This window comes from Mycobacterium sp. 852002-53434_SCH5985345 (genome assembly GCF_001667155.1).
Taxonomy (GTDB): domain Bacteria; phylum Actinomycetota; class Actinomycetes; order Mycobacteriales; family Mycobacteriaceae; genus Mycobacterium.
In genome coordinates, this window is record NZ_LZIE01000074.1 from 282,740 (window position 1) to 398,082 (window position 115,343).

Sequence of the window (115,343 nt, forward strand, 5' to 3'; positions counted from 1 at the left end):
GCTGGTCGCCCAGCGGCGCAGCGGTTCGGTGGTCACGCTGCTCGCCGACAGCGGCGACCGATACCACGACACCTACTTCAGCGACGAGTGGGTCAGCGCGCAGGGACTCGATCCGAGCGGTCCCGCCGAGGCCCTGGCGCAGTTCGAGCGCTCCTGCCTCTGGCAATGAGCCGCCACGCCGCGGTTTGGCCAGCCGATGGGCCGGTGCGATAGGCTGTCGAAGCTTCAAGCGGGGTGTGGCGCAGCTTGGTAGCGCGCTTCGTTCGGGACGAAGAGGCCGTGGGTTCGAATCCCGCCACCCCGACCCAGTTGTATTAGCTGGCGTGACAGCCGAACGCCGAGTTTGACACTGCGGCGTCGCGGCTTTGCCGTTAAGCTCTGCCCGCATGGCGCTGGTAAGCCCGCCCCCCGAGCAGGGCGAGCCACGCGGGGTCGGCCCCAAGGTCACCGGATTTGCTGATTCGCCGGCGCCGGTCCGTAGTCCCGGTCACCCCACCCTGGCGGAGATCGCCCGGCGACAGCAGGAGATCCAGGCGTGGGAAGCGCTGAACGTCGGCGGCTACCGATTCGCTAAACCCGGCACCGTCATCGGCGCGCTGATCTCCGCGGTGCTGGTTGTTCTCGTGGTGACGCCCCTCCCGCCGAACTGGCCGTGGGACATCCCGACGATGATCCTGGCCGTCTTCACGGCGGTGGCGACCGTGACATGCGGCCTGTTGTGGTTCGACAATCCGCACCCCACTCCCCGCCCCGAGTCGTTGGCGATCGTGCCGTTCTCGCGGGCGGAAAACCTGCGGCTGATGCAAGACCAGCCGGTCGAGCCCTACCGCGCCGTCTGTCCCTGCCCCGGCTGTGGCGACTTATCCACGCACCTGATCCGCGAGCCCGTCAAGGACGAACCCGACTGGGCGATGGTCACCCGGCGTTGCGCCGTGTGTCAACGCGAGTGGTCACAAGCCTGAATCGGTTGTGCGCCAACGATTCCGCCCCCGCCATTGCGGCGCTAGGCGCAGTCGGCGCAGATGGAGATGCCCCCGCTCGAGCTGTGCAACCGGCTGCGGTGCTGGACCAGAAAACAGCTCGAGCACATGAACTCGTCGGACCGCTGGGGAATCACCGTCACCGACAGTTCCTCGCCGGACAGGTCGGCGCCGGGAAGCTCGAAGAAGTGCACATCGTTGGGATCCTCGTCGACCACCGTGGTGGCGGACCCCTGCAGCGTCGGGGCTAGCTCGCGTATCGGGGATTTGTCCTGGGTTTCGGAGTCGGAGACCCGGCGTGCGTCATAGTCGCTTGCGGTCGCCATGGCAGTTCCTTCCTGCTGATGAGCCCGGGTTGACGCACTTTGCTGTACTCACCCGTGGCGCAGGCAGTACCCCATTCAGGCGCGAGTTACACCGACCGGCCCGAAAAAGTCACGCCGCCGGCCAGTGAGCCGCCTCAGCCGCCTGGCGATCGCGGGGTAATGCGCGAGGGCCAGGCCCAGCCACGGCGCGACGACCGACACGGTCAGCGCGACGATCGCGACCCCTTCGTGCCCAAATAGGAGCTCGAACAGCCCGACTGCCAGACTGAGGGCCCAGACCACCACGGCCGCGAGGCCGAGCAGGGGGAAATCACGCTCGTACTCGACCGAGTAGTTTGCTGCTCGTAACGAAACGGGCGCGACCATGATCGGCTTTTACCCGGTCATCGCCGCGATTAAACGTCTCGGCGGGCGGATTCGCGCTGGTCGATGTTGGTTAGCTCACAGCGGTCAACTGGTCGGCGGCGGGGCGGGCTCATCGGAATTCGCGGCGTGCCAAGCAAGTTCGGCGTCGCGCACCCGTCGGTGCGTGCGCAGCAGCCACTCTCGTGAGAAAGTCTGTGTACCAGGGTGATTCGTGCGACATGCGATTCGCCGACCGGGCCGCCGCCCGACCCGGCGGCTAAGGAGCCGCAGCCGATTCGCGGACCACGCTTCGCGGTTACCCCCCGTCCCCGAACCCAAACGACGCGGCATGCCGGTGTCAGCCGGCCCCGGCCTGGGTATGCCGCGCAGATGAAACCCGCCGTTCTGTTCGACGTCGACGGAAGCCTGGTCGACTCCAACTATCTTCACGTCCACGCGTGGCTACGCGCCTTCGACGCCGAGGGCCTGCCCGTCAGCGCCTGGCAGATCCACCGGTGCATCGGCATGGACGGCTCCACGCTGGTGCGAACGCTCTCCAACGACGCCCCGGACGAGGTCCAGGAGCGGCTGAGCGACGGGCACAGCCGCTACTACCGGGAGAGCACCCCGCTGCTCGCGCCGCTACCGGGTGCCCGCGCGCTGCTGCGCCGCGTCGCGGAGCTGGGGCTGCAGGTCGTGCTGGCCACCTCGGCACCCGATGACGAGCTGGAGATCCTGCGCAAGGTCCTCGACTGCGACGACGTCATCTCCGAAACGACGTCCTCGCGTGACGTCGACACCGCCAAGCCCGAACCCGGCATCGTGCAGGTCGCGCTGGACCGGGCCGGGGTGGATGCCGACCATGCCGTGTTCGTCGGGGACGCGGTGTGGGACGCCCATGCCGCGGCGGGCGCCGGATTGCCCTGCATCGGGCTGCTCAGCGGTGGCATCGCGCGCGAGGAGCTGCAGGCGGCGGGCTCGGCACCGATCTTCGCCGATCCACAAGACCTGCTCGAGCATCTGGACTCGACCCGCATCGCCGAACTCGCGCTACATGCCGCGGGTGCGGAGCAGAATCGGTAGCAGCCACCAGAAGAACGTAAAGAGCGTCAGCGCACACGCTCCCGCGATCAGGGCCGGCCCGCGGCCGGCGACCGCCGCGAACACGATGATCGTCACCCCGGTCAGGGCGAGGCCGAGCAGCGCCAGGCCCGCATACGCGCAGCGATGCGCGGCGGACACCAGCACCTGGAGACGATGGCGCCGGAAGAGCATCCGGTGCATGCCCACCGGGGCGATCAGCAGCACTGTCGCGCCGACCGAGCACCCCACCGTCGCGAGATAGGCGTCGCGCAGGAGCGGGGCCAGGACGTCGAAACGTTGCTGGAACGGCAGGGTCAGCAGGAAACCGGTGAGCAGCTGCACGCCCGTCTGCACGACGCGCAGCTCCTGCAGCAGGCTGTTCCAATTGCGGTCCAGCCGTTGGATTTCGGTTTCGCCACGCTCGTGGCTGTCCCACCGCTGGTCGTCTTGCGGATTATCGACGTCCATAGGCGTGATCATCGCACCTGTCGCATGCGCCAGCGCCGTTTCACGCCGAAGGGTCGCGGAATTCGTTATCCGCTTTCGCAATGTGAATTGATTTCGGCGCCCGCCAATTTGGAAACCATATATCGCAACGGGACCCCGGCTATTGTCAAAAACCTTGTCGCGCAACCACGCGCAGCGGCGACTACCGGCTGATGTTGTCGTCCCGCACCGCGGTCAACGCGTCGTCCAGCGTCGGGTACAGCGGGAACGTCTTGTCCAGCCCGGTCAGGTGAATCGGCCGCCTGGTCGCCGGGCCGCGCGCAACCACCCCGAATCCGGTCGCGTTGCCCAGCTTCTCGTACGTCGCAGCCAGGATCTTCAGACCCACCGAACCGAGGAATTCCACCGCGGAGAGATCGATGACCAGTGCCGTTGGGCTCTCCGCGACAACCGCGCCGATGGCCTGTTCCAGGGCCGGCGCCGTGACCAGATCGATTTCGCCGCTCACACTGACCACGGACACCCCATCGTGGTCCTCGACCAAGGTGGTAATCGAATCAGGAGCTGACAATGGCGATCCTTTGTCCTGGGCTTCAGGTGTGGTGCAAGCCTAGCCTGCGTTGCGAACTGCGAGAAGAATATGCCCTCAACACCTGCCCCGCGACAACCCAGGCTAGTCTCGCAAAATCGAGCCTGCACACAGCGGGGTGCGGACCGGCACTCGGGAGGCAACATGTCAGATTCGCCGGCGGAGTTCAGCGGCGCGGCCACCGCGCAGGCGGTCAGCATTTCCAGCGAGGGCCTGCTGCCACAGCTCGTCCAGCACCTGCGGCAGAACCGCACCGTGCTGCGCGAGGAGTGGGCGCGCAGAATCACCGAGGCCGAACTGCTCACCGCGATGACGCCGGAGGAGCTGTTCTCCGAGGCGACTGCCGTCTACGACAACTACGTGGAGGTGCTCGAGACCGGTAGCGTCGAGGCGCTGCAGGCCTACGCCCGCGACCTGTCCGAGCGCATCATTCCGCGGGGCGTGGAAACGGACGAGGTCGTCGGCATCGTGTTGTTGCTGCGCGACGTGCTGGCGCGCTCGTTGTTCGAGAAGTACCAGACCGAATTCGAGATGCTCAATCGGGTTCTGGACGCCTACGAACCGGCGGCCAACCGCATCGCCAACACCGTGGCGGTCAGCTTCGTGCAGGAACGCGAGCGCATCATCCGCCAGCAGCAGGAGGCCATCCGCGAGCTGTCGACGCCGGTGCTGCAGGTGCGCGAACAGCTGCTTATTCTGCCGATCATCGGTGTGCTCGATTCTCAGCGCGCCCGCCAGGTCACCGAGCAACTGCTGAGGGCCATCCGCGCGAACCGCGCGAAAGTGGTGGTCATCGACATCACCGGTGTGCCGACCATCGACTCCACGGTGGCCAACCACCTGGTGCAGACGGTCGACGCGTCGGGGCTGATGGGCGCCAGCGTCATCATCACCGGCCTGTCCTCCGAAATCGCCCTGACGCTGGTGACCATCGGGCTGGACCTGTCGAAGATGAACGCCGTCGGCGACCTGCAGGGCGGCATCGAGGAAGCCGAACGCCTGCTGGGCTACGAGGTCACTCGCACCGGCGAGCAGCCAGGATAGCTACGAGGAACACGAGCGCGCCATGCCCGTACCGATCCTGAAACAGGGTGCGATCCTCATCGCCTCAGTCCAGGCCGCGCTCAGCGACTCCGACGCCGAGCGGCTCCGCTATGACCTGATGGAGCGGGTCAGCCGGTTCCGCGCGCAGGGCATCATCGTCGACGTCACCGCCATCGACGTGATGGACTCGTTCGCGGCCCGGTCGCTGCGGACCATTGCGCACATGACGCGGCTGCGTGGCGCGGACACGGTGATCGTCGGCCTGCAGCCGGAAGTGGCCTTCGCGATGGTCCAGCTGGGTTTGGCGTTCGACGACATGAATACGGCGCTGGACCTCGAAGAAGGCCTCGCCCTGCTGAATCGTCAACTGACGCAGCGGAAACCGATGATCGGGCGCGATGGTGGCGACTGATATCGTCGTCGCCATCGACAATTCCGACGACATCGTCGAAGCTCGCAAAGCCGGACACCAACTCGCACTCGACCTGGGATTCTCCCTCACCGACGTCACGATGATCGCGACGGCGATCTCCGAGATCGCGCGAAACATCACCAGCTACGCCGGCCGCGGCAGCGTCCGGGTCTTCGTGGCCGACCGGGAGGGCCACAAGGCCCTGGTGGTGCGGGCCGAGGATCAGGGACCGGGCATCGCGGACATCGAGCGGGCAATGGAAGACGGGTATTCGACCGGGCGTGGGCTGGGGATGGGCCTACCGGGCTCCCGCCGGCTGATGGACAGGTTGCTCGTGGAGTCCGCGCTCGGCCGGGGGACGGTCGTCGAGATGTGGAAATGGGTCCCTCCCCATGCGTGACAACGGCCGGTTCGGTCCGATCGAGTGGGCAAGGGCGGGCCGCCCGTTGCCCAGCGAGTATGTCTCGGGTGATCGGGGTCTCGCCGTCGACATCGGCCGCGAAGCCGCGCTGTTCGGCGTGGTGGACGGTCTCGGCCACGGTCCGGATGCCGCGGCCGCTGCGCTGTGCGCCATCGAAGCGGTCAAACGCTCCAGTTCGGAGCGGCTCGAAGTATTGATCCAGCTTTGCCATCGTTTGCTGGAGGGCACCAGAGGGGTGGCGATGACGTTGGCACGGGTGGACTTCGCCGCCAACACGCTGACCTGGACCGGCGTCGGCAACGTCAGCGCCGACCTGGTGGCCAAGTCCCCGACCGGCGTCCAAATCCGATCCAGCGCACGGCTTATCGCGGGAATCGTCGGCTACCGCATACCGGAAATCAGACCGGCGCAAGTTATCTCGATCCGGCCGGGAGACCTGCTCGTGATAAGCACAGACGGGATCGCCGAAAACTACCTTGACCACATCGACTTCTCGGCCACCGCCGTCGTCATCGCCGAAGAATTACTCGGTAAGGACGCCAAAGAAACCGACGATGCCATGGTGCTCACCGCTCGTCATCGGGGTGTCTCGACATGAGTGACAGCGACGAGTTCCACGCCCAGTACGCCGCGGCGCTGCGCACCTACATGGAGGCGCGTGACGAAGACAGCCTGGCGACCGCGTATGAGCTCGGCCGCCGAGCCCTGCAGGAGGAAGTCAGCCTGCTCGCGATCATCGAGCGGCACGTCCAGCTGATCCTCGATCTGGCCAAGGACATCCAGATAGACGCGCCGATCGCGCTGGAATTCCTGTTGCAGCTGCTGGTCCCGCTCGACATCGCCACCCGCGGCTTCCTGGACGGCACCAGGCGCTTCGCGCGCGAGCGCGCCCGCGCCGAGGGGCTGGCCGACCGCGACAAATTCCGTACCGCAGTTGTCAATTCGTTGCAGGAGGGGTTTTTCGTCGCCGATCACGAGGGCTCCGTGATCGAGATGAACAACGCCCTGATCGAGATCCTCGGTTATCCCGCGGAGGGCCTGCCCTACCGGTGGCCCCACCCGTGGTTGGTCGACCAAAAGGGCGCCACCCAACAGCAGGCGCTGGTCCAGAGCATCGGCACCACCGCCTACGAGACGCCGATTCGGCACCGCGACGGGCACCTGGTCTGGGTGACGGTCAGCATCAACGCCGTTCAGGGCAGCGGCAGCGACCAAAACGTCTTCGTGGGGACTATCCGTGACATCACCGCCGAACGGGCCTTCGCCGCAAGGGAAAGCGCGGTCCTGCGCCTGGCGACGGCGGTGGCGGTGGCCAAAAGCGTGGACGAGCTGCTGTCCATCACCCTCGACGAGTGCAGCACGGCGATCGACGTAAAACGGGTGGTCGCGATCTTCTGGCCGAACGGCGACGGTGAACCGACCGTCCAGGTGGCGGGCGAGACGTCCAAAACCTCCTGGCGCAGCCTGGATCCGTGGTTGCGCCATACCTTCGAGGACGCGCGTCACCAGCTGCCGCTCACCGCCAAAACGGTCGAGCGACCCGACAATCCCGGCAAGGCACACGGATTGGTGGCCGTGCTCTCCGGCGCGGGCGACCTGGCGTTGTGGTTGGAGCTGCGCACGCCGCGCTGGATCAGCGCCGAAGACCGGCTGCTGGTTACCGTGCTCATCGGCCACCTCAGCCTGGCGATGCAGCACGTCCGCCAATTCGAAAGCGCCCGTGAGACATCGCTGACCCTGCAGCGTGCCCTGTTGCCGACGATGCAGCCGCCGCCGGGCTTCGCCGTGCGCTACGAGCCCGCGGTCCCGCCCCTGGAAATCGGCGGCGACTGGTATGACGTGCTGCCGATCGGCGACCATCGCATCGGCATCGTCGTCGGTGACTGCGTGGGTCGCGGGCTGCCGGCCGCGGCGGTCATGGGCCAGCTACGCAGCTCGGCGCGGGCCCTGTTGATCAACGGGGCCGAGCCCGCGCTGCTGCTCGAGCAACTCGACTCGGCGGCATCGCTCATTCCGAACGCGTACTGCACCACCGTTTTCCTGGCGATCCTCGACACCGAATCCGGTGTCCTGCAATACAGCAACGCCGGCCACATGCCCGCCGTGCTCGTCGGGTCCGAGCCGCGGACGACGTCGATGTTGACCGATGCCTCGTCGGTGCCGCTCGCGGTCCGCCGCCCCGAACCCCGCCCGCAGACCAGCCGCGTGTTGCCGCCCGGCTCTACCCTGATTCTGTTCACCGACGGGCTGGTCGAGCGCAAACACGAGTCCATCGATGACGGGATAGATCGCGCCGCAGCGGTTCTGGCGAAGACGACGACGTTGCCGTTGGACTCCGTCGCCGATGCGGTCCTGAGGGAGCTGGCCCCCGCGGCGGGGTATGACGACGATGTGGCGATGGTGATCTACCGGCACCAGCAGTCCCCGCTTCGGATCGAAAACGAGGCCAGCGCAGCGCGGTTGGTCGGCATCCGGCATCGGTTGGCCGAATGGCTGCGCACCGCCGACGTGCCGGACGAATTGGCCGCCGACATCGTGCTGGTGGTCAACGAGGCCTGCACGAACTGCGTCGAGCACGCGTACACCGGACAACCGCTGGGCACGATGCTGCTCGACGTCGAACTTGCCGATGGCGAAATCCGCGCCCGGATCACCGACCAGGGCTCGTGGAAGCCACCGGAGGTCAACCCCGGCAACGGTGGGCGGGGCCTGGTGCTGATGCGGGCGCTCAGCACCGCGGTCGAGCTCGACTGCACCCCCACCGGGACGACGGCCGACATCACCTTCCGGCTGCCGGCCGAGGGTGGGTAGGGGTGGTGCCGCACCGTTTGTGGCCCCTGGATTGCGGGTAGTCGTGGGCGTGACCCGCGCATCGATCATCACCGAACCCGCCCTGCCGGCGGCACACGGGCCGCTGTCGACCGCAGTCCGTCGCGCCCTGACCGGACCGCCGTCGCATGACCACCTGACCCGCATCGGCGCGTCGGTGCGCGATTCGGATCCCTACGGCCTGGATCTGCAGCTGGCGCTGTGCATGTGCTACGAGCTGCACTACCGCGGCTTCGCGGGCGTCGACCCCGGCTGGGAATGGAATCCGGCACTGCTGGCACTGCGCGGCGAGCTCGAACGCGTTTTCCTGGCCGGCGTGCGCCGCGACGTCGGACCCATCCCATCGAATCAGACCGCCGCCGCCGAAATGGACGCCATCTCCGTCGAACCGGCCGACGGCACGGGTCCGTCGTATTACCTGCGCGACACCGGAAAGTGGCAGCAGATGCGTGAGTACTTCGTTCACCGGTCCGTGTATCACCTCAAAGAGGGCGATCCGCACGCGTGGGCGATCCCGCGGCTGATGGGTGTCGCGAAAGCCGCTTTCGTGGCAATCGAATTCGACGAGTATGGGGCGGGGCAGGGCCCCCGTCTGCACCAGCAGCTCTTCGCCGATCTGATGGCGGCCGCGAATCTGGACACGACGTATCTGGCGTACGTGGACGCGGTTCACGCCGAAGCTTTGGCGGCGGTGAACCTGATGTCGCTGTTCGGGCTGCACCGCGAGTTGCGTGGCGCGGCGATCGGGCACTTCGCTTCGACGGAGATCACCTCCCCGCCGGGGTCCCGGCGGATGGTGCAGGCGCTGCAGCGGATGGGGGCACCTTCGCCGTGCGTCGAGTTCTACGCCGAGCACGTCGAGGCCGACGCCGTGCACGAGCACGTGGTGCGCATAGACGTGGTCGGGGATCTCGTCGAACGGGAGCCGCACCTCGACTGCGACATCGTGTTCGGGATCCGCGCGCACGCGGTGGTCGAAAACCGTTTGGCCGACGCGGTTATGGCGTCGTGGCAGCAGGGTCGGTCGTCGTTGCGGAGGGCGCTGGACTAGACGTCCGGCGGGCCAGGTTCCGGCATCTGCGATGGCTGGTGTCGCACAAGGGATACTTCTCGCTGCGCCGGCAGGTGCAGATCGCCACCATGAACCGGTCGGACTCGACGACCTCACCGTTCGGCATCTCGATGCGCACCGGGCCGGACACCAGCACCGGCCCGCCTGCAACCACCTGGACGCGGGTGGTGGTCACCGCTTGTCCGCCCGGATCACGATCAACTCCTCTTCCCGGCGTCCGCGGGGTATCAGGCCGACGCTCTCGAGCCAGTTCGCCCGCGCCGTCATCACGGGGCCGAACGGTATCCATTTCGACGCAATGACTTTGGCATCCATGCCGGCCCACTTCAGGGAATCCAGCGATTGCCGGACACCGGCCAGCGCCGAGTGCACGAGCAGCAGGGACCCACCGTCGCACAACAACTTCGGCGCCGCTTCGCACAGCGGATCCAACACCATCCGGCCATCAGGGCCGGCGTTCCAGGCCCACGACGGACCCGCGCTTGGGCTGATGTACTCCGTGTCGCCGTTCGGCGGTGTCGGCACGTACGGCGGGTTCGACACGACAACGTCGAACGGCGCGCAGTCGAGCGCATCGCTCCAGGTGCCCTTTCGCACATCGACATTCACACCGACGGCGGCCGCGTTGCCGCGAGAGCAACCCACGGCGTGGGGGCAGATGTCGAAGGCTGTCACGTCGGCGCCACCCATCTCGGCGGCGGCGATCGCCACGAATCCGCTGCCCGTACACAAGTCGAGAACGCGCCGGCCCGGAATGAGCGCGCTTTCTTGCATCACATTTACCAGTAATCGGGAATCGTCCTGGGGCTGATACACGTTCGAAACAGCCGAGACAGCGGGTCCTGGATATGTTGTGGTCAACTCTGGCCTTTCGACAGATCGCCGGGGCGATCACTGCTTGGCCTGTGTAATGCCCGCAAACCGATGGGTTCAAACGGAGTGGGCAAAGGCCATTTTCGGCTAACTCGCAGGCGCATGGGCGAATTGCTTGACAATGGTCGCGCAAAACGCCGGCAGGTCCCTGGGTGAGCGGCTGGAGATCAAATTGCCGTCGACGACGACCTCCTCGTCCACCACGTTTGCGCCGGCATTGCGCAGATCGGTGCGAATGGACGGGTAAGACGTCAGCGTGCGGCCCTCTGCTACACCGGCTTCCAGCAGCGTCCAGGGGCCGTGGCAGATCGCTGCGACCGGCTTTCCGGAGCCGACGAAGTCGCGCACGAAGGAGACTGCGGTGGCGTCCATCCGCAGCTTGTCCGGATTCACGGTGCCACCCGGAAGTACCAGGCCGTCGAATTCGGCGACCGACGCGTCCGATACAGCGCGGTCGACCTTGAAGGTTCCGGCCGGTTCGAGGTCGTGATTGCGAGCCTGGATTTCTCCGGTCTTCAGCGAAAGCAGCTCGACCTGTGCGCCGGCCTCTTCGAGCGCCGCACGAGGTTGCTCGAATTCCACCTTCTCCACGCCGTCCGCAGCGAGAATCGCGACTTTCTTGCCTTCCAATTCATTTGCCATGGCTATTCCCCTTCGCCCCTTTCGATTACGTCGGATTGAGGATGACTTTGGTGCAGCGGTCCTCTTTGTTCTTGAAGATCTCGTAGCCGTGGGGTGCCTGATCGAGGCTCAGGTGGTGGCTCACCACAATGGTCGGGTCGATGTCGCCGTTGCGAATCCGGTCCAGCAGCGGGCGCATATAGCGATGCACGTGGCACTGACCGGTCTTGATGGTCAACGACCGGTTCATCACCGCCCCGATGGGAAACTTGTCCATCAGGCCGCCGTACACCCCGATGATCGAAAGGGTGCCGCCGTTGCGGCAACTCATCGCCGCTTCCCGGATGGCATGCGGGCGTTCGGTTTCCAGGCGTGCCGCCTGTTTGACGCGGTCGTAGGCATCAACCGGGACGGACCCGCTGCGCGCCTCCATGCCGGCGGCGTCGATGCAATGGTCGGGTCCCCGACCGGCGGTGAGGTCACGCAGTTCCTCGAGCACCGACGTCTCGGCGAAGTTGACCGGCACGGCGCCGATCTTCTGGGCAAGCTCAAGGCGATACGGAACCCGGTCGACGACAATGACTTTGGACGCCCCGAGCAGATACGCACTCATGATCGCGAACAGGCCGACCGGTCCGGCGCCCCACACCGCCACGATGTCACCGGGGGAGATGTCACACATCTCCGCGCCCATGTAGCCCGTCGGCAAGATGTCCGACAGGAACAGCACCTGCTCGTCGGTCAGGTCGTCTTCGATCTTCAGCGGCCCGACATCGGCGAACGGTACCCGCGCGTATTCGGCTTGGCCGCCGGCGAAACCGCCCAGCATGTGCGAATAGCCGAACAGCCCCGCCGGCGAGTGGCCCATGAATTTCTCGGCGATGCCGGCGTTGGGGTTGGAGTTCTCGCACAGCGAGTACAGGTCACGTTGGCAGGCCGAGCACGCCCCGCACGCGATCGGGAACGGCACCACCACCCGGTCGCCGACCGCCAGGTTGTTGACCCCCTTACCGACTTCGACCACTTCGCCCATGAATTCGTGCCCGAGCACGTCGCCGTGCTTCACGGTGGGGATGTAACCGTCGTAGAGGTGCAGGTCCGAACCGCAGATCGCCGTCGAGGTGATGCGCACGATGGCGTCCCGATCGTTGAGGATCTTCGGGTCCGGGACCGACTCCACTTGGACGCTGTTGCGGCCCGCCCAGACGGTGGCCTTCATACGCTGGCTCCTTTGTTCGGTTGCGCGGGCTGCTGGTGCATCTGCCGGACCGCCGCCGTGCCCTCGGGAGAGCCGTCCGAACGCAGCACCTGCCCGGTCTCGAGGATTTGCTTGAAGCGACGGAGGTCGTCGTTGACTTGCTGCTCGGGGGACTCCCCGAAGAGGCTCGCCGCCGCCTTGCCGAACAGGCCACCCGGAATGTGGTAGCCGATCCTGACGCGAATTTCGGTGCCGTCGCCGGTGGCGGTGGGCGTGAACTCGACGCTGCCGCCGTTCTCGATCACCGAGCCGGGCAGCGACTGCCACGCGAGCCGCCTGTTGGTGTCGTCCTCGGTGATCTGCGCGTCCCACTCCACCGACCGGCCGGCCGGGGCGTTGGCGACCCAATGCGACTGCCCGTCGGTGGTCGGCGTGACCGACTTCAGGTGGTGCATGAAGCTGGGCAGGTTTTCCAGGTCGCGCCAGAAGCGGTACACCTCCTCGGGGGTGCGACGCACGGTGACCGCGGCCCGCAAGGTGCGATGCCGGGAGCCGCTCACGTGCCGGCCGCCGCCGTCGACCGTGCGCAGCGCGGTGTAGAGGTCCAGCCCGCCGATGCCGGCGAGCACGACGGCCGAGATGGTGCCCCGCCTCCGCCGGCCCGGGCCGCGGGCGGTCACCCCGGCCACCAGCAGCGCCACATCCAGGACGTCACCGGCCACCCGGGTCCAGACCAGCTTGTCGGGACCGCCCAGCAGCGCCGCGCCATGGCCGCATTCCCGCGCGCCCAGCGCGCGGATGACCTTTCGTGACCGGGGGGTGTCGTCGACTCCCGCAACGGCAGCAACTTTTCCCGGGGCGATCAGCTCGCTCAAACCCAGCCCGAAGCTGGCGCCGCTGAGTGCCTTGACCAGAGCGGAGGTGGTGGTGGCGGATCGATCGCCCATGGTCAACTCTCCTTGCCTAACGGCGAACGTGAATCGGGGCGAGTTGCTGCAAGACAGCCCCTTTGCGGGTCTTCGGGTAGTCGGCGCTGCCAACCGGATTCGCGCGGCCCATCGCCCGTTCTCACCTGGTGCGCACGATTGAAGCCGGATACCCGGGCAGCTACCGCCCAAACGTGGGATTAGCTCGCCGCGTCACGCAGTGCCGCAAGCAAAGGTTCGGCGGCTTCGGAGAGGAACAGGTCCTGCGATTGGCCGCCGACCTGGACGAGCGCCACGTCGGTGAAGCCGGCTTCCCAATAGGGCTTGACGGCCTCGACGATCGCGTCCAGGTCGGGGCCGCAGGGGATGGACTCGGCGACGTCTTCGGGGCGGACGAACTGGGTCGCGCCGGCGAAGCCGGCCGGCGTCGGCAGGTCGGCGTTCACCTTCCAGCCGCCGGCGAACCAGCGGAACTGGTCGTGAGCGCGTTTGATCGCGGTGTCGCGGTCGGGGTCCCAGCACACCGGGATCTGGCCGACGACGCGACCCCCGCCGGCGAGGTTGGCGGCCTGCCGCGCGGCGTGCCAGGCGTCGACGAGTTCGCCGTCTGGCTCGACCGCGACGAAGTGGTCGGCCAGCCGGCCGAACTTGTCGATGCCCTTGGCGCCGGCCATCGCCACCGCGATGCCGACCGGAACCTCGGGCACGTCCCACAGGCGAGCGGAGTCCACCCGGAAGTAGTCGCCGGTGAAGTTCACCAGCTGGCCACCGAACAGCTCGCGGATGATCTTGATGGCTTCGCGCAGCATGTCCTGGCGACGTTCCACGGTCTGCCAGCCCTTGCCGATGACGTGCTCGTTGAGGTTCTCGCCGGTGCCCAGGCCCAGGGTGAACCGGCCATCGGACAGGATCTGCACGGTCGCGGCCTGCTGAGCGACGATCGCCGGGTGATAGCGCATCGTGGGGCACGTCACGTACGTGTACAGGTCGACCCGCTCGGTGGCGTGCGCCACCGCGCCCAGCACGGCCCAGGCGTTGGGCGCGTGCCCCTGCGTGGTCAGCCAGGGCGAGAAGTGGTCGCTGCACACCTCGAAGTCAAAACCCCGCTCTTCGGCTGAAAGAGCTTGTCGTACAAGGTCTTTGGGTCCACTCTGCTCGGTCATCAGAGTGTAGCCAAAATTCGTCATGTTCCTATACTTACCCCGGTCCGCCTGGCGCAAACCGCACCAGCGCTCAGCCCGCGGTGGTGATCGAATCTCCGGCGGTCCCGGCGGCCCTGCGCGCCGCCAGCCTGCGTTTCTGCGGCTCGATCGTGTACCGGGGATCGCGGGCCGACTCCAACCCCGCCTCGAAGAAGCCGAACCGCAGCATTGCCGACGCCGCCAGCAGCGCCAGGCCGGACAGGGCGGCGATACCGCGGTGCCGCCCGCCGAGCAATGCGCCCAGACCACCCGCGGCGGCCAGCCGTTCGCTCCAGGCCAGCAGCCGGCCGGGCCTGCCCTCGTGCAGCGGTTCCCTGGTCACCGGATCCATCCGATACTCGGTGAACCTGGCGGAGACCAGGTCGCCGATCGCACCGATGACGGCCAGCCTGCGAGCGGGCCCTGCCTCGGCGACCGGGGTGGTGATCATCGCCAATCCCGATGCGGCCAGGCTCGCCGAGCTGACGAACACGAACGGCAGGTCTCGGTACGCGGCATTCCACGTCGGGGTGGCGGTGTCGGTGAGCAGCACCGCCGTGTAGACCGCAAGTGGCGGCGCGAAGACCGCGGCTTCCAATCCGGCGGGTCCCTCCACGGCGCGCAGAACGGGGCGCAACGGCCCCAACGGGATTCGCTCACCGGTCATCCGGTCGATCTCGGACACCGCGGCCACCCCGATGCCGGCGCTGAAGAAGCTGAGGATCCACGAGCCGATGCTCATCGGCGAGGTCAGCTTGACCGTGCGCAGCATGTTGACGAAACGCTCGGGCCGGCCCAGGTCTTTGACCAGGGCGAACGCGCCCAGCATCACCGCAATCAACGCGGACAACCTGGCGTTGCGGCGCAATGTGTCTCGCCCGGTGAGCTGGGCCCCCGCCGCGAGCAGGCCGGACCCGCCCGCGACGCCACCCAGGAACAGGTACGCCGCAACCTCATGTCCCCAGGGCGCGGGCTTGACCACCGGGCGCCCGTAGTACGAGCTGAACTCGACATCCGGGACCATCGGCATCTCGCGCGCACCGTCGCCGCCGCCCCGGCGGCCCACCCGCCTGCCCCTGCGGCGCTTGCCGCCCGCGGGTTCCGGCGGCCGCAGGCTGTCGTATTCCGAAGTGCTCATGAGCTTTTCATCGACCCTTCCAGAACGCCACCGCCGCGGCGGCGAACATCCCCGCCGCGGCCATGCCCGCTCGTTTGAACATTTGGGGCAGGTCCGCCGTGCACACGCGCGGGTCGGGCGGCAGGCCATAGACCTCCGGCTCGTCGAGCAGCAGGAAAATCGAGCCGGTGCCGCCCACGCCGTCGTGTTCGTTGGCGCCGTAGAGGCGGGCCTCCGTCAAACCCTGGGCGTGCAGCGCGGCGACCCGTTCCCGGGCCTTGACCACCAGGTCGTCGTGGTCACCGAACTTGATCGACGTGGTCGGGCAGGTTTGCGCGCACGCCGGGATCTGGTCTTCGACGAGGCGGTCGTAGCACAGCGTGCACTTCTGGGCGACCCCGGTGACGAAGTTCTCGGCGGGACGATCGGGGCTTTTGTTGGGCGTCGCGTAAGTGCCGTCGCTGCGACGTTCCACCACGCCGAACGGGCACCCGGCCACGCAGGTGCCGCACCCGTTGCAGACGTCGTCCTGCACGACGACGGTACCGAACTCGGTGCGGAACAACGCGCCCGTCGGGCAGACGTCCAGGCAGCCGGCGTGGGTGCAGTGCTTGCACACGTCCGACGACATCAGCCAGCGGAATTCGGGGGTGTCCGGCGGCGTGATGTCTGGGCGCGGCGCGGTGCCGGGAAGCGCGGGCATGCCCAATTCGGTTAGGGCGCGCCCGGATTCGCGCGCCTGGTCGATCCGGTCGCGCCCCTGCTCGATGAACGCCACGTGCCGCCAGGTGCTTGCGCCCAGCGCGCCGGTGTTGTCGTAGGACGAACCCAGCAGCTCCAGGTCGCCGTCGCGGGGATTGCGGTTCCACTCCTTGCACGCGACCTCGCAGGCCTTGCAGCCGATGCAGATCGAGGTGTCGGTGAAGAATCCCTTGCGCGGCTTGGGTTCGACCCAGCCGGCGTCACTCGTCGGGTCGGTCGGTCCGCTCAGCTGACCCATCGGCTCCCCCTTCCCAGACGCCGTCGCTGATCCGCACATTGCCGGTCTCGGTGGTGGCCCCCGAGCGGGACTGATATTCGGCGATCAGGCGCAGCAGGTCCTCGCCCTGTGGCCGGCGGCCCGGGCGGATGTCGCACGAGCCGGCCTTCGACTCCTGGATCTGCACGTTGGGGTCGAGTGTCACGCCGAGCAGGTCGTTGGCCGCGTCCCCGCTGACCACGGCGTCGCTGCCCACACCCCAGTGGTACGGCAGGCCGATCTGGTGCACGGTGTGGCCGTTGATCACCAGCGGTGCAACACGTTTGGTGACCAGCACCCGGGCTTCGATCGCCGCGCGGGGCGACACGATGGTGGCCCAACCGTACGGCTCGAGTCCGCGTTCGGCGGCCAACTCCGGGGACACCTCGCAGAACATCTCCGGTTGCAGCTCCGACAGGTAGGGCAGCCAGCGGCTCATCCCGCCGGCGGTGTGATGCTCGGTGAGGCGGTAGGTGGTGAACACGTACGGGTACACGTCGGCCCCGGGCTCCCCGGCGCTCGGCGCGCTCAGGTTGTCCTTGCGCGGGAAGGTGATTCGTCCGGGGTTTCGCTGCTGGGGATACAGCGCGTTGGCGACCGGCGACTCCTGCGGTTCGTAGTGCGTGGGCAACGGCCCATCGACCAGACCCTTCGGCGCGAACAGCCAGCCCTTGCCGTCGGCCTGCATGATGAACGGGTCGTCGCCGGCGAGCGCGTCGGGACCGCCGACGTCCGGGTCGGGCCTGCTGCCCGGCGCCCGGTCGGCGACGAAGTCGGGCACGTCGTAACCGACCCACCGTTGCTGATCCGAGTCCCACCACACGTACCGCTTGCGTTCGCTCCACGGCTTGCCCTCCGGGTCGGCCGACGCGCGGTTGTAGAGAATTCTCCGGTCGGCCGGCCACGCCCAGCCCCACTCCTGCTGGCTCGGCGACTCACCGCCGTGTGGGACGCGGCGCGCGGCCTGGTTGGTGGCGTTCGCGTATACGCCGGTGTAGATCCAGCAACCGGCGGCGGTCGACCCGTCGGCGCGCAACTCGGTGTACGACGACAGCGGAGCGCGGTCGGCGGCGTAATACCCGTTGATCTCGGCCAATACGGCTTCGCCGTCGGGCTCGCCGTGTTCGTCGGTCGGGTAGTCCCACGTCAGGTCCAGCAGGGGCCGGTCGCGCTCATCGGTCGACCCGGCCAACCGCTGCCTGATCCGCTTGCCGAGTTCGAAGAAGAACTGCAACTCGCTCTGGCACTGGCCCGGCGGCTCGACGGCCTTGTGCCGCCACTGCACCAGGCGCTGGGTCTGGGTGAACGATCCCGCCTTCTCCACGTGCGTGGCGGCGGGCAAGAAGAACACCTCGGTATCGATGTCCTCCGTTCTCAGTTCGCCCGAAGCGATTTCGGGCCCGTCCTTCCACCAGGTGGCCGACTCGATGAGGTTGAGGTCGCGCACCACCAGCCACTTGAGGTGGGACATGCCCATGCGCTGCATGCGGCCGTGCGCCGACCCGACCGCCGGGTTCTGGCCCAGCAGGAAGTAGCCCTCGACCTCGTCGGCCAGCATGCCCATGACGGTCTGATACGTGCCGTGCGGGCCGGACAGCCGCGGCAGGTAGTCGTAGGCCCAATCGTTGTCCTCGGTGGCCGCCTCCCCCCACCACGCCTTGAGCAGGCTGATCGCATAGGCGTCGGAGTTGGCCCAATAGCCCTTCTGCTTCTTCGATCCCACCGCGTCGAGATAGTCGGCCAGGGTGTCGTGCGTGCCCGCCTTGGGCATCGCCAGGTAGCCGGGCAGCAGGTTGAACAGTGTCGGGATGTCGGTGGAGCCCTGGATGGTGGCGTGGCCGCGCAGCGCCATGATGCCGCTGCCCGGGCGGCCGACGTTGCCCAGCAGGAGCTGCAAAATGGTTGCCGTGCGGATGAATTGGGCGCCCAGGGTGTGCTGTGTCCACCCGACGGCGTACGCGAAGCACGTGGTGCGCTCGCGACCGGAGTTTTCGACGATGGAGCGGGCCAGGTAGTCGAAATCGGCGCGGCTGATGCCGCAGACGTCCGTGACCATTTCCGGCGTGTAGCGGGCGTAGTGGCGCTTGAGGATCTGAAAGACGGTGCGCGGGTGCTGCAGGGTCTCGTCCCGCTTCACCCGGGCGTGCTCGAGCGGCGGGCCGCCGCTGCCGTGCTCGTGACCCGCCCCGCTCTGCGCGGCCGACGCCCCGTGTGTGTGGCCGCCGCCGGCGGACTCGATCTGGCCGTTCCCCTCTTCGTCGTACGCCCACGTCGACGTGTCGTACTGCCCGGTCTCGGGATCGAAGCCGGAGAACAGACCATTCAGATCCTCGGTGTCCCTGAACTTTTCGTTGATCAGGGTGGCGGCGTTGGTGTACGCGACAACGTACTCGGAGAACCAGAGGTCATTGCTCAGCACATGGTTGATGAGTGCGCCCAGCAGCACCACGTCCGAGCCCGCCCGGATCGGGATGTGTTTGTCCGACACCGCCGAGGTGCGGGTGAACCGCGGGTCGACGTGGATCACCCGCGCGCCGCGGGCCCGGGCCTCCTCGACCCATTGGAATCCGACCGGGTGGCACTCGGCCATGTTGGAGCCCTGGATGACGATGCAATCGGCGTTCGCCATGTCCTGCAGTGTTTGAGTGGCGCCGCCGCGCCCGAAGGAGGCTCCCAGACCGGGAACCGTGGCGGAGTGTCAAATGCGGGCTTGGTTCTCGATCTGAATTGCGCCCGCGGCGGTGAAGAGCTTCTTGATGAGGTAGTTCTCTTCGTTGTCCAGCGTCGCCCCGCCGAGCGCGGCAATGCCCATGGTGCGGCGCAGCAGGTTGCCCTTCTTGTCGATGTCCTGCCAGGTGTGGCGGCGGGATTCGATGAACCGGTCGGCGATCATGTCGATCGCGGTATCCAGCTCGAGGGGCTGCCATTCGGTCGCGCGCGGCGCGCGGTAGAGCACCTGCAGCTGTCGGCCCGGCGAGTTCACCAGCTGCTCGCTGGCAGCGCCTTTGGGGCACAAGCGGCCTCGCGAGATCGGGGAGTCGGGGTCGCCCTCGATCTGCACCACCCGCTCGTCCTTGACGTAGACGCGCTGGCCGCAACCGACCGCGCAATACGGGCAGATGCTCTGCACCACGCGGTCGGCCGTCGTCGTGCGCGGCGTGACGGCGCGGGTCTGCCTCGACGTCACGGCCGAGCCCCGGCCGAGCTTGTCGCCCGAACGCAACTGACGCACGACGGGCCACTCCAGGAAAAAGTTCCGCATAGCCATGGCCTTTACCCTAGTGCGCGCGGCCGAAACCCCGCCGGGTTCAGCGCACCACGATGGTGTGCTCGCCGCGCGGCACCAGCTCCCCGACCACGGGCGCGCCCGGGATCTCGCCGGCGATCAGCAGCCCGCCCGAGGTCTGCGCGTCGGCGAGCAAAAGCGCTTCCTCCGCGTCGACCGCGGACAGGTCGACGTGCGGGGCCACCCAGTCGAGGTTGCGCCGCGTGCCCCCGCTGACGTAGCCGGCCGCCAGCGCCTCCCGCGCGCCGTCGAGGTAGGGCACCGCCGCGGCGTCGATCATCGCCGTCACGCCGCTGGCCCGTGCCAGCTTGTGCAGGTGCCCGAGCAGCCCGAAACCCGTTACGTCCGTGGCGCATTCGACACCGGCGGCCAGCACCGCCGCGGCCGCGTCGGCGTTCAAGGTGGTCATCGCCTCGATCGCCTGCTCGAAGCGCTCGCCGGTGGCCTTGTGCCTGCTGTTGAGCACGCCGACGCCGAGCGGCTTGGTCAGCGACAGCGGCGTGCCGGGCTTACCGGAATCGTTGCGCAGCAACCGGTTCGGGTCCGCGATCCCGGTGACGGCCAGGCCGTATTTGGGCTCCGGGTCGTCGACGCTGTGCCCGCCGGCGAGGTGGCAGCCGGCCAGCACGCAGACGTCCAGTCCGCCGCGCAGCGTCTCGGCGGCCAGCTCGAACGGCAGCACGTCGCGCGGCCAGCCCAGCAGATTGACCGCCACCACCGGACGCCCGCCCATCGCGTAGACGTCGGACAGCGCGTTGGTGGCCGCGATGCGGCCCCAGTCGTAGGCGTCGTCGACCACCGGGGTGAAGAAGTCCGTCGTCGCGATCAGCGCCGCGCCACCCTCGATGCGCACCACCGCGGCGTCGTCGCCATGGTCCAGGCCGACCAGCAACTCGCCGGCCGGGTCGCGCGGCGCGCTCACCCCCAACCCGCGGACCACTTCCTCCAGCTCACCGGGCGGGATCTTGCAGGCGCACCCGCCGCCGTGGGCGTACTGGGTCAGTCGATAGGTCACGCGTCCATACTTGTCCCTATGGTTCGAGGAGGCGTGTCCGGTCTGGTGACCGGCGCGGTCTTCAAAACCGTCGAACGGCAGACGCTGCCGCTGGCGGGTTCGATTCCCGTCCGCCTCCGCCATACTTCTTCGAGCCTGACATGACCGATCCGCGCCGGCGGGTGCCGCGCACCGACACGCTGCTCGCCGATCCGCGCCTGGCCGAAGCCCAGCGGGTGCTGGGCCGAGATCTGGTGAAGTCCGTGATCGCCGACGCGCAGCAACGGGCGCGCGCCGGGGAGATCGAACCCGAGCGCGTCGCCGAGCACGCCGTCGCCGCACTTCCGGCCACCGCGTCGAGCCTGCGGCCGGTCATCAACGCCACCGGCGTCGTGGTGCACACCAATCTGGGCCGGGCGCCGCTGTCGCGGGCCGCCGTCGACGCCGTGGTCGCCGCGGCGGGGACCACGGACGTGGAGTTGGACCTGGCGACGGGCCGCCGCGGCCGACGGGGCCGGGGGGCGCTGGCCGCGCTGGCCCGGGCGGTGCCCACCGCAAGCGCCGTGCACGTGGTCAACAACAACGCCGCCGCGCTGCTGCTGACGGCCCTGACGCTCGCCCCGGGCAAGGAGATCGTGCTCAGCCGCGGCGAGCTCGTCGAGATCGGGGACGGGTTCCGCATCCCCGAGTTGCTGGCCTCCACCGGATCCCGGCTGCGCGAGGTCGGCACCACCAACCGCACCAGCCTGCGCGACTACGCCGGGGCGATCGGGCCGCAGACCGGTTTCATCCTGAAGGTCCACCCGTCCAACTTCCACGTGACCGGGTTCACCTCGGCGGTCGGCGTGGCGGAGTTGGCGAAACTCGGTGTGCCCCTGGTGGTCGACATCGGCTCCGGCCTGCTCTCCCCGCACCCCCTGCTGCCCGACGAGCCCGACGCCACGTCGACCCTGCGCGACGGCGCCGACCTGGTCACGGCGAGCGGCGACAAGCTGCTCGGCGGCCCCCAGGCCGGCCTGCTGCTGGGCGACGCCGAGCTGATCGAGCGGCTGCGCCGGCACCCGGCGGCGCGCGCGCTGCGGGTGGACAAACTCACCCTCGCCGCCCTGGAAGCGACCCTGACCGGCCCGCCAACCCCGGTGGCCGAGGCGCTGATCGCCGACGTGGCGGAGCTGCGGTCGCGCGCCGAGTCGCTGGCCGCCGCGCTGCCGGCCGCCGAGGTGGTGGATTGCATCGCGGCCGTCGGCGGCGGCGGGGCGCCGGACGTCCAGCTGCCCAGCGCCGCGGTGAGCCTGCCCGAGTCCTACGCCGCCGCGCTGCGCGCCGCCAGCCCGCCGGTCGTCGGCCGGCTCGAGGCGGGCCGGTGCCTGCTCGACCTGCGCACGGTCGCTCCCGAGGACGACGCGCGGCTGGCGGCGGCGGTGCTCGCATGTTCGTCATAGCCACCGCGGGGCACGTCGACCACGGCAAGTCCACCCTGCTGCACCGGCTCACCGGCATGTGGCCGGACCGGCTGGCCGAAGAGCGGCGCCGGGGTCTGACCATCGACCTCGGCTTCGCGTGGACCGAGCTCGGCGGGCGCCGGCTGGCGTTCGTCGACGTGCCGGGCCACGAACGGTTCGTGGCCAACATGCTCGCCGGGGTGGGCCCGGTCCCGGCCGTCATGTTCGTCGTCGCCGCGACCGAGGGCTGGATGCCACAGTCCGACGAACACCTCGCGGCGCTCAACGCCCTCGGTGTCCGCCACGGGCTGCTGGTGATCAGCAAGGCCGACCTCGCCGATCCCGGTCCGGCGATCGAGCAGGCGCGCGAACGGTTCGCCGCAACCTCGCTGGCCGGGGCAGCCGTCGCGATCGGCACCGACCTCGAGCGGGTGCGCGCGGAACTGCTGGCGCTGACCGACCGGCTGCCGGTTCCGGACGCGGGTGCCGACGTGCGGCTATGGGTGGACCGCAGCTTCACCGTCCGGGGCGCGGGAACGGTGGTGACCGGCACGCTGGCGGCCGGCACGATTCGGGTGGGCGACGAGCTGGAACACGCCGGCCGGCGCGTCACGGTCCGCGGGCTGCAATCGCTGAGCCGCGACGAGTCGGCGGTCGGTGCGGTGGCGCGCGTGGCGCTGAACCTGCGCGGCGTGGACCGCCGGGACATCGGCCGCGGCGACACCGTTCGGACGCCGGGCGTGTGGCTGGACACCGCGGAGATCGACGTCGCGCTGCGCTCGGCGGACGCGCTGCACCGCCAGCTGGTGCTGCACGTCGGGTCGGCGGCCGTGCCCGTGCAGGTGCGGCGGCTCGGTGATGCGGCGGCCCGGCTGCGGCTGGCGAAGCCCCTGCCGCTGCGGGTTTCGGACATCGGGCTGCTGCGTGATCCCGGGGAGCACCGGATCGCGGCGGGCATCGAGGTGCTCGACGTCCGGCCGCCGGCGCTGCGCCGCCGCGGCGCGGCCAGGGATCGTGGCGCGGAGGTGGCAACCGGCCGCGTCCGTCCGCCCGATTACGCCCGGGCCGACGAGCTGCGCGCGATGGGCCTGCCGCCTTCGGGGCTACGGGTGGGCAACTGGGTCGTGGAGCCGCAGTGGTGGGCCGCGCGGCGCGAGTGCGCGACCGCCGCGGTGCGGGGCTGGGCCCAGGACCACGACATCGCGGCGGGAATGCCGCTCGAGACGTTGCGGCAGCGCGCCGGCCTGCCCGCCGCGGAATTACTGCCGACGCTGCTGGAGGGCACCGGACTTCAGGTGGTCGACGGGTTGGTCCGCTCGCCGGGAGCGGCCCTGCCGGCCCGCGTCGACAAGGCGGTGAGCACCGTCGAGGAGTGGCTGGCCGCCGAGCCCTTTCGGGCACCGGAGGCCGGCGAACTGGCCGAGCTCAAGCTTGGGCCCCGGGAGCTGGCCGCCGCGGTGCGCGCCGGGCGGTTGACCCGGATCGCCGACGGCGTCGTGCTCGGGTCCGGCGCGCTGGACCGGGCGGCGGCCGTCCTCGCGACGCTGCCCCAGCCGTTCGCGGTCAGCGACGCGCGCCGCGCGCTCGGCACCACCCGCCGGGTCGCCGTGCCGTTGCTGGAGCAGCTCGATGCCCGGCGCGTCACCAGGCGGGCCCCGGACGGCACCCGGGTGGTGGTCCCTACAGCCGCTCCTTGACCGCCGCCGACAACCGGGCGCCGTCGGCCTTGCCCGCCGCGATCGCGGTGGCCGCCTTCATCACCAGCCCCATCTGCTTCATGCTCGGCCGCTCGCCGATCTCCTCGGCGACCTGGGCGATGGCGGTGTCCGCGACGTCGGCCACCTCGGCCTCGGTGAGCGGCGTCGGCAGGTATTCGTCGATGATCCGCGCCTCGGCGTGCTCGTTGGCGGCGAGCTCCCCGCGGCCGTTCTGGGTGTAGATCTCCGCCGACTCGGCACGCTTGCGCGACTCCCTCGCCAGCACCTTGATGACTTCGTCGTCGGAGAGGTCTTTGGCCTGTTTGCCGGAGACTTCCTCGGTTTGGATCGCGGCGAGCAGTAGGCGCAGGGTCGCCGTGCGCAGCTTGTCCTTGCTCTTCATCGCATCGGTCAGGTCGGCCCGCAGCCGGGATTTGAGTTCGGCCATGCCAGAGACGCTACGCGCCGACCGACTGGCCATGATTGAGAAATGCCCGGACCACCGACAGGATGGAGCCCATGACGAACGACGGGCCCGTCCGCAGACAACGCGGAACACGTTGAGCGCGCCGCCGCCTGGCTATCCGGGCTACGGCCCGCCACCACCGGGTTACGGTCCCCCACCCGGCTATGGACCCCCGTCGGGCTATGGCCCGCCACCCGGATACGGGCCACCGCCGGGATACGGGCCGCCGCCGGGGTACGGGCCGCCGCCCCCTTGGCAATACGGTCCGCCGCAACTGGTGCCGGGGGCGGTCAAACCCGGCATCATCCCGCTGCGCCCGCTGACCCTGGGCGACATCTTCAATGGCGCGGTCGGCTACGTCCGCGCAAATCCGAAGGCGGCTCTGGGCTTGACCGCCATCGTGGTGGTGGTCATCCAGATCGTCACCAAGGCCGCCGTTTTCGGACCGTTGGCGGCCTACGGCAGGTTGACGACCGACCACGCCAAGGAGCTGACCACCGGGATCGTCGGCGCGTGGTTGACGTCGATGGGCGCCGGCGTGCTGGTCGCCTGGCTGGGCGGCATGCTGCTGTCCGGGATGCTCACCGTCATAGTCGGGCGGGCGGTGTTCGGGTCACCGATCACCATCGGCGAGACGTGGGCCAAGATCCGTGGGCGCCTGGTGCCGTTGTTCGGTCTCGCGGTGATCGAGGGCGCGGTGATGGCGGTTGTCGCGGGACTGGCGGCGGTGATAGTCGCGGTCCTGGCAGCTATCGGCAACCCCGCGGCGGCGGTCATCCTGGGCTTGCCGCTCGCGCTTGCCGTGATCGCGTTGCTGGTGTTCCTGTACACGGTGGTGTTGTTTGCACCCGTGCTGATCGTGCTGGAACGGCTACCCGTCCTCGACGCCATCACCCGATCCTTCGCGCTGGTCCGCGGCGGCTTCTGGCGGGTGCTGGGCATCCGGCTGCTGACGTTCGTCGTGACATCCGTCGTCGGGGGCGCGGTCGCCGTGCCGTTCAACATCGTCAGCCAGTTCTTTTCGATCACCTCGTCTACCGCGGCTTTCCTCCTCGGCACCGTGGTCGCGTCGGTGGGCGCGGCGATCGGCGAGATCATTACCGCCCCGTTCAACGCGGGCGTCATCGCGCTGCTGTACACCGATCGCCGGATGCGCGCCGAGGCCTTCGATCTGGTCCTGCAGACCGGTGCCGCCGGCGGACCGTACGCGGCCGGCTCCACCGATAACCTCTGGCTGACACGGCCGGCCTGAGGACGAGTGAGACAGTGCCCTCCATCGACATCGACCGCGATGCCGCGCACCAGGCCGCCCAGGACGAGCTGAACAAACCGATCTACTCCAAAGGCTCGGCCGAGCAGCAAATAGCCGAATGGCTCAACGAGACGATCTACCGACTACTGCAGAAGACGGCCTCGCTGCCAGGCGGATGGCTCACGGCGACGGTACTTTTCATCATGCTGGGGATCGCGCTGGCGGTCGCCGTCCACATCGCGCGGCGCACCATGCGCACCAGGCGGGGTGCCGACTACCAGTTGTTCGAAGCCGCACAGCTCACCGCGGCCCAGCATCGCGCGACCGCCGAAAACTACGCGGCGCAAGGTGAGTGGGCCGCCGCGATTCGTCATCGACTACGGGCCGTCGCCCGTCAGCTCGAGGAGACCGGCGTGCTGAACCCGGCACCCGGCCGTACCGCCAACGAGCTGGCCTCCGACGCCGGCGCCGCATTGCCCCATCTGGCCGGTGAATTATCCCAAGCCGCAACAGCTTTCAACGACGTCACCTACGGCGAACAACCCGGAACCCAGGGCGCGTATCGGATGATCGCCGACCTCGACGACCACCTGCGGTCCCGCTCGGCGGCCGTGCCCGCCGGGCCGGCGCAGTCCGCCGCCACCGACTCGTGGGCGCAGGTGCGGTGATGGCGACCATCGGGCGTCCCGAAGCCGCCGGCCCGACGCCGATGGAGCGTTGGCGGTCCTGGCGCTGGGTCATCCTCACCCTGGTCGTGCTCGCCGCCATCGCCGGCGTCGATGCCTATCTGACCGCGCCGCGCCCCGGCGCCCGCATGGATCCGGCATCGACGGCTCCCGACGGCGCGCACGCGCTGGTGGCACTCCTGCGCGGCGGCGGCGTCGACGTGGTGGTCGCCGACGGCATCGCCGAGGTGGAACGGGCGGCGCGGCCCGACGCGCTGATCCTGGTGGCGCAGAGCCAATACCTGACCGCCCCGCTGCTGGACCGGCTGGCGAAGGCGCCCGGCGATCTGCTGCTGGTGGAGCCGACGGCGCGGACCCGCGAAGCATTGCTGCCCGGCCTGCGCGTCTCGGCGGCCGGCACCTTCGATACCGATCCAGACTGCACGCTGCGCGAGGCCACTCGGGCCGGTCCGGTGCGATTCGGGCCCAGCGACACCTACCGCGCCACCGACGGTCGGGCGATGACCCGTTGCTACCACGGTGCGTTGATTCGCTTCCGCGACGGCGGGCGGACGACCACGGCGGTGGGCAGCACCGACTTCCTGACCAACGGTGCTCTGCTGCAGGCAGGCAACGCCGCCCTGGCGATGAACCTGGCGGGCGCCCGGCCGCGGCTGATCTGGTACGCGCCCCACCGCATCGAGGGCGAATCACCGCCGCCCGGCTCGGTTGGCGACCTGATCCCGCAGAACGTGACATGGATCGTCTGGCAGCTCTGCCTGGTTGTGCTGCTGGTCGCCCTGTGGCGGGGCCGTCGACCCGGCCCGCTGATCGCCGAGGAGCTGCCCGTAGTGGTGCGCGCTTCGGAAACCGTGGAGGGCCGCGGCCGCCTGTACCGTTCCCGCCAGGCGCGCGACCGCGCCGCCGCGGCACTGCGCACCGCCACGCTGCAGCGGCTGGTGCCCCGGCTGGGTCTGAGCATCGGGGCGTCACCACCGGCGGTGGCGGCCGCGGTGGCCGGGCGAAGCGGGGCCGACCCGGCATTCGTCTCCTACCAGCTGTTCGGCCCGCCCCCGGCGACCGACCACGACTTGCTACAACTTGCCCGTGCGCTCGACGACATCGAAAGGCAGGTCACACGGACGTGACGCAACCATCTACCGCCTCGACCCCCACCGCTGAATCGGCGCGAGAGGCGCTGCTGGCGTTGCGTACCGAGCTCGGCAAGGCCGTCGTCGGTCAGGAGGGGGTGGTCAGCGGCCTGGTGATCGCGCTGCTGTGCCGTGGCCACGTGCTGCTGGAAGGCGTTCCGGGAGTGGCGAAGACGCTGCTGGTGCGCGCACTCGCGGCCGCGCTGCAACTGGAGTTCAAGCGGGTGCAGTTCACCCCCGACCTGATGCCCGGCGACGTGACGGGATCGCTGGTATACGACGCGCGCACAGCCGCTTTCGAGTTCCGGCCCGGCCCGGTGTTCACCAACCTGCTGCTGGCCGACGAGATCAACCGGACCCCGCCGAAAACCCAGGCCGCGCTGCTCGAGGCGATGGAGGAGCGCCAAGTCAGCGTGGAAGGCGTCGCCCAGCCGCTGCCCGATCCGTTCATCGTCGCCGCGACCCAGAACCCCGTCGAATACGAGGGCACTTACCAGCTGCCCGAAGCGCAGCTGGATCGATTCTTGCTCAAGCTGAATGTGACTCTGCCGCCGCGGGATTCGGAGATCGCCATCCTCGCCCGGCACGCACATGGCTTCGATCCCCGCGATCTGTCGGCGATCAAACCGGTGGCCGGGCCCGCCGAACTGGCGGCCGGGCGCGACGCCGTGCGCCACGTGCTGGTCGCCGACGAGATCCTGGGATACATCGTCGACACCGTCGGGGCCACCCGCTCCTCGCCCGCGTTGCAGCTGGGCGTCTCGCCGCGCGGGGCCACCGCGCTGCTGGCCACGGCGCGTTCCTGGGCCTGGCTTTCCGGCCGCAACTACGTCACCCCCGACGACGTGAAGGCCATGGCCCGCCCGACGCTGCGGCACCGGGTGATGCTGCGCCCCGAGGCCGAGCTCGAAGGGGCCACACCCGACGGTGTGCTCGACGGGATCTTGGCCTCGGTTCCGGTGCCCCGCTAGTGGTCCTGACCGGACGCGCCGGGCTGGTCGCGCTGATGTGCGTCCTGCCCATTGCGTTGTCACCCTGGCCGGCAAGGACTTTCGCCGTGCTGGCGGTCACGCTGGCGGCCGTGGTGGCCGTGGACATCGGGTTGGCGGCCAGCACCCGCAGGTTGCGTTACATCCGCTCGCCGGATCGCTCCGCCCGGCTCGCACAGCAGGTGGACGTCGGGCTGCTGATCCACAACGACGGCCGGCGGCGGTTTCGCGGCCAGGTTCGCGACGCCTGGCCGCCCAGCGCCGGCGCGCGACCGCGCATCCATCCCGTGAACATCCCCGCCGGGCAGCATCAGCACATCCAGTCCCAGCTGCGGCCGGTCCGCCGCGGCGAGCAGCGCGCCGCAGTGGTCACCGCCCGGTCCATCGGGCCGCTGGGGCTGGCGGGGCGGCAAGGGTCGCAGGCGGTGCCGGGCCTGCTGCGGGTGCTGCCGCCGTTCCTGTCCCGCAAGCACCTGCCGGCGCGGCTGGCCAAGCTCCGCGAGATCGACGGGCTGCTGCCGACGCTGATCCGCGGCCAGGGAACCGAATTCGACTCGCTGCGCGAGTATGTCGTCGGTGACGACGTGCGGTCGATCGACTGGCGCGCCACCGCGCGTCGCGCCGACGTCGTCGTCCGCACCTGGCGCCCCGAACGCGACCGGCGGGTGGTGATCGTGCTCGACACCGGGCGCACCTCGGCGGGCCGGGTGGGTGTCGATCCGACGGCCGCCGATCCCGCGGGGTGGCCCCGGCTGGACTGGTCGATGGATGCCGCGCTGCTGCTGGCGGCGCTCGCGTCGCGGGCCGGCGATCACGTCGACTTCCTCGCGCACGACCGGGTCAGCCGGGCCGGCGTCTTCGGCGCGTCGCGCACCGAGCTGCTCGCCCACCTGGTCGAGGCGATGGCCCCCCTGCAACCCGCGCTGCTCGAACCGGATTGGACCGCAATGGTTTCCGCCATTGCGCGGCGGGCCCGCCGACGATCGCTGGTGGTGCTGCTGACCGACCTCAACGCGACCGCGCTCGACGAGGGCTTGCTGCCGGTGCTGCCCCAGTTGTCGGCCCGACACCACCTGATGGTGGCCGCAGTCGCCGACCCTCGAGTCGACCAACTGGCCGCCGGGCGTTCCGACCCGGCCGCCGTCTACGACGCGGCGGCCGCCGAACGATCACGCAACGACCGCCGCGCGATCGCCACTCGCCTGCGCCGCAGCGGGGTGGAGGTCGTCGATGCCCCGCCCACCGAACTGGCCCCCGCCCTGGCCGACCACTACCTGGCGATGAAGGCCACCGGTCGGCTGTAGCCCGGCGACGATGCACGCCGCGCAGCGGCGTGAGAAGAAGCCGGGCCAATCGGCTGTAGCCCGGCGACGATGCACGCCGCGCAGCGGCGTGAGAAGAAGCCGGGCCAATCGGCTGTAGCCCGGCGACGATGCACGCCGCGCAGCGGCGTGAGAAGAAGCCGGGCCAATCGGCTGTAGCCCGGCGACGATGCACGCCGCGCAGCGGCGTGAGAAGAAGCCGGGCCAATCGGCTGTAGCCCGGCGACGATGCACGCCCCGCAGCGGCGTGAGAAGAAGCCGGGCAATCGGATAGAGCCCGGCGACGAGCGCTCAGCTCGTCGGAACCACGTCGGGCGCGTCTTCGATGTCGCCGGTCTCCCCGGCCTTTGCCGCGCGGCGACCGAAATACACGATGTAGGTCAGGAACGCCGCCTCGGCGATGATCCCGATGCCGACCCGTACGACGGTCGGCAGCGGCGATGGTGTCACCAGCGCCTCGATCAACCCCGAGACCAGCAGCACACCCACCAGACCGATCGCGACCGACACGACGGCGCGACCCTGTTCGGCGAGCACTTGCCCGCGTGGCCGGTCGCCGGGCGAAATCACCGACCACCCCAGCCGCATCCCCGCCGCCCCCGCCAGGAACACCGCCGTCAGCTCCAGCAGCCCGTGCGGAATCAGCAGCCCGAGCAGCACACCGCCCTTGCCCGCCTGGAACATCAGCCCGGAGATCAGTCCCAGGTTGGCCGCGTTCTGGAACAGCACGATGGGGATCGGCAGCCCCAGCAGTACGGACAACGCGATGCACTGCGCGGCGACCCAGGAGTTGTTCACCCAGATCTGCAGGGCGAACGCGGCGGCGGGATGTTCGCTGTAGTAGGAGGCGACGTCGTGGTTCACCAATTGTTCGATGTCGCTTGGTGTTCCGGCGGCAGATTGCACCTCGGGATTGGCGGCCACCCAGAACGCCATCATGAACACCACGGCGAAGAACGCCACCGCGGTGCCCAGCCACCACCGCCACGACCGGTACGCGACCACCGGGAAAGACACCGTCCAGAACCGGGCGAACGTACCGCTCAACGGCGCGTGGGCGCCGGTCACCACGGAACGGGCGCGCGCGACGAGGCTCGAGAGCCGACCGATCAACAGCGAGTCCGACGAGGCCGAGCGCAGCATCGACAGGTGGGTGGACACCCGTTGGTAGAGCTCGACGAGCTCGTCGACCTCGGCGCCGGTCAGTGAGCGACGCCTTGCGACCAGCCGGTCGAGGCGGTCCCACGTACCGCGATGGGCCAGCACGAATGCGTCGACGTCCACCCTGCGCAGCCTAATCGCCCTGTACCGTTCGGTGTTATGTCGGAGGTGGTGACCGGCGACGCCGTCGTGCTCGACGTGCAGATCGCCCAGTTGCCGGTGCGGGCCGTGGGCGCACTGATCGATATCGCCGTGATCGTCGTCTGCTATCTCCTGGGGCTGATGTTGTGGGCCGCCACACTGACCCAGTTCGACACCGCGCTGAGCACCGCCATCCTGCTCATCTTCACCGTGGTGGTGATCGTCGGCTATCCGGTGGTGCTCGAAACGGCGACGCGCGGACGCTCGGTGGGCAAGATCGCAATGGGGCTTCGGGTGGTGTCCGACGACGGCGGGCCAGAACGCTTCCGGCAGGCCCTCTTTCGGGCCCTCGCGGCGGTGGTCGAGATTTGGATGCTGTTCGGCAGTCCCGCGGTCATCTGCAGCATCCTGTCGCCGAAGGCCAAGCGAGTCGGCGACATCTTCGCCGGCACCGTCGTCGTGAACGAACGCGGTCCCCGCCTCGGCCCCCCGCCCGTGATGCCGCCTTCACTGGCCTGGTGGGCCTCGTCCCTGCAACTTTCCGGCCTGTCCCCCGGTCAGGCCGAGGTCGCACGCCAATTCCTCTCGCGGGCAACACAACTCGATCGCCAATTACGACTGCAGATGGCCTATCGCATCGCCGGTGATGTGGTGTCCCGCATCGCCCCGCCGCCCCCGCCGGGCGCCCCGCCGGAACTGGTGCTGGCGGCCGTGCTCGCCGAACGGCACCGCCGCGAACTGGCGCGACTTCGACCCGCCATGCCGCCGCCGGGCGCCGCGCCGTGGCCGGCCTGGCCGGCCCCGCCACCACAGCAGACGGTCCCATGGCCGGACCCGGGTGCACCCCAGCAGGGGCCGCCGCATCCCGCGCCGGGCGGTTTCGCGCCGCCCGGTTAACCGGAGACGCTCGCCGCCATCAGGGCGACGTCGGCGATCAACAGCGCCCAGCCGCACAGCGGGACGGCGATGCCGCCGCGGCGTTTCGCGGTGAACAGGGAGATGACGATTACGACCACCGCAACCGCGGGCGCGCCGTAGAACGCGACCCCGAAACTGATGCCGCCGTGGCCGAGGTTGGGGCAACTGCGGTCGCTGCAGCCGTCGGTACTCATCACCGCGCCGAGCGCGAAGAGCATGACGATGGCGGCGGCGGGCACCGTGGCCAGCGCCAGGGCCCAGTTGACCCACGGCCACACGTTGCGCCCACCACCGGTGCCGCCCTGCGCGGGGCCGGCCGCGGTCGAGGTCCCGCTGCCCACCGAAAGGTCGGAGTTGTCGGCGTTCATCCCAAAGTTCCTACCCGCCGCCCGGCGAGTGCAAACGGGCCGGCGCGTCCCAACGAACCGAACCCGCCGGCCCAACACCGCAGGTCATGCGTCTTAACGGCTGCGTTGAAGCACAACATAGGGTCGCCCGTTGCATCGCGATACTTTCCGATATATCGTGATACTTCGAAGCGCACGGTGCGCTTCCCCTTCAGACGTAAGGAACAGACATGTACAACCCCTTCCCCCCCACGGGCGGCCCGTTCGCAGGCGGCCCCGGTTTCGGCTTCGGTCCCGACACACATCGGCGCGCCCCGCACGGCGCCCGCCGGCGCGCTCGCCAAGAGTTCTTCGAACACCTCCGCGAGCACGGCCCCGACCACGACGGCCCGGGCTTCGGGCCCGGATTTGGTCCCGGATTCGGCCCGGGTTTCGGCCCCGGCTTCGGTCCCGGTTTCGGCTTCGGGCCGGGCGGCCGACGCGGCGGATGGCGCCGTGGCGGCCCGGGCCGCGGAAGACGCGGCGACGTCCGCGCGGCCATCCTGGCGCTGCTGGCCGAGCGCCCCATGCACGGCTACGAGATGATCCAGCAGATCGCCGAACGCAGCAACGGGCTCTGGAAGCCCAGCCCCGGTTCGGTCTATCCGACGCTGCAGCTGTTGACCGACGAGGGCCTGATCACCGCCAGCGAAAGCGAGGGCAGCAAGAAGCTCTTCGAGCTGACCGACGAGGGTCGCGCGGCGGCGGAAAAGGTCGAGACACCGCCGTGGGACGAGATCGCCGAAGGCGCCGACCCGGGTCACATGAACCTGCGGGCGGCCATCGGCCAGCTGTTCGGCGCGGTCGCGCAGTCCGCGCACACCGCCACCGCCGAGCAGCAGCAGCGCATCGTCGAAATCCTCAACAACGCGCGGCGCGAGGTCTACGGCATCCTCGGCGAAGACTGAGCCCCGACAGACCCAGCGGACCCTGGATCAGGTGACGTCCACCCAATCCAGGGTCCGCTGCACGGCCTTACGCCAACCCGCGTACCCGGCGGCGCGCTGCTCGTCGGTCCAGGCCGGCGCCCAGCGCTTGTCCTCGTGCCAGTTCGCCCGCAGGTCGGACGGATCGGCCCAGAACCCCACCGCCAACCCCGCCGCGTAGGCCGCGCCCAGCGCGGTCGTCTCGGCGACCACCGGACGCACCACGTCGACGCCGAGCACATCGGCCTGAATCTGCATGCACAGGTCGTTGCCGGTGACACCGCCGTCGACCTTCAATACCTCAAGGCGCACACCGGAATCCGCCGCCATGGCATCCACCACGTCGCGGCTCTGATAGCAGATCGCCTCCAGCGTCGCGCGGGCCAGGTGCGCGTTGGTGTTGAACCGCGACAGCCCGACAATCGCGCCGCGCGCGTCGGATCGCCAATAGGGCGCGAACAGCCCGGAAAAGGCCGGGACGAAATACACTCCGCCGTTGTCGGCGACCTGGCGCGCCAGCGACTCGCTTTGCGCCGCCCCACTGATGATGCCCAACTGGTCGCGCAGCCACTGCACCGCAGCGCCGGTGACCGCGATCGAACCCTCAAGGGCGTAAACGGGTTTCGCGTCGCCGAACTGGTAGCACACGGTGGTCAACAGGCCGTTGTTCGACCGCACGATCGTCTCGCCGGTGTTGAGCAGCAGGAAGTTTCCGGTGCCGTAGGTGTTCTTCGCCTCGCCCTCCGACAGGCACACCTGGCCCACCATCGCCGCGTGCTGGTCACCGAGAACCCCCGTCACCGGCACCTCGCCACCGACCGGCCCGGCCTGCGCGGAGACGCCATACGGTTGCGGCGACGACGACGGCGCGATCGCCGGAAGCATCGCACGCGGGATGGCGAAGAACGACAACAGCTCGTCGTCCCAGTCGAGCGTTTCCAGGTCCATCAGCATGGTCCGGCTGGCATTGGTCACGTCGGTGATGTGCACGCCGCCGCGCGTGCCTCCGGTCAGGTTCCACAACACCCAGGTGTCCGGCGTGCCGAACAAGGCGTCACCGCTCTCGGCGGCCTCGCGCACCCCGTCGACGTTCTCTAGGATCCACTGCAGTTTGCCGCCGGAGAAATACGTCGCCGGCGGCAGGCCGGCCTTGCGGCGAATCACGTCGCCGCGGCCGTCTCGTTCCAGCGCCGACGCGATGCGGTCGGTGCGGGTGTCCTGCCAGACGATCGCGTTGTAGTAGGGCCGCCCGGTGCGCCGATTCCACACCAGCGTGGTCTCCCGTTGGTTTGTGATACCAAGCGCGGCAATGTGTTTGGCGGTCAAATTGGCACGATTCAGGACCGACATCAGCACCGACGAAGTACGCTCCCAGATTTCGACCGGGTCGTGCTCGACCCAGCCGGCGCGGGGCAGGATTTGTTCGTGCTCGAGTTGATGGCGGGCCACTTCGGCCCCGTCATGATCGAAGATCATGCAGCGAGTGCTGGTGGTTCCCTGGTCGATGGCGGCGACGAACTCAGCGGACACGTCAGGAGTCCATCACGTCCGGGTGAACTCGACAAGCGGCCGGGTAGCTTGCGTTACCGCCGGTAACCCTGTTCCATCGGCGGTGTGGGCGAAGAGGTCAAGCGCACCACGTACACCAGCGCACATCGGCGGGAATACGGGCGCAAGCTCCAGGTTTGCCTGGACGTGTTGGAGACGATGCTGGAACAGTCGCGCTTTGACTCGGCCAAGCCGCTGACCGGCATGGAGATCGAGTGCAACCTCGTCGACGCCGATTACCAGCCCGCGATGTCGAATCGCGACGTGCTGGATGCCATCGGGGATCCGGCGTTCCAGCCGGAATTGGGCGCCTACAACATCGAATTCAACGTGCCGCCCCACGCCCTGCCCGGACACACCGCGCTCGATCTGGAAGGCGAGGTGCGGGCCAGTCTGAACGATGCGGAGACCAAAGCCGGCGTGGGTGGCGCGCACATCGTGATGATCGGGATCCTGCCCACGCTGATGCCCGAGCATCTGACCACCGGCTGGATGAGCGACTCGAGGCGGTACGCGGCGCTCAATGACTCGATCTTCACCGCCCGCGGCGAGGACATCCCGATCAACATCTCCGGCCCCGAGCCGCTGAGCTGGCAGGCCGTGTCGATTGCGCCCGAATCCGCCTGCACCAGCATCCAATTGCATCTGCAGGTGGCCCCGGAAACGTTCGCCGCCAACTGGAATGCGGCCCAGGTGGTGGCGGGCCCGCAGCTGGCGTTGGGCGCCAACTCGCCGTACTTCTTCGGTCACCAGTTGTGGGCCGAGACCCGCATCGAGCTGTTCACCCAGTCCACCGACACCCGGCCGGAGGAGCTCAAGTCCCAGGGCGTGCGGCCGCGGGTGTGGTTCGGCGAAGGGTGGATCAGCTCGGTGCTCGACTTGTATCAAGAGAACCTCCGCTACTTCCCGTCCCTGCTGCCCGAGGTGTCCGACGAGGATCCGGCCGCCGAGCTGGCCGCCGGGCGCGCACCGCAACTGTCCGAACTGCGGCTGCACAGCGGCACGGTGTACCGGTGGAACCGTCCGGTCTATGACGTGGTCGACGGGCGCCCGCACCTGCGGCTGGAGAACCGGGTACTGCCGGCCGGGCCGACCGTCGTGGACATGCTGGCCAATTCGGCCTTCTTCTACGGCGTGCTGCGCACCCTCTCCGAAGACGACCATCCCCTGTGGTCTCAGATGGATTTCGCTGCGGCACAAGGGAATTTCCTCGAGGCGGCGCGACACGGCATCGATGCCCGGCTGCATTGGCCGGGTCGGGGCCCTGTGACGGCGACCGCGTTGGTGCTGGATACGTTGCTGCCGATCGCCGACGAGGGACTGCGCCGGTGGGGAATGGACGCCGAGGTGCGGGACCGCTTCCTCGGCGTCATCGAGGGCCGCGCCAGATCGGGCCGCAACGGCGCCAGCTGGCAGGTATCCACCGTCCGCGCTCTGGAAGACGGCGGGATGACCCGGCCGGCTGCGCTGGCAGAGATGCTGCGCCGGTACTGCGAGCACATGCACGCCAACGAGCCGGTGCACACCTGGGAGTCCTGACCGCGGGTACGTTGAAAACCATGACGGGCGATCACGTTATGGACTGGGACAGCGCATACCGCGAACGGGCGCACTTCGAGGGTCCGCCGCCGTGGAATATCGGTGAGCCGCAACCCGAACTGGCCGCACTGGGCGCGGCCGGGAAATTCCGCAGCGATGTGCTCGACGCCGGCTGCGGGGTCGCCGAACTGTCGTTGGCGCTGGCAGCCCAGGGCTACACGGTTGTCGGTGTCGACCTCACGCCGACGGCCGTCGCGGCGGCCACCACGGCGGCCCAGGAGCGCGGCTTGACCACGGCCAGCTTCGTGCAGGCCGACATCACGTCGTTCAGTGGTTATGACGGCCGGTTTTCCACCGTCGTCGATTCCACGCTGTTTCACTCGCTGCCGGTCGAGGGCCGCGACGGCTACCTGAGCTCCATCCACCGCGCGGCGGCGCCGGGCGCCACCCTGTTCGTGCTGGTGTTCGCCAAGGGCGCCTTCCCAGCCGAGATGGAACCGAAGCCCAACGAGGTCGACGAGGACGAACTGCGCGCCGCGGTGAGCAAGTACTGGGAAGTCGACGAGATCCGGCCGGCCTTCATCCTGTCCAACGTCGTCGAAATCCCCAACGCGCCCTTCGAATTTCCGCCGCACGATCGCGATGACAAAGGCCGGATGAAGATGCCGGCCTACCTGCTGACGGCGCACAAAGCGGGCTAAGACGTCGCCGCCGTCGCGGCGATCAGCGCCTCGGCGAAGGTCTGCAGGTCCTCGGCCGTGGTGTCGACATGCGGCGAGATGCGCAGCACCGGACCGGCCAGCCGCAGGGGAGCCCGCTGCACGCCGACGAAGGTGGTCAGGATCCGCCGCTCGGCGAGCAGCCACGCCCGCACCGCTTGGGCATCGGCGCCGTCGACCGGGGCAAGGGTGGTGATGGCGCTGGGCTCGTCGACCTCCTCGACCACCGCCCACCCGGCCACGTCGGCCAGCACCCGGCGGCTGGTGGCGCCCAACTCGGCCAGCCGCGCGCGCACGGCCCGTGGCCCGTACGCCAAGTGCTCCCCCAACGCCAGCGAAAAGCCCACGCGCGCTGCGACATTGGCTTCGCCGAATTCGAGTTGCTGGGCGACAGTGCACGAGCCCGCGAGCCAGTCCGGCGGCGCCAGACGCGGACGCAGGCCCTCCATCAACTCACGTCGCACCGCGAGCGCGCCGACACCGCGCGGCCCCGCGATCCACTTGCGCGACGACGCATAGGTCACGTCGGCGCCGACCGCGCAGTCCACCTGGCCCAGCGCCTGGGCGGCGTCGACGACGAGCGGCAGGCCCAACTCGCGGCAGAGTTGCGCGATCATCGACAGCGGTTGCACCACACCGCTGTGGCTGCCGACCGCCGTGAGGTGGACCAGATCGGGCGGGTCGGCCTCGAGCGCCAGCGCCGCGTCGTCGAGCGCGACCCGCCCATCGTCGAGCGTCGGCAGCAACTGACGGTCGAAGCCGTGGGCGGCGAAGAGCGCCAAATTGGGGCCGTATTCACCGGGCAGGCACGCCAGCGTGCGGCGGTCGGCGGGCCAGCCGCCGAGCAGCAGATCCAGCGCGTTCAGGGAACCGGTGGTGAACACCACCTCGGCGTCGGGCACGCCGGCCAGTGCGGCGAACGCCACCCGCCCGGCGTCCAGCGCGGGTGCGGCCGCCTCGGCCGCGACATAACCGCCGATTTCGGACTCGTTGCGCGCGTGCAGGGCGGCGGCCTCGATCACCGTAAGGCTCTGCCGCGAACACGCCGCACTGTCCAGGTGCAGCCCGGCCACGGGCGGGCGGGCCGCCCGCCAGCGGTCCGCAAGCGAACCGCCGGCCGTCACTTGACGGCCAACGACAACCCGAAATCACCCGCGGCGTCCGTCCAGAACCGGGTGCGGCGCAGTCCCACGCGGGCCAATTCGGCGCTCACCCCGTCGGGGCGGAACTTGCACGACACCTCGGTGAGCATCTCCTCGTCGGCCGCGAAATCGACGGTCAGGTCGAGCGCGTCGACGCGGACCCGCTGGGCACGGCTGGCGCGCAACCACATTTCGATGCGTTCCTCGTCGGCGTTCCAGCGGGCCACGTGCTCGAAGGCCTCGACGTCGAAATCGGCGTCGAGTTGCCGGTTGATCACCGCCAGCACATTGCGATTGAACGCCGCGGTCACCCCGGTCGAGTCGTCGTAGGCGCGCACCAGCCGGCCGGTGTCCTTGATCAGGTCCGTGCCCAGCAGCAGGCTGTCGCCCGGGCGCATCTGGGCGGACAGGCTCGACAGGAACGCCGTGCGCGGTCCGGGCGTCAGGTTGCCGATCGTCGACCCCAGGAACACGAACAGGCGCCGCCCGCCGGTTGGGATCTCGGTCAGGTGTTCCTCGAAATCGCCGCATACGGCGTTGATTTCGACGCCGGCATATTCCTGCTGAATCGCCGCCGCGGCCGTCGACAGTATGCCTGCGTCGACGTCGAAGGGGACGAATCTGCGCAACGATCCGCGTTCACGCAGCGCGTCGAGCAGCAGCCGGGTCTTCTCCGACGTCCCGCTGCCCAACTCCACCAGGGTGTCGGCCTCGCTGGCCGCCGCAACCTCGGCCGACCGCGCGCGCAGGATCTCGGCCTCCGCGCGGGTCGGGTAGTACTCGGGCAACCGGGTGATCTGATCGAAAAGGTGGCTGCCCAGCGAATCGTAGAACCACTTGGGCGGCAATGACTTCGGCGTCCGCTGCAGGCCGTCGAACACATCTCGGCGCAGCGCCTGATCCGCAGAGTCGGCGGCCAGGTGGTTGGACAAAGTCAGCGTCATCGATAACCTTCCGAGTGATCCAGCGGGGTCAGCGCGACGCCCGTCGCGGTGACCTCGACGAGGTGGCGGTCCGGCACGTCCTCCCAGCCGGGGTCGTTGTCGTAGGGCTCGCTGGCCAGAACAATGCCGTCCGCGCGGCGCAAGATGGACAACGTGTCGCCCCAGGTGGTGGCGAGCAGGCGAGAGCCGTTTGCCGCCAATATGTTCAGCCGGGCGTCCGGGTCGGCTGCCGCGATCTCGGTGATGGTCGGGCCGAGCGCGTCGAGGCCCCGCTCAAAGATGGCGGCCGCGAGTAGTGCACTGTCGCAGACGGATTCGGCCTGCGAACTCATGGGTAACGCGGCGCGGTCCACCACGCCGTTGTGCGACAACATCCATTGACCGTCGGTGAACGGCGCCGTAGCGCTGACATCGATCGGCATGCCGACCGTCGCCGAGCGGACCGCGGCAACCACGCAGCGGCTGCGCAGCGCCGGTGCGACGGAGTCGAACGACGTGTCGCCCCACAGTGGCGCGTGGCTACGCCAGCGGCGGGGCACTTGCCGTCCAGAAGAGTCGTCGAAAAAGCCGACGCCCCAACCGTCGGCGTTGAGCAGGCCGTGCTTCTGCCGACGCGGGGCATACGACTGCACCCGCAGGCCGTACTGCGGGTCCAGCAGCAGCGAGGAGACGGTGACGTCGGCCCCAAGCCAGCCGAGGTGACGGCACATCAGGTGAAATCCTCGACGTCCCAAGCCAACCGGACGCCAGAAAAGATCTGGCGCCGGATCGGGTGGTCCCAGTTGCGGAAGCTCGGCCGCAGGATTGCGGGCTCTACGGCCCACGAGCCGCCGCGCAGGACCCGGTAGTCCTGAAGAAAGAACGGCTGCGAGTAGCGCTCGTAGATCATCGGAAGGAATCCCGGCCAGGGCCGCAGCGGCGAACTGGTCCACTCCCACACGTCGCCGAGCATCTGTTCCGCCCCGTACGCCGAGGCGCCGGCGGGGTAGGCCCCGACTGGTGCCGGACGCAACGACGTTCCGCCCAGGTTGGCGAGGGCATCGGAGGGCGGCTGCGCTCCCCACGGGTAGCGACGGCGACTGTCGGTGGCCGGATCCCAGGCGCAGGCCTTCTCCCATTCCATCTCGGTGGGCAGCCGCGCGCCGGCCCAGGCTGCGTATGCCTCGGCCTCGAAGTAGCAAACGTGCTGCACCGGTTCGTCGGCAGGGATGTCTTCGACGTGGCCGAACCGGGTGCGCGTTCGTGCGTCGGGGCTCCAGAACTGTGGCGCTGTCAGACCCGCGCGCTGGCGATGCTCCCAGCCGCGCTCGGACCACCAGCGAGGTTGGAGGTAGCCGCCGTCTTCCATGAAGCGCCGCCATTCGCCGTTGGTGACCGGCACCCGGCCGATCCGGAACGCGGGCAGCTCGACGACGTGGGCGGGACGCTCGTTGTCCAACGAATACGGTTCGCTCGCGGCGTCCACGCCCAGCACGAACGGACCGGCGGGCACCAGCACGTAGGTGCCGGCCAGCCCGGGGCGGCCGGCCGGCAGCGCCGCCGAGTCGCGCAGCAGCGGAGCGCCGGTGCGCAGGTTCAGCGCCTGCAGCATGGTTTCGTCGTGCTGGTTTTCGTGACTGATCACCAACGCGAACGCGAAGTCGTCACTCTCCTCCGGCAGCGCATCGAGGGCATCAAGGGCAGCGGACCGCACCGTGGCGCAATACGCCCGCGCGCGGTCCGGCGACAGCAGCGGCAGCTCGACCCGGCTCGCGCGGGAGTGGACGAAGGCGTCGTAGAGGCCCTCGATTGCCGGCGGCAACATGCCGGGCCGGCCGGGGTCACCGCCGCGCAGCAGCCAGAACTCCTCTTGCTGACCGATGTGCGCCAGGTCCCACACCAGTGGGCTCATCAGGGGGTCGTACTGCCGATACAGCTCGGCGTCGTCGAACTCGACGAGCCGCAACGTCCGCGTCCGCGCCCGCGCCAGATCATCGGCAAGACTTGCCCGGCATGACGACCGCAAGCGCGGCGCTGGGGGCACCTCCCGCTTGCCGGGGACTCCGCGCAGCGGGTCGGAATCATCGGGAAAGCTCACAGCCCCCCTTGCGAGGATCGCGCCGCCTTGGCAACCGTAGCCGCGATGCCCTGCTGTATCACCTGGTCGGAGAAGTCGTCGCCGGGACATCGGCCCCGCTCGACGGCGTCGACCAGCCGCTGCATCGAATCACCGAGTTCGGGCGGCGCCAGCTGAGCGGCGACGGCCACGCACTTGTTGGCCGCGGCGTACAGCCGCCGGTCACGCAGTCCCGCCTGGGCCGCCGTGTCCCAGGCGGTCGCCACCGGCTCGACCGCTTCGGCCGCGGTGTCCGCCGCGACCGGGTCGTCGAGCAGGGCCACCAGAGTGAACACCACGGCCGGCCAAAAGTCGTCCGGCACGCTGTCGAGATAGCGGATTTCCAGCCACTGCCTCGGGCGCACTGGGGGGAACAGCGTGGTCAGGTGGTATTCCAGGTCGGCGAGGGTGGGGCGGCGACCGCCGAGCAGCACCCGGCCGTCCACCCAGTCGGCGAATGGCACCCAATGCGTGACCGCGGTGGCGTCCGGGGCGTGCACCAGCATCACCGGCGCCTTGAGCGCATAGCGCGCCCAGTCGGTGCCCGGGTCGTCGCCACTGGCGCCCAGGATGGGTCCGCACCGCGCCGAGTCCATCTGGCCCCACACCCACTGCCGGGTGGAGGCCCACCCGGTGAACTCGCCGCGCAGCATCGGGGAGTTCGCCGCCATCGCGATCATGGTGGGCCCGAGTGCGTGCGCCAGCCGCACCCGTTCCGCCCAGCCGGCCCGCGGGCCCGCGTCCAGGTTGACCTGAATGGACGCGGTGGACGTCATCATCGCCGCGCCTGCCTCACCCGAGCGGCTGGTCGCGAAGAACTGCTCCATGGCGCGGTAACGCGCACCCGGGTTGATGCGCTTGGGCGGCCGCAGCGGATCCGCCCCGAGGAACACCAGGCCCAGCCCGCCATCGACGAACGCCGACCGCAGCACGGCCTGGTCGCGCCGCATCGCGTCGATGGCGGCCGCCACCCCTTCGGCGGGCGGGCCGGACAACTCCACCGCACCGCCGGGTTCCACCGTGACCCGGCTGCCTCCCGGCAGCTCGGGCAAGTGCCCCAGAACGTCGGCGATCTCCTGCCAACCGGGCCTGCGATGCGGGTCGGCCGGGTCGTGGCAGTGGGCTTCCAGTTCCAGACCCACACGCCCCAGCGGGGCGTCCACCATGCAACCGTCTGCGATGTAGCGCGCGGCGGTCTTGGAATCGGCCATCTCGGGACTGGCCAGCTCGGAGCCGGCGGTAGTGATAGCGGCAAACGTCATATCACTATCCCTCCGGGCCTGAGCAAGCTCGAACATGCGCCTACGGACCGCTTCCCGACACAGTCGACGGAACGGTAACCGCCACTACTTCATCTAACAGATGGCTCCGACATATTCCCGTTCGCGCCCAATTCCAAGCATGCCCGACCCGGTCCCCGAACCCGGCTCACTGACCCAGCGCGTTCTGCATCGCCCCAGCCAGCACGTTGACCGCCGGCCCGGCGTTGCCAGATTGGCAGACCTTGGCCTGCAACAACACATTTTCACGCAGCCTGGTTTGATTGAAGCACCGCCGATCGGTACCGGCCTCTTGCTTGGTCCAGTTCGCGTCGGCGGCGTCGGGCGGCCCGCCATCGAACGACCACACCTGTGTGACGCCGTTGTCCAGGTGCATCGGGGTGGTCTGGCCCGAGCAGCCCACCGTCCGATCCACCACCCGATGGAAGGCGCGGCCGGCGGCGTCGTTGGTGGCAAACACACCGACGGCCTGCTTCACGAAGTGGGTTTGGTCGGTGGCCGAAGTCTGGGTGACCGCACCGTTGAACGACGCCAAGTCGGGGTCCTCATACACCTCGGGCAAGCCGATGTCGGCCCAGTTGTTGCACACCGGAACGTCCACCCAATCGCCCTGCACCGGTCGGGTGAACACCGACTCCCAGCCCATGGGCCCGCCGACGATGTTGCCGACCGACCCCTTGCCCAGGACCGCGTAATTCACCACCCCCGGGTCCGACGGGTGGGCGGCCGCAACCGGAAGCGCGACCGCTCCGCCGACGGCCAGGCCGATGGTGATGACGGCCGCGCGAACCCGCATGGTCATGAGGCGATCATGCCAGGCACGTGGGCGCGAGGTCAGCCCCCGTTTGCCCGGACGCCCTCTTCGACTTTTTTGCCGAGGTCGGGGTCGACGTTGCGCCAGTACTCGAACACCCGCGACAGCACCGGCTCCTTCACTCCCTTGGAGACGTGCCCAATGATGTTGTGCGCCAGCCGGTCCCGGGCCTCGTCGTCGAGGACGTCGCGGACCATGGTGCCGGCCTGTCCCCAGTCGTCGTCCTCGGCGTGCAGCGTGTAGGCGGCACGGACCATGTCGCCGTCGGCGTGCCAGCGCACCTCGGCGGCGCGGGCCGGGTCGGCGTGCGGGCCGCCGTAGGAGTTGGGCGCATACACGGGGTCGGCGACGTTCGTCATCCGCATCGCGCCGTCCTTTGAATAGCTGTTCACCTCGACTTTCGGCGTGTTGACGGGGATCTGCCGATAGTTGGTCCCCAGCCTGGCGCGGTGCGCGTCGGAGTAGGAGAACCCGCGGGCCTGCAGCATCTTGTCGGGGCTCAGTCCGGTGCCGGGCACGGTGTTGTTCGGCTCGAAGGCCGCCTGCTCGATCTCGGTGTGGTAGTCGATGACGTTGCGGTTCAGCGTCATCTTGCCGACGTCGATCAGCGGGTAGTCGCCGTGCGGCCACACTTTGGTCAGGTCGAACGGGTTGAACCGATAGTTGCGGGCCTCCTCGTAGGGCATGATCTGCATCTTGAGCGTCCAGCTCGGGTGATCCCCGCCCTCGATTGCCTCGTAGAGGTCGCGCTGGTGGTAGTCGCCGTCCTCGCCGGCCAGCCGGTCGGCGTCCTCCTGGGTCAGGAAGTCGATGCCCTGGTCGGTGATGAAGTGGTACTTCACCCAGAAGATTTCGCCGGCGGCGTTGATCCAGCTGTAGGTGTGGCTGCTGTATCCGTTCATGTGCCGCCACGTCTTGGGGATGCCGCGATCACCCATCAGCCAGGTCACCTGATGCGCGGACTCCGGCGAGAGCGTCCAGAAGTCCCATTGCATGTTGTGGTCGCGCAAGTTCGTTGCCTGCATGCGCTTTTGGGACCGAATGAAGTGCTGGAACTTCAGCGGGTCGCGCATGAAGAACACCGGCGTGTTGTTGCCGACCAGGTCGAAATTGCCTTCGCTGGTGTAGAACTTCAGCGCGAAGCCACGCGGGTCGCGCCAGGTGTCCGGGCTGCCGCGCTCGCCCGCGACCGTGGAGAACCTGGCGAGCATGTCCGTTTTCGTGCCGGGTTGGAAGACCGCGGCCCTCGTGTACTTGCTGACGTCGTTGGTGACCTCGAAGGTGCCGAAGCCGCCGCCGCCCTTCGCGTGCGGCTGACGTTCCGGGATGCGCTCCCGGTTGAACTGGGCCATCTGCTCGATCAGGTAATGGTCCTGCAGCAGGATCGGCCCGTCGGGACCGACGGTCAACGACTGGTCGTCGCTGGGCGCAGCGATGCCGGCATCAGTGGTGGTGAAACGCTCCGTCATGTCGCTATCTCCTCGTTTGCTGGGCTTACTCCAGGCTGTGGCGACGAAAATTCTTGCGCGCCAATAACTATTCTCCGTTTCTGGACCAAGGCAAGAAAAACCTCGGCCGGGCCACCCGTCACGGACGCGGCGCCGGCGGGCTGGGTGTCGCGCTCGCCGGCGGCGGCCCGCCAGGACCGCTCAGACCCGGTCCGCCGGGGCCGCCCGGACCGCCGGGGGGCATGGGCACGATCAACCCCGGCCCGCCATCACCCCACGGGCCGCCGGCGGGTGCGGGCCCACCGGACCCCCACGGTCCGGGGCCGTATCCCGGTCCCCACGGCCCGTTGCCCGGCCCAGGGCCACCCGGGCCTCCGCCCGGTTTGAACATCTGGCCGTGGTGATGGTGGCAGTGGTGGTAATGCCCGAAGACGAAGGCACCGGCAAAGAACACGGTGGAGATGATGAAGACGATCCCGGCGACGATGATCACCCACGCCGCAGCCGTGTAGAGCCGCGGCGGTTTCACCCGCTCCGGGGCAGGCGGCGGCGGTGGGGGTGCAGCTGCGGGCGGGGTCGTCGACGGTTCGGGTGTCTCGCTCATTCCTGAATCATGCCCAGCGTCGCGACGGGCATAACAGGTTCGTCCCACAAACTTGCTGTGAATCGAGATCGGGTGGTTAGTTGCCGGTGACGAAACGACACGCAGCCCGGTGCTCTGGCGAGCACCGGGCTGCTGCTTGTTTCAGGAGCGGGTCGGACTACGGCGTCCGGGACGGGGCGACCGACGACGGGATCTGGCTGGGCCCGGGGGCGCCGGGGGTCGCCGACGCGGGTCCGCCCTGCTGGACGCCGGCTTGGCCACCCTGCTGGGCACCCGGGCCACCCGGACCGCCCATGCGGTGCGGATGCATCCACGCCGCGTGGTGCTTGTGGTGGTGGTGATGACCGCCGTGGTGTCCCAGAGCCATTCCGGTGAAGAAAATGACGGAGACGATGAACACAATTCCGGCGACAATGGCAACCCATGCCGCGGCGATAAAGACCCTGGGGGTCTTGTAAAGCGCGGCTGCAGTTGCGGGTGCGGGGGCAGTTGCGGTGGAGGTCCGCGCGGTGGGGGTTTCAGATGTTTCACTCATGAGACAAATGATGAAGGTGTTAACACCAGTCGCGGCTATGCATCACTTAAGTAGCAGCTGTGAGATGAACAGCCATCTTTCCTGGTAGAACCCCTATCCGGCGGACCCGCTGGAACCGTGCGCGCACCGCACGCTCTGGGGCCTCCCAATCGCCCACCTGCCCCACCACCGAAGATTTACGCTGCCTGAAACGCCTCGACAGTGATGTGGCCGCCCGCAGACCGACAAACCGCCGACCCTGCATCAGGAGAAAGCATGACGCTATTCGTCAGTCACTCCAGCCAGGACAAGGCGGCGATCCAGAATCTCCTGAAGGCGTTGCGGGACGCACGTCAGCACGTGTGGGTTGACGAAACGTTGGGCGGCGGTGACGCATGGTGGCGCACCATCCTCGAGCAAATCCGGGGCTGCGACGTGTTCGTCTATGCGCTGTCGAACAACTCGATGGCGTCGAAGCCCTGCCAAGCCGAGTTGCGCTACGCGGAAGCTCTGCGCCGTCCGATCCTTCCCGTCCAGGTGGGCCCGGTCGATTCCATGCGGCTCAGTCCGCTGGCCGAGACTCAAGTCATCGACTACCGAAATCCGAACGTGGACAGCGGTATTCAGTTGATCGAAGCGGTGCACGAATTGAAGGAAAAGCTTGAGCCGCTGCCGTCACCGCTGCCCGAGGAACCGCCGGTGCCCTTCGCCTATCTGATGCGGCTGGGCAATACCCTTGCCGACCCGGAGCTCAGCGCCCGCCAGCAGGCCGAGTTGGTGTCGGAGCTGAAGGTCGGACTGCACGAGGACGGGGCCGATCCGGCTGCGCGCCGTGACATCGCCCGATTGCTGGCCAAGCTGCGCGACCGTCCCGACGTCACCTATCAGGCGCGAAACAACATCGATGCCCTGCTCAAGTCGGTCGACGAAGAACCTTCAACCGAAGCCGCCGCGCCTGTTGCGACGCCCGGCGCGCCGGCGGAACCCGAATCGGGAGCGGTCCCGGCGGCGGGCTCCGACGCCGCGCCCCCGCACGCTCCCAAGGTCGGCAAGCGACACCGGCCGCGCGCCAGGTTGCTCATCGCCGGCGGCGCGGGTTTGGCCGTCCTGATCGCGATTGTCGTCGCCGCGGTGGTGCTCCTTCGGCCCAAGCCGGGTCCCGCCACCCTGTCCCTGGAGTCCATCCTGCTGAGCGACGCGGAGATCAACTCCATCGCGGGCACCTCCAACATGGCGAAAACCCCCGACAACCAAGGCAAGACGTTCAAGGACGTCAGCAAGGCCGTTGACGTGTCGCCGCGGTGGTGCATGGGCGTGCTCTATCCCGGCGCGGACCTGACATATGAAGACAGCGGAGAAAAGGAACTCGACTGGGCGGCGCTGGAGGACTCGGGTGGCTGGGTCCGGGCAGGCGAGGGCAATCATCACTTCGTCGACCAAGCCGTGGCGGCCTTTCCGACCAGAGATCAGGCCCTGGACTTCGTGCGGCGCTCGGCGAACGAATGGGCGGCCTGCGATGGGAAGACGGTGACCGCGACCTACCTCGACAACGGCCGCGCATACACGTGGATCCTGGACAACCTCACCGGGCATGCCCCGCAGATCACTCAGATGTACAGACAACAGGGCGAACGTCCCAGCTACGCGTGCCAGCGGGTGTTGCAGGCGGCGTCCAGTTATGTGATCGACGTCAAGGTGTGCGGAGACCACATCACCGATCAGGGCAGCGTGATCGCCGCGAAAATGGCCGTCAAGGTGCCGAAGTCCGCGGGGCCGAAGTTCTAAGTGGCGGCCGTTTCTCACTTCTGCCGGGTGCGGATCACCTGCAGGCCGGCCGAGGCAAGGAGGGCGGGGATCTCCCGCACGAACACGCGGTCGTAGTCGGCGACCTCGTCGGGCAGGTCCGAGAAGGGCACCAGATACGGGGTCCTCTTGTTTTCGATGTCCTTCTCACCCAAAGACCAGCCGTCGGCGAGGCGCTCGGCTATCCAGCGGTCGTGTTCGGCGACCGCGAGCGTCTCGACCTCGTCGGTGCCGAACACGAATTCCGATGCGTCCCAGTCCCGCAAGGGCGCAAGGTCACAACCGATGTTGCGCAGCTTGACCCCAATGTGGCGCGCCTGCGCGCGGCTGGAATCTTTGCGTGATTCATCGAGCTCGGACCATGGCGGCGCAGGCTTGCCGGACGCGAGTTGTTCGGCGCACCAGCGACGGTGGATCGCATGGGCGATGGCCTCATACGAACCGCCGCGAGTGAGTTCGACCGTGCAGGTTCGTTCGAGGGTCGGGAAGACATCGATGTCGGGTCCGCCGGAGCTGCCGGCCTCGTCGAGGAGGCGGGCAACCCCGCGCGACCGGGCCAGCGCGACGACCAAGGGGACGGCCGCGTCCAGTTCATGCCTCAGCTGCAATGCCAGCTCGACGGATTGCTCGTCGTTGTCGGCGGTCACGTAGGCGCGGGCCAGCGGGGGCGCTCCCGCATCGGCGTGATAGGAGCGCAGCCGGTGGATGTTGCTGACAGCCGCGGGCAGCGTGATGAAGCTGCACACCTGCTCGAGGGCGGGATAGTGGCCGAGGAGCAACTTCACCCGGCGGTCGGCCTGGTTGTCGACGACGGTGACCACCAGCGCGGCGGTGTTGTCGCCGCGGTGGTCATACCAATCCCGGGCCGCGTGGTACACCACCCAGGCGCCCAGCTCATCGAGGCCGGCGATGAGGATGTGCGGGCGGTCGCGCCCGGTGTCGACGGGAAACTCGTCGAGCAGCAATCGCGCGCCGATCTCGTCGGTGTTGAAGAAGTCCAGCGCCGAGGCCGCATCGGCGCGCTCGGCCTCCCGAATCCTCAGCAGCGCGCACAGCTCCGGGTCCCCGATCTGGGCCAGACAGGTCAGCACATTGCCGGAACGACCACCCGCAAGCACGCTGGCAACGGCGACGATCTCGGTGTTGACCGCATCGTTCGGACACAGCGCGAGCAGCCGCGATGCGCGGCGGACGCCGGCCGCCTGCAGGGTTCGTTCCTGCTGAGCATCGCCGACGATCACCGGCACACCCCAGCCGTGGCACAGCTGCATGTTCGGATTTGCCGCGTCCGAGTCGATGACAACCACCCGATCCCCCGCCTCGCGGAGATGGTGCAGAAATGCGCTGCCCACATCTCCCAGCCCGCAGACGACCACGTGACCGCTCATCAGCGGTATCCGCATCTGTTGCACCCGGTCGCGGAACAGCGACGCCAAGCCGCTGAGCCCCGCGAAGCCGGCGACGAGCGGGGCCAGGAAGCGGGCGATATCCAGCGTGACAGGCAGGTGATCGTCGACCGGGGTCGACGCCGTGAACAGCTTGAAGCTCCAGAAGACGATGTCGCTCGGTTCAGGATGATGCTTCCACAACTGCCAGAACCCGATATTGCCCAGAACGAGCGCCGCGACGCCCACCCCGGCGAGCACGTGCCAGCGGTAGTCGGCCAATAACAGTGCGAGCGATCGCAGAGAATTCGGCACAGAGCGCCGAGCACCACGACCGCCATTCACGCCAATATCGTTTCACCGCTGGTCAGCGGTGTCTGGCATATTGCCGCGGCGGTGGGCGACTTCTCGCTAGCCCGGCTTGAACGGGTTGACGGCGAACTGGATCACCCGATACGGCGCGGCCACGCGCGCGCGTGTGTCCCACTGGCTGACGAAGATTCGCAGCTCGTCGAGCGTCGAGCCGGGCGAGATGTAGCCGCCGTACGGTTGCGCGAGCCGGTTGTCGTAGGGCGGCGGCAGGCTTTCCGCCGGCTCCGGCCACTCGTCGTGCTGCACCACCGTGGTCACCGGCGCATCGCCCAGCGACGTCGGATCGTCGGCCACGCGGACCTCCATGTTGCCGGTTACCGCGTTGAAGTACGACAACACGGCCTTCCCATCGATTTGGCGCACGCACATCTCGCCCGCCGCGTCCGGCCACAGCGGGGTGGGGACCTTCCCCCAGCCGCCGTTGGGTCCGGCAGCCCAGCCCTGCCAACGCGACCGGTCGGTAAACGTTTGCGGGGTGGCCCGATAGAGCACGACGGGATCCCTGCGGGTGAAGCTGTCGGCCACGATGTACACCCAGCCGGTGGGCGAGTCCGGCGTCGGGATCGGGTCGTAGTAGCCGCTGATCTGTGTCTGCGAGCCGCCCTGGTATGACGCCGTTCGCCGCGACCCGGCGATGGTCTGCCACCCAGCCCGTGCGGGCTCGGCAGTGACGAGCCGGGAGCTCTGTGGCTCCAGGTTTTTCGTCGTCGTCACCATCATGTAGTTGCGCCGATTGATCTGCACCACGCCCGCGGGCAGCTGCGAGGTGCCCGGCGGGGCGGGATCGGCCAGCAGCGGTTTGCTGACCCCGGTCACGCCGGTGTAGCGCACGCCCGCCGGGTCGTCGACGGAGGCGGTGTCCACGTGCAGCGCCACCGGCGCGTACCAGCCGCCGAACCCGACGCCTTGGCCGGCGAAGCTGTCGCCGCAGACCTGCAGCAGCTCGGTGGGGAACTCGACGAACTCACAGAGGTCGGTCGCGCCGATGCCGTAGTCGCCGGTCGGGGTGCCGGTGCCGGCCGTAGGGCCGAGCCGCAGCACCTGGCCGGGCGCCAGCGGCTGCACGATTGGTTCGGGGACCGGCGCCGGCGGGTCGGCCTGCGCGGCCCAAAACCATTGCGGCGCAAACAGGATCAGTGCAAGCGAGCACCCCGAGACCAGTCGGGCGTGGGCGGTGCTCACCCGCCTATTACAGCTGGGCGGCCAGCAGCTCGGCAATCTGGATGGTGTTCAGCGCGGCCCCCTTGCGCAGGTTGTCTCCCGAAACGAACAGGGCGAGGCCGCGCCCGTCGGGGACACCCGGGTCTTGCCGGATGCGGCCGACCAGCGATTCGTCGACGCCCGCCGCCGCCAACGGGGTCGGCACGTCGACGACCTTGACGCCGGGCGCACCGTCGAGCAGCGCCCGGGCACGCTCCGGCGACAGTGGCCGGGCGAATTCGGCGTTCATCGACAACGAGTGCCCGGTGAATACCGGCACCCGCACGCAGGTCCCGCTGACCGCCAGGTCGGGGATGCCGAGGATCTTGCGGCTCTCGTGCCGCAGCTTCTGGTCCTCGTCGGTCTCCCCGGAGCCGTCGTCGACCAGGGACCCGGCCAACGGCACCACGTTGAAGGCGATCGGCGCGACGTAGGTCTTGGGCGCCGGAAACTCCACCGCGGAACCGTCGTGCACCAACTGCTCGGCGTCGTCGATGACGGCGCGCGCCTGAGTCGCCAGCTCCTCGACGCCGGCAAGCCCGCTGCCCGACACCGCCTGATAGCTCGAGACCACCAGGCGGGTCAGCCCGGCCTCGTCGTGCAGCACCTTGAGTACCGGCATCGCAGCCATCGTGGTGCAGTTCGGGTTGGCGATGATGCCTTTGGGTCTGCGGTGCGCGTCCCGCTCGAAGTTCACCTCGGACACCACCAGCGGCACGTCGGGATCCTTGCGCCACGCCGACGAGTTGTCGATCACCGTCACCCCGGCCGCGGCGAACCGCGGCGCCTGCACCAGCGACATCGTCTTGCCGGCGGAGAACAGCGCGATGTCCAGCCCGCGCGGGTCGGCGGTCGCGGCGTCCTCGACCTCGATCTCCTGGCCGCGAAACTCCAGCTTGCGCCCCTGCGAGCGGGACGACGCGAAGAACCGCACCGACGTGGCGGGGAAGTCCCGCTCGTCGAGCAACCTGCGCATCACCTGGCCCACCTGCCCGGTGGCGCCCACTACACCTATGGAAACCATTTACCTGCCCGTCCCCGCGTACACCGTCGCCGACTCGTCGCCGCCGAGCCCGAACGCCTCGTGCAACGCCACGACGGCCTTATCTAGTTCGGTGTCGCGGCACAGCACGGAGATGCGGATCTCGGAGGTGGAGATCAGCTCGATGTTGACGCCCACCTCCGCCAGGGCCTCGCAGAAGGTCGCGGTGACGCCGGGATGGCTGCGCATGCCCGCGCCGATCAGCGACACCTTGCCGATGTGGTCGTCGTAGAGCAGCTGGGTGAACCCGATCTCGTCCTTGAGCGAATCCAGCTTCGCCACCGCCGTCGGCCCGCTGTCCCGCGAGCAGGTGAAGGTGATGTCGGTCTTGCCGTCCTCGACCTTGGAGACGTTCTGCAACACCATGTCGATGTTCACGTCGGCGTCCGCGACGGCCCGGAACACCCGGGACGCATAGCCGGGGATGTCGGGGATGCCGACGATGGTCACCTTGGCCTCGCTGCGATCGTGCGCGACTCCGGTCAGGATGGGGTCTTCCATGGCTATGTCCTTGATCGATCCGACGACGACGGTGCCCGGCTTGTCCGAGTACGACGAGCGGACGTGCACCGGAATGTTGTAGCGGCGGGCGTATTCCACACAGCGCAGCATCAGCACCTTCGCGCCGCAGGCCGCCATTTCGAGCATTTCCTCGAAGGTCACCTTGTCCAGCCGGCGCGCGTTGTGCACGATGCGCGGGTCGGCGGTGAAGATGCCGTCCACGTCGGTGTAGATCTCGCAGACGTCGGCGTGCAGCGCGGCGGCCAGCGCCACCGCGGTGGTGTCCGAGCCGCCGCGGCCGAGCGTGGTGACGTCGCGGGTGTCCTGGCTGACACCTTGGAAGCCGGCGACCAGCACGATGCGCCCCTCATCGAGCGCGGCCTGCAGCCGCCCCGGGGTGACCTCGATGATCTTCGCGTTGCCGTGGGTGCCGGTGGTGATGACGCCGGCCTGCGAACCGGTGAACGAGCGCGCCTGCGCTCCCAGCGACTCGATCGCCATGGCCACCAGAGCGTTGGAGATGCGCTCGCCGGCGGTCAGCAACATGTCGAGTTCGCGCGGCGGCGGGGCAGGGCACACCTGCTGGGCCAGGTCCATCAGGTCGTCGGTGGTGTCGCCCATGGCCGAAACCACCACGACGACGTCGTTCCCCTGCTTTTTAGTCGCGACGATGCGCTCGGCGACACGACGGATCCGATCGGCGTCGGCCACCGAGGATCCGCCGTACTTTTGCACGACGAGCGCCACTACTTTTCCCGCCCTTCCCGCACGATTTAAGCCCACAACAGAATACGTGGCTGCGCATAACGGTTTACGCAGCGTTGCTAAGCACCACAGCCTGCGGTTTTGAGCGAGTTTTAGCGCAATTTTCTCCGCGACGCCAATCGCGGTAGAGTTCTCCTCGTGCAGCGGGTGCTCCTCCTCGGACGCCGCGACGGGGTCTGATCCAGACCGGCTTCCCGTCGCGGGTGTTCGCGATGCGCCGGTCTGAGGTTCCTTCTGACACCCCCGGAGCAACTACCGTGACTTCCAATCCCGACGCCTATACGTCAACACGTTCGATCGTCAAACCCGCGGGCCCGCCGGGGCCCGGCCAGCCCGCATGGAACCCCCAGCGCGGTTCGGCGATGCCGGTCAACCGGTACCGGTCCTTCGCCGAGGAAGTCGAGCCGATCCGGCTCCCCGGCCGCACCTGGCCCGACCGCGTCATCGACCGTGCCCCGCTGTGGTGCGCGGTGGACCTGCGCGACGGCAATCAGGCGCTGATCGACCCGATGAGCCCCACCCGCAAGCGCCGCATGTTCGATCTGCTGGTTCGCATGGGCTACAAGGAGATCGAGGTCGGCTTCCCGTCGGCCAGTCAAACCGACTTCGACTTCGTCCGCGAGATCATCACCGAAGGCGCCATCCCCGACGACGTCACCATCCAGGTGCTGACCCAGTGCCGTCCCGAACTCATCGAACGCACCTTCATCGCATGCGAGGGCGCGCCGCGGGCCATCGTGCACTTTTACAATTCCACGTCAATCCTGCAGCGCCGCGTGGTTTTTCGCGCCGACCGGGCCGCGGTACAGGCCATCGCCACCGACGGTGCCCGCAAGTGCGTCGAGGAGGCAGCCAAATACCCTGGCACACAATGGCGTTTCGAATACTCGCCGGAGTCCTACACCGGGACCGAGCTGGAGTACGCGAGGCAGGTGTGTGACGCCGTCGGCGAGATCATCGCGCCGACGCCGGACAACCCGATCATCTTCAACCTGCCCGCCACGGTGGAGATGGCCACTCCCAACGTCTACGCCGATTCGATCGAGTGGATGAGCCGCAACCTGGCCAACCGGGAGTCGGTCATCCTGAGCCTGCACCCGCACAACGACCGCGGAACAGCCGTCGCCGCAGCCGAATTGGGCTTCGCCGCCGGCGCCGACCGGATCGAGGGCTGCCTGTTCGGCAACGGCGAGCGCACCGGCAACGTATGCCTGGTGACGCTGGGGCTGAACCTGTTCTCCCGCGGCGTGGACCCCCAGATCGACTTCTCCAACATCGACGAGATCCGTCGCACGGTGGAGTACTGCAATCAGCTGCCGGTGCCCGAGCGTCACCCCTACGGCGGGGACCTGGTCTACACCGCGTTCTCCGGCAGCCACCAGGACGCGATCAACAAGGGCCTGGACCAGATGAAGATCGATGCCGACGCCGCCGACGCCGACGTCGAGGACATCCCCTGGCAGGTGCCGTACCTGCCGATCGACCCCAAGGACGTCGGCCGCACCTACGAAGCGGTGATCCGGGTCAACTCGCAATCCGGCAAGGGCGGCGTGGCCTACATCATGAAGTCCGACCACGGCCTCGCGCTGCCGCGGCGGCTGCAGATCGAGTTCTCCCAGGCAATCCAGAAGATCACCGAGGGTGAGGGCGGCGAGGTCTCCCCGAAGGAGATGTGGGACGCGTTCTACGAGGAGTACCTGGCCCCGGTCTGGCCGCTGGAGCGGATCAAGCAGCGGGTCGAGGCATCGGAGGAAGACAGCGGCACCACCACGATCGCCGCGACCGTGAAGGTCAACGGGACCGAGACCGAGATCAGCGGCGCCGGCAACGGCCCCCTGGCGGCGTTCGTGCACGCGCTGGGCGACGTGGGATTCGACGTCGCGGTCCTCGACTACTCCGAGCACGCGATGAGCGCCGGCGACGACGCGCAGGCCGCCGCGTACGTGGAGGCGTCGGTCAACGGCCGCACGGTGTGGGGCGTCGGCATCGCGCCGTCGATCACCACCGCGTCGCTGCGCGCTGTCGTGTCGGCGGTCAACCGCGCGTCGCGCTAGGGCCGATCGCAAGCGCGGTGCTGACGCCGGGCGCAGCGGGTCGGCCCACAGCCCCGGGCCGATCGCAAGCGCGGTGCTGACGCCGGGCGCAGCGGGTCGGCCCACAGCCCCGGGCCGATCGCAAGCGCGGCGCTAACGCCGGGCGCGGCGGGTCGGCCCCAAAGCCCTAGGCGGGCCCCGCCGCCACAGCGCTGTGGCGGAAGGGCCCGTCAATGGCCTCGCGTGTCGCCGCCGGCCTAGGGTCGCGAAGCCGGTTAACGCTTTCGCCGTTCAGAAATAGTGTCGGCGGCCGGCGACGGGGCGTCCGACGTTGCCCAGGACCGCCAGGATCGCGCCGATGACCAACAGGATGATCCCGATCGTCCACAGGATCGAGATCTTGAGCAGGAATCCTGCGACCAGCAGGACGATGCCGAGAATGATCATGATGAGCCTTCCCCTCCGGATGCGTGACTACCTCGTGCGGCCGGTTGCCCGGCACCGACTTCAGTCGACCACCCCTAAGGGGGGTACCAATACACCCCTAGGTAGGTAATCTTCCCGGCATGACGCGATCGTCACGTGCCAGCGCGCCGATCACCGTCGCGCTCGTCGACGACTATGACGTCGTCGTGAAGGGCGTCGCCAACATGTTGGACCCCTACCGGGACCGCGTCGTCATTGCGGAACTGGACTCCACCATGCCCGTCGACGACGCCGTCGACATCGTGCTGTACGACTCATTCGCCCAACCCGAATCCGATCAAGAGGAGATCGGAGTTCTGACGGCGAACCCCCGAGCACGCCGGGTTGTCGTCTACACCTGGAACTTTCACCCCGACCTCGTCGAGAGTGCACGGCGGCATGGCGCTCAGGGATATTTGTCCAAGACCCTGCCGGCCCGGGAACTGGTAGCCGCATTGGAGGCGGTGCATTCGGGCGAGGTGGTTATCAGCCCGGTGACCGGGCGACCGCGCAGCGCTCCCGGGCTGGACTGGCCGGGCCGTAACGAAGGGCTCAGCGACCGGGAAGCGGAGATCCTGGCGCTGATCACCCAGGGTAAGAGCAATGCCGACGTGGCACGGTTGACCTACCTAAGTCCCAACACGGTGAAGTCGTACATCCGCACGATCTATCGCAAAATCGGCGTGGGCAGTCGGACCCAGGCCGTGCTGTGGGGTGTGGATCACGGGTTCACACCTGACCATCACCGCATCGAACACTGGCGCGGTGGCCCCTGACCGAGCTCAGAACAGCGCGAGCTGCTGGTCGAGCGCGGTGGTGTCGGTGAACTCCTCCATGCTGGTGCCGCCCACGACGGCGCGGATGGAGTCCATGAACTGCGTGTCGGAAATCACCGGGATCCCCAGCTGCCGAGCCAGGTAGCCCTTGCCCTGGTCCGGGGCGGGATCGTTGCACACCACCAGCGACGTCTCCCCGTCGACGGTGTCGCTGTAGGCCAGCCCGGCATGCAGGATCCGCTCCACGAGTTCCTCGTGGGTGCGCCCGACCTCGGCCGCCAGGGCAACCCGCATGCCCTGCACCAGCGGCCTGCCACCCACGTAGTGGCCGGGATTCAGGTACGGGCAGGGCATCCGCGAGGCCAGCACCTTCAACGGGCGCAGCTCGTCATGGGTGACGCGGCCGTTCGGCCAGCGGCGGCGGGTGACCGGATGCACCGGCAGCCAGATGTCACGTTGGCGCGCGCGCTCGAGGGCCGACGCCAGCACACCGGTCAGCACCATTGCGTCGTCGAAGGCGTCGTGCGGCCGTTCCTGGGTCACGCCCCAGTGCGCCGCGAGGGTCTCCAACCGCAGGTTGTCGGTGCCGAGATCCAGCCGCCGGGCCAGCTCGACCGTGCACATGACGGCGTCGATGGGTAGTTCGGCCTCGGCGAGCTCGGCTTCCGCGGTCAGGAACGCATAGTCGAACGCGACATTGTGGGCAACCAGCGTGCGGCCGTCCAGCACCTTGACCACGTCATCGACGATGTCGGCGAACTGCGGTTGGTCTTCCAGCATGGCGGTGGTCAGGCCGTGCACGTGGGTGGGACCGGGATCGACCCCGGGGTTCAGCAGGCTGACCACCGATTGCTCGACGCGCCCGTCGTCGTCGAGGCCCAGCACCGCCAGGCTGATGACCCGTGCCTGACCCGGGCGAAAACCCGAGGTCTCAACGTCGATGACAGCCCAGCCCCCGTCCGGCTCGCTGGCCGGTCGCCCCCACGACACCCGGTTCATGAGTTGAGGATGGCACGTCCGGCCGACAACGCCTGGTCGCTGCGCTGCCGTGTCGGCACGGAATTCGATGCGGGCGACCCGCCGCACCCGACACCAGCGCCGCGCTTGCGATCGCCCGGGATTCGATGCGGGCGGCGGCCCGCCTCTAAACTCACCCGCGTGGTCACCACCCGTGCACGTCTCGCCCTCGCGGCGGGAGCGAGCGCGCGCTGGGCATCCCGGGTGACCGGGCGCGGCGCCGGGGCGATGATCGGCGGCCTGATCGCGATGACCCTGGACCGCTCGGTGCTCCGTCAGCTCGCGGCCGGGCGGCGCACCGTCATCGTCACCGGCACCAACGGCAAGTCGACCACCACCCGGATGACCGCCGCCGCGCTGGCCACGCTGGGACCGGTGGCCACCAACGCCGAGGGCGCCAACATGGACGCCGGCCTGGTGGCCGCGTTGGCCGCGCGCCGCGAGGCGACCCTGGCGGCCCTGGAAGTCGACGAGATGCACGTGCCGCACGTCTCCGATGCCGTCGAGCCGGCCGTCGTCGTGCTGCTCAACCTGTCGCGCGACCAGTTGGACCGCGTCGGCGAGATCAACGTCATCGAACGCACGCTGCGGGCCGGGCTGGCCAGGCACCCGACGGCGGTCGTCGTGGCCAACTGCGACGACGTGCTGATGACGTCGGCGGCCTACGACAGCCCGAACGTGGTGTGGGTGGCCGCGGGGGGCTCGTGGGCGAACGACTCGGTCAGCTGCCCACGCAGCGGCGAGGTCATCGTCCGCGAGAAGGGCCACTGGTATTCCACCGGCGCAGACTTCAAGCGGCCCAGCCCGCAGTGGTGGTTCGACGACGAGACGCTGTACGGGCCCGACGGGCTGGCGCTGCCGATGCGGTTGGCGCTGCCGGGTGCGGTCAATCGGGGCAACGCCGCCCAGGCCGTGGCCGCCGCCGTCGCGCTGGGCGCGGATCCTTCGAAGGCGGTGGCGGCCGTGTCGGGCGTCGACGAGGTCGCCGGCCGCTATCGGACCGTCCGCGTCGGCGACCACGAGGTGCGGATCCTGCTGGCCAAGAACCCGGCCGGCTGGCAGGAGGCGCTGTCCATGGTGGACAAGCAGGCGGCCGGGGTGGTCATCTCGGTCAACGGGCAGGTCCCCGACGGCGAGGACCTGTCCTGGCTGTGGGACGTGCGCTTCGAGCATTTCGAGCACACCGCCGTGGTGGCCGCCGGGGAACGGGGCACCGACCTCGCGGTGCGCCTCGGCTACGCGGGCGTCGACCACACCCTGGTGCACGACACCGTGGCCGCCATCGCGTCCTGCCCGCCGGGGCGGGTCGAGGTCGTCGCCAACTACACCGCGTTCCTCCAGCTGCAACGGGCGTTGGCGCGCCATGGCTGACTCGACCGTGCGGATCGGGCTGGTGTTGCCCGACGTGATGGGCACCTACGGCGACGGCGGCAACGCGCTGGTGCTGCGCCAGCGGCTGCGACTGCGGGGCATCGCCGCGGAGGTCATCGAGATCACGCTCGCCGACCCGGTGCCGGACTCGCTGGACCTCTACACCCTGGGCGGCGCCGAGGACTACGCGCAGCGGTTGGCCACCAGGCACCTGGTCAAGCACCCCGGGCTGCAGCGCGCCGCGGAGCGGGGCGCGCCCGTGCTGGCGATCTGCGCCGCGGTCCAGGTGCTGGGGCGGTGGTATGAGACGTCGGCAGGGGAACGGGTCGACGGCGTGGGCCTGCTCGACGCGACCACCTCGCCGCAGGACGCCCGCACCATCGGCGAACTGATCACCAAGCCGCTGCTGCCCGGGCTGACCCAGCGGCTCACCGGATTCGAGAACCACCGGGGCGGCACCGTCCTGGGCCCCGCCGCGTCGCCGCTGGGCGCTGTGGTCAAGGGCGCGGGCAACCGGGCGGGCGACGGCTTCGACGGCGCGGTGCAGGGCAGCGTCGTCGCCACCTACATGCACGGGCCGTGCCTGGCGCGCAACCCGGAGCTGGCCGACCTGCTGCTGAGCAAGGTGGTGGGTGAGCTGGCGCCGTTGGACCTGCCCGAGGTGGAGTTGTTGCGCCGGGAGCGGTTAGGGGCGCGCTGACGTGCGGAATGACATCGCGAGAAGCAGCCGGCCGGGGTTGGCGGGCGGCGGCGCCCTGCTGGTCGCGGCCGCATTGATTGCGCCGGCGCCGGCGCACGCCACCCCGGAGGTGCCGAGCGGTCGTTACACCGTGCTCTATACCGACAGCGACAAATCGACCATGTGGCTTTTCGCCCCCTGCGGGTCGGACTGCACGCTGGCGACCTCGCAGGACGGCGGGACGTTCGTCATCAGCTGGGAGTTCGACCTCGTGAACGGACGCTGGACCCACAGCGGGGCGACGCAGGCGCCGTGCGCGAACGGAACATCGGTCCCGGCAACCGTCGACTACAGCTTCGACGCCGTGTCGCTTGCCGGTGAGGGCACGACGACCACGTCCGACGGGTGCGGCGGTCCAGGCTCGACGGTCACTCGGCCGTTCCGATTGACCAAAACCTGAGCGACGTCAGACCATCGCCCGGCGGCCGACCAGCGCGCGGCCCAGCGTCAGTTCGTCGGCGAACTCCAGGTCTCCGCCCATCGGCAGCCCCGACGCGATCCGCGTCACCGTCAGCCCCGGGATGTCGCGCAACATCCGCACCAGGTAGGTGGCCGTCGCCTCCCCCTCGGTGTTCGGGTCGGTGGCGATGATCACCTCGGTGATGTCGACGTCGTCGACCCGCTCACCGATCCGGCTCAGCAGCTCGCGGATCCGCAGCTGATCGGGCCCCACCCCCGACAATGGATCCAGCGCGCCGCCCAGCACGTGATACCGGCCGCGGAATTCGCGGGTGCGCTCGACCGCCTGGACGTCCTTCGGCTCCTCGACCACGCATACCAACGAGCCGTCCCGCCGGGGATCCGAGCAGATGCGGCAGCGCTCGTTGTCGGAGACGTTGCCGCACACCGCGCAGAACCGCACGCCGTCGCGGACCTTCCCCAGCGCCGCGGTCAGCCGGTCGATGTCCGGCGGTTCGACGGACAGCAGGTGGAAGGCGATGCGCTGAGCGCTCTTGGGCCCGATGCCCGGCAGCTTGCCGAGCTCGTCGATCAGATCCTGGACGGGTCCTTCAAACATGTCGGAAGGTCTAGAGCCCCGGCGCCGGGGCCGGAGGCTGGCCCGGGGGTGGGCCGCCGAAACCGCCGGCCAGCGCGCCCAGCCGCTCCTGCGCCATGCGGGTGACCTGCTTCGACGCGTCACCCATGGCCCCGACGATCAAGTCCTGCAGCGTCTCGACGTCCCCGGGGTCGACGACCTTGGGATCGATCTGCACCGCGACCACCTCGCCACTGCCTTTGACGGTCACCCTGACCAAGCCTCCGCCGGCCTGCCCGTGCACCTCGGCATTCGCCAGCTGTTGCTGGGCTTCCATCAACTTCTGCTGCATCTCCTGCGCCTGGGCCAGCAGCGCCGACATGTCGCCTCCGGGTTGCATGACAGTCCCCTCGCATCTTGGTCTCGAGTTGGTTTCGCCTGCGTGTGTCCGGCGATTCGAAACACTCAGCGTAGACCGCGCGACGCTACCTTTGCGCCGTGGACCTACGAGTGAGCAGGCGTGTCGGCATCAGGTTGGTCATCGGCGCGCTGGTTACCGCTTCGGTCGCGATCACCCCGACCGCCGCCCCGCCGGCATGGGGGGTCCCCTCCAACATCGCCGGCATGGTGGTGTTCATCGATCCCGGCCACAACGGCTCCAACGACGCGTCCATCGGCCGCCAGGTGCCGACGGGCCGCGGGGGCACCAAGGACTGCCAGGCGAGCGGGACGTCGACCAACAGCGGCTACCAGGAACACACCTTCACCTGGGACACCGCGCTGCGGGTTCGCGCGGAGTTGAACGCCCTCGGCGTCCGGACCGCCATGGCGCGCGGCAACGACACCGGGCTGGGGCCGTGCGTCGACGAGCGCGCCAACATGGCCAATGCGTTGCACCCCAATGCGGTCCTGAGCATCCACGCCGACGGCGGCCCGGCATCGGGCCGCGGATTCCACGTCAACTATTCGGCCCCCCCGCTCAACCAGGTGCAGGCCGGACCGTCCGTGCAGTACGCCCGGATCATGCGCGACCAGATGCAGGCCTCGGGTATCCCGCCGGCCAACTACATCGGCCAGAACGGGCTGTATGGACGCTCGGACCTCGCCGGGCTGAACCTGGCGCAGTACCCGTCGATCCTGGTCGAATGCGGCAACATGAAAAACCCCGCGGACTCGGCGCAGATGGAGTCGGCAGAGGGCAGGCAGAAGTACGCCGACGCGATGGTCCGCGGCGTCGCGGGTTTCCTCGCCTCGCAGGGCCAGGCGCGCTAGGCGCACACCGCCCGCACTAGGCCTCTCCGCCGGCCGTGCGACCACTCGCGGCTGAACGCACAGCTAACACCTAGGTCGCTTCGAAGAATTTGCCTCAACCCGGCGCGCTCAGCGGTGACCTTCTGTATGGTTTGTTGCACACACGTCGACTTGCGGTGTGGGAGAGCGCATGATCAACCCGTCGACAACGACAACGACAACTAGTTCGCCTCGGCCGGCGACAACCGGCGCGGGACAACTTCTTCCGGGCCTCCGCCCAAGACGCAGCCGAATGCCGGGCGACCGGGATCGCAGCCATTCGCGCTGCATCTTCGCGGCGCGCCACGACGAAGCGACGGCGGCCGGGCCAATCCGGTCGTCCATTCCCACGCCTTCGAGCCGGGCGAAGTCGGATGGGGATTGAGGACCCCGACCTTCCCCTGCCGAGGCGACAATCAAATGTCTGGCCTCCGCGAAACTCTGGCCACTCGGGTACCAAATGCCGATCGCGCTCATTGGCGAATATCGGGACTCTGGGTAATCCAGATTTGCTTAGTCCGGTAATCAGCAAAGTGCAGCAAGGGCCGGAACCACCCAGCGCCGATTTCTTCGAGGTGGGCGGCCGAATTTTCCCGCGGACGACCGATTATTCGATCGTCGAACCGAACGTTGATTATGTCTTTGCGCTGGTGGACCGGGCGATTTCGGACCATCAGCCCGGACATCGATCAATTGGAATGCGCACCGCTATGCCGTCCGGCATCGGGCGTTTCCCGCCGCAACCAATTGTCGAAGATGCGTTGACTCGACCAGGCGGTCTCAACGACCACTCCGAATTCAAGCGCGCTTACCGCCCCGCCGGATAAGAAGAGGTGAACGGCCGTGGAGAAAGCAACTTTCACTCCCACTGCTGTCATCGGCATGGCCTGTCGACTGCCCGGCGGCATCGACTCCCCCGAGCGGCTGTGGGAGGCGTTGGTACGTGGGGACGACCTGATCACCGAAGTGCCGCCGGACCGGTGGGACGCCGACGAATACTACGACCCTCAGCCGGGGATTCCTGGTCGGTCGGTGACCAAGTGGGGCGGGTTCCTCGACGACGTCGCCGGCTTCGATTGCGAGTTCTTCGGGATCAACGAACGCGAGGCCACCGCGATCGACCCCCAGCACCGGTTGCTGCTGGAAACCTCGTGGGAGGCCATGGAGCACGCCGGCCTGACGCGAGAGACCATGTCCGACTCGCTCACCGGTGTGTTCGTCGGTCTGACGCACGGCGACTATCAACTGCTGGCCGCCGATGCGAACGCAGTGGAGGCGCCGTACGGGTTCACCGGCAGCAGCTTCAGCCTGGCATCAGGGCGGATCGCGTACGTCTTGGGCATTCACGGTCCCGCGATGACGGTGGACACCGCATGTTCGTCGGGTTTGACCGCGGTGCACCTGGCCTGCCACAGCCTGAGCGACGGTGAAAGCGACCTTGCCCTGGCGGGTGGCGCGGCGGTGATCCTGGATCCGCGGAAGTTCGTCGCGGGTTCCGCGGAAGGCATGCTTTCCCCCACAGGTCGGTGTCATGCGTTCGACGTCGCGGCTGACGGGTTCGCGTCCGCCGAAGGCTGTGTCGTCGTATTACTCAAACGGCTGCCCGACGCGCTGCGTGACGGTGATCGGATCCTGGCGGTCATCCGCGGCACTGCCGCCAACCAAGACGGCCACACCGTCAACATCGCCACCCCGTCGCTCGCGGCGCAGACCGCGGTGTACCGAGCGGCGCTGGCCGCCGCCGGCGTGGATGCCCGCAGCGTCGGCATGGTCGAGGCCCACGGCACCGGTACGCCCGTCGGTGACCCGGTCGAATACGCAAGCCTGGCCGCCGTTTACGGCATCGACGTCCCCTGCGCGCTGGCGACGGTGAAGACCAACTTGGGTCATGCGCAGTCGGCCGCGGGAGCGCTCGGGTTGATGAAGACCATCCTGGCGTTGCAGCACGGCATGATCCCGCAGAATCTGCACTTCGCACGGCTGCCCGACGAGATGGCCGCAGTCGACACCAAACTGTTTGTGCCGCAGACGATCACATCATGGCCGACGAATGGTCATCATCCCCGGCGGGCGGCGGTGTCGTCGTACGGGCTATCAGGAACGAACGCACACGCCATAGTGGAGCAAGCTCCGGCGCAGGTTCCGGAAGCCGCTGTGCCCGAAGCTGAGTCGGCCGCACCTCTGCTCTTCCCGCTATCGTCCACGTCGGCCGACGAATTGCGTCGCACCGCCGGCCGCCTGGGCGACTGGGTCGCAGCGCATGAGGATGTAGCCCTCACGGACCTCGCCTACACCCTGGCGCGCCGGCGCGTGCACCGCCCAGTACGCACCGCCGTGATTGCCAGTGGCCGGCTGGAGCTGGTAAACGCACTGCGTGAGGTCGCCGAGGGCGACACCCCGTATCAGGCCGCGGCCGGGCAGGATGACCGCGGACCGGTCTGGGTCTTCTCGGGACAAGGTTCGCAGTGGGCTCGAATGGGAGCCCAGCTGCTGGCGACCGAACCGGTGTTCGCGGCGACCGTCGCGGCGGCCGAGCCACTGATCGCCGGCGAGGCCGGGTTCTCGGTGACCCGGGCGCTGACCGCCTCGGAGACCGTGACCGGTATCGACCGGGTTCAACCGACCCTGTTCACCATGCAGGTCGCGCTGGCCGCGACCATGCGCTCCTACGGGGTGCAGCCCGGCGCGGTCATCGGGCATTCCCTGGGTGAAGTCGCCGCGGCCGTCGTCGCAGGAGCGCTGTCGCTGGAAGACGGGTTGCGCGTCATCTGCCGGCGCTCCCGCCTGATGTCGCGGATCGCCGGCGCGGGTGCGATGGCTTCGGTGGAACTGCCTGCGCAGCAGGTGCTTTCGGAATTGGTGACCCGGGGCGTCGACGATGCCGTGGTGGCGGTGGTGGCGTCGCCGCAATCCACGGTGATCGGCGGCGCCACCCAGACGGTGCGCGACCTGGTCGCGGCCTGGGAGTCGCGCGACGTAATGGCCCGCGAGATCGCCGTCGACGTCGCCTCGCACTCCCCCCAGGTGGATCCGATCCTCGACGATCTGGCCGACGCGCTCGCCGGGCTGCATCCGATGCCGCCGGAAATTCCCTTCTACTCGGCAACCCTCTACGACCCGCGCGAGCGGCCGGTCTGCGATGCCGGGTATTGGGTGCAAAACCTGCGCCAGATGGTGCGTTTCGCGCCGGCGGTACGGGCCGCATTGGAGGAGGGCTACCGCGTCTTCGCGGAGTTGGCGCCCCACCCGCTACTCACCCATGCGGTCGAGCAGACCGCCCGCAGTCTCGACATGCCGCTGGCCGCCCTGGCCGCGATGCGTCGCGAGCAAGCACAGCCCTACGGCTTGCGTGGCTTTGTCGCGGATCTGTACAGCGCGGGCGCCGCGATCGACTTCTCCGTGCTCTATCCGAAGGGGCGCCTGGTTGACGCACCGCTGCCGACCTGGACGCATCGTCGGCTGTTGTTGAGCCGCGGCGGTCAACCCTCAACGCACGGTGGCTGCACCGTTGCGGTGCATCCGCTGCTGGGCGCCCACGTGCGCTTGCAGGAGCAACCGGAACGCCATGTCTGGCAGGCGGAGGTCGGCACCGCCGCCCAGCCCTGGCTGGGCGATCACCAGGTTCGCGATGTGACCGTGTTTCCCGGGGCTGCTTACTGCGAAATGGCGCTGACGGCGGCGCGCGCCGTTTTCGGCGATGCTTCCGAGGTTCGTGACTTGCACTTCGAGCAGGCGCTGCTGCTGGACGAACAGACCACCATCGGAGCGTCGGCGGCGTTGTCGTCAACGGGCGTCGCCGATTTCGCGGTGGAGTCCGAGGACGGGGGCGACCAGGTGCAGCTGATCACCGCCGGGCTCTATGCCGCCGCGGAGGATCCCCCGCCCGCGCACGACATCTCCGCGCTGCTCGCCGCGCACCCGGGCAGCGAGGACGGCGCCGAGGTCCGCCGCCGCCTGGACGAGCGTGGTGTTCGGTACGGTCAGGCATTCAGCGGACTCACCGCGTTGCACATCGGCGCGGGGGCAACCGGCACCGTGCTGGCCGAGGTCGCGCTACCCGGTCAAATCCGCTCGCAACAAGATGCCTACGGGGTGCACCCGGCGCTGCTGGACGCCTGCTTCCAGTCCGTCGCGGCGCACCCCGAAGTGCAACCCCTGGGTGAAGACGTGCTGGCCTTGCCGCTCGGTCTCCGGCGGCTCCGCTCCCACGGCCCTGCCCGCGGAGCCCGCTACTGCTACACACGGGTGACGAAAGCCGATGCTTCCGGAGTCGAGGCGGATCTCGAAATGCTCGACGAGCACGGGGCCGTCCTGCTCGCCGTGCAGGGGCTGCGATTGGGTGCCGGGGCAGCCGAGAACGACCACGACGAACGGCTGCTGGCCAAGCGATTGCTGACGATCGAATGGCGGCAGCGAGAACTGCCGGAGGCCGAACACCGCAACCCCGGAGCCTGGCTGGTCATCGGCACCGCCGCCGACGCCGTTGCCCTGTTAACGGAAGCGCTGAAACGCCTTGGCGCACAATGCACCACGATGTGCTGGCCGCCGCACGCCGATCACACCTCGAACTCCGAACAGCTTCGAGATCGTCTGCGTGCCGGCGGATTCAGCGGTCTGGTGATCGCGGCGGGGACCGAGAAGGGTGACGCCGATGACCGGTCACCGGCGCTGGGCCTCGAGTCCGTGCAACACCTGGTGCATGTCATCCGCGAATTGCCCGACACGCCCGGCCAACTCCCCCGCCTCTACGTCGTCACGCGCAACGCCCAGACGGTGGTGGCCAGCGACGTGCCCAATTTGGAGCAGGCCGGGCTGCGGGGCCTGCTGCGGGCGATCGGCTCCGAGCATCCGCACCTGGGGGTCACCCAGATCGACGTGGACGACGACACCGAGGCAGAGCAGCTCGCCCGACAACTGCTCGCCGGGTCGGAGGAAGACGAGACCGCCTGGCGGCACGGCGCTTGGTACACGGCGCGTTTGGCCCTCAGCCCGCTGCGGCCCGAGGAGCGCCGCACCACCATCGCCAACCTCGAGCGGGACGGCGTCCGTCTGCAAATCCGCACGCCGGGTGATCTGGAGTCGGTGGAATTCATTGCCCGGGAACGAGTTACGCCGGGTCCGGGCCAGATTGAGGTGGAAATCAGTGCCTCCAACATCAACTTCGCCGACGTGCTGGTCGCGTTCGACCGCTACCCGGCCTTCGAGGGCCGGCGACAGCAGCTGGGCACCGATTTCGCCGGCGTGGTGACCGCGGTCGGACCGGGTGTGACCGACCACAAGGTGGGCGATCATGTCGGCGGTCTGTGTGGCGACGGCTGCTGGGGCACGTATATCACCTGCGACGCTCGCCTGGCGGTCACGCTGCCGGGCGGGCTCTCCGATGGGCAGGCGGCGGCGGTGCCAACCGCGCACGCCACCGCGTATTACGGCCTGCACGACCTGGCGCATATCAAGGCCGGTGATCGCGTGCTGATCCACTCCGGGACGGGCGGGGTCGGACAGGCGGCGATCGCGATGGCCCGGGCCGCGGGCGCGGAAATCTTCGCCACCGCGGGCAGCGAGGAACGCCGACAACTGCTGCGCGACATGGGCATTGAGCATGTTTACGATTCGCGCAGCACCGAGTTCGCCGACCTGATCAGGCGCCAGACCGACGGGTACGGCGTAGACATCGTGCTCAACTCGGTCCCCGGCGCCGCCCAGCTCGCGGGGCTCAAGTTGCTGGCTCTCGGTGGCCGATTCATCGAAATCGGCAAGCGGGACATCCGGTTGGGCCTCTTCTCGTTCCGGCCCAACCTCGCGTTCCACGGCGTCGACCTGGCGTTGCTGTCGTACAGCGAACCGGACCGGGTTCACGACTTGTTGGCCACCGTGTACCGGCTCATCGCCGACGGCGTGCTCCCGATTCCGGAGAGCACGCACTACCCGCTTGCGGAAGCCGGCAACGCCATTCGGACGATGGCCGGCGCCGGGCACACCGGCAAGATCGTGCTCGACGTCCCGCACACCGGCCGCCACCGGGTGACGGTACCGCCGGCGCAGGCCCCGGTCTTCCGCCCTGATGGCGCCTACCTCGTCACGGGCGGTCTTGGGGGTCTCGGGCTGTTCCTGGCGGAAAGGATGGCCGCCGCGGGATGCGGGCGCGTCGTGCTGTCCGCACGCTCACAGCCGACGCACACCGCGCTGGAGACGATCGAGAGGATCCGCGCGACCGGCGCCGACGTCGTGGTGGAGTGCGGGGATATCGCGCAGCCCGACACCGCGCGCCGGCTGGTGGCCACGGCGACCGCCACCGGGCTCGCCGTGCGCGGCGTCCTGCATGCGGCCGCGGTGGTGGAGGACGCCACCTTGACCAACATCACAGACGAACTGATCGAACGCGATTGGGCAGCAAAGGTTTACGGCGCGTGGAACTTGCACACCGCCACCGAGGGCCAGCCGCTGGACTGGTTCTGCTCGTTCTCCTCGGCGGCCGCGCTGGTGGGCTCGCCGGGGCAGGGCGCCTACGCGGCGGCCAACAGTTGGGTCGATGGCTTCACCCACTGGCGGCGGGCCCGGGGGCTGCCGGCGACCGCGATCGCCTGGGGACCCTGGGCAGAGATCGGGCGCGCGACCACACTGGCGGAGAATTCCAGCATTGCGATCGCGCCCGACGAGGGCGCTTACGCATTCGAAGCGATACTGCGCCACGACCGGGCCTATACCGGCTATTCGCCGATCACCGGTACCTCCTGGCTGGCGCTTTTGGCCGAGCGCAGCCCATTTGCGCAGGCATTTCGCTCTGTCGGACAAACCCAAACGGGCACAAGCAAACTGCGGGCCGAGCTCGATGACCTGCCGATGGACGAGTGGCCGACCTGGCTGCGGAGGATGATCTCCGATCAGGTCAGCCTGATCTTACGTCGCAGCGTCGATCCCGACCGGCCGCTCTCCGGATACGGCTTGGACTCACTGGGCGCCCTCGAACTACGAACCCGCATCGAGACCGAAACGGGGGTGCGCATCCCGTCGGCCGACATCTCCACCATAACGATCCGCGGCCTGGCGGGCCTGCTGTGCGAGAAGCTGGCGCCCGCTAGTGCGGCCTGAGACCGGAGGGGGTCGGATGGAACGTGACGACCGGGCGCTCCCGCTGACGCCCGGGCAGTTGGACATTTGGCTCGCGCAGGAGACGGGCCGCTTCACTGCGGAGTGGCAGCTCGGGCTCTTCGCGAAAATCGAGGGTCGGCTACAGCGAGAGCCCTTGGTGTGGGCGATCCGCCGAGCGCTGCAGGAGGCTGAACCGGTCCGGGCAACGTTTTTTGAAGAGCAGGGCCAGGTTTTCCAGACCACGATTGATGATCCGAAACTGGAGCTGATTTTCCACGACCTGACCGGGTCGCAGCGTCCCCTGCAACACGCCTACGAGATAGCCGCGTCCATTCAACGCACGCCGATGCCGCTCACGGGACCGCTGTTCAGGTTCGCGCTGTTTCAGACACGGCCCGACGAATTCTATTGGTTCACGTGCTGCCACCACATCGTCGTGGACGCAACGGGCATTGCGCTGGTCGGCCACCGGATCGCCACCCTCTACTCGGCCATTGTCGCGGGCGCGTCCATGCCGCCCCCGTTCTTCGGCTCCCTCGAGGACTTGGTCAGGTGCGAGGCAGCCTACGAAGCGTCGGCCGATTACCAAGAGGATCAGGCGTATTGGGCGCACAACCTGCCGCCCGAAAGCGAATTCGAGCACTGGCTGCCGCGCGAGGCGAGCGAGCCCGGGCGTTGTCGTTCCTCCGCGCCGGTTCGCCTGGATCCGGTGGTGCTGCGCCGGATCCAAGAGTCGGCACAGGTGCGGGACATGCCTCGATCGTCGGTTATCACCGCGGCGTGCGCGCTGCTGGTACACGGCTGGTGCGCCCAAGGCCCTGACGTGGTACTGGACTTCCCGGTAAGCAGGCGAGTGGATCCGGAGTCCAAGACCCTCCCCGGGGTGTTTTCCGGGGTCGTGCCGCTGGTCGTGACGGTATCGCCGGACGCTACGGTCGCCGATTTCTGTCGGCATGTTGACCTCCGGATTCGAGAAGCCCTGCAACATCAGCGTTTTCCGGTGCAAGCCCTGGAACGCAAGTCCCGCTTCCGCGGCCGAAAGCAGCGAGCCCACCGGGTGAGCGTCAACTTTCTTCCGTCCGCATTCACCTTGGACTTCGGTGGCCTGCCGGCTTCGGCGTCATTCACCAATTCCGGCCTGACGGACGGCTTCGGGTTGTTCTTCTCTGCCGCCGGCGACGAACTTCTGTTCGGCACAGAGGGCACCGGCCAACCATTTCCGGCCCTCGGCGTCACGGACCTGGCGGAGCGGCTGCAAGACGTCTTGCTGGCGATGACGGCCGACCCGGGCCGGCGGCTCTCCTCGATCGATCCGTTCAGCGCCGACGAGTACGGCCGACTCGAAGAATGGGGAAACCGCGCGGTGCTCACGCAGGCGTCGGCCCAACCGGTTTCGATTCCCGAGTCGTTCGCCGCGCAAGTAGAGCGCGCACCCGGGGCCGTGGCCGTCAGGTTCGCGGGTCTGTCGATGACCTACGGGGAGCTCGATCAGGCCGCGAATCGCCTGGCGCATCTGCTGACCGAACATGGCGCGGGCCCGGCCGGGTGTGTCGCATTGCTGTTCAGCCGTTCCCCGGAGGCCGTCGTCGCGATGTTGGCGGTACTCAAGACCGGTGCGGCATACCTGCCGATCGATCCGCAGCATCCCCGGTCCCGCATCGAGTTCATGCTGAACGACGCCACCCCGATCGCCGTCTTGACCACCGCGGAACTCCGGTCGCGGCTGGACGGGTGCAACCAGGTGGTCATCGACGTCACGGACCACGCTGCCGACACCCGACCCGGCACCGCGTTGCCGCTGCCCTCACCCGATGACATCGCATACATCATCTACACCTCGGGCACCACCGGCGTGCCGAAAGGTGTTGCAATCACGCACCACAACGTGACCCAGCTGCTGGCGTCGCTGAACCCGCAGGGGCAGGTGTGGGCGCAGTGGCATTCGTTGGCCTTCGACGCTTCGGTTGAAGAAATCTGGAGCGCGCTGTTGTTCGGCGGCCGGCTGGTGATCGTGCCCGAACCGGTGGCGGGCTCACCGGAAGACCTGCACACACTGCTGCTCACCGAACAGGTCAACGTCGTGAGCCAAACCCCCTCAGCCGTCGAAGGATTGTCCCCCGAAGGTTTAGGATCTGCGGCGCTGCTGGTAGCCGGTGAGGCTTGCCCGGCCGAGACCGTCGATCGTTGGGCGCCTGGGCGGGTCATGGTCAACGGCTACGGTCCCACCGAGACCACGGTGTGCGCGTCGAGAAGTGCGCCGCTGACCGCCGGAACGGGCGCGCCGCCGATCGGCGCGCCGGTCTCCGGAGCGGCGTTGTTCGTCCTCGACGCGTGGTTGCGTCCGGTGCCCGCCGACGTGGTGGGCGAGTTGTACATCGCCGGGCGAGGTGTGGGGGTGGGCTACTGGCGCCGGGCCGGGCTGAGCGCGTCACGATACGTGGCCTGCCCCTTCGGGCCGCCGGGAACGCGGATGTATCGGACCGGAGATCTGGTGCGCTGGCGCCGCGACGGCCAGCTCGATTACCTCGGGCGCGCTGACGAGCAGGTCAAGCTCCGCGGCTACCGCATCGAACTCGGCGAAATTCAGGCCGCCCTGGCGGCACTGGGTGGCGTCCAACGGGCCGCGGTGATCGTGCGCGAGGACCGTCCCGGCGACAAGCGATTGATCGGCTACGTCACCGAAACCGACGCTGGGGCTGTCGATCCCGCTGCCGCGCGGGCGGCGTTGGGCGAGCGGCTACCCGGATATATGGTGCCCGCGGCCCTCGTGGTGCTGCAGTCAATGCCGTTGACGATCAACGGCAAACTCGACACCCGCGCCCTACCGGCACCCGAATACGGCGACGCCGATCGGTACCGGGCCCCCACCAACGCAGTCGAGGAGATCCTGGCCGCCATCTACGCCCAAGTGCTGGGGGCGCAGCGCGTTGGCGTCGATGAGTCGTTCTTCGACCTGGGCGGGGATTCACTGTCGGCGATGCGCCTGGTCGCCGCGATCAACAAGTCGATGGATGCCGGACTCTCGCTGCGCACGTTGTTCGACGCCCCCACGGTCGCGCTGCTGGCACCCCGGCTCAATGGGGAAGCGGCCAAGCGCGAGCCATTGGTGGCCGGCGAACGGCCCGCCCCGGTTCCGTTGTCGTTCGCCCAGCGGCGGCTGTGGTTCATCGATCAATTGCAAGGCGGCACAACCACATACAACATGCCGGCCGCCTTCCGAATCAGCGGGCAACTGAACATCGAGGCTCTTTGCGCGGCGCTCGATGACGTCGTCGCCCGCCACGAACCCCTACGAACCGTCTTTCCCGACGTCGACGGTGTGCCCTTCCAGCGGGTGCTGCCGCCCCAGGGCCGGATGTGGCAACGCGGAGACGCCGCGATAGTGCAGTTGGCCGAGCAAGATGTGGCCGGCGAGTTGACGTCGCTGGCCGGTCATCGATTCGATCTGTCGACCGAGATCCCGATCCGTGTGCAGATCTATTCGCTCGCCCCAGAGCGGCATGTGGTGGGAATCGTGGTGCACCATATCGCCTTTGACGGGTTGTCGCTGGCGCCGATGGTGCGAGACATCACCGCGGCGTACGAGGCGCGGCGGCGGGGCCTTGCTCCGGGGTGGGCCGGGCTGCCGGTGCAATACGTGGATTACACACTGTGGCAGCGGGCCCAGTTCGGCGACCTTGATGACGCCGACAGCCCGATCGCCGCACAGCTGGCGTATTGGGAGAATGCGCTGGCCGGGGTGCCCGATCGCGTGGAGTTGCCCACGGATCGGGCGTACCCACCGGCCGCCGATCAGCGTGGGGCCACCATGGCGGTGGATTGGCCCGCGGAGTTGCAGCAGCGGGTGCGGGCTGCCGCCCGCGAATGCAACGCGACCAGTTTCATGGTGATGCAGGCCGCATTGGCCGTATTGCTCTCACGACTCGGTTCGACTTCGGATGTGGCGCTGGGCTTTCCGATCGCCGGCCGTGACGATCCCGCGCTCGACGATCTGGTCGGGTTCTTCGTCAACACCCTGGCGCTGCGGGTGGACCTGACCGGTGACCCCACGGTGGCCGAGCTGCTGACCCAGGTCCGGCTGAAAGGGCTTTCCGCTCTCGAGCATCGGGATGTGCCTTTCGAGGTGCTCGTCGAGCGGCTGAACCCGGCGCGGTCGCTGACTCATCATCCGTTGGTGCAGGTGATGCTGGCCTGGCAGAACCTGCCGGGAAGCATAGGTGATCCGGGGGACGGGTTGGCGTTGGGTGATTTGGAGGTCGCGCAGCTACCGGTCGCCACCCACACCGCCCGCATGGATTTGACGTTCAACCTGGCCGAGCGCTTCACCGATGCCGGTGAGCCGGCCGGGATTTCGGGATCCGTGGAGTTCCGCACCGACGTCTTCGAGCCGGGCACCGTCGTCGCCTTGGTCGGCCGGTTGCAGCGGGTGCTGGCTGCCATGACCGCCGACCCGCGGGCGGCGTTGTCGTCGATCGATGTGCTCGACTCCGATGAGGCCGCGCGGCTCGACGTGCTCGGCCACCGCGCCGTGCTGGCCCGGCCGGCGGAGGCGGTCTCGATCCCGGCGTTGTTCGCCGAGCAGGTGGCGCGCGCCCCGGAGGCGGTGGCCCTGCGCTGCGGGCTGCGCTCCTGGACCTACCGCGAACTCGACGAGGCGTCAAACCGGTTGGCGCACCTGCTCGTTCAATGCGGCGCTGGTCCGGGTGAGAATGTAGCGCTGCTGTTCACCCGGTCGGCCGAGGCCATCGTAGCGATCCTGGCCGTGCTCAAGACCGGGGCGGCCTACCTGCCGATCGACCCCGCAGTGCCCGACGAGCGGATTGCCTTCCTGCGCAAGGACGCCACACCGGTCGTCACGATGACCACCGTCGCGCTGCGCCCCCGCTTGGGCGAGTGCGACCTGGTAGTCCTCGAGGTCGACGATCCCCGCATTGACGGCCAACCCAGCACCGGTCTTCCGGCCCCGGCGGCAGCAGATGTCGCCCACATCATTTACACCTCGGGCACCACGGGCGTGCCCAAAGGTGTTGCCGTCACTCACCACAACGTCTCCCGGCTGTTCGACGCCCTGCAGACCGGAATCAGGCTGGGGCCCGAGCAGGTGTGGACCCAATGCCACTCCTACGCCTTCGACTTCTCGGTGTGGGAGATCTGGGGCGCCCTGCTATTCGGCGGTCGGCTGGTAGTGGTGCCCGACGAGGTGACCCGCTCCCCCGACGACCTGCACGCACTGCTGATCGCCGAACAGGTCACCGTGTTCAGTCAAACCCCCTCCGCGCTCGCGGCGCTGTCACCGCACGGGTTGGAGGCGGTCGCGCTGATGGCCGCCGGGGAGGCGTGCCCACCGGAGGTGGTAAACCGATGGGCCCCGGGCCGGCTGATGCTCAACGGGTACGGTCCCACCGAGACCACCGTCTACGCCACCATCAGCGCCCCGCTGACTCCCGACCGTGCGACCGTCCCCATCGGCGTGCCGGTGCCCGGGGCGGCACTGTTCGTGCTCGATCCATGGCTGCACCCGGCGCCGCCCGGGGTCGTCGGCGAACTGTATGTGGCCGGCCACGGCGTCGGCATCGGCTATCTCAACCGGGCGGGGTTGACGGCGTCGCGGTTTGTGGCCTGTCCCTTCGGGCCGCCGGGAACACGAATGTATCGCAGCGGGGATCTGGTCCGGTGGGCCCCCGATGGACAACTCGACTACCTCGGCCGTGCCGACCAGCAGGTCAAGATCCGCGGCTACCGCATCGAACTCGGCGAAATCCAGGCCGCGCTGGCCGCTCTCGAGGGTGTTGAACACGCCGCGGTCATCACCCGCGAAGACCGCCCGGGCGATAGGCGGCTGGTCGGCTACATCACCGAAACCCGCCCCGGCACAGTCGACCCTGCCGCTGCGCGCGCCGCACTGGCCGACCGGCTCCCCGGCTTCATGGTGCCCGCGGCGGTCGTCGCGGTGGACGCGCTGCCCATCACGGTCAATGGCAAGCTCGACGCCCGCGCCCTACCCGCCCCCGACTACACCACCGAGCATTACCGCGCTCCGACCACACCGGTCGAAGAAATCCTGGCCGCCATCTACGCCCAGGTGCTCGGCATCAAACGGGTCGGCATCGACGACTCCTTCTTCGACCTCGGCGGCGACAGCATCTTGTCGATGCAAGTAGTGGCCCACGCCCGTGCGGCCGGGCTGAGTTGTCGCCCCCGCGACATCTTCGTCGAACAAACCGTGGCCCGGTTGGCCCGCATCGCCGGAATCACCGACGGGCACGACACCGTCATCGATGAGGGTGTCGGGCCGATCAGGCCCACCCCGATCATGCGCTGGCTGTTCGACATCGACGGCCCCGTCGACCAGTTCAACCAAACCATGGTGCTCCAAGCACCGCCCGGCGTCACGCCCACCGATGTGCTCGCCGTCCTACAAGCTTTGATCGACCACCACCCCGTGCTTCGGCTCCGAGTCCACGGGGACGGCACCGAAGGCCGCACGCTGACCGTCCCCGAGACCGGCGTCGTCGACGCCGGTGAGTGCCTGCGCACGGCCGACGTGTTGAGCGATGAGGAGCTTGTCCGGACCCGGTCGGGGCTCAGCCCCGCCGCCGGAACCATGCTCGGCGCGCTGTGGGTGTCCGGCACCGGTCAACTGGTGCTGATCATCCACCACTTGGCGGTCGACGCGGTCTCGTGGCGGATCTTGTTGGAGGACTTAAACATTGCCTGGGCTCAACGCCATCGCGGCCAACCCATCAGCCTGCCCGCCGGTGGTACCTCATACCGGCGCTGGGCCGAAATCCTCGAGCAACACGCCCACACGCCGGCGGTCACCGAGCAGACCGACACGTGGAAACACATCACCAGCACCGCCGTCGGCCTCCCCCGCCCCCAACAGCAAGACACCCATACCAGCGCCGGGCACCTGACGGTCTCGCTGGACACCGACACCACACGCCGACTCCTCACCGACGTTCCGGCGGCGTTTCATGCGGGCATCCACGAGATCTTGCTGATCGCCTACGCACTGGCCTGGACCGAATTCCTCGGCACCGGCGACGGCCCCCTTGCCATCGATGTCGAAGGGCACGGCCGCCACGACGACCTGGTCGACGACGTCGACCTGTCGCGCACGGTTGGCTGGTTCACCACCAAATACCCCGTGGGCCTGAATGTCGGCGACCTGCGGTGGCCGCAGGTCACGTCCGGCGACGCAGCACTGGGCTCGATCGTCAAGCGCATCAAGGAACAACTGCGCGCCGTGCCCCATCCCCTGAGCTACGGGCTGCTGAGGTACCTCAACACCGACACCGATCTGGCCGGGCCCGACCCCACCATCGGATTCAACTATCTGGGACGCCTGGGCGACCCGGCCGACACCCACATCTCTGGCGGCCAGTGGCGAGTCGACCAGGGCAGCCTGGCGGTCGCCGGCGCTGCCGCCGAGGTGCCAATGCCCCTGTCTCACACCGCTGAACTCAACGCCGCCACCATCGACACCGACGCCGGCCCACAACTCAACGCCACCTGGACCTGGGCGCCCTCGGCGCTCGATGACACCCGGGTCGGCCGGCTCAGCCGGCTCTGGTTTGACGCCCTCACCGGCATCTGCGCCCATGTCCATCGTGGCGGCGGCGGACTGACCCCCTCCGACATCGCTCCCGCCCGGCTCACCCAACACCAAATCGACGAGCTGCAAGCGCAATACGACATCGCCGACATCTTGCCCCTCACACCCCTGCAGGAGGGACTGCTGTTCCACACCGCTCCCGCTCTCGGTGACCTGTATGCGATGCAACTCGACATCACCGTCGCCGGTCCACTGCACCCCGACCGACTACACGACGCCGTGCAAACCGTCATCAGGCGCCACCCCAACCTCGCCGCCCGCTGCTGCCCGCAATTCGACGAACCCGTGCAGATCATTCCTGTCGACCCTGAAATACCCTGGCAATACCTCGATTACGACTCCCAGCCCGACGGGGGCGCCGAGCGACTGTGCGCCGCGGAACGCGCCGCGGTCTGCGACCTGGCCGGGGGCGCGTCGACCTTCCGGGCGGCGTTGATCCGCACCGCCGAAGACCAGCACCGCATAGTGTTGACTTTCCACCACATCGTGCTCGACGGCTGGTCGCTACCGATACTGATGCAGGAGATCTTCGCCAGCTACCAGGGCCAGCAGCTGCCGCCGGCCACACCCTACCGCCGGTTCGTCACCTGGCTGGCCGAGCGAGACCTCGACGCCGCCAGGGCGGCCTGGCACAACACCCTCGCGGGCTTCGACACTCCCACGCTCGTCGCCCCGCCGGCCCGGATCAGGCCCGGCGCCAAGGCCACTAGCGCGTTTGCGATGACCGGGTCCACCACATCGGCGTTGAACGAGCTGGCGCGATCCCAGCACACCACCGTCAACACCGTCCTGCAGGCAGCATGGGCGCAACTGCTGATGGGCATGACCGGCCAGCGCGACATTGTCTTCGGCACCGCCGTCTCCGGGCGTCCCGTCGAGCTGGCCGGTGCCGACACCATGGTGGGGCTGCTGATCAACACCGTTCCGGTGCGGGCCACGATCAGACCAACCACCACCACCGCCGGCCTGCTCGGCCAACTCCATGCCGCGCACAACCACACCCTCGACCATCAACACCTGGCGCTCAACGAGATTCACCGCACGACCGGTCACGACCAACTTTTCGACACCCTGTTCGTCTACGAGAACTACCCGATCGGCTCCACCACGCTGGCGGGCGCGGACGGGCTGACCATCACCGCGTTCGACGGCCACGAGGCCAACCATTACCCACTGACCATGCAGGCCACGCCCGGACCCGAACTGAGCTTCCGGATCGAGTACGACACCGGCGTATTCGACGCCGCAAGCATTGACACGCTCATCGACCGGCTGCGGCGGATCGTCGCGGCGATGATCGCTGATCCGCAACTCCCACTGTCGGCGCTCGACCTGCTCGACGCCGACGAGCGCAACCGCCTCGACGACATGGGCAACCGGGCGGCTCTGGGCGGACCCGCACCGGCGTGGGTGTCGATCCCGGAACTGTTCGCCGGCCAGGTAGCCAGCTCGCCGCGGGCGGTGGCCATCCGTTGCGCGGGCCGGTCGTTGACCTATCGGGACGTCGACGAGGCGTCGAATCACTTGGCGCATTCACTGTCTGGTCTCGGCGCCGGCCCCGGCGCGCGGGTGGCGCTGCTGTTGGAACGCTCCGCCGAAGCTGTCATCGCCATGCTCGCGGTCCTCAAGACCGGGGCGGCGTACCTGGCGATCGATCCGGCCCTGCCCGACGAGCGGATCGGATTCATGTTGGGTGACGCCGCGCCGATCATCGCGGTCACCACCACCGCCCTGCGCCCACGGCTGGCCGGGCACGCCCTCGCCGTCATCGATATCACCGACGACCGCACGACCGCTCAACCCCGCTCCACCCTCCGGGCGCCCGCTGCGGACGATATCGCCTACCTCATTTACACGTCGGGCACCACGGGAGTGCCCAAAGGGGTTGCGATCAGCCATCGCAACCTGGCCCACCTGGTGGAGTCGGCGTCGGCCCATTTACCCGCGGAGCAGGTGTGGACGCAGTGTCACTCCTATGCGTTCGACTTCTCGGTGTGGGAGATCTGGGCCGCCCTGCTGGGTGGTGGGCGCCTGGTGGTGGTGCCCGACCAGGTGACCAGATCACCGGACGACTTGCGCGCCCTGCTCATCGCCGAGGGCGTCACCGTGCTCACCCAAACGCCGTCGGCGGCCGCGGCGCTCCCCCCGCAAGGGCTGGAGTCGGTGGCGCTATTGCTCGGCGGCGAGGCCTGCCCGCCCGAGCTGGTGGACCGGTGGGCACCGGGGCGGGTGGTGATCAACGCCTACGGCCCCACCGAAACCACCGTCTACGCAACGCTCAGCGCCCCGCTGACGACGGGTTCGGGGACGGTCCCCATCGGCGCACCCGTACCCACAGCGGCATTGTTCGTCCTCGACGAATGGCTGCACCCGGTGCCGCCCGGAGTGGTCGGCGAACTGTACGTGGCCGGACGCGGCGTCGGCGTCGGCTACATCGGCCGGCCCGGGCTGACCGCAGGGCGGTTCGTGCCGTGCCCCTACGGCGGGCCCGGCGCGCGGATGTACCGCAGCGGTGACCTGGTGCGCTGGGGAGCCGACGGGCAACTGCGTTACCTCGGTCGCGCCGACGAGCAGGTCAAAATCCGCGGCTACCGAATCGAACTCGGCGAAATCCAGGCCGCGCTGGCCGAAATCGACGGCGTCGAACAGGCCGCGGTCATCACCCGCGAGGACGTTCCCGGCGCCAAACGACTGGTCGGATACGTCGTCGAAACCGCCCCCGGCACCGTCGATCCCGTTGCGGTGCGCGCCGCGCTGGCCGTGCGGCTGCCGGGTCACATGGTTCCCCAGGCGATCGTGGTGCTGAACGCGCTGCCGCTGACGGTCAACGGCAAACTCGACACCCGGGCCCTGCCCCCGCCCGACTACGCCCCCGGGCACTACTGGGCCCCCGCTTCCGCCGCTGAAGAGATCCTGGCCGGCATCTACGCCCAGGTGCTGGGCGTCGAACGCGTCGGTGCTGATGACTCGTTCTTCGACCTGGGCGGGGACTCGCTGTCGGCGATGCGTTTGATCGCCGCCGTCAACACCGGGCTGGACGCGAACCTCGCCGTGCACGAATTGTTCGACGCGCCAACGGTTGCGCAACTGACGTCGCGCCTCGACGACGAGACCCATCGCCGTGAGCCATTGCGGGCGTACCGGCGCCCGGCGATGATCCCCCTCTCGTTCACCCAGAACCGGCTGTGGGTTCTCGACCAGTTGCAGGGATCCTCCTCGGTTTACAACATTCCGGTGGCCCTGCAGTTGCGCGGCCCGCTCGACGCCGAAGCGCTCGGCGCAGCGCTGGCCGACGTGGTGGCGCGGCACGAAAGCCTGCGCACGACATTTCCCGCACTGGATGGGCTACCGCAGCAACTCGTCATCCCCGCCGAGCGGGCGGATTTCGGCTGGGAAGTCATCGACGCCACCGGATGGCCGTCCGGCCGACTCGACGAGGCAATCGACGAAGCGGCGCGTCACCCCTTTACCTTGGAGACCGACATCCCCCTGCGCGCGAAGCTTTTCCGGGTCGCCGATGAGGTGCACGTGCTGGTGTGCGCAGTACACCACATCGCCTTCGATGGGTGGTCGGTGGCGCCGATGATCCGCGACATCGGCGAGGCCTATGCCAGCCGATGCGACGGGCGGCTCCCGGGATGGCCTGAATTGCCGCTGCAATACGTGGATTACACGCTGTGGCAGCGGGCGCAGTTCGGTGCGCTCGACGACGGTCACAGCCGGATCGCCGCCCAGCTGAAGTATTGGGAAGACGCCCTGGCCGACCTGCCCGAGCGCCTCGAATTGCCGACGGACCGGCCCTATCCCTCGGTGGCAGATCAGCGTGGTGCCAAAGTAACCGTGGACTGGCCGGCCGAGCTGCAGCGCCGCATACGCCAAGTGGCCCGCGACCTCAACGCGACCAGTTTCATGGTGGTGCAGACCGCCTTGGCGGTACTGCTGTCGCGGCTCAGTGCGAGTTCCGATGTGGCCGTGGGATTTCCGATCGCCGGGCGTGGTGACCCCGGGCTCGATGACCTGGTGGGATTCTTCGTCAACACGCTGGTGTTGCGGGTCGACGTAGCCGGTGACCCAACCGCCGCCGAGCTGCTGGCCCAGGTTCGCCGGCGCAGCCTGCTGGCCTTCGAGCATCAAGACGTGCCGTTCGAGGTGCTCGTCGAGCGGCTCAACCCCACCCGGTCGCTGAGCCATCATCCGCTGGTTCAGGTGGCGTTGGCGTGGCAGAACCTGCCCGGGCACGCCAGCGACCCCACCGCTGTGCCGGCGTTGGGTGACGTGCGGGTTACCGAGCTGCCGCTGGACACCCACAGTGCCCGCATGGACCTGACCTTCTCGCTGTCCGAACACTGGACCGACGCCAACGCGCCCGACGGCATCCGAGGCGCGGTTGAATTCCGCACCGACGTGTTCGACCCCGACAGCATCACCACTCTTGTCGATCGGTTCCAGCGCATCCTGGTGGCGATGACCGCCGATCCCCGGGCGCGGTTGTCGACGATCGATGTGTTGGATGCTGACGAGCACGCCCGTCTGGACAAGACGGGTAACCGGGCAATCCTGACCCGGCCGGCGCCCGGGCCGGTCTCCATACCGGCCCTGTTTGCCGGCCACGTGACCCGCACCCCCGACGCGGTCGCCATCAGCGACGGGGGACGCAGCTGCACTTACCGCGAATTGGACGCGGCATCAAACCGGTTGGCGCACTTCCTGACCAGGAATGGCGCCGGTCCCGGTGAGAGCGTGGCGCTGCTGTTCTCCCGCTCGGCCGAGGCCGTCATCGCGATCTTGGCGGTGCTCAAGACCGGGGCGGCTTATCTGCCTCTGGACCCCGCGCTACCGGCGGGCCGGATCGATTTCATGCTCGCCGATGCCGGGCCTATCGCCGCGATCACCACCGCGGCCCTGCGCTCGCGGCTGGATGGGCACCGGCTGACCGTCCTCGACGTGGAAGACGTCGCCGTGGACACCCAGCCGAGCACACCGCTGCCTGCGCCCGCCCCCGACGACATCGCGTATCTCATCTACACCTCAGGGACCACCGGTGTGCCGAAAGGTGTTGCCATCACTCACCACAACGTCACGCAGTTGTTGGCCTCATTGGACGCCGGCCTTCCGCCCAAAGGCGTTTGGCCGCAGTGTCATTCCCTGGCCTTCGACGTCTCGGTGTGGGAGATCTTCGGCGCCCTGTTGCGTGGCGGGCACGTGGTGGTGGTGAACGAAGACGTGACCACGTCACCGGCCGACTTCCACGATGCGCTGGTGACCGGTGAAGTCGATGTGCTTACCCAAACCCCTTCCGCGGTGGGTGTGTTGTCACCCGAAGGCCTGGAGTCGGCGGCTCTGGTGGTGGTCGGTGAGGCTTGCGCCCCCGAAGTGGTCGATCGATGGGCGCCCGGACGAGTGATGATCAATGCCTACGGTCCGACCGAGACGACGATGTGTGTCGCGATCAGTGCGCCGTTGACCGCCGGATCGGGGACGGTGCCCATCGGCACCCCGGTGCCCGGGGCGGCGTTGTTCGTCCTCGACGAGTCGTTGCTTCAGGTACCGCCGGGGGTGGTTGGTGAGCTGTACATCGCCGGCCGCGGCGTCGGTGTCGGTTATCTGCGTCGGGCGGGACTGACCGCGGCCCGATTTGTGGCCTGCCCCTTCGGAGGCCCCGGGGCGCGCATGTATCGCACCGGAGATCTGGTGCGGTGGGGCCGTGACGGACAACTGCACTACCTCGGACGCGCCGACCAACAGGTCAAGATCCGCGGTTATCGCGTCGAACTCGGCGAAATCCAGTTGGCGCTGGCCGCTCTCGAGGGCGTCGACCACGCTGCCGTCGTCGCCCGCGAAGATCATCCCGGCGACAAACGACTCGTCGGCTATATCACCGGCACCGCCGAGCCGGCCGCCGTCCGTACCGCCTTGGCTGAGCGGCTGCCGGGCTACATGGTTCCCGCCGCCGTTATCGCATTGGACGCGCTGCCCTTGACGGCCAACAAGAAGCTCGACACCCGCGCCCTTCCGGCGCCCGACTATTCCAATGTCGATAACTACCGTCCCCCGACCGACGCCGTCGAGGAAATCCTTGCGGGCATCTACGCCCAAGTCCTGGGACTCGAGCGGGTAGGAGTCGACGACTCCTTCTTCGACCTTGGCGGCGACAGCATTTCGTCGATGCAAGTGGTCGCCCGCGCCCGCGCCGCCGGACTCGTGTGCCGCCCGCGCGACATCTTCGTCGAACAGACCGTTGCCCGACTGGCCCGCGTCGCCCACGCCACCGAGGGTCTGGAAGCCGCTGCGGACGAGGGCATCGGCCCCGTACCGGTCACCCCGATCATGCATTGGCTGCACGACATCGACGGCCCCGTGGATCAGTTCAACCAGACGATGGTGCTACAGGCGCCGCCCGGGGTCACCCACGCGGACGTGGTGGTGGTCCTGCAAGCCCTGCTGGACCATCACGCCATGCTGCGGCTGCACGTCGCCGAGGGCGATGCCGGCGAGTGGACACTGACCGCGCGCGAGGCCGGTGCGGTGGATGCCGGCGGCTGCCTGTACGCCGTCGATGCGTTCACCGACGGCGCGGTGGCGGACGCCCGGGCACGGCTGAGCCCCGCCGGCGGGAGAATGGTCAGCGCGCTGTGGGTGGCCGACACCGGCCAGCTGGCGCTGATCATTCACCATCTTGCCGTCGATGCGGTGTCCTGGCGAATCCTCTTGGAGGACATCAACATCGCCTGGGCTCAACACGCCGGTGGTCAGCTAATCGAACTGCCCGCGGGCGGAACGTCGTTCCAGCGGTGGGCATCGCTGCTCGCCGAGCACGCCGACCAGCCCGAAATCGTGAACCACGCCAAGACCTGGCAACGGGTGGCGACGACGCAGGCCGCGCTCACACCACCAAAGCCCGAGAGTGATACCTACGCGAGCGCGGGGCATCTGACGGTTTCGCTGGACACCGAGACCACCCGCCTACTGCTCGGTGAGGTACCCGCGGCCTTTCACGCCGGCATCCAAGACATCCTGTTGATCGCCTTCGGTTTGGCGTGGGCCGAGTTTTCGGGCTCGGAGCGTGGCGGGCCTATCGGAATCGACGTCGAGGGCCACGGCCGTTACGAGGATCTCGCCCCTGATGTCGACCTGTCCCGCACCGTGGGCTGGTTCACCACCAAGTACCCCGTGGCGCTGGCAGTCGACGGGCTGCACTGGGCCCAGCTGGTGACCGGTGACGCTGCAGTCGGCCCGATCGTCAAGCGGGGCAAGGAACAGCTTCGCGACCTGCCCGACGCCATAACGTACGGCCTGCTGCGCTACCTCAACCGAGATGCCGCGCTCCCCGAATCCGACCCGACGATCGGGTTCAATTACTTTGGGCGGCTAGGCGCGGCCGAGGACTCCGCCGAACTGTGGCGGATCAGCCGAGACGGTCTCGCGGTCTCCGCCTCCGCCGCGGCGGGGCCCATGCCGCTGGCTCACACGCTGGAACTCAACGCCAGCACAGTCGACACGGCCACCGGTCCTCACCTGCATGCCGACTGGACCTGGGCCCCTTCGGCGCTCGATCACACCCAGGTCGCCCGGCTCAGCCAGCTGTGGTTCGACGCGCTGACCGGCATCTGTGCCCACGTTCAACGCGGGGGCGGCGGCCTGACTCCGTCCGACGTCTTCCCCGTCCACCTCACCCAACGGCAGATCGACGAGCTGCAGCAGCATCACCGAATCGCCGACATCCTGCCGCTCACCCCGCTCCAGCAGGGATTGCTGTTCCACTCCGCCCGACAGAACAGCGACAACGACCTGTACGCAATGCAACTCGACATCACCGTCGCCGGCCCGCTTCACCCCGAACGCCTGCACGACGCAGTGGACGCCGTCATCGCCCGTCACCCGCAACTGGCCGCCCGATTCTGCAGTCAATTCGACCAACCGGTGCAAGTCATCCCCGCCGATCCGCAATCTATCTGGCAATTCCTCGAATTCGAGACCGATGTCGACGAGCAGGTCCGACGGATATGCGCCGCGGAGCGCGCCGCGGTCTGCGACCTCAGGGGCTCGCCGGCTTTTCGCGTTGCTCTGCTCCGTACCGGGCCGGAACGGCATCGGGTCATCCTGACCAATCACCACATCGTGCTCGACGGGTGGTCGTTACCGATCCTGCTGCAAGAGATCTTCGCCAGTTATTACCGCCAGCGACTGCCGGCCGCCGGGTCGTATCGACGGTTCGTCACGTGGCTCGCCGAGCGCGACCTGGCCGCCGCCCGGGCGGCCTGGGGTGACGTGCTGGCCGGTTTCGATGTTCCCACGCTGGTCGGGCCGCCGGGCCGGTCAAAGCTGGGACCGCGAGGCGTTGCCTCGGCCCGGGTTCCGGAGGCCACCACCCAGGCCGTGAACGAGCTGGCCAGATCCTGTCGCACTACCGTCAACACGGTGCTTCAGGGCGCCTGGGCGCAGGTGCTGATGTCGATGACAGGCCGGCGTGATGTCGTCTTTGGCGCCGCGGTCTCGGGACGGCCCACCGAGGTGACCGATGCGGAATCCATTGTGGGACTGATGATCAACACCGTCCCGGTGCGGGCCACCATCACACCGGCGACCACGATCGCCGACCTGCTCGACCAGCTCCAGAGTGCCCACAACCACACCCTCGACCATCAACATCTGGCGCTCAACGAAATTCACCGCATCACCGGGCACGACCAGTTGTTCGACACGCTGTTTGTGTTTGAGAACTACCCCATCGACACCACCGCGCTGCTCAACAACAACGGACTTGCCATCACCGATTTCACCGGCACCGAATCCAGCCATTACCCGCTGACGATGCAGGCCCGGCCGGACCGCGAATTGATCCTTCGCGTCGAGTACGACAGCCACGTGTTCGATGCGGCCGCCATCGAATCATTGATCGAGCGCTTCCAGCGGGCATTGGTGGCGATGACCAGCGATCTGGGCGGCCAATCGTGACCACCAATCCAACACGGCGGCTGTTGTCCATCGATCTGCTCAACGAGTCTGAGCACGCACACCTGGATGAGTGGAGCAACCGCGCGATATTGGCCAAGGCCTCGGCGCCCGTGTCGATTCCGACGCTGTTCTCCACCCAGGTGGAGCGCGCGCCCGAGGCGGTGGCAGTCACCTTCGAGGGCCGCTCGATGACCTACGGCGAGCTCGACCAGGTATCGAACCGGCTGGCGCACTTGCTGGTTGGATCTGGCGCCGGTCCGGGTGCGTGTGTGGCCGTGCTGCTCTCAAGGTCCGCCGAGGCGATTGTGGCGATCCTGGCGGTACTCAAAACCGGTGCGGCGTATCTGCCGATCGATCCGGCGGTGCCCGCCTCCCGGATCGAATTCATGGTCGCCGACGCCGCCCCCATGGCCGCGGTCACCACCGCCGCGCAGGCCGCGCGGCTGCACGGATGTGGGCTGGCCGTCGTCGAGGTCGACGACCCATGCATCGACACCCAGCCGGACACCCCGCTGCCGGGCCCGGCCCCGGACGACATCGCCCACATCATCTACACATCGGGCACCACCGGTGTCCCGAAAGGGGTTGCGGTTACCCACCACAACGTCACCCGGCTGTTCGACTCACTCGACGTCGGGCTGGAACTGACTCCGGCACAAGTGTGGAGCCAGTGCCACTCTTACGCGTTCGACTTCTCGGTGTGGGAGATCTGGGGTGCGCTGCTGTTCGGCGGGCGGATGGTCGTGGTGCCCGAGGCGGTGGCCGGCGCACCGTCGGACCTCCACGCCCTGCTCGTCACCGAACACGTCACCGTCTTGAGCCAGACCCCCTCAGCGGCGGCCGCACTCTCCACCGAGGAATTGGAGTCGGTGGCGCTGATGGCCGCGGGTGAGGCCTGTCCCGCCGACCTGGTCGACCGCTGGGCACCCGGGCGCGTGATGATCAACGGCTACGGCCCAACCGAAACCACCGTCTACGCCACGATCAGCGCCCCGCTCAGCCCCGATTCGACGGTGGTGCCCATCGGGACGCCCGTGCCGGGGGCGGCGCTGTTCGTCCTCGACGAGTTGCTGCACCCGGTTCCGCCCGGATCGGTCGGCGAACTCTACGTGGCCGGCCAGGGCGTCGGGGTCGGATATGTGCGCCGGCCCGGGCTGACCGCGTCACGGTTCGTTTCCTGTCCCTTCGGCGGAGCGGGGACGCGGATGTATCGCACCGGGGATCTGGTGCGGTGGGGCCCCGATGGGCAACTGCAGTATCTGGGTCGCGCCGACCAACAGGTCAAGATCCGGGGCTACCGCATCGAACTCGGTGAAATCCAGGCGGCCCTGACCGCACTGGACGGGGTCGACCAGGCCGCGGCCATCGCGCGCGAAGATCGCCCCGGCGACAAACGGCTGGTCGGCTATATCACCGGGACCGCCGACCCGGCCACCGCGCGTGCCGCGCTGGCCGAGCGGTTGCCGAGCTACATGGTGCCCGCGGCGATCGTGATGCTGCCGGCACTCCCCTTGACGGTCAACGGGAAACTCGATACCCGCGCCCTGCCAGTGCCGGAATACCAAGCTGCCGAACACTATCGCGCCCCGACCAATGCCGTCGAAGAGATCCTGGCCGGCATCTACGCACAAGTGCTCGGGCTCGACCGGGTCGGCATCGACGACTCGTTCTTCGACCTGGGCGGGAATTCGGTGTCCGCGATGCGTCTGGTCGCCGCGATCAGCACCGCGCTGGACACCGACCTCGACGTGCACACCTTGTTCGACTTTCCCACCATCGCCCAGCTGGCGCCCCGTATCGGCGACGGGGCAGGGCGGCGCAAGCCGTTGGTGGCTGTCGAGCGCCCGGCGGTGGTGCCGTTGTCTTTCGCCCAGAATCGGTTGTGGTTCCTCGACCAATTGCTCGGCCCCTCAGCGGTTTACAACATGGCGGTGGCATTGCGGTTGTGCGGGCGCCTTGATGTCGACGCGCTGGGTGCCGCGCTGGTCGACGTGATCGCACGTCATGAGAGCCTGCGCACGGTGATTGCCGCGCCCGACGGCATACCCCAACAGCGGGTCGTGTCCGTCGAGCGGGCCGACTTGAGGTGGGAGATCGTCGACGCCGCCGCATGGTCGCCGAGCCGGCTGAGTGAGGCCGTCGAGCAGGCAGCGGCTCACACGTTTGACCTGGCAGCCGAGATACCGTTGCGTGCAAGGCTTTTCCGTGTCGCTGCCGATGAGCACGTGTTGGTCGGCGTGGTGCACCATGTCGCTGCCGACGGCTGGTCGATCACCCCGCTGTTGCGTGATCTGGGCATGGCGTATGCCAGCCGTAGCGCGGGGCGGGCCCCGGGCTGGGCTGAATTGCCGGTGCAGTACGTGGATTACACGTTGTGGCAACGCGAACGGTTCGGCGATCTCGACGACGGCAACAGCCCCATCGCCGGGCAGCTGGCCTACTGGCGGGACGCCCTGGCCGGGATGCCCGAATTCCTGCAGCTGCCAACCGATCGGCCGTATCCGCCGGTGGCCGACCTGCACGGCTCCAAGGCCGACGTGGACTGGCCCGCGGAGCTCCAGCAACGAGTGCGCCAGCTCGCCGGTGAACACAACGCGACCAGCTTCATGGTGGTTCAGACCGCCCTGGCGGTGCTGCTGTCGGCGCTCAGCGCGAGTTCCGATGTGGCGGTGGGGTTTCCGATCGCCGGGCGTGGCGATCCCGCGCTCGACGAGTTGGTCGGGTTCTTCGTCAACACCCTGGTGTTGCGGGTCGATCTGGCCGGAGATCCCAGCTTCGGCGACCTGCTGGGCCAGGTGCGCAGGCGCAGCCTCGCCGCCTACGATCACCAAGACGTGCCCTTCGAGGTGCTGGTCGAGCGGCTCAACCCAACCCGGTCCTTAGCCCATCACCCCCTGGTCCAGGTGATGCTGTCCTGGCAGAACCTCTCCGGGCACGAAAACCACGACCCCGCCGCCGGATTGGCGTTGGGCGATGTGCGAGCCACCCAGGTGCCGGTGAACACCCACACCGCCCGCATGGACCTGTCGTTCTCGCTTGCCGAACGCTTCACCGAGGCGGGCGAGCCCGCCGGCATCGGCGGGGCGGTCGAATTCCGCAGCGACTTGTTCGACACGGCAACCGTCGCCGCACTCATCGAGCGGTTCGAACGCGTGTTGGACGCGATGACCGCCTACCCGGACCAGCGGTTGTCGTCGCTGGATGTGCTGGATGCCGCCGAGCATGCCCGGTTGGATGAGCTCGGCAACCGGGCGGTCTTGACCGAGCCGACGCCCGCGCCCGTGTCCGTTCCGGAGTTGTTCGGCGGCCACGTGGCCGGCTCGCCGCAGGCGGTCGCGATCCGCAGTGGCGGCCGTTCACTGACCTATCGGGAACTCGACGAGGCCGCGAACCGGTTGGCGCACCGGTTGACCGCCGACGGGGTGGGGCCGGGCTCGTGTGTGGCGCTGTTGTTGGAGCGATCCGCGCAGGCGGTGGCGACGATGCTGGCCGTACTCAAGTCCGGGGCAACGTATCTGGCGATCGACCCCGCGCTGCCCGACGCCCGGATCGAGTTCATGATCGCCGATGCCGCGCCGGTCGCCGCTCTCACCACCGCGGGCCTGCGGTCGCGACTGGACGGGTACAGCATGTCGGTCATCGACGTCGACGACCCTGCTGTGGACGGCCAACCCGGCACCGCGCTGCCCGCACCCGACCCGGACGACATCGCCTACCTCATCTACACCTCGGGCACTACCGGTGTCCCCAAAGGTGTTGCCATCAGCCATCGCAACCTGACCCACCTGGCGCAGTCGGCACCCCCGGGCCTACCCGGCGCCCAGGTCTGGACCCAATGCCACTCTTTTGCCTTCGACTTCTCGGTGTGGGAAATCTGGGCCGCGCTGCTCGGCGGCGGGCGGCTGGTCGTCGTGCCCGACGAGGTAGCCGCCTCGCCGGAGGACTTCAACGCCTTACTGGTCGACGAAGGGGTGAACGTGCTCACCCAGACCCCGTCCGCGGCGGCCGCGCTCGCACCGCAGGGGCTGGATTCGGTGGCGCTGCTGCTGGGTGGTGAGGCCGTCCCCGCCGAGGTGGTGGATCGCTGGGCACCCGGACGGGTGGTGGTCAACGCCTACGGACCGACCGAGGCGACGGTGTACGCGTCGATGAGCCGGCCGCTGGCAGCGGGGTCCGGGGCGGCGCCGATCGGCGTTCCCGTCACCACCGCGGCGTTGTTCGTCCTCGACGAATGGCTGCGCCCCGCGCCGCCGGGGGTGGTCGGCGAGTTGTATGTGGCCGGCCGCGGCGTGGGGGTCGGGTATGTGCGCCGGGCCGGATTGACCGCGTCACGCTTTGTCCCCTGTCCCTTCGGCGAACCCGGGACGCGCATGTATCGCACCGGCGACCTCGTGCGGTGGGGTCCCGACGGGCAGCTGCGCTACCTCGGACGCGCCGATGATCAGGTGAAGATCCGCGGGTACCGCATCGAACTCGGCGAGATCCAGACCGCGCTGGCGGGGCTGGACGGCGTTGAGCAGGCGGTGGTGATCGCCCGTGAGGACCGTCCGGGCGACAAACGCCTGGTCGGCTACATCACCGGAACGGCGGGCCCCGCCGAGGCGCGCGCCCAGCTGGCCGAGCGGCTCCCGGCCTATATGGTTCCCGCCGCGGTGGTGGGCATCGACGCATTGCCGTTGACGGTCAACAACAAGCTTGACACTCGCGCCCTGCCGGCACCGGAATACGGGGACGTCGATCATTACCGCGCGCCGACCAACGCGGTCGAGGAGGTCCTGGCCGGCATCTACGCCCAGGTGCTCGGGCTTCAGCGGGTGGGGGTTGACGAGTCATTCTTCGACCTGGGCGGGGACAGCATCTTGTCGATGCAGGTGGTGGCCCAGGCGCGGGCGGCCGGGCTGACGTGTCGGCCGCGCGACATCTTCGTCGAGCAGACCGTGGCCCGGCTGGCCCGCGTGGCCACGGTGGCCGGCGTCGAAACCGTTCCGGTCGATGAGGGCGTCGGGCCGCTGCCGGCCACCCCGATCATGCGCTGGCTTTACACCGTCGCCGGGCCGATCGACCAGTTCAACCAGACGATGGTGGTCCAGGCACCCGCCGGGGTCACCGAGGCCGACGTGGTGATCGTTCTTCAGGCGTTGCTGGACCGGCACGCCATGCTGCGGCTGCGCGCCGGCACCGACGATGCCGGCGACCTGTCGCTCCACGTGCCCGAACCGGGTTCGGTCGACTCCGATGCTTGCCTGCGGATCGTCGACGCGCTCTCCGGTGAGGCGCTGTCAGACGCCCGGTCACGGTTGAACCCGGCCGACGGGGCAATGGTTCGCGCACTGTGGGCGACGGCCACCGGCCAGTTGGCGCTGGTCATTCACCACCTGGCCATCGACGCGGTGTCCTGGCGAATCCTGTTGGAGGATTTGAACATCGCGTGGGGTCAGCATCGCGGCGGACAACCGATCGCGCTGCCGGCGGCGGGGACCTCATTTGCCCGCTGGGCCGCACTGCTCGACGAGCACGCCCACGCCCCCGCGGTCGCCAACCAGGCCGACCGCTGGCGAAAGGTGTTGGCGCTCCCGGCCGCGCTGCCGCCGGTACAACCCGAGGTGGATACCTATGCCGGCGCCGGGCACCTGACGGCAACACTGGATGCCGAGACAACCCGCCTGCTGCTGGGTGAGGTGCCCGCGGCGTTTCACACCGGCATCACCGACATCCTGCTGATCGCCTTCGGCATGGCCTGGGCCGAATACTTCGGCGCCGACGGTGGCGCACCCATCGGTATCGATGTCGAAGGCCACGGGCGCCATGACGACCTGTTCGATGGCGTCGACCTGTCGCGCACGGTGGGTTGGTTCACCACCAAATACCCGGTCTCCCTGGCGGTCGGGGGGCTGCGCTGGGCTCAGGTCGTGGGCGGTGACGCGGCCCTGGGTGCGGTGATCAAAGACGCCAAGGAACAGCTCCGCGCCCTGCCCGACGGCCTGACTTTCGGGCTGCTGCGTTACCTCAACGCCGACGTCGACATGCCCGGTTCAGATCCGGCGATCGGGTTCAACTATTTGGGCCGGATGGGCGCGGGCGCCGCCGACCTCCCCGACGAGCTGTGGCGCGTCAGCCAGGACGGCCTGTCGGTCGCCGCCGCGACCACCGTGCCGATGCCCTTGGGACACACCGTGGAAGTCAACGCCGTCGCGTTGGAAAACGATGACGCCGGCGCCGGCCCACACCTGCACGCGACCTGGACGTGGGCCTCTTCGGCACTGGACCACGGCCAGGTCAGCCGGCTCAGCCGGCTGTGGTTCGACGCGCTGGCCGGCATCTGCGCGCATGTCCTACGCGGCGGCGGGGGACTCACGCCCTCCGATATCGTCCCCGCCCGGCTCAGCCAGCCCCAGATCGACGAGCTGCAGCAGCGGTACCGGATCGCCGATATCTTGGCGTTGACTCCCCTGCAGCAGGGACTGCACTTTCACGCCGGCGCCGCCGGCGGCAATGACGACCTGTACGCGATGCAGCTGGACATCACCGTCACCGGCCCGCTCGACCCGCATCGCCTGCACGACGCCGTACACGCGGTGATCACCCGCCATCCCAACCTGGCCGCCCGGTTCTGCGAAGAATTCGACGCGCCGGTCCAAATCATTCCGGCCGACCCGACGCCTGCGTTTCAGTACTTCGAACTGGGCTCAGAGGAACAGGTCCAGCAGGTGTGCGCCGCCGAACGCTCCGCGGTCTGCGACCTCGCCCAGCCACCGGCTTTTCGGGTGGCTTTGATCCGCACCGCCGAAGGCCGGCACCGGGTCGTTTTGACCAATCACCACATCGTGCTCGACGGCTGGTCCCTGCCGATCCTGTTGGGGGACATCTTCGCCGGCTATTACGGACAGCGACTCCCCGCGGCCACGCCGTATCGCCGGTTCGTCGACTGGCTAGCCGATCGGGACCTGGAGGCCGCCCGCGCGGCCTGGCGCGATGTGCTGGCCGGCTTCGATACCCCCACTCTGGTGGCCCCACCTCGCCGATCGGGGCTCGGGCGGCGCGGCGTGACCGCGTCGCGGTTGCCCGAGGAGACCACCCGGGCACTGACCGACCTGGCGCGCTCGTGTCACACCACCGTCAACACCGTGCTCCAGGCGGCGTGGGCGCAGCTGCTGATGGGGCTGACCGGCCACCATGACGTCACCTTCGGCACCGCGGTATCCGGCCGGCCGACCGATGTGCCCGGCGCGGAAACGATGGTCGGCCTGTTGATCAACACGGTGCCAGTCCGCGCGACCATCACCCCGGCCACCAGCACCGTCGACCTGCTCGACCAACTGCGGAACCACCACAACCACACGCTGGAACACCAACACCTGGCGCTCACCGAGATTCACCGCGCCACCGGCCACGACCAACTCTTCGACACCCTGTTCGTCTACGAGAACTACCCGATCGACACCGCCGCATCGTTGGATGTCCGCGAGCTGGCCATCACCGACGTCGCCACCCGCGAATCCACCCACTATCCGCTCACACTGCAGGCCATGCCGGGCGACCAATTGGGCCTGCGCGTCGAATTCGACAGCGATGTCTTCGACGCGGCCGACGTCGAAGCGCTGACCGCGCGGTTGCGGCGGGTGCTGGTGGCTATGACCGCCGATCCGACGGCTCGGTTGTCGTCGACGGATGTGCTCGATGCCGACGAACACGCCCTCCTCGATGAGATCGGCAACCGCGCGGTATTGGCCCGGCCCGCGACGCCGGTGTCGATTCCGGGCCTGTTCGCCGCGCAGGCGGCGCGCACACCCGAGGCGGTGGCGGTCACGTTCGACGGCCGTTCGATGACGTACCGCGATCTTGACCTGGCATCAAACCGCTTGGCGCACTTGCTGATCGAACACGGTGTGGGACCCGGCCAGTGTGTGGCGCTGCTGTTCAATCGGTGCGCCGACGCGATCATCGCGATCCTGGCAACGCTGAAGGCGGGCGGGGCCTATTTGCCGATCGACCCGGCGCACCCGCCGGCCCGGATCCAGTTCACGATGGCGGACGCCGCGCCGATCGCCGCGGTCACCACCATCGGGCTGGCCGACCGGCTGCGCGGGTACGACGTGCCGGCCATCGCCACCGACGACCCCGCCCTTGATGCCTACCCAGAGACGGGGGTCCCGCCGCCGGGCCCCGACGACGTCGCCCACATCATCTACACCTCGGGCACCACAGGTGTCCCCAAGGGCGTCGCCGTCACCCACCACAACGTCACCCGGCTGTTCGACTCACTCGATGTCGGCGTGCAGCCCGGGCCGGAACAAGTGTGGACGCAGTGCCACTCCTATGCCTTCGACTACTCGGTCTGGGAGATCTGGGGCGCCTTGCTGCACGGCGGCCGCCTGGTCGTGGTGCCCGAGGCGGTGGCGGCCGCACCGGAGGCCTTCCACGCCTTGCTCGTGGCTGAAAGGGTCAGCGTCTTGAGCCAGACCCCGTCGGCCGTGGCGGCGCTCTCACCCGAGGGTCTCGGACCGGCGGCGTTGATGGTCGCCGCCGAGGCCTGCCCGGGCGACGTGGTGGACCGTTGGGCGCCCGGGCGGGTGATGATCAACGGCTACGGCCCGACCGAGACCACGGTTTACGCCGCGATCAGCGCCCCCCTGGCGGCGGGGTCGGCGGTGGTGCCCATCGGTGCACCGGTGCCAGGGGCGGCCCTGTTCGTGCTGGACGGCTGGCTGCGGGCGGTGCCGGTCGGCATGGTCGGCGAGTTGTACGTGGCCGGCCGCGGCGTCGGGTGCGGCTATCTGCGCCGGGCCGGGCTGACCGCATCGCGGTTTGTGGCCTGTCCGTTCGGGGAGCCCGGAACACGCATGTACCGCACCGGGGATCTGGTGCGGTGGGGCGCCGACGGGCAGCTGCAGTATCTCGGGCGCGCCGATGAGCAGGTCAAGATCCGCGGATACCGCATCGAACTCGGTGAGATTCAGGCGGCACTGGCCGCGCTGGACGGGGTGGAGCAGGCGGTGGTGATCGCCCGCGAGGACCGCCCGGGCGACAAACGATTGGTCGGCTACCTCACCGAGTCCGTCCCCGGAGCGGTGGACCCCGCCGCGATCCGCGCGCGGCTCGCCGACCGGCTACCGGCCTACATGGTCCCTGCCGCGGTGATGGTCGTTCAGACACTGCCCCGCACCGTCAACGGCAAGCTCGACAGACGCGCCCTGCCGGCACCCGAATACCGGGCCGGTCCCTACCGGGCCCCCGCCGACGTGGTCGAAGAGGTCCTGGCCGGCGTGTACGCCCAGACCCTGGGCCTCGAGCGGGTCGGGGTCGACGAGTCGTTCTTCGACCTGGGCGGCGATTCGCTGTCGGCGATGCGCCTGGTCACCGCGATCAACAAAACCCTGGATACGAACCTGGCGGTGCGCACGATCTTCGACGCGCCGTCGGTCAGAAGCCTGAGCCAGCTGTTGGGTAGGGACGGCAGGCTGCTCGAAGCAGCCCCGGCCGTGAGCCCGGCCAGCGATCGGTGCTTCGCCTCCGTGCACGGCGGCGACGCCACGGAGCTGCGCGCCGGCGATCTGAGGCTCGACAAGTTCATCGACGCCCCGACGCTGTCGGCGGCGCCGAGCCTGCCCCGGGCCACGACCGAGCCGCGGACCGTCCTGCTCACGGGGGCCACCGGTTTCCTCGGCCGCTACCTGGCTCTGCAATGGCTCGAGCGGATGCAACTCGTCGACGGCACCCTGATCTGCCTGGTGCGCGGAACTTCCGCCGACGATGCGCGACGCCGGCTGGACAAGACCTTCGACAGCGGCGACCCGAAGTTGTTGCGCCACTACCGGGAACTGGCCGCCGATCATCTCCAGGTCGTCGCCGGCGATAAGGGTGAAGCCAACCTCGGCCTGGACCGGCAGACCTGGCAGCGGCTGGCCGACACCGTCGATCTGATCGTCGATGCCGCCGCGCTGGTCAATGCGGTCCTGTCGTACCGAGAGCTGTTCGGGCCCAACGTCATGGGCACCGCCGAGCTGATCCGGATGGCGCTCACCACCAAGATCAAGCCCTACGCCTACGTGTCGACTTCGGACGTCGGCCGCCAGATCGAGCGGTCGCTGTTCACCGAGGACGCCGACATCCGGGTCATCAGCCCGACCCGCACCGTGGACGGAAGTCTGGCCAACGGCTACGGCAACAGCAAGTGGGCCGGCGAGGTGCTGCTGCGCGAGGCGCACGACATGTGCGGGCTGCCGGTCTCGGTCTTCCGCTCCGGCATGATCCTGGCCGACACCACCTACGCGGGGCAGCTCAACCTGCCGGACACCGTCACCCGGATGGTGCTGAGCATCCTGGCCACCGGCATCGCGCCCGCCTCGTTCTTCCGGCTCGACGCCGACGGCAATCGGCAACGCGCACACTTCGACGGGCTGCCAGTCGGCTTTATCGCCGAGGCGATCGCCACGCTGGGCGGCCGGGCGGTCGACGGATTCCAGACCTACCACGCGATGAACCCGCACGACGACGGCATCGGGCCCGACGAGTACGTCGACTGGCTGATCGAGGCCGGTTACCCCGTCCAGCGCATCGACGACTTCGGGGAGTGGTTGCAGCGATTCGAGGCCGCCCTGCGCGCCCTGCCGGATCGACAGCGCCGGCACTCGGTGCTGCAGATGTTGCTGTTGCGCAACGCTACTCAGCTGCATCCCCCCGAACCGAGCCGCGGGTCCTATGCGCCGACCGACCGGTTCCGCGCCGCGGTCCAAAGGGCAAAGATCGGCCCCGACAAGGACATCGCGGACATTCCGCACGTGACGGCGCCGATCATCGTCAAGTACGCCACCGACCTGGAACTGCTCGGAGTGCTGGGTGCAGACCGGCCAGGAGCCGACTCGCGCCCGGATGCGGGTCGGCGTAAGCCGTTGGTGGCCGGTCCGCGGCCGGCAGTGGTCCCGCTGTCGTTCGCCCAAAGCCGGCTGTGGTTCCTCAACCGGTTCGAGGGCGGGGTTGCGACCTACAACATGCCGATCGCTTTTCGGATGAGCGGGCCGTTGAACGTCGCGGCGCTGGAATCGGCCCTCGACGATGTCGTCGCCCGCCACGAATCGTTGCGCACCATATTTCCCGACATCGACGGTGTGCCGTTTCAGCAGGTGATGCCGGCCAAGGCGGGCATGTGGCGAGGCGGGGACCGGGCGGTCACGTCTTTGCCGGAGCAGGATGTCGCCGCCCACGTGATCGCCCTCGCGGGTCATCGATTCGATTTGTCCGCGGAGATCCCGATCCGTGCGCAGATCTATTCCGTCGGGCCCGAGCGGCATGTGGTGACAATCGTGTTGCACCACATCGCTTTTGACGGATGGTCCTTCGCGCCGATGGTCAGGGACATCGCCGAGGCTTACCGGGCGCGGGCGCGCGGGGAGGCGCCGCGGTGGGCGCCGCTGCCGGTGCAGTATGCGGATTACACGCTTTGGCAATCGGACCTGTTGGGTGCTGAGTCCGATCCGGACAGCGTCATCGCGGGCCAGTTGCGGTACTGGCGGCAAGAACTGGCCGATCTGCCGGTAGTGGCCTCGCTGCCGACGGATCGGGCCCGTTCGCCGGAGCCCAGTTTCCGCGGTGATGCGATCGACGTGGCCATCGACCCGAAAATCTGGGCCGGCGTCAAAGGCGTTGCTGCAGAGCATAATACGACGGCATCGATGGTTCTCCAAGCGGTGGTGGCGGTGCTGTTGCACCGAGTTGGCGTCGGCGAGGACGTGGTGATGGGCACGCCGATCGCCGGACGGTTGGATCAGGCGCTCGACGATCTGGTCGGGTTCTTCGTCAACACCTGGGTGTTGCGGGTGGGGATCACTTCTGCGCACCGGTTCAGCGATGTGCTCCAACAGGTGCGCCATAAGGCGCTGGATGCCTACGGCAATCAGGATGTCCCGTTCGAGCGGCTCGTCGAGCAGCTGAATCCCGCGCGATCCACCGCACACCATCCACTGTTTCAGGTGTTCATGGCCTTCCAGAACAATGTGCGCCCCGAGGCGTTGTCGTTCGACGAGCTCAGTGTCGAGCCGCTGACGGCGGCGACGGGCACCGCCAAATTCGACCTGGAATTCGAGTTCAGCGAAGTGCCGACCGACGATCCGGCGGCGCCGATGGCCACCGGTGTCGTGACGTATGCCAGCGATCTGTTCGACCGGGCCACGGTCGAGCGGTTGGTCGCCTGGCTTGGGCGCCTGATCGAGGCGGTGGTGGCGGATGCGTCGGTGGTGGTGGGAGACGTCCCGCTGCTCGATCGCCGCGAGCGGGACCTAGTGCTGTCGCAGTGGTCTGGCGCCGGCGTGGGAACGCCCGTGGAGGTGGCGCCGCAGTTGTTGGCCGCGGCGGTGGCGGCACGTCCCGACGCGGTGGCGGTGGTGGACGGCACCCGGGAGGTCTCGTATCGCGAGCTGGACGAGTGGTCGACGCGGCTGGCGCGGATGCTGATCGAGGCCGGGGTGGGTCCCGAGCACGCCGTGGGCGTGGCAATGGATCGGTGCCTGGAGTTGGTGGTGGCCTGGTGGGCGGTGGTCAAGGCCGGCGGGGCTTATGTGCCGGTGGATCGGGCCTATCCGGTCGAACGGGTCGCCACGATGCTGGACACGGTCGACGCGGGGTGGGTGTTGACGTGTGGCGCCGGCACCGTGGCCGGGGCCGGGGCGCGCCCGGTGCTGCGCGTCGACGGGCTGGACCTGAGCGGACGGTGCGCGGACACGATTACCGACGCCGAGCGGCTGGCGCCGTTGGGGGTGGGCAACACCGCGTACGTGATGTTCACGTCGGGGTCCACCGGTGCCCCCAAAGGGGTCGCTGTCAGCCACGCCGGTCTGCTGGCGGCGGCGCTCGGCGAAAGCGTCGGGTTAGGAGCGGATTCGCGGCTGCTGATGGTGGCCGCGCCGACCTTCGATGTCTCGGTCGGCGAGTTGTTGGCGGCGGTGAGGTCGGGGGCGGCGCTGGTGGTGGCGGGCAGGGACGCCTACGCGGGCGAGGCGTTGACCACGTTGCTGCAAGACCAGCAGGTGAATGCGGCGGTATTCACCCCGACGGTGTTGTCGTCGCTGGATCCGAACCGGCTGCAGGGCGTGGACACGCTGATCACCATCGGGGAGGCCCTGCCGGCCGAGTTGGCGGCCACCTGGGCGGCGGGCCGGCGGATGTTCAACACCTACGGCCCCACCGAGACCACAATCTGGGTCACCTGCACCGCACCGCTGTCGGCGGGTCAGCCGGTGGGCATCGGCGCCCCGCTGCCCGGAGCGTGCGCGGTGGTTCTCGATGCCCGGCTGAACCCGGTGCCCAGGGGAGTGGTCGGCGAGTTGTATGTCAGCGGGCCGGTGCTTGCGCACGGCTATCTGGGCCGGGTCGACCTGACCGCGGAACGATTCGTCGCGAACCCCCATGGCGCTGCCGGGGCGCGGATGTACCGCACCGGTGACCTGGTGCGCTGGACTCCGGACGGAACCCTGGACTACGTGGGCCGCGCCGATTCCCAGGTCAAGTTGCGCGGACAACGCATCGAACTGGGCGAAATCGAAAACACCCTGCTGTCGTGCCCGCAGGTCACCCAGGCGGCCGCAACCGTGCACCACACCAAGACCGGAGCGCATCTCGTCGCCTACCTCACCCTCGAGCGCGACGCCGGAGCCGACCACGACGCCGAAACCGTCGAAGGCTGGCAACACGTCTGGGACGAGCTGTACGGCACCCAGGTCGGGGAGCCGGCGTTCGGCATGGACTTTCGGAGCTGGAACAGCAGCTACACCGGGGATCCGATTCCGCTCCAGGAGATGGTGGAGTGGCGATCGGCAACGGTCGATCGGATCGGCACCCTACGGCCGCGAAGAGTGTTGGAGATCGGCGCGGGCTCAGGGTTGGTGTTGTCGGAGATCGCCCCGCGCTGTGAGCATTACGTTGCCACCGACATCTCGCCGGCGGCCATCGACTACCTGGCCCGTTCGCTGGAGCGGTTGCAGATCCCTTGGCGCGACCGGGTCCGGTTGCTGACCCAACCCGCCCATGTGGTCGAGGGGCTGCCGCCCGGCTACTTCGACACCGTCGTGCTCAACTCGGTCATCCAGTACTTCCCCAATCGGCAATACCTGGCCGAGGTCATCGACCACGCCATGGATCTGCTGGCCCCCGGCGGGGCCCTCTTCCTCGGCGACGTCCGCAACCACACCCTGCAAGCCGCCTTCCAAACCGCGGTCGCGCTGACCCGCACCGACAGCACGGACACCGCCGAGATCCGCCAGTGGGTTCAGCGCGCCATGCTCAGCGAATCCGAATTGCTCTTAGCCCCAGAGTTTTTCCTTGCCTGGGCCGCCGAGCGACCATCGGTGGCCGGGCTCGACATCCAGGTCAAACGCGGGCTCGCCGACAACGAAGTGAACCGGTACCGCTACGACGTTGTCATCCATAAAACCCCGACGCCGGCGCGCTCGCTCGCGGCCGTGCCCACCTGCACGTGGGCCCAATGCGCGGGGCTGGACGGGTTGCGCACCCAGTTGATGACGCAACGTCCCGCCACGATCCGCGTCGCCGAAATCCCCCATACGGGAGTGATCGCCGACGTCCACCTCGAACAGAGCCTCGCGGCCGGGCTACCGCTGGCCGACGCGCTCGCCCAAGCCACGGCGATCCCCGATACCGCCACTCCCGAACAATTGCACCGCGTCGGCGAAGCCGCCGGATATCACGTCGCGGTGACCTGGGGCGCCCAACCCGGCACGCTCGACGCCGTCTTCATCGGCCCCGAACCACACCCTGTGACCGACCTCTACCTGCCAGACACCCGGGCCCGCCGGAGTACCGCCCACGCCAACGAACCCCGCACCAACACCAAGGTCAGTGCGGTGCGTCAGCGTCTGAGCGCACGGTTACCCGACTACATGGTGCCGTCTCAGATCGTCGTGCTCGAGCGATTCCCGTTGACCTCCTCGGGCAAGATCGACCGAAAGGCGCTGCCCGCGCCGGTGTTTGCCGCCACACCCTTCCAGGCGCCGCAGACCCCGACGGAGAAGATCGTGGCCGGCGTCTACGCCCAGGTCCTGGGGCTCGAGCGGGTCGGGGTCGATGAGTCGTTCTTCGACCTGGGCGGCGATTCGCTGTCGGCGATGCGCCTGATCGACTCGATCAACAAAGCCCTGGATACCAACGTGGCGGTACGTATGGTTTTCGACGCCCCGTCCGTCAGAGGCCTGAGCGAGCGGTTGGATCGACATGAAAGTCCGGCCAGCGATCTGCTCTTTGCAGCCGTGCACGGAAGTGACAGCACCGAGGTGCGCGGCGGCGATCTGAGGCTGGACAAGTTCATCGACGCCCCGACACTGTCGGCGGCGCCGAGCCTGCCCCGGGCCGGTACCGAGGCGCGGACCGTCCTGCTCACCGGGGCCACCGGTTTCCTCGGCCGCTACCTCGCTCTGCAATGGCTCGAGCGAATGAAGCTCGTCGACGGCACCCTGATCTGCCTGGTGCGCGCCAAATCTGTCGACGAGGCGCGACGCCGGCTGGACAAAACCTTCGACAGCGGCGACCCGGAGCTGTTGCACCACTACCAGGAACTGGCCGCCGATCATCTCCAGGTCGTCGCCGGCGATAAGGGTGAAGCCGACCTCGGCCTGGACCGGCAGACCTGGCAGCGGCTGGCCGACACCGTCGACCTGATCGTCGATCCCGCCGCGCTGGTCAACACCGTCCTGCCCTACCGCGAATTCTTCGGGCCCAACGTCATGGGCACCGCCGAGCTGATCCGGATGGCACTCACCACCAAGATCAAGCCCTACGCCTATGTGTCGACGAGCGCCGTGGGCTACCAGATCGAACGGTCGCTGTTCACCGAGGACGCCGACATCCGGGTCATCAGCCCCACGCGCAGGATCGACCACAGCTACGGCAACGGATACCCCAACAGCAAGTGGGCCGGCGAGGTACTGCTGCGCGAGGCCCACGACCTGTGCGGGCTGCCGGTCTCGGTATTTCGTTGCGACGTAATCCTGGCCGACCCCGCGTATGCGGGCCAGCTCAATCTGCCGGACGTGTTCACCCGCACGGCGTTGAGCATCCTGGCCACCGGCGTCGCGCCCGCCTCGTTCTTCCGGCTCGACGCCGACGGCAATCGGCAACGCGCACACTTCGACGGGCTGCCAGTCGGTTTCGTCGCCGAGGCGATCGCCACGCTGGGCGCCCGGGCGGTCGACGGATTCCAGACCTACCACGTGATGAACCCGCACGACGACGGCATCGGGCTCGATGAGTACGTCGACTGGCTGATCGAGGCCGGCCACCCGATCGAGCGCATCGGCGACTTCGGGGAGTGGTTGCAGCGGTTCGAGGCCGCCCTGAGTGCGCTGCCGGATCGACAGCGCCGGCACTCGGTCCAGGACGTGCTGGAGTTCGTGTTACACGCGGCCGACCAGTTGGAGCCCCCCGAGCCGAGCCGCGGGTCCTACGCGCCGACCGACCGGTTCCGTGCCGCGGTCCAGGACGCGAAAATCGGCCCCGACCATGACATTCCGCACGTGTCGGCGCCGATCATCACCAAGTACGCGACCGACCTGCGACTGCTCGGACTCCTCTAGCACGTCCACGTCATCGGCGAATTCCCTTGGCTTCCAAGGGCTTCCGTGCCGACACGATCACATAGTCCGAGAAGCCGGTCGATCGTTCCCACAGCGATACGCCGCGGCATTGCGCGCGATCGTCTTCCGTCACTTCCACGACCACTTCATTCATCTTTTTCTTTGCCTGAATGCGCTGCCGGGTGTACTTGGCCATGCCCGGGTACACGTCTTCCCGGATCGATTCCACCCGAATATCCCCGAATCCCGCGGCGGCCAGCCGGCCCGAGTATTCCTGCCGGTCGTAGTAATTGGCTTTCGGAATGTGTCCGTACTTCCGGCCGAACGCGGTCGTCAGTCCGGATTTCTTGCCAGGTTTGGGCAACATATCGGTGAGCGCAATGGTTCCGCCGGGCTTGAGGACGCGGAACGCTTCGCGGATGAATTGATCGCGGGTGTCGAAGTGGAATGCGCATTCCAGGGCCAAGACTTTTTCGAACGACATGTCGGGAAAATCCATTGCAGTCGCGGAACCGCACCGGATATCGATTTGGTTGTCCAGCCCGCGCTTGGCGACGCGGTCTCGGCCCATGTCGACGTGGACCGGGGTGATGTCGATACCCGTAATGTGGGAAAGCTTGAAGCGCTCGAGAAGAACAAAGTCCTGCTCCCCGAAACCGACGCCGACGTCGAGGACTCTGTCGCCTGGTTTCAACCCGGCCCGCGTCCCCAAGAGCTCCACCATCGCGACACAAGCGTCCGGATAGGTGCGAGCGACTTTCCAGTAACCGAGGTTTAGCCACAAGGGCTTGGAGTTATCGACGTAACCCTCATTCATGAAATCGATGACGTCGTCGCCGATCATCGTGTAGTAAGCCGCGGCGTCTTTTTGTCGCATCAGGCCATAGGACTGGGAAACTGTCCGGAACGCCCGGTGGATCGCAGAGGAATTTCCGCGCATTGTCTTCCCTTCGGGAAACCGGCAATTCATGGTAGCGCGGGCCCCGGCACGACAACACAGATCGAGCACTTCTGTGGCCACGGATTGCGCGCAAAACTCGGTCGATCGGTGCACCGATGGTCCATGATGATCTACGTGGACAGCAGCGCCCACGACATCGCGAACATGCCCCGGGGCGGGCCGAACGCCTCCTGGCTGGACCGTCGGTTGCAGACCGAGCGGCTGGAATACCTCGACCGCGACGATGTCGACGATCTGAAGCAAAAGGTCGTCCACGCGCTCGACCGCGCCGGACGACGACGCTTCTTGGGTGCTCATGAAAAGTTGGCCAGGATCGTGCTTGCCGAGCTGGCCGATACGCCCTCTCCGAAGATCCTCGAGCTGGGGGCGGGCCTCGGCGGGCTGTCGAGCAAGCTGCTCGAGATGCTCCCCACCGCACACGTGACGGTCACCGACATCGACCCCACGTTCGTGGCCGCCGTCGCCGCCGGGGACCTCGGCACTCACCCACGGGCCACGGTGCGGCAGATGGACGCGACCGCGATCGACGCCCCGGACGGGCAGTACGACCTCGCGGTTTTCGCGATGTCGTTACATCACCTGCCGCCCGCGCGGGCCGCCCGGGTGTTCGCCGAAGGGACCCGGGCCGCGAAAAAGTTGTTGATCATCGATCTCCGCCGGCCCGCGGCAGCGCTCCACTCGGTGGTGTTGGCGGCGACGTGGCCTTTTACCCGGGTGAGCCCGCTGGCACACGACGGTTTCATCAGCCAGCTACGCACGTACAGCCCGTCGGCGCTGAGGGCGCTCGCCCAGTTCGCCGACCCGGCGATCACCGTCGAATTCCCGAACCAACGCTTGGGGCCGACGGTGGCGGTTGCCAGCCGCCGTTCCGGCTCGGGCTAGCTTTCCAGTTCCCGCTTCAGGTTGGCCAATACCTCGCCCTGAATCCTCTTCAATCCCAACGGCGCAAAGGTTTTCTCGAAGAAACCCTTGACGCCGCCCGCACCGGTCCAGGTGGTCTTCACGGTGACGCTGGAGCCGGGACCGGCGGGGGCCACCGTCCAGTTGATGATCATCGACGAGTTGGCGTCCTTCTCGATGACGGAATGGCCGGCGACGTCGACGCTGACCTGCACGTCCCGGACGCGAGATTTGGTGGCCTGCAGCCTCCATTTGGCGACGGTACCGGCGCCCTGGCCGCCCTGTAACACCTGGTAATCGCTGTACTGCGGGGACAGAATCTTCGGGCGCACCTGCTGATAGTCCGCGACGGCCGCGAGGGTGGCGCCCGGCTCGGCATTGACCAAAATTGTGCTGGCAGCACTCACCTGTCCCAAAACAACTCCTGAAGCTATGCGGCCCGCGCGCGGGTGCACGGGCTGTTGTCGAAGACTAGGGTATATGTGGTGCCTGTCCCTGGATCTGCACTCTCGGCGCACAAGGCGGGCGTTGACCGGTTGATGGCGAGTTATCGATCCATCCCGGCAACGTCCGCCGTCAGGCTCGCCAAGCCGACCTCAAACCTGTTCCGCGCCCGCACTAAACGCGACGCCCACGGCCTGGACACGTCGGGTCTGACCCGCGTGCTGAGCGTCGATCCCGAGGCCCGCACCGCCGATGTGGCCGGCATGTGCACCTATGAGGATCTGGTGGCCGCGACGCTGCCTTACGGCCTTTCGCCACTGGTCGTCCCGCAATTGAAGACCATCACGCTCGGCGGTGCGGTCAGCGGCCTGGGCATCGAGTCGGCATCGTTTCGCAATGGCCTGCCGCATGAATCGGTGCTGGAAATGGATATCCTCACCGGCGCCGGCGAGTTGCTCACCGCGTCGCGCACCCAGCATCCCGACCTGTTCCGCGCTTTCCCCAATTCCTATGGGACGCTTGGGTATTCAACGCGGCTGCGGATCGAGCTGGAGCCAATCGCGCCGTTTGTCGCGTTGCGGCACGTCCGGTTCCGCTCGCTGCCGGCGCTGATCGCGGCGATGGAACGCATCATCGATACCGGCGGGCAGGGCGGGACGCCGGTCGACTATCTGGACGGTGTGGTGTTCAGCGCCGAGGAGAGCTACCTGTGCGTGGGCCGGCGAACCACCACCCCGGGGCCGGTCAGCGACTACACCGGTAACAGCATCTACTACCAGTCGATCCGGCACGACTCCCCCGGCTCGGAACTCGCACAAGAAGCCACCAAAGACGACCGGTTGACGACGCACGACTACTTCTGGCGCTGGGACACCGACTGGTTCTGGTGCTCGCGCGCGTTCGGTGTGCAGAACCCCCGGCTGCGGCGCTGGTGGCCGCGCCGCTACCGGCGCAGCAGCGTCTACTCGAAGCTCGTTGCCATGGACCAGCGCTTCGGCGTCGCCGACCGCATCGAGAAACGCCACGGCCGTCCGCCGCGGGAGCGGGTGGTCCAGGATGTCGAGGTGCCGGTCGAACGGACCTGCGAGTTCCTCGAGTGGTTCCTGCGAAGCGTGCCCATCACCCCGATCTGGCTGTGTCCGCTACGGCTGCGCGACCATGGGCGCTGGCCGCTGTATCCGATGCGGCCGGACCACACGTACGTCAACATCGGCTTCTGGTCTTCGGTGCCGGCGGGCGCCACGGAAGGCGCCACCAACCGGACGATCGAAGCGAAGGTGAGCGAGCTCGACGGGCACAAGTCGCTGTATTCCGACTCCTATTACGCCCGCGAGGAATTCGACGAGTTGTACGGCGGCGAGGCCTACAACACGGTCAAGAAAACCTACGATCCCGATTCCCGGCTACTCGACCTCTACGCAAAGGCGGTGCAACGGCGATGACTTCTATTAGCGAGACCAAGGAACCCCGCCGCGCCACGGCCGGAAAACTCAGCATGGCGGAGATCCTGGAGATCTTCGCCGCCACCGGGCGACACCCGCTGAAGTTCACCGCCTACGACGGCAGCACCGCCGGCAGCAAGGACGCGGAACTGGGCCTGGATCTTCGGACCCCGCGTGGCGCCACCTACCTGGCCACCGCTCCCGGTGAACTGGGTCTGGCCCGCGCATACGTGGCGGGCGACCTGGACCTCTACGGCGTGCACCCCGGTGATCCCTACCAGCTGCTCAAGACGCTGACCGACCGCGTCCAATTCAAGCGGCCGCCGGCACGGGTGCTCGCCAACGTGGTGCGCTCGATGGGGCTGGAGCGGCTGGTCCCGATCGCCCCGCCGCCGCAAGAAACGCCGCCCCGGTGGCGGCGGATCGCCGACGGGCTGATGCACACCAAGACCCGCGACGCCGAGGCCATCCACCACCACTACGACGTCTCCAACGCCTTCTACGAATGGGTGCTCGGCCCGTCGATGACATACACGTGTGCGGTCTACCCCGACGCCGACGCAACGCTGGAAGAAGCCCAGGAGAACAAGTACCGGGTGGTCTTCGAGAAGTTGCGGCTGCAGCAAGGTGACCGGTTGCTCGACGTCGGCTGCGGTTGGGGCGGCATGGTGCGCTTCGCCGCGCGACGCGGCGTCCGGGTGATCGGCGCCACCTTGTCGAGCGAGCAGGCGAAGTGGGCGCAAGGGGCAATCCGGGATGAGGGTCTCGAGGACTTGGCCGAAGTCCGGCATTCGGACTACCGCGACATCCGCGAGGGCGGTTTCGACGCGGTGTCCTCGATCGGGTTGACCGAGCACATCGGTGTCAAGAACTACCCGGCCTACTTCGGGTTCCTGAAGTCGAAGCTGCGCACCGGCGGGCTGCTGCTCAACCACTGCATCGCCCGCCACGACAACAAGTCGACCTCCTTCGCGGGCGGCTTCACCGACCGGTATGTGTTCCCGGACGGGGAGCTGACCGGTTCGGGGCGCATCATCACCGAGGTCCAGGACGTCGGCTTCGAGGTGTTGCACGAGGAGAACTTCCGGCATCACTACGCGATGACGCTGCGCGACTGGTGCCGCAACCTCGTCGAGCACTGGGACGAAGCGGTCGACGAGGTCGGCTTGGCCACCGCCAAGGTGTGGGGCCTGTACATGGCGGCCTCGCGGGTCGCCTTCGAGCAGAACAACCTGCAGCTGCACCACGTGCTGGCGGCCAACGTCGACGAGCGCGGCTGTGACCACCTGCCGCTGCGGCCCTGGTGGACGCCCTAGCCCGCTAGCCCTCGGGCGCCGACCCGCCGCTAGCCCCCGTCGATCCGGCGGGCGCCCAGCTCGTTCTGTAACAGCTCGAGCGCGACCTCCTCCGGATCGCGGCGCGGCGCCGAGGACTCCGTGCGGCCGGCTTCGGCGAGCATGTGTTCCTCTTCGTCGCGCTGCGTCACGTCGGGCGCCGGCTCTGCGGCCCTCGGGGTCGGCGCGGCCGACTCGACCGGCGCTGCCGCGCCCACCTCGCAACGCACCCGCCAGTTGACGCCCAGCGCGTCTTTGAGCGCTTCGGCGATGACGTCGGCGTTGCGCTGTTCGCACAGCCGCTTGGCCAGCGGCGCCGACGAATGCGTCAGCACGAGCGTGTTCTCCTCGATCGCGCGGACGGTCGCGCCCGCCAGCATCACCTCGGTGGTGCGGCTGCGCTGGCGCACCTTGTCGCGCACCGTCGGCCACATGGTCCGCACGGCGGCCGCGTTGAGTTCACCGGGCGTGGCCGGTTCGGCGATCGGCGCTGCGGCCGGTTCGGGCACGGGGGGCGACGGGACCGGTTCGGGGACCGCCTCCGGCTTGGGAACGGGCGGAGCGGACCTGGGCGGGGCGGGCTCCTTGGGTGGGGGCGGCTCCTTGCGTGGCCGCGCCGGCTGGGTCGCCGCCGGCGGGTGCGCGGCCGCCGCCTCGGAGGCGGGAATGGACATGTCCAGCCGTGTCTCGATCCGTTCGACGCGCTGCAGCAGCGCCGACTCCGTGTCGCTGGCCGAGGGCAGCAGCAGCCTGGCGCAGACCACTTCGAGCAACAAGCGCGGGGCCGTCGCGCCGCGCATCTCGCCCAGCCCCGCCTGCACGACCTCGGCGTAGCGGGTCAGGGTGGCCGACCCGAGGCGGGCGGCCTGGTCGCGCATCCGGTCGAGCACGTCCTCCGGGGCGTCCACCACACCGCGGCTGACCGCGTCGGGAACCGCCTGCAGCACGATGAGGTCGCGGAACCGCTCCAGCAAGTCGGTGGCGAAGCGCCGCGGGTCGTGGCCGGCATCGATCACCGACTCCACCGCACCGAACAGCGCCTCGGCGTCCGACGCGGCGAGGGCGTCCACCGCGTCGTCGATCAGCGCGACGTCGGTGGCGCCCAACAGCCCGAGCGCCCGCGGATAGGTGACGTGGTCATCCTCGGCGCCCGCCAGCAGCTGGTCGAGTACCGACAGCGTGTCGCGTGGTGAGCCGCCGCCGGCGCGGATCACCAGCGGGAACACCGCGTCGTCGACGGCGACTCCCTCTTGCTCGCAGATCCGCCCGATCAACGCCCGCATGGTCTTCGGGGGCAGCAGCCGGAACGGGTAGTGGTGGGTGCGCGACCGGATCGTCGGCAGCACCTTCTCCGGTTCGGTGGTGGCGAAGATGAAGATCAGGTGCTCGGGCGGCTCCTCCACGATCTTGAGCAGCGCGTTGAAACCCGCGGTGGTCACCATGTGCGCCTCGTCGATGATGAACACCCGATAGCGGGACTGCGCCGGCGCGTAGAACGCACGGTCCCGCAGCTCGCGGGTGTCGTCCACGCCCCCGTGGCTGGCGGCGTCCAGTTCCACCACGTCGATGCTGCCGGGGGCGTTCGGAGCCAGCGCCGTGCACGAGTCGCACACCCCGCACGGATTGGCCGTCGGCCCCTGGGCGCAGTTCAGCGACCGCGCCAGGATGCGCGCCGACGAGGTTTTTCCGCAGCCACGCGGCCCGGAGAACAGATAGGCGTGGTTGATCCGGCCCGCTTCCAGGGCGATCGACAGCGGTTCGGTGACGTGCTCCTGCCCCACCACCTCGGCGAAGGTTGCCGGTCGGTACTTGCGGTAGAGGGCCACGGTCAGCAGGCTACCGGCGCGCGCTGACTGGAGCCCGACGGGCGGGTCGTCGCCGTCAGCTCACACTGGACGCGGCGGAGACGAGCAACGACTCCGTGGCCGCCAGCAGCGCGCACGTGGCCAGCCCGTCCACCGCGTCGCGCAGGTCCGGCAGCGAGGGGAACGTGGGCGCGATCCGGATGTTCTTGTCGTCCGGGTCTTTTCGGTACGGGAACGACGCGCCCGCCTCGGTCACGGCTATGCCCGCGTCCTTGGCCAGCGCCACGGTCCGGCGCGCCGTACCGGGCAACACGTCGAGGCTGATGAAGTAACCCCCCTGGGGTTCGGTCCACGAGGCGATCTTGGCGTCGCTCAACCGCTTGTCCAAGATGTCCAGCGCCAACTCGAATTTCGGTGCCAGGATCTGCTGGTGACGCAGCATGTGCAGGCGTACTCCGTCGGCATCGCGGAAGAAGCGCAGGTGCCGCAGCTGGTTGACCTTGTCCGGGCCGATCGACTTCTTCCCCGCGTACTGCAGGTACCACGCGATGTTGCCCAGCGATCCGCCCAGGAAGCTCACGCCGGCACCGGCGAAGGTGATCTTCGAGGTGGACGCTAAGACGTAGGGCCGGTTCGGGTTGCCGGCGGCGGCAGCCAGCCCCAGCACGTCGATCTGGTGCGGGAAGTCATGCGTCAACGTGTGCACGGCGTACGCGTTGTCCCAGAACAGCCGGAAGTCCGGCGCAGCCGTCCGCATCTGGACCAGCCGGCGGACCGTTTCCCAGGAGTAGGTGATTCCGGTGGGGTTGCCGAATACGGGCACCGTCCACATGCCCTTGATGGCGGGGTCGACGGCGACCAGCTCCTCGATCAGGTCGACGTCGGGCCCGTCGGCCGTCATCGGGACGGGAATCATCTCGATGCCCATCGTCTCGGTGATGGCGAAGTGCCGGTCATAGCCGGGAACGGGGCACAGGAATTTGACGCCCGCCTCGTCCTTCCAGGGGCGCTGCGAGTCGACACCGCCGTACAACATCGAGAAGGCGACCAGGTCGTGCATCAGCTCGAGGCTGGAGTTGTTGCCGGCTATCAGGTGGGGCACCGGGATGCCGAGCAGCTCTCCAAAGATGGCCCGCAGCTCGGGCAGGCCGTGCAGGCCTCCGTAATTACGGGTGTCGGTGCCCTCGCTATCGCGATAGTCGTCACCGGGCAGGCTCAGCAATCGGTTGGACAGATCGAGCTGCTCGGGCGCGGGTTTGCCGCGGGTCAGGTCGAGGACCAACTTCTTGGCCTGCAGATCCGCGTAGTCCTGCTGGTTGCGCGCGTGCAGAGCCGCTAACTCTTCAGGGCTGAGGGAATCGAAAGACACCATGGGCCCTTTCGCCTTGAACGCTGAAAATTTGGTGGGGCCGAAACGGTCCCCCCGCATAGGGGACCCCGCGCACCCGACAGAGCCCATTGACCCTTGCTGCCTTCCGGCCCTGGGGGAGTTCACAGGATAGACGCCGCGCGGGGTCCACGGCGAGTCTAATACCTGGCGCGAACTAGTCGACGTGCGACTCAGGGCCACGGCGGCCTCGGCTACCATGGCCACGGAGGATTCGCCTAGTGGCCTATGGCGCTCGCCTGGAACGCGGGTTGGGTTAACAGCCCTCGCGGGTTCAAATCCCGCATCCTCCGCAATTGGTCCGCCATGCGGGCAGCACGAATTGGTCTGGAATCGGGTCGGCCGCCTTTAGGCTGGCCTGAGCCAACCAGCATGAGGAGGCTTATGGGGCGCAAGGTCGCCATCCCGTGGCACGCGTCGTTCTCGATCGCTGCCGGCGTCCTCTATTTCTTTTTCGTGTTGCCCCGTTGGCCGGAGCTGATGGGTGACACGACGCACTCGTTGGGGACGGCGCTTCGGATCGCGACGGGGGCGCTGTTCGCCCTGGCCGCGCTGCCCGTGGTGTTCAACCTGCTGCGGGTGCGCAAGCCGGAGCTGGGGACGCCGCAGCTGGCCCTGACCCTCAGGGTCGCCTCGATCGTCGCCCATGTGCTGGCCGGCGTGCTGATCATCGGCACCGCGATCAGCGAGATCTGGCTGAACCTGGACACCGCCGGACGGTATCTGTTCGCGATCTATGGCGCGGCGGCCGCGATCGGATTGCTCGGGTTCTTCGCGTTCTACCTGTCGTTCGTCGCCGAGTTGCCGCCGCCACCGCCGAAACCGATCAAGGCGAAGAAACCCAAAAAGAGTCGGTCGCGCCGAAAGGCCGGCGAGGAAGACGGCGAACCCGCCGACGAGGCGGAGACCGAAGAGGCGGAGACCGAAGAGGCGGACGCCGGCGAGCCGGCGGAAACCGAGGCCGTCAAGGCAGAGACTGCCGAAGAGCCGGCGGAAACCGAGGCCGTTAAGGCAGAGGCCGCCGAAGAGCCGGCCCAGGAGGCCGAAGCGACCGACGCGACCGAGCCCAAGTTGCGCAACCGCCGCCCGACGGGCAAGGGGTCGCACCGGATGCGTCGCCGGCGCACCAGGGGCGGCGTCGCCGTCGAAGAAGCCCTCGACGAGGAATAGTCAGTCGCGCCGCCGCAGGCGCTCCACGTAGGCGGCGATGCGTTGCAGGGTCCCGTCCGCTCCCCACATCTGGCGGACCTCGTCGTCGACACCCCGGCCGTCGCGGATCCGCGCCATCGTCGGGGCCCGCAGCTGGGTCTTGGTCTGCCGATAGGCGTCGGCCGGGATGCCGCCGAGATCTGACGCCTCCGCCACGGCCACCTCGAGAAGATCGTCTTCGACCACGCGATGGGCCAGCCCGCGGGCGACGGCCTCGGCACCGCGATAGGCGCGCCCACCCAACAGCACCTCCTCGGCGCGATCGCCGCAGGCATATCGCATGACCTCCAGCGCGGCGACCGGAAACGGCACCCCGACGCGTACCTCCGCCGCCCCGATCTGCGCCTCGGGGCCGATGAGGCGGCGGTCGCAGGCGCACGCGAGCACGCATCCGCCCGCGATGGCGGCGCCGTTGATCGCCGCGACGCTCGGGCCAGGGTAGGCGAACATCGCCTCGAATGCCGCCGACAACGCGGGGACCAGCCGATCGGTGTAGCCGGCGCCGCCCTCCACCACCCGGTTGAGGTCGACCCCGGCGCTGAACGCCCGGCCGGCGCCGGTGACGACCAGCGCGCCGGCCTCCGAGCGCCCCAGATCGCGAACCGCCAGGGTCAGCTCGTCGAGCAGCTCGACGTCCTGGGCGTTGACCGGACCCGACGACAGGGTCAGCACCTGCACGGTTCCCACCGTCTTGATGTCGATCATCGTCACATCCCCGATCAGCGGCTCACGGCCGCGATGACGACCGGGATATCGGTGTTCTCGTCGGTGAGATAGCTCGCGCACACGCGGTGGTAGCCGTCGGCGATCTGTAACGGGGCACCGGTCGAAAAGTCACCGCGCACCAGCAGGATGGGCGACAGCGGTTGGCCCTTCTCGATCTTGGTCAGGTCGGCCGCGACGTGGGGATTGTCGGCGGACAACAGGCCCAGCCGCGCCGCCCGGAGAATGTCTTTGGCCTTGCGGTGCGTGACGGTGCCGGCTTTCAGTTTCTTGATCACCTTCTTGACGGTTGCCGAGTCCGCCAGCATGGTGAGGTAGTCCGCCGCCGCCGGAAAGTCATGGGCCTCAGGGTTTTCCAGCCACTTCACGCTCAACATCGCATGCTCCCTTCGCCTGCGCCGACCCCGACGCAGCCTACCGGCTCGACGCCGCGAAATTGGGATCGGTAGCGAATCGGCAGGTCTCTACTTGCGCCATGGCGACGCCATCGGGGCGGCGCATGAAGGAAGGGGACCGCAAGTGAAACGTCTTCTCGCGGCTGCGATTGGGACACTGGGCGCCGCATCGGTGCTGGTGGGGTGTTCCAGCGGCGGCCACACGGCCAGCCCGGCATCGAGCACGGCACCGAGCGTCGCCAACGGCGGCGGGGCGCAGGTCAAAGTTGGCGGCACTGACCTGGCGGGCCTGGACCCGGCCTCGGTGACCTGCGTCCGGACCGGCGGCAAGATCGACATCGGCAGTGGCTCCAGCGGCGGACGGCAGGCGCTGGCCGTCGTCATGACCGACGAGGCCACCCCTAAGGTCGAGTCGCTGGCAATGGTCGTCGATGGCAACGCCCTGTCGGTCAGCAACAACATGGGCGCGAAGGTCGGCTCGGCCAACGTGTCGGTGGACGGCAAGACCTACACCATCAGCGGCCAGGCGCAGGGCGCCGACCTGAAGAACCCGATGGCCGGCATGATCAGCAAGGACTTCAACATCAAGGTGACCTGCGGCTGATCGGTTGCGGACCGAGTGGCGGACGTGCCTGGATCAGCGTCCGCCGCTCGCCGCTTTCCCTGCCCGGGCGGCGCCGGCGGACTTATGATGCAGCCGTGTCGATCCCCGACGAATTGGACAACGCGCGCCGCCTGGCGTACGCGGCCGACGAAGCCGGGGCGCGCGATCTGCTGCTGTCCTTGATACCGCGCATCGAGCGGGAAGACCGGGACGATCTGATGCTGGAAGTCCTCGCGCAACTCGGCGAAATCTACCTCGAGCGCGGCGCGAATGACGGCGTGCGCGAATCCATCCGGCGAATTCAGGACTGCGTGGCGATCTACGCGAGCATGCCCGCCGATGCCGGGACCACACACATGATCCGCCGGTACTCGCGCCGGGCCGAGTTTCTGCAAGCCGGACTGGCCGCGGCGATCGGCGATCACGAGGGCGCGGCGGCAGCGCTGGCGGCGTTGGACGACGGCGCGGACGTTCCCGCGCTGGCCGACGAACACGCCCGCCTGCGCATCCATGCGTTGGTGCTGTGCGCGACCGCGCTTTGCGACGACGACCTGCATGCCAGGTCGGTCCCGTTGTGGGAGAATGTGATTCGTGACCTAGCGGGCTACGGTGAAAGCGGCGACGCCGCCGACCACCTCCGGGTCGTCGCCGGCATCGGGTACGGCCGGTTCTGCGTCCAAACGGGCCGGCTGCCGGAAGCCGACCCCTGGCTGCGTCGCGCGGAAGCCCGCGCACGGGCCAACGACTGGGAACTGGCCACAGCGCAAGCACAATTGGAGCGGGCGGCGGCGTGCTGGGCAGCCAACGACCACGCAGGCACGGAGCAACTGGTGTCGGAGGCCTATCCCGTCATCGGCCGCCACGCCCGGGCCCACGAGGTCGCCCGCTGCTGGTTGTATATGGGGCTCACCCGACTAGGAGCCGGCGCCCTGGAAGCCGCCGACGAATGCTGGGAGAACGCCGAGCGGCACTGGCGCGAACTGGGAAAGCCGCTTTATCTGCACCGGATCTTGTTGCAGCGCAGCTGGATAGCGATCTTCTGGAGCCGCTTCGCCGACGCTGTCGAGCTGATCGCCGAGGCCCGCGAACTGCTCGACTCGTCGCCGCGCAGCAGTTGGCTGCAGTACGCGCTGCTCGACAATCATCTCGGCACGGTGTGGCGTGCGGACGCGTTGGCGGACCTAGGCTTCGACAGCTCGGGCGATCCCGACGAGACGCTGCAGGAGACCGAGGCCCGGCAGGCGGAGGGACTCGGCATCCTCCACGGCGAGATCGGCACCGACGAATACTGGCGTGGCATGACCAAGCTGCAGCAGGCCGCCGAGCTCAAGGTCCCCGCCGCCCTGGCGGTCGACTCGGTGCGGTACTCCATCGTCGACGCCGACGCGAGATCACGCTGGGCCGCCAGCATTTCGGCCCCGGTCCTGGCCGGCGCCTTCGCCGTCGCCTGGGAATGGGAGAACACCGAACTGATCAGTCAGCTGGTCGAATACCACAGCGCCCGAGGGACTTTCGGTACCGGCTTGCAGCGGCCGCAAACCGGCGAATGGGCGTCGACGGCCACCGCCCCCGTCCCCCTCGACGCCGATCCGGAGCCGGCCCCCGTGCTGGCCGCGGCCGGTTCGCCGGCCCCCGGCGGCGCATCGCTGACCCGGCTCGGACCGTTGCCGCCGTTGCGGATGCAGCCCGACACCGAGCCGATCCTGAGCCATTATCGGGCGCTGGCATTGCAACGCTACGGCCGTGACGTCACCGCGACCGAGCCCGCCTGGTCGACCTGGCCGTGAGCGACACCGAGCGGGCCACCCTGATCCTGCGGTACGCCGACGTCGGGATCGCCACCTACGCCAGCCTGCGTGTCGTCGGCCAGCCGTCACGAACCGTCAACTGGGTCATCGAAGAGCCGCTGTTGCTGGCCGCGCTGGAAGAACTGGCGAACGCGCTGCCCGAGCCGCACGGCTCCGAGAGCCCGAGGGACGCCATCGAGCGCGCACTGACCACCGGGCCGTTCGCGACGGCGGAGAGCGAGCTGACCCTCGCCTACATCCTCGGGGTGCTGCTCATCGGCTCCGCCGGCTGGCAGTTGCTCGCCGAGTGCGTGGACACGCCGCGCGCCGCCCTGTTCGTCTCGCCCAGCGCGCGGCTGGCCCGGGTCCCGTGGGGGTTGCTGGCGGTGCCGAAATCGGGCCCCAGCAAGGAGGAATTGGTGCGCGCCCGCCAGGAGGCCATCACCGCCAGCG

Annotated in this window: 79 protein-coding genes, 3 tRNA genes and 1 other RNA gene (2 of these 83 running past the window's edge); 41 read left to right on the top strand and 42 right to left on the bottom strand. The window is 68.5% G+C overall.

Features of this window, described 5'->3' with window-relative positions; all coding sequences use genetic code 11:
- From A5756_RS18890 to A5756_RS18900, 3 genes are all read left to right on the top strand, one after another.
- Positions 1-169 carry the end of a PLP-dependent cysteine synthase family protein gene (locus A5756_RS18890; RefSeq protein WP_066955712.1) on the top strand. 947 nt of this gene lie to the left of the window's left edge, so only the last 169 of its 1,116 coding nucleotides appear in the window; the start codon falls outside the window, past its left edge; its stop codon occupies positions 167-169.
- 61 nt (positions 170-230) lie between these two features.
- Positions 231-304, top strand: a tRNA-Pro gene (locus tag A5756_RS18895).
- 82 nt (positions 305-386) lie between these two features.
- The gene (locus tag A5756_RS18900; RefSeq protein ID WP_066955715.1) at positions 387-962 is read left to right on the top strand and encodes a hypothetical protein; all 576 of its coding nucleotides are present in this window, start codon (positions 387-389) and stop codon (positions 960-962) included.
- Between the two features lie 41 nt (positions 963-1,003).
- Here A5756_RS18900 and A5756_RS18905 read toward each other — a convergent pair whose 3' ends face one another.
- Positions 1,004-1,306, bottom strand: a complete 303-nt coding sequence (locus A5756_RS18905) for a DUF4193 domain-containing protein (RefSeq protein ID WP_066955718.1) — start codon at positions 1,304-1,306, stop codon at positions 1,004-1,006.
- Between the two features lie 75 nt (positions 1,307-1,381).
- Positions 1,382-1,672, bottom strand: a complete 291-nt coding sequence (locus tag A5756_RS18910) for a hypothetical protein (protein ID WP_066955720.1) — start codon at positions 1,670-1,672, stop codon at positions 1,382-1,384.
- 369 nt (positions 1,673-2,041) lie between these two features.
- On the opposite strand from A5756_RS18910, the gene A5756_RS18915 reads away from it, so the two are divergent.
- The gene (locus tag A5756_RS18915) at positions 2,042-2,734 is read left to right on the top strand and encodes an HAD family hydrolase (protein WP_066955722.1); all 693 of its coding nucleotides are present in this window, start codon (positions 2,042-2,044) and stop codon (positions 2,732-2,734) included.
- Here the strand turns inward: A5756_RS18915 and A5756_RS18920 are convergent.
- Positions 2,702-3,202, bottom strand: coding sequence for a DUF6328 family protein (locus A5756_RS18920; protein WP_066956023.1), 501 nt, complete (start codon positions 3,200-3,202; stop codon positions 2,702-2,704). The two genes, A5756_RS18915 and A5756_RS18920, sit on opposite strands and share 33 nt — an antisense overlap.
- A 181-nt stretch (positions 3,203-3,383) precedes the next feature.
- Positions 3,384-3,752 (bottom strand): STAS domain-containing protein, encoded by a 369-nt coding sequence (locus tag A5756_RS18925; RefSeq protein WP_156659645.1) that lies wholly within the window; start codon positions 3,750-3,752, stop codon positions 3,384-3,386.
- Positions 3,753-3,914: 162 nt separating this feature from the next.
- On the opposite strand from A5756_RS18925, the gene A5756_RS18930 reads away from it, so the two are divergent.
- From A5756_RS18930 to A5756_RS18955, 6 genes are read left to right on the top strand one after another with little or no spacing between them, the layout of a single operon-like run.
- Positions 3,915-4,814 carry an STAS domain-containing protein gene (locus tag A5756_RS18930; protein ID WP_066955729.1) on the top strand — a complete coding sequence of 300 codons (900 nt, stop codon included), beginning with the start codon at positions 3,915-3,917 and terminating at the stop codon, positions 4,812-4,814.
- A gap of 22 nt (positions 4,815-4,836) precedes the next feature.
- Positions 4,837-5,226: an STAS domain-containing protein gene (locus A5756_RS18935; protein ID WP_066955731.1), complete on the top strand. Its 390-nt coding sequence runs from the start codon at positions 4,837-4,839 to the stop codon at positions 5,224-5,226.
- Positions 5,216-5,626 (top strand): anti-sigma regulatory factor, encoded by a 411-nt coding sequence (locus tag A5756_RS18940; protein ID WP_066956026.1) that lies wholly within the window; start codon positions 5,216-5,218, stop codon positions 5,624-5,626. The genes A5756_RS18935 and A5756_RS18940 overlap by 11 nt, the downstream gene beginning before the upstream one ends.
- Entirely contained in the window at positions 5,619-6,245 is a 627-nt protein-coding gene (locus A5756_RS18945; protein ID WP_066955734.1) for a SpoIIE family protein phosphatase, read from the top strand. The genes A5756_RS18940 and A5756_RS18945 overlap by 8 nt, the downstream gene beginning before the upstream one ends.
- Complete coding sequence (locus A5756_RS18950; RefSeq protein ID WP_066955737.1) at positions 6,242-8,458, top strand: SpoIIE family protein phosphatase; 2,217 nt, start codon at positions 6,242-6,244, stop codon at positions 8,456-8,458. The genes A5756_RS18945 and A5756_RS18950 overlap by 4 nt, the downstream gene beginning before the upstream one ends.
- A gap of 49 nt (positions 8,459-8,507) precedes the next feature.
- Positions 8,508-9,527 (top strand): iron-containing redox enzyme family protein, encoded by a 1,020-nt coding sequence (locus A5756_RS18955; RefSeq protein WP_066956029.1) that lies wholly within the window; start codon positions 8,508-8,510, stop codon positions 9,525-9,527.
- Here the strand turns inward: A5756_RS18955 and A5756_RS25560 are convergent.
- The 10 genes from A5756_RS25560 to selD form a co-directional block, all read right to left on the bottom strand.
- On the bottom strand, positions 9,475-9,723 hold the full coding sequence (locus A5756_RS25560) for a CDGSH iron-sulfur domain-containing protein (protein WP_082939325.1): 249 nt from the start codon (positions 9,721-9,723) through the stop codon (positions 9,475-9,477). The genes A5756_RS18955 and A5756_RS25560 overlap by 53 nt on opposite strands.
- Positions 9,720-10,409 (bottom strand): HemK2/MTQ2 family protein methyltransferase, encoded by a 690-nt coding sequence (locus A5756_RS18960; RefSeq protein WP_066955740.1) that lies wholly within the window; start codon positions 10,407-10,409, stop codon positions 9,720-9,722. Before A5756_RS18960 ends, A5756_RS25560 begins: the two co-directional genes overlap by 4 nt.
- 99 nt (positions 10,410-10,508) lie before the next feature.
- Complete coding sequence (locus tag A5756_RS18965; protein ID WP_066955745.1) at positions 10,509-11,063, bottom strand: type 1 glutamine amidotransferase domain-containing protein; 555 nt, start codon at positions 11,061-11,063, stop codon at positions 10,509-10,511.
- Positions 11,064-11,088: 25 nt separating this feature from the next.
- Positions 11,089-12,261 carry a zinc-dependent alcohol dehydrogenase gene (locus A5756_RS18970; RefSeq protein WP_066955749.1) on the bottom strand — a complete coding sequence of 391 codons (1,173 nt, stop codon included), beginning with the start codon at positions 12,259-12,261 and terminating at the stop codon, positions 11,089-11,091.
- The gene (locus A5756_RS18975) at positions 12,258-13,187 is read right to left on the bottom strand and encodes an SRPBCC family protein (protein WP_066955752.1); all 930 of its coding nucleotides are present in this window, start codon (positions 13,185-13,187) and stop codon (positions 12,258-12,260) included. Before A5756_RS18975 ends, A5756_RS18970 begins: the two co-directional genes overlap by 4 nt.
- Positions 13,188-13,366: 179 nt before the next feature.
- Complete coding sequence (locus tag A5756_RS18980) at positions 13,367-14,353, bottom strand: LLM class F420-dependent oxidoreductase (RefSeq protein ID WP_066955755.1); 987 nt, start codon at positions 14,351-14,353, stop codon at positions 13,367-13,369.
- A gap of 46 nt (positions 14,354-14,399) precedes the next feature.
- Positions 14,400-15,485, bottom strand: a complete 1,086-nt coding sequence (gene nrfD, locus A5756_RS18985) for an NrfD/PsrC family molybdoenzyme membrane anchor subunit (protein ID WP_066955758.1) — start codon at positions 15,483-15,485, stop codon at positions 14,400-14,402.
- Between the two features lie 7 nt (positions 15,486-15,492).
- Entirely contained in the window at positions 15,493-16,464 is a 972-nt protein-coding gene (locus A5756_RS18990; protein WP_066955761.1) for a 4Fe-4S dicluster domain-containing protein, read from the bottom strand.
- Positions 16,427-19,750, bottom strand: a complete 3,324-nt coding sequence (gene fdh / locus A5756_RS18995; RefSeq protein WP_082960055.1) for a formate dehydrogenase — start codon at positions 19,748-19,750, stop codon at positions 16,427-16,429. The genes A5756_RS18990 and fdh overlap by 38 nt, the downstream gene beginning before the upstream one ends.
- Before the next feature lie 40 nt (positions 19,751-19,790).
- Positions 19,791-20,783 carry a selenide, water dikinase SelD gene (selD, locus tag A5756_RS19005; RefSeq protein ID WP_066955770.1) on the bottom strand — a complete coding sequence of 331 codons (993 nt, stop codon included), beginning with the start codon at positions 20,781-20,783 and terminating at the stop codon, positions 19,791-19,793.
- A 27-nt stretch (positions 20,784-20,810) separates the two neighbouring features.
- Between selD and A5756_RS19010 the strand changes: the two genes are divergently transcribed.
- The 3 genes from A5756_RS19010 to A5756_RS19020 all read left to right on the top strand — a co-directional run bounded on the left by A5756_RS19010 (position 20,811) and on the right by A5756_RS19020 (position 23,901).
- A tRNA-Sec gene (locus A5756_RS19010) sits at positions 20,811-20,905 on the top strand.
- A gap of 18 nt (positions 20,906-20,923) precedes the next feature.
- Positions 20,924-22,204 (top strand): L-seryl-tRNA(Sec) selenium transferase, encoded by a 1,281-nt coding sequence (gene selA / locus A5756_RS19015; RefSeq protein WP_066955773.1) that lies wholly within the window; start codon positions 20,924-20,926, stop codon positions 22,202-22,204.
- Positions 22,192-23,901: a selenocysteine-specific translation elongation factor gene (locus tag A5756_RS19020; protein WP_066955776.1), complete on the top strand. Its 1,710-nt coding sequence runs from the start codon at positions 22,192-22,194 to the stop codon at positions 23,899-23,901. Before selA ends, A5756_RS19020 begins: the two co-directional genes overlap by 13 nt.
- On the opposite strand, the gene A5756_RS19025 is transcribed toward A5756_RS19020, so the two are convergent.
- Entirely contained in the window at positions 23,885-24,349 is a 465-nt protein-coding gene (locus A5756_RS19025) for a GatB/YqeY domain-containing protein (protein WP_066955779.1), read from the bottom strand. The genes A5756_RS19020 and A5756_RS19025 overlap by 17 nt on opposite strands.
- Between A5756_RS19025 and A5756_RS19030 the strand changes: the two genes are divergently transcribed.
- Genes A5756_RS19030 through A5756_RS19050 form a run of 5 tightly spaced genes read left to right on the top strand, consistent with a single transcriptional unit; the run spans position 24,348 to position 29,728 of the window.
- On the top strand, positions 24,348-25,619 hold the full coding sequence (locus A5756_RS19030) for a hypothetical protein (protein WP_197505798.1): 1,272 nt from the start codon (positions 24,348-24,350) through the stop codon (positions 25,617-25,619). The two genes, A5756_RS19025 and A5756_RS19030, sit on opposite strands and share 2 nt — an antisense overlap.
- Before the next feature lie 14 nt (positions 25,620-25,633).
- On the top strand, positions 25,634-26,287 hold the full coding sequence (locus tag A5756_RS19035; RefSeq protein WP_066955782.1) for a DUF4129 domain-containing protein: 654 nt from the start codon (positions 25,634-25,636) through the stop codon (positions 26,285-26,287).
- Entirely contained in the window at positions 26,287-27,432 is a 1,146-nt protein-coding gene (locus A5756_RS19040) for a DUF4350 domain-containing protein (RefSeq protein ID WP_066956034.1), read from the top strand. Before A5756_RS19035 ends, A5756_RS19040 begins: the two co-directional genes overlap by 1 nt.
- The gene (locus tag A5756_RS19045) at positions 27,327-28,406 is read left to right on the top strand and encodes an AAA family ATPase (protein WP_369828693.1); all 1,080 of its coding nucleotides are present in this window, start codon (positions 27,327-27,329) and stop codon (positions 28,404-28,406) included. The genes A5756_RS19040 and A5756_RS19045 overlap by 106 nt, the downstream gene beginning before the upstream one ends.
- Positions 28,406-29,728, top strand: a complete 1,323-nt coding sequence (locus tag A5756_RS19050) for a DUF58 domain-containing protein (RefSeq protein ID WP_066955789.1) — start codon at positions 28,406-28,408, stop codon at positions 29,726-29,728. The genes A5756_RS19045 and A5756_RS19050 overlap by 1 nt, the downstream gene beginning before the upstream one ends.
- A gap of 309 nt (positions 29,729-30,037) precedes the next feature.
- On the opposite strand, the gene A5756_RS19055 is transcribed toward A5756_RS19050, so the two are convergent.
- A complete protein-coding gene (locus tag A5756_RS19055; RefSeq protein ID WP_066955792.1) occupies positions 30,038-31,030 on the bottom strand; it encodes a stage II sporulation protein M in 993 nt (330 codons plus the stop codon).
- 36 nt (positions 31,031-31,066) lie between these two features.
- On the opposite strand from A5756_RS19055, the gene A5756_RS19060 reads away from it, so the two are divergent.
- Positions 31,067-31,945 (top strand): RDD family protein, encoded by an 879-nt coding sequence (locus tag A5756_RS19060; protein WP_066955793.1) that lies wholly within the window; start codon positions 31,067-31,069, stop codon positions 31,943-31,945.
- On the opposite strand, the gene A5756_RS19065 is transcribed toward A5756_RS19060, so the two are convergent.
- Positions 31,942-32,334 carry a hypothetical protein gene (locus A5756_RS19065; protein WP_066955797.1) on the bottom strand — a complete coding sequence of 131 codons (393 nt, stop codon included), beginning with the start codon at positions 32,332-32,334 and terminating at the stop codon, positions 31,942-31,944. The genes A5756_RS19060 and A5756_RS19065 overlap by 4 nt on opposite strands.
- A 209-nt stretch (positions 32,335-32,543) precedes the next feature.
- Between A5756_RS19065 and A5756_RS19070 the strand changes: the two genes are divergently transcribed.
- Positions 32,544-33,260, top strand: a complete 717-nt coding sequence (locus tag A5756_RS19070; protein WP_066955799.1) for a PadR family transcriptional regulator — start codon at positions 32,544-32,546, stop codon at positions 33,258-33,260.
- A gap of 27 nt (positions 33,261-33,287) precedes the next feature.
- On the opposite strand, the gene glpK is transcribed toward A5756_RS19070, so the two are convergent.
- Positions 33,288-34,808 carry a glycerol kinase GlpK gene (gene glpK, locus A5756_RS19075; RefSeq protein WP_082960056.1) on the bottom strand — a complete coding sequence of 507 codons (1,521 nt, stop codon included), beginning with the start codon at positions 34,806-34,808 and terminating at the stop codon, positions 33,288-33,290.
- Positions 34,809-34,892: 84 nt separating this feature from the next.
- Here glpK and A5756_RS19080 point away from each other — a divergent pair, with 84 nt between their 5' ends.
- Both A5756_RS19080 and A5756_RS19085 read left to right on the top strand, forming a co-directional pair.
- Positions 34,893-36,365: a glutamate--cysteine ligase gene (locus tag A5756_RS19080; RefSeq protein WP_066955802.1), complete on the top strand. Its 1,473-nt coding sequence runs from the start codon at positions 34,893-34,895 to the stop codon at positions 36,363-36,365.
- Positions 36,366-36,385: 20 nt separating this feature from the next.
- A complete protein-coding gene (locus tag A5756_RS19085; protein WP_066955805.1) occupies positions 36,386-37,066 on the top strand; it encodes a class I SAM-dependent methyltransferase in 681 nt (226 codons plus the stop codon).
- Here A5756_RS19085 and egtE read toward each other — a convergent pair.
- The 9 genes from egtE to A5756_RS19125 all read right to left on the bottom strand — a co-directional run bounded on the left by egtE (position 37,063) and on the right by A5756_RS19125 (position 45,946).
- Positions 37,063-38,208, bottom strand: coding sequence for an ergothioneine biosynthesis PLP-dependent enzyme EgtE (gene egtE, locus A5756_RS19090; RefSeq protein ID WP_066955808.1), 1,146 nt, complete (start codon positions 38,206-38,208; stop codon positions 37,063-37,065). The two genes, A5756_RS19085 and egtE, sit on opposite strands and share 4 nt — an antisense overlap.
- A complete protein-coding gene (gene egtD / locus A5756_RS19095; RefSeq protein WP_066955811.1) occupies positions 38,205-39,170 on the bottom strand; it encodes an L-histidine N(alpha)-methyltransferase in 966 nt (321 codons plus the stop codon). The genes egtE and egtD overlap by 4 nt, the downstream gene beginning before the upstream one ends.
- Positions 39,167-39,880, bottom strand: a complete 714-nt coding sequence (gene egtC / locus A5756_RS19100; protein ID WP_066955814.1) for an ergothioneine biosynthesis protein EgtC — start codon at positions 39,878-39,880, stop codon at positions 39,167-39,169. The genes egtD and egtC overlap by 4 nt, the downstream gene beginning before the upstream one ends.
- Positions 39,880-41,175, bottom strand: a complete 1,296-nt coding sequence (gene egtB / locus A5756_RS19105) for an ergothioneine biosynthesis protein EgtB (RefSeq protein WP_066956040.1) — start codon at positions 41,173-41,175, stop codon at positions 39,880-39,882. The genes egtC and egtB overlap by 1 nt, the downstream gene beginning before the upstream one ends.
- 68 nt (positions 41,176-41,243) lie before the next feature.
- Positions 41,244-42,527, bottom strand: coding sequence for an ergothioneine biosynthesis glutamate--cysteine ligase EgtA (gene egtA, locus A5756_RS19110; RefSeq protein ID WP_066955817.1), 1,284 nt, complete (start codon positions 42,525-42,527; stop codon positions 41,244-41,246).
- Between the two features lie 166 nt (positions 42,528-42,693).
- Complete coding sequence (locus A5756_RS19115; RefSeq protein WP_156659669.1) at positions 42,694-43,341, bottom strand: sensor domain-containing protein; 648 nt, start codon at positions 43,339-43,341, stop codon at positions 42,694-42,696.
- A gap of 38 nt (positions 43,342-43,379) precedes the next feature.
- Entirely contained in the window at positions 43,380-44,828 is a 1,449-nt protein-coding gene (locus A5756_RS19120) for a catalase (protein WP_066955823.1), read from the bottom strand.
- A 118-nt stretch (positions 44,829-44,946) separates the two neighbouring features.
- Positions 44,947-45,411: a hypothetical protein gene (locus tag A5756_RS25565; RefSeq protein WP_082948015.1), complete on the bottom strand. Its 465-nt coding sequence runs from the start codon at positions 45,409-45,411 to the stop codon at positions 44,947-44,949.
- 157 nt (positions 45,412-45,568) lie between these two features.
- Entirely contained in the window at positions 45,569-45,946 is a 378-nt protein-coding gene (locus A5756_RS19125) for a hypothetical protein (RefSeq protein ID WP_066955826.1), read from the bottom strand.
- Between the two features lie 255 nt (positions 45,947-46,201).
- On the opposite strand from A5756_RS19125, the gene A5756_RS19130 reads away from it, so the two are divergent.
- Positions 46,202-47,710 (top strand): sensor domain-containing protein, encoded by a 1,509-nt coding sequence (locus tag A5756_RS19130; protein ID WP_066955829.1) that lies wholly within the window; start codon positions 46,202-46,204, stop codon positions 47,708-47,710.
- A gap of 14 nt (positions 47,711-47,724) precedes the next feature.
- On the opposite strand, the gene A5756_RS19135 is transcribed toward A5756_RS19130, so the two are convergent.
- The 4 genes from A5756_RS19135 to A5756_RS19150 all read right to left on the bottom strand — a co-directional run bounded on the left by A5756_RS19135 (position 47,725) and on the right by A5756_RS19150 (position 52,975).
- Positions 47,725-49,428 carry an NAD-binding protein gene (locus tag A5756_RS19135; protein WP_232005362.1) on the bottom strand — a complete coding sequence of 568 codons (1,704 nt, stop codon included), beginning with the start codon at positions 49,426-49,428 and terminating at the stop codon, positions 47,725-47,727.
- 96 nt (positions 49,429-49,524) lie between these two features.
- The gene (locus A5756_RS19140) at positions 49,525-50,667 is read right to left on the bottom strand and encodes a DUF4185 domain-containing protein (RefSeq protein WP_066955832.1); all 1,143 of its coding nucleotides are present in this window, start codon (positions 50,665-50,667) and stop codon (positions 49,525-49,527) included.
- Between the two features lie 7 nt (positions 50,668-50,674).
- Positions 50,675-51,709, bottom strand: a complete 1,035-nt coding sequence (locus tag A5756_RS19145; protein WP_066955835.1) for an aspartate-semialdehyde dehydrogenase — start codon at positions 51,707-51,709, stop codon at positions 50,675-50,677.
- Positions 51,710-52,975 carry an aspartate kinase gene (locus A5756_RS19150; RefSeq protein WP_066955838.1) on the bottom strand — a complete coding sequence of 422 codons (1,266 nt, stop codon included), beginning with the start codon at positions 52,973-52,975 and terminating at the stop codon, positions 51,710-51,712.
- 230 nt (positions 52,976-53,205) lie between these two features.
- Between A5756_RS19150 and leuA the strand changes: the two genes are divergently transcribed.
- Positions 53,206-55,047, top strand: coding sequence for a 2-isopropylmalate synthase (gene leuA, locus A5756_RS19155; RefSeq protein ID WP_197505799.1), 1,842 nt, complete (start codon positions 53,206-53,208; stop codon positions 55,045-55,047).
- A 270-nt stretch (positions 55,048-55,317) separates the two neighbouring features.
- Here leuA and A5756_RS26290 read toward each other — a convergent pair whose 3' ends face one another.
- The gene (locus A5756_RS26290) at positions 55,318-55,473 is read right to left on the bottom strand and encodes a DUF6131 family protein (RefSeq protein ID WP_197503757.1); all 156 of its coding nucleotides are present in this window, start codon (positions 55,471-55,473) and stop codon (positions 55,318-55,320) included.
- A 119-nt stretch (positions 55,474-55,592) separates the two neighbouring features.
- Between A5756_RS26290 and A5756_RS19160 the strand changes: the two genes are divergently transcribed.
- The gene (locus A5756_RS19160; protein WP_066955844.1) at positions 55,593-56,267 is read left to right on the top strand and encodes a response regulator transcription factor; all 675 of its coding nucleotides are present in this window, start codon (positions 55,593-55,595) and stop codon (positions 56,265-56,267) included.
- A gap of 6 nt (positions 56,268-56,273) precedes the next feature.
- Here A5756_RS19160 and A5756_RS19165 read toward each other — a convergent pair whose 3' ends face one another.
- On the bottom strand, positions 56,274-57,266 hold the full coding sequence (locus A5756_RS19165) for a DEDDh family exonuclease (protein WP_066955847.1): 993 nt from the start codon (positions 57,264-57,266) through the stop codon (positions 56,274-56,276).
- Positions 57,267-57,425: 159 nt separating this feature from the next.
- Between A5756_RS19165 and A5756_RS19170 the strand changes: the two genes are divergently transcribed.
- The 3 genes from A5756_RS19170 to A5756_RS19180 are packed head-to-tail and all read left to right on the top strand — an operon-like array spanning position 57,426 to position 59,794.
- Positions 57,426-58,655 carry a Mur ligase family protein gene (locus A5756_RS19170; protein ID WP_066955851.1) on the top strand — a complete coding sequence of 410 codons (1,230 nt, stop codon included), beginning with the start codon at positions 57,426-57,428 and terminating at the stop codon, positions 58,653-58,655.
- A complete protein-coding gene (locus A5756_RS19175; RefSeq protein WP_066955862.1) occupies positions 58,648-59,355 on the top strand; it encodes a type 1 glutamine amidotransferase in 708 nt (235 codons plus the stop codon). The genes A5756_RS19170 and A5756_RS19175 overlap by 8 nt, the downstream gene beginning before the upstream one ends.
- Before the next feature lies 1 nt (position 59,356).
- Entirely contained in the window at positions 59,357-59,794 is a 438-nt protein-coding gene (locus A5756_RS19180) for a hypothetical protein (protein ID WP_082948017.1), read from the top strand.
- A 6-nt stretch (positions 59,795-59,800) separates the two neighbouring features.
- Here A5756_RS19180 and recR read toward each other — a convergent pair whose 3' ends face one another.
- Together recR and A5756_RS19190 are read right to left on the bottom strand one after the other, a co-directional pair.
- Positions 59,801-60,412: a recombination mediator RecR gene (gene recR, locus A5756_RS19185; RefSeq protein WP_066955865.1), complete on the bottom strand. Its 612-nt coding sequence runs from the start codon at positions 60,410-60,412 to the stop codon at positions 59,801-59,803.
- A gap of 10 nt (positions 60,413-60,422) precedes the next feature.
- On the bottom strand, positions 60,423-60,770 hold the full coding sequence (locus tag A5756_RS19190) for a YbaB/EbfC family nucleoid-associated protein (protein WP_066955869.1): 348 nt from the start codon (positions 60,768-60,770) through the stop codon (positions 60,423-60,425).
- A 98-nt stretch (positions 60,771-60,868) separates the two neighbouring features.
- Here A5756_RS19190 and A5756_RS19195 point away from each other — a divergent pair, with 98 nt between their 5' ends.
- The 5 genes from A5756_RS19195 (at position 60,869) to A5756_RS19215 (ending at position 101,899) form a co-directional block, all read left to right on the top strand.
- On the top strand, positions 60,869-61,642 hold the full coding sequence (locus A5756_RS19195) for an Rv3717 family N-acetylmuramoyl-L-alanine amidase (RefSeq protein ID WP_082948018.1): 774 nt from the start codon (positions 60,869-60,871) through the stop codon (positions 61,640-61,642).
- A gap of 551 nt (positions 61,643-62,193) precedes the next feature.
- Positions 62,194-62,487, top strand: a complete 294-nt coding sequence (locus A5756_RS19200) for a hypothetical protein (RefSeq protein WP_066955872.1) — start codon at positions 62,194-62,196, stop codon at positions 62,485-62,487.
- Positions 62,488-62,503: 16 nt separating this feature from the next.
- Entirely contained in the window at positions 62,504-68,749 is a 6,246-nt protein-coding gene (pks2, locus tag A5756_RS19205; RefSeq protein WP_066955874.1) for a type I polyketide synthase, read from the top strand.
- 16 nt (positions 68,750-68,765) lie between these two features.
- Entirely contained in the window at positions 68,766-85,322 is a 16,557-nt protein-coding gene (locus A5756_RS19210) for a non-ribosomal peptide synthetase (RefSeq protein ID WP_066955878.1), read from the top strand.
- Positions 85,319-101,899: a non-ribosomal peptide synthetase gene (locus A5756_RS19215; protein ID WP_066955881.1), complete on the top strand. Its 16,581-nt coding sequence runs from the start codon at positions 85,319-85,321 to the stop codon at positions 101,897-101,899. The genes A5756_RS19210 and A5756_RS19215 overlap by 4 nt, the downstream gene beginning before the upstream one ends.
- 10 nt (positions 101,900-101,909) lie before the next feature.
- Here A5756_RS19215 and A5756_RS19220 read toward each other — a convergent pair whose 3' ends face one another.
- The gene (locus A5756_RS19220; protein ID WP_067790035.1) at positions 101,910-102,776 is read right to left on the bottom strand and encodes a class I SAM-dependent methyltransferase; all 867 of its coding nucleotides are present in this window, start codon (positions 102,774-102,776) and stop codon (positions 101,910-101,912) included.
- 189 nt (positions 102,777-102,965) lie between these two features.
- On the opposite strand from A5756_RS19220, the gene A5756_RS19225 reads away from it, so the two are divergent.
- Positions 102,966-103,742, top strand: a complete 777-nt coding sequence (locus tag A5756_RS19225; RefSeq protein WP_066956051.1) for a methyltransferase domain-containing protein — start codon at positions 102,966-102,968, stop codon at positions 103,740-103,742.
- Here the strand turns inward: A5756_RS19225 and A5756_RS19230 are convergent.
- Positions 103,739-104,176: an SRPBCC family protein gene (locus A5756_RS19230; protein WP_066955887.1), complete on the bottom strand. Its 438-nt coding sequence runs from the start codon at positions 104,174-104,176 to the stop codon at positions 103,739-103,741. The genes A5756_RS19225 and A5756_RS19230 overlap by 4 nt on opposite strands.
- 66 nt (positions 104,177-104,242) lie before the next feature.
- Between A5756_RS19230 and A5756_RS19235 the strand changes: the two genes are divergently transcribed.
- Both A5756_RS19235 and A5756_RS19240 read left to right on the top strand, forming a co-directional pair.
- Complete coding sequence (locus A5756_RS19235; protein WP_066955890.1) at positions 104,243-105,646, top strand: FAD-binding oxidoreductase; 1,404 nt, start codon at positions 104,243-104,245, stop codon at positions 105,644-105,646.
- A gap of 5 nt (positions 105,647-105,651) precedes the next feature.
- Positions 105,652-106,962, top strand: a complete 1,311-nt coding sequence (locus A5756_RS19240) for a class I SAM-dependent methyltransferase (RefSeq protein ID WP_369828694.1) — start codon at positions 105,652-105,654, stop codon at positions 106,960-106,962.
- Positions 106,963-106,991: 29 nt separating this feature from the next.
- On the opposite strand, the gene A5756_RS19245 is transcribed toward A5756_RS19240, so the two are convergent.
- From A5756_RS19245 to ffs, 3 genes are all read right to left on the bottom strand, one after another.
- Complete coding sequence (locus tag A5756_RS19245) at positions 106,992-108,806, bottom strand: DNA polymerase III subunits gamma/tau (protein ID WP_066955893.1); 1,815 nt, start codon at positions 108,804-108,806, stop codon at positions 106,992-106,994.
- 55 nt (positions 108,807-108,861) lie between these two features.
- Positions 108,862-110,154, bottom strand: coding sequence for an aminotransferase class I/II-fold pyridoxal phosphate-dependent enzyme (locus tag A5756_RS19250; RefSeq protein ID WP_197505350.1), 1,293 nt, complete (start codon positions 110,152-110,154; stop codon positions 108,862-108,864).
- Between the two features lie 57 nt (positions 110,155-110,211).
- An RNA gene (gene ffs / locus A5756_RS19255) (signal recognition particle sRNA small type) lies at positions 110,212-110,306 on the bottom strand.
- Positions 110,307-110,379: 73 nt separating this feature from the next.
- Here ffs and A5756_RS19260 point away from each other — a divergent pair.
- Positions 110,380-110,465 (top strand) — tRNA-Ser (locus A5756_RS19260).
- 91 nt (positions 110,466-110,556) lie between these two features.
- Positions 110,557-111,342 (top strand): hypothetical protein, encoded by a 786-nt coding sequence (locus A5756_RS19265; RefSeq protein ID WP_066955896.1) that lies wholly within the window; start codon positions 110,557-110,559, stop codon positions 111,340-111,342.
- Here A5756_RS19265 and A5756_RS19270 read toward each other — a convergent pair whose 3' ends face one another.
- Positions 111,343-112,086, bottom strand: a complete 744-nt coding sequence (locus tag A5756_RS19270; RefSeq protein WP_082948185.1) for an enoyl-CoA hydratase/isomerase family protein — start codon at positions 112,084-112,086, stop codon at positions 111,343-111,345.
- A 14-nt stretch (positions 112,087-112,100) separates the two neighbouring features.
- Positions 112,101-112,481, bottom strand: a complete 381-nt coding sequence (locus A5756_RS19275; RefSeq protein WP_066955903.1) for a hypothetical protein — start codon at positions 112,479-112,481, stop codon at positions 112,101-112,103.
- A gap of 142 nt (positions 112,482-112,623) precedes the next feature.
- On the opposite strand from A5756_RS19275, the gene A5756_RS19280 reads away from it, so the two are divergent.
- From A5756_RS19280 to A5756_RS19290, 3 genes are all read left to right on the top strand, one after another.
- Positions 112,624-113,103: a lipoprotein LpqH gene (locus A5756_RS19280; RefSeq protein ID WP_066955905.1), complete on the top strand. Its 480-nt coding sequence runs from the start codon at positions 112,624-112,626 to the stop codon at positions 113,101-113,103.
- Between the two features lie 95 nt (positions 113,104-113,198).
- Entirely contained in the window at positions 113,199-114,890 is a 1,692-nt protein-coding gene (locus tag A5756_RS19285; RefSeq protein WP_066955907.1) for a hypothetical protein, read from the top strand.
- Positions 114,872-115,343, top strand: the 5' end (the start) of a protein-coding gene (locus tag A5756_RS19290) for a CHAT domain-containing protein (protein ID WP_369828695.1). It continues 899 nt past the right edge of the window; 472 of the gene's 1,371 nt are visible here — the first part of the coding sequence; it begins with the start codon at positions 114,872-114,874; the stop codon falls past the right edge of the window. The genes A5756_RS19285 and A5756_RS19290 overlap by 19 nt, the downstream gene beginning before the upstream one ends.

Bases quoted from the DNA above. Each gene is read 5' to 3' on its own strand.
- A5756_RS18900 (WP_066955715.1), top strand. From the start codon at position 387: ATGGCGCTGGTAAGCCCGCCCCCCGAGCAGGGCGAGCCACGCGGGGTC.
- A5756_RS18905 (WP_066955718.1), bottom strand. From the start codon at position 1,306: ATGGCGACCGCAAGCGACTATGACGCACGCCGGGTCTCCGACTCCGAA.
- A5756_RS18910 (WP_066955720.1), bottom strand. From the start codon at position 1,672: ATGGTCGCGCCCGTTTCGTTACGAGCAGCAAACTACTCGGTCGAGTAC.
- A5756_RS18915 (WP_066955722.1), top strand. From the start codon at position 2,042: ATGAAACCCGCCGTTCTGTTCGACGTCGACGGAAGCCTGGTCGACTCC.
- A5756_RS18920 (WP_066956023.1), bottom strand. From the start codon at position 3,202: ATGGACGTCGATAATCCGCAAGACGACCAGCGGTGGGACAGCCACGAG.
- A5756_RS18930 (WP_066955729.1), top strand. From the start codon at position 3,915: ATGTCAGATTCGCCGGCGGAGTTCAGCGGCGCGGCCACCGCGCAGGCG.
- A5756_RS18935 (WP_066955731.1), top strand. From the start codon at position 4,837: ATGCCCGTACCGATCCTGAAACAGGGTGCGATCCTCATCGCCTCAGTC.
- A5756_RS18945 (WP_066955734.1), top strand. From the start codon at position 5,619: ATGCGTGACAACGGCCGGTTCGGTCCGATCGAGTGGGCAAGGGCGGGC.
- A5756_RS18950 (WP_066955737.1), top strand. From the start codon at position 6,242: ATGAGTGACAGCGACGAGTTCCACGCCCAGTACGCCGCGGCGCTGCGC.
- A5756_RS18965 (WP_066955745.1), bottom strand. From the start codon at position 11,063: ATGGCAAATGAATTGGAAGGCAAGAAAGTCGCGATTCTCGCTGCGGAC.
- A5756_RS18970 (WP_066955749.1), bottom strand. From the start codon at position 12,261: ATGAAGGCCACCGTCTGGGCGGGCCGCAACAGCGTCCAAGTGGAGTCG.
- A5756_RS18975 (WP_066955752.1), bottom strand. From the start codon at position 13,187: ATGGGCGATCGATCCGCCACCACCACCTCCGCTCTGGTCAAGGCACTC.
- A5756_RS18980 (WP_066955755.1), bottom strand. From the start codon at position 14,353: ATGACGAATTTTGGCTACACTCTGATGACCGAGCAGAGTGGACCCAAA.
- nrfD (WP_066955758.1), bottom strand. From the start codon at position 15,485: ATGAGCACTTCGGAATACGACAGCCTGCGGCCGCCGGAACCCGCGGGC.
- A5756_RS18990 (WP_066955761.1), bottom strand. From the start codon at position 16,464: ATGGGTCAGCTGAGCGGACCGACCGACCCGACGAGTGACGCCGGCTGG.
- selA (WP_066955773.1), top strand. From the start codon at position 20,924: ATGACCGATCCGCGCCGGCGGGTGCCGCGCACCGACACGCTGCTCGCC.
- A5756_RS19020 (WP_066955776.1), top strand. From the start codon at position 22,192: ATGTTCGTCATAGCCACCGCGGGGCACGTCGACCACGGCAAGTCCACC.
- A5756_RS19030 (WP_197505798.1), top strand. From the start codon at position 24,348: ATGCCAGAGACGCTACGCGCCGACCGACTGGCCATGATTGAGAAATGC.
- A5756_RS19025 (WP_066955779.1), bottom strand. From the start codon at position 24,349: ATGGCCGAACTCAAATCCCGGCTGCGGGCCGACCTGACCGATGCGATG.
- A5756_RS19040 (WP_066956034.1), top strand. From the start codon at position 26,287: ATGGCGACCATCGGGCGTCCCGAAGCCGCCGGCCCGACGCCGATGGAG.
- A5756_RS19060 (WP_066955793.1), top strand. From the start codon at position 31,067: ATGTCGGAGGTGGTGACCGGCGACGCCGTCGTGCTCGACGTGCAGATC.
- A5756_RS19065 (WP_066955797.1), bottom strand. From the start codon at position 32,334: ATGAACGCCGACAACTCCGACCTTTCGGTGGGCAGCGGGACCTCGACC.
- A5756_RS19070 (WP_066955799.1), top strand. From the start codon at position 32,544: ATGTACAACCCCTTCCCCCCCACGGGCGGCCCGTTCGCAGGCGGCCCC.
- A5756_RS19085 (WP_066955805.1), top strand. From the start codon at position 36,386: ATGACGGGCGATCACGTTATGGACTGGGACAGCGCATACCGCGAACGG.
- egtD (WP_066955811.1), bottom strand. From the start codon at position 39,170: ATGACGCTGACTTTGTCCAACCACCTGGCCGCCGACTCTGCGGATCAG.
- egtC (WP_066955814.1), bottom strand. From the start codon at position 39,880: ATGTGCCGTCACCTCGGCTGGCTTGGGGCCGACGTCACCGTCTCCTCG.
- egtA (WP_066955817.1), bottom strand. From the start codon at position 42,527: ATGACGTTTGCCGCTATCACTACCGCCGGCTCCGAGCTGGCCAGTCCC.
- A5756_RS19115 (WP_156659669.1), bottom strand. From the start codon at position 43,341: ATGCGGGTTCGCGCGGCCGTCATCACCATCGGCCTGGCCGTCGGCGGA.
- A5756_RS19120 (WP_066955823.1), bottom strand. From the start codon at position 44,828: ATGACGGAGCGTTTCACCACCACTGATGCCGGCATCGCTGCGCCCAGC.
- A5756_RS25565 (WP_082948015.1), bottom strand. From the start codon at position 45,411: ATGAGCGAGACACCCGAACCGTCGACGACCCCGCCCGCAGCTGCACCC.
- A5756_RS19125 (WP_066955826.1), bottom strand. From the start codon at position 45,946: ATGAGTGAAACATCTGAAACCCCCACCGCGCGGACCTCCACCGCAACT.
- A5756_RS19130 (WP_066955829.1), top strand. From the start codon at position 46,202: ATGACGCTATTCGTCAGTCACTCCAGCCAGGACAAGGCGGCGATCCAG.
- A5756_RS19145 (WP_066955835.1), bottom strand. From the start codon at position 51,709: ATGGTTTCCATAGGTGTAGTGGGCGCCACCGGGCAGGTGGGCCAGGTG.
- leuA (WP_197505799.1), top strand. From the start codon at position 53,206: ATGCGCCGGTCTGAGGTTCCTTCTGACACCCCCGGAGCAACTACCGTG.
- A5756_RS26290 (WP_197503757.1), bottom strand. From the start codon at position 55,473: ATGATCATTCTCGGCATCGTCCTGCTGGTCGCAGGATTCCTGCTCAAG.
- A5756_RS19160 (WP_066955844.1), top strand. From the start codon at position 55,593: ATGACGCGATCGTCACGTGCCAGCGCGCCGATCACCGTCGCGCTCGTC.
- A5756_RS19165 (WP_066955847.1), bottom strand. From the start codon at position 57,266: ATGAACCGGGTGTCGTGGGGGCGACCGGCCAGCGAGCCGGACGGGGGC.
- A5756_RS19175 (WP_066955862.1), top strand. From the start codon at position 58,648: ATGGCTGACTCGACCGTGCGGATCGGGCTGGTGTTGCCCGACGTGATG.
- recR (WP_066955865.1), bottom strand. From the start codon at position 60,412: ATGTTTGAAGGACCCGTCCAGGATCTGATCGACGAGCTCGGCAAGCTG.
- A5756_RS19190 (WP_066955869.1), bottom strand. From the start codon at position 60,770: ATGCAACCCGGAGGCGACATGTCGGCGCTGCTGGCCCAGGCGCAGGAG.
- A5756_RS19210 (WP_066955878.1), top strand. From the start codon at position 68,766: ATGGAACGTGACGACCGGGCGCTCCCGCTGACGCCCGGGCAGTTGGAC.
- A5756_RS19220 (WP_067790035.1), bottom strand. From the start codon at position 102,776: ATGCGACAAAAAGACGCCGCGGCTTACTACACGATGATCGGCGACGAC.
- A5756_RS19225 (WP_066956051.1), top strand. From the start codon at position 102,966: ATGATCTACGTGGACAGCAGCGCCCACGACATCGCGAACATGCCCCGG.
- A5756_RS19265 (WP_066955896.1), top strand. From the start codon at position 110,557: ATGGGGCGCAAGGTCGCCATCCCGTGGCACGCGTCGTTCTCGATCGCT.
- A5756_RS19270 (WP_082948185.1), bottom strand. From the start codon at position 112,086: ATGATCGACATCAAGACGGTGGGAACCGTGCAGGTGCTGACCCTGTCG.
- A5756_RS19275 (WP_066955903.1), bottom strand. From the start codon at position 112,481: ATGTTGAGCGTGAAGTGGCTGGAAAACCCTGAGGCCCATGACTTTCCG.